This window comes from Paenibacillus sp. ACRSA (assembly GCF_022346845.1).
In the GTDB taxonomy this organism is placed as follows: Bacteria; Bacillota; Bacilli; order Paenibacillales; family Paenibacillaceae; genus Paenibacillus.
Map to the genome: position 1 here is coordinate 1 of NZ_JAKRNP010000016.1, position 89,294 is coordinate 89,294.

The 89,294-nt window shown below is 44.3% G+C and carries 79 protein-coding genes and 3 tRNA genes; 61 read left to right on the top strand and 21 right to left on the bottom strand.

Going from position 1 to position 89,294, the window contains the following annotated elements; translation table 11 throughout:
* The first annotated feature begins 35 nt into the window (after positions 1-35).
* From MH215_RS25850 to MH215_RS25860, 3 genes are all read left to right on the top strand, one after another.
* A tRNA-Arg gene (locus tag MH215_RS25850) sits at positions 36-112 on the top strand.
* A 17-nt stretch (positions 113-129) separates the two neighbouring features.
* Positions 130-203: transfer RNA gene (locus tag MH215_RS25855), tRNA-Pro, on the top strand.
* A 10-nt stretch (positions 204-213) separates the two neighbouring features.
* Positions 214-284: transfer RNA gene (locus MH215_RS25860), tRNA-Gly, on the top strand.
* 331 nt (positions 285-615) lie between these two features.
* Here the strand turns inward: MH215_RS25860 and MH215_RS25865 are convergent.
* On the bottom strand, positions 616-936 hold the full coding sequence (locus tag MH215_RS25865) for a WGxxGxxG family protein (protein ID WP_056693039.1): 321 nt from the start codon (positions 934-936) through the stop codon (positions 616-618).
* Between the two features lie 645 nt (positions 937-1,581).
* Between MH215_RS25865 and ppc the strand changes: the two genes are divergently transcribed.
* The 7 genes from ppc (at position 1,582) to glmS (ending at position 12,937) form a co-directional block, all read left to right on the top strand.
* Positions 1,582-4,374, top strand: coding sequence for a phosphoenolpyruvate carboxylase (gene ppc / locus MH215_RS25870; RefSeq protein ID WP_056693042.1), 2,793 nt, complete (start codon positions 1,582-1,584; stop codon positions 4,372-4,374).
* 269 nt (positions 4,375-4,643) lie between these two features.
* Complete coding sequence (gene sigW, locus MH215_RS25875; protein WP_056693475.1) at positions 4,644-5,210, top strand: RNA polymerase sigma factor SigW; 567 nt, start codon at positions 4,644-4,646, stop codon at positions 5,208-5,210.
* A 133-nt stretch (positions 5,211-5,343) separates the two neighbouring features.
* On the top strand, positions 5,344-5,958 hold the full coding sequence (locus MH215_RS25880) for a zf-HC2 domain-containing protein (RefSeq protein ID WP_056693045.1): 615 nt from the start codon (positions 5,344-5,346) through the stop codon (positions 5,956-5,958).
* 424 nt (positions 5,959-6,382) lie between these two features.
* Positions 6,383-7,222: a diadenylate cyclase CdaA gene (cdaA, locus tag MH215_RS25885; protein ID WP_056693047.1), complete on the top strand. Its 840-nt coding sequence runs from the start codon at positions 6,383-6,385 to the stop codon at positions 7,220-7,222.
* On the top strand, positions 7,215-8,705 hold the full coding sequence (locus tag MH215_RS25890; protein ID WP_239293886.1) for a CdaR family protein: 1,491 nt from the start codon (positions 7,215-7,217) through the stop codon (positions 8,703-8,705). Before cdaA ends, MH215_RS25890 begins: the two co-directional genes overlap by 8 nt.
* Before the next feature lie 288 nt (positions 8,706-8,993).
* Positions 8,994-10,334 carry a phosphoglucosamine mutase gene (glmM, locus tag MH215_RS25895; protein WP_239293887.1) on the top strand — a complete coding sequence of 447 codons (1,341 nt, stop codon included), beginning with the start codon at positions 8,994-8,996 and terminating at the stop codon, positions 10,332-10,334.
* Between the two features lie 770 nt (positions 10,335-11,104).
* The gene (gene glmS, locus MH215_RS25900; RefSeq protein ID WP_056693061.1) at positions 11,105-12,937 is read left to right on the top strand and encodes a glutamine--fructose-6-phosphate transaminase (isomerizing); all 1,833 of its coding nucleotides are present in this window, start codon (positions 11,105-11,107) and stop codon (positions 12,935-12,937) included.
* A gap of 404 nt (positions 12,938-13,341) precedes the next feature.
* Here the strand turns inward: glmS and MH215_RS25905 are convergent, their stop codons facing one another.
* The gene (locus MH215_RS25905) at positions 13,342-13,992 is read right to left on the bottom strand and encodes a nitroreductase family protein (RefSeq protein WP_239293888.1); all 651 of its coding nucleotides are present in this window, start codon (positions 13,990-13,992) and stop codon (positions 13,342-13,344) included.
* Positions 13,993-14,113: 121 nt separating this feature from the next.
* On the opposite strand from MH215_RS25905, the gene MH215_RS25910 reads away from it, so the two are divergent.
* Positions 14,114-14,479, top strand: coding sequence for a helix-turn-helix domain-containing protein (locus tag MH215_RS25910; protein ID WP_239293889.1), 366 nt, complete (start codon positions 14,114-14,116; stop codon positions 14,477-14,479).
* 17 nt (positions 14,480-14,496) lie between these two features.
* Here the strand turns inward: MH215_RS25910 and MH215_RS25915 are convergent, their stop codons facing one another.
* On the bottom strand, positions 14,497-15,003 hold the full coding sequence (locus MH215_RS25915; RefSeq protein WP_239293890.1) for a hypothetical protein: 507 nt from the start codon (positions 15,001-15,003) through the stop codon (positions 14,497-14,499).
* Between the two features lie 282 nt (positions 15,004-15,285).
* Positions 15,286-16,485 (bottom strand): right-handed parallel beta-helix repeat-containing protein, encoded by a 1,200-nt coding sequence (locus tag MH215_RS25920; protein WP_239293891.1) that lies wholly within the window; start codon positions 16,483-16,485, stop codon positions 15,286-15,288.
* 351 nt (positions 16,486-16,836) lie between these two features.
* Between MH215_RS25920 and MH215_RS25925 the strand changes: the two genes are divergently transcribed.
* The 4 genes from MH215_RS25925 to MH215_RS25940 all read left to right on the top strand — a co-directional run bounded on the left by MH215_RS25925 (position 16,837) and on the right by MH215_RS25940 (position 22,161).
* Positions 16,837-17,757, top strand: coding sequence for a methyl-accepting chemotaxis protein (locus MH215_RS25925; RefSeq protein WP_239293892.1), 921 nt, complete (start codon positions 16,837-16,839; stop codon positions 17,755-17,757).
* A gap of 352 nt (positions 17,758-18,109) precedes the next feature.
* The gene (locus tag MH215_RS25930; RefSeq protein WP_239293893.1) at positions 18,110-19,822 is read left to right on the top strand and encodes a spore germination protein; all 1,713 of its coding nucleotides are present in this window, start codon (positions 18,110-18,112) and stop codon (positions 19,820-19,822) included.
* A gap of 33 nt (positions 19,823-19,855) precedes the next feature.
* Positions 19,856-20,962: a GerAB/ArcD/ProY family transporter gene (locus MH215_RS25935; protein ID WP_275446340.1), complete on the top strand. Its 1,107-nt coding sequence runs from the start codon at positions 19,856-19,858 to the stop codon at positions 20,960-20,962.
* Positions 20,959-22,161: a Ger(x)C family spore germination protein gene (locus tag MH215_RS25940; RefSeq protein WP_239293894.1), complete on the top strand. Its 1,203-nt coding sequence runs from the start codon at positions 20,959-20,961 to the stop codon at positions 22,159-22,161. The genes MH215_RS25935 and MH215_RS25940 overlap by 4 nt, the downstream gene beginning before the upstream one ends.
* Before the next feature lie 66 nt (positions 22,162-22,227).
* Here MH215_RS25940 and MH215_RS25945 read toward each other — a convergent pair whose 3' ends face one another.
* From MH215_RS25945 to MH215_RS25965, 5 genes are all read right to left on the bottom strand, one after another.
* The gene (locus MH215_RS25945; protein WP_239293895.1) at positions 22,228-24,630 is read right to left on the bottom strand and encodes an ABC transporter permease; all 2,403 of its coding nucleotides are present in this window, start codon (positions 24,628-24,630) and stop codon (positions 22,228-22,230) included.
* Positions 24,631-24,633: 3 nt separating this feature from the next.
* Positions 24,634-25,392: an ABC transporter ATP-binding protein gene (locus MH215_RS25950; RefSeq protein ID WP_239293896.1), complete on the bottom strand. Its 759-nt coding sequence runs from the start codon at positions 25,390-25,392 to the stop codon at positions 24,634-24,636.
* Positions 25,393-25,708: 316 nt separating this feature from the next.
* Complete coding sequence (locus tag MH215_RS25955; RefSeq protein WP_239293897.1) at positions 25,709-27,151, bottom strand: sensor histidine kinase; 1,443 nt, start codon at positions 27,149-27,151, stop codon at positions 25,709-25,711.
* A gap of 19 nt (positions 27,152-27,170) precedes the next feature.
* A complete protein-coding gene (locus MH215_RS25960; RefSeq protein WP_239293898.1) occupies positions 27,171-27,869 on the bottom strand; it encodes a response regulator transcription factor in 699 nt (232 codons plus the stop codon).
* Positions 27,870-28,106: 237 nt separating this feature from the next.
* A complete protein-coding gene (locus MH215_RS25965; RefSeq protein WP_239293899.1) occupies positions 28,107-29,288 on the bottom strand; it encodes a hypothetical protein in 1,182 nt (393 codons plus the stop codon).
* Positions 29,289-29,633: 345 nt separating this feature from the next.
* Between MH215_RS25965 and MH215_RS25970 the strand changes: the two genes are divergently transcribed.
* The gene (locus tag MH215_RS25970; protein WP_239293900.1) at positions 29,634-30,167 is read left to right on the top strand and encodes a GNAT family N-acetyltransferase; all 534 of its coding nucleotides are present in this window, start codon (positions 29,634-29,636) and stop codon (positions 30,165-30,167) included.
* A 168-nt stretch (positions 30,168-30,335) separates the two neighbouring features.
* Here the strand turns inward: MH215_RS25970 and MH215_RS25975 are convergent, their stop codons facing one another.
* Entirely contained in the window at positions 30,336-31,154 is an 819-nt protein-coding gene (locus MH215_RS25975) for an AraC family transcriptional regulator (RefSeq protein WP_239293901.1), read from the bottom strand.
* Positions 31,155-31,396: 242 nt separating this feature from the next.
* On the opposite strand from MH215_RS25975, the gene MH215_RS25980 reads away from it, so the two are divergent.
* Complete coding sequence (locus MH215_RS25980) at positions 31,397-32,173, top strand: sugar phosphate isomerase/epimerase family protein (RefSeq protein WP_239293902.1); 777 nt, start codon at positions 31,397-31,399, stop codon at positions 32,171-32,173.
* Positions 32,174-32,230: 57 nt separating this feature from the next.
* Positions 32,231-33,250, top strand: coding sequence for a Gfo/Idh/MocA family protein (locus tag MH215_RS25985; protein ID WP_239293903.1), 1,020 nt, complete (start codon positions 32,231-32,233; stop codon positions 33,248-33,250).
* A 267-nt stretch (positions 33,251-33,517) separates the two neighbouring features.
* Here the strand turns inward: MH215_RS25985 and MH215_RS25990 are convergent, their stop codons facing one another.
* The gene (locus MH215_RS25990) at positions 33,518-34,468 is read right to left on the bottom strand and encodes an aldo/keto reductase (protein ID WP_239293904.1); all 951 of its coding nucleotides are present in this window, start codon (positions 34,466-34,468) and stop codon (positions 33,518-33,520) included.
* 293 nt (positions 34,469-34,761) lie between these two features.
* Positions 34,762-35,766, bottom strand: coding sequence for a Gfo/Idh/MocA family protein (locus tag MH215_RS25995; RefSeq protein WP_239293905.1), 1,005 nt, complete (start codon positions 35,764-35,766; stop codon positions 34,762-34,764).
* A 119-nt stretch (positions 35,767-35,885) separates the two neighbouring features.
* Here MH215_RS25995 and MH215_RS26000 point away from each other — a divergent pair, with 119 nt between their 5' ends.
* The 3 genes from MH215_RS26000 (at position 35,886) to MH215_RS26010 (ending at position 38,304) form a co-directional block, all read left to right on the top strand.
* Positions 35,886-36,722, top strand: a complete 837-nt coding sequence (locus tag MH215_RS26000) for an AraC family transcriptional regulator (protein WP_239293906.1) — start codon at positions 35,886-35,888, stop codon at positions 36,720-36,722.
* Between the two features lie 154 nt (positions 36,723-36,876).
* A complete protein-coding gene (locus MH215_RS26005) occupies positions 36,877-37,293 on the top strand; it encodes an Rrf2 family transcriptional regulator (protein WP_056693109.1) in 417 nt (138 codons plus the stop codon).
* A 561-nt stretch (positions 37,294-37,854) separates the two neighbouring features.
* The gene (locus MH215_RS26010; RefSeq protein WP_128103634.1) at positions 37,855-38,304 is read left to right on the top strand and encodes a nuclear transport factor 2 family protein; all 450 of its coding nucleotides are present in this window, start codon (positions 37,855-37,857) and stop codon (positions 38,302-38,304) included.
* Positions 38,305-38,517: 213 nt separating this feature from the next.
* Here the strand turns inward: MH215_RS26010 and MH215_RS26015 are convergent, their stop codons facing one another.
* The gene (locus tag MH215_RS26015) at positions 38,518-39,888 is read right to left on the bottom strand and encodes an MFS transporter (protein ID WP_239293907.1); all 1,371 of its coding nucleotides are present in this window, start codon (positions 39,886-39,888) and stop codon (positions 38,518-38,520) included.
* Positions 39,889-40,094: 206 nt separating this feature from the next.
* Between MH215_RS26015 and MH215_RS26020 the strand changes: the two genes are divergently transcribed.
* From MH215_RS26020 to MH215_RS26055, 8 genes are all read left to right on the top strand, one after another.
* The gene (locus tag MH215_RS26020; protein WP_239293908.1) at positions 40,095-40,418 is read left to right on the top strand and encodes an ArsR/SmtB family transcription factor; all 324 of its coding nucleotides are present in this window, start codon (positions 40,095-40,097) and stop codon (positions 40,416-40,418) included.
* 315 nt (positions 40,419-40,733) lie between these two features.
* Positions 40,734-40,922, top strand: a complete 189-nt coding sequence (locus MH215_RS26025) for a hypothetical protein (RefSeq protein WP_082560303.1) — start codon at positions 40,734-40,736, stop codon at positions 40,920-40,922.
* Positions 40,923-41,037: 115 nt separating this feature from the next.
* Positions 41,038-41,958, top strand: a complete 921-nt coding sequence (locus MH215_RS26030; protein WP_239293909.1) for a helix-turn-helix transcriptional regulator — start codon at positions 41,038-41,040, stop codon at positions 41,956-41,958.
* Between the two features lie 24 nt (positions 41,959-41,982).
* Positions 41,983-42,981: a C39 family peptidase gene (locus MH215_RS26035; protein WP_239293910.1), complete on the top strand. Its 999-nt coding sequence runs from the start codon at positions 41,983-41,985 to the stop codon at positions 42,979-42,981.
* Between the two features lie 13 nt (positions 42,982-42,994).
* On the top strand, positions 42,995-44,017 hold the full coding sequence (locus tag MH215_RS26040; RefSeq protein ID WP_239293911.1) for a hypothetical protein: 1,023 nt from the start codon (positions 42,995-42,997) through the stop codon (positions 44,015-44,017).
* A gap of 223 nt (positions 44,018-44,240) precedes the next feature.
* Positions 44,241-44,423, top strand: a complete 183-nt coding sequence (locus tag MH215_RS26045) for an aspartyl-phosphate phosphatase Spo0E family protein (protein WP_239293912.1) — start codon at positions 44,241-44,243, stop codon at positions 44,421-44,423.
* Positions 44,424-44,749: 326 nt separating this feature from the next.
* The gene (locus MH215_RS26050) at positions 44,750-46,453 is read left to right on the top strand and encodes a DUF6138 family protein (protein WP_343224613.1); all 1,704 of its coding nucleotides are present in this window, start codon (positions 44,750-44,752) and stop codon (positions 46,451-46,453) included.
* Between the two features lie 33 nt (positions 46,454-46,486).
* Complete coding sequence (locus tag MH215_RS26055; protein WP_239293913.1) at positions 46,487-47,536, top strand: hypothetical protein; 1,050 nt, start codon at positions 46,487-46,489, stop codon at positions 47,534-47,536.
* 138 nt (positions 47,537-47,674) lie between these two features.
* Here MH215_RS26055 and MH215_RS26060 read toward each other — a convergent pair whose 3' ends face one another.
* Together MH215_RS26060 and MH215_RS26065 are read right to left on the bottom strand one after the other, a co-directional pair.
* On the bottom strand, positions 47,675-48,673 hold the full coding sequence (locus tag MH215_RS26060; RefSeq protein WP_239293914.1) for a hypothetical protein: 999 nt from the start codon (positions 48,671-48,673) through the stop codon (positions 47,675-47,677).
* Positions 48,674-48,972: 299 nt separating this feature from the next.
* The gene (locus MH215_RS26065; RefSeq protein WP_239293915.1) at positions 48,973-50,082 is read right to left on the bottom strand and encodes a stalk domain-containing protein; all 1,110 of its coding nucleotides are present in this window, start codon (positions 50,080-50,082) and stop codon (positions 48,973-48,975) included.
* 208 nt (positions 50,083-50,290) lie between these two features.
* Between MH215_RS26065 and MH215_RS26070 the strand changes: the two genes are divergently transcribed.
* Entirely contained in the window at positions 50,291-51,169 is an 879-nt protein-coding gene (locus MH215_RS26070) for a phosphotransferase (protein ID WP_239293916.1), read from the top strand.
* A 57-nt stretch (positions 51,170-51,226) separates the two neighbouring features.
* On the opposite strand, the gene MH215_RS26075 is transcribed toward MH215_RS26070, so the two are convergent.
* Both MH215_RS26075 and MH215_RS29300 read right to left on the bottom strand, forming a co-directional pair.
* Complete coding sequence (locus MH215_RS26075; protein ID WP_156395353.1) at positions 51,227-51,427, bottom strand: hypothetical protein; 201 nt, start codon at positions 51,425-51,427, stop codon at positions 51,227-51,229.
* A 53-nt stretch (positions 51,428-51,480) separates the two neighbouring features.
* Positions 51,481-51,606: a DUF6199 family natural product biosynthesis protein gene (locus tag MH215_RS29300; RefSeq protein WP_343224615.1), complete on the bottom strand. Its 126-nt coding sequence runs from the start codon at positions 51,604-51,606 to the stop codon at positions 51,481-51,483.
* A 390-nt stretch (positions 51,607-51,996) separates the two neighbouring features.
* Between MH215_RS29300 and MH215_RS26080 the strand changes: the two genes are divergently transcribed.
* From MH215_RS26080 to MH215_RS26095, 4 genes are all read left to right on the top strand, one after another.
* Entirely contained in the window at positions 51,997-53,628 is a 1,632-nt protein-coding gene (locus MH215_RS26080) for a copper amine oxidase N-terminal domain-containing protein (RefSeq protein ID WP_239293943.1), read from the top strand.
* 365 nt (positions 53,629-53,993) lie between these two features.
* On the top strand, positions 53,994-54,446 hold the full coding sequence (locus MH215_RS26085; RefSeq protein ID WP_239293917.1) for a disulfide oxidoreductase: 453 nt from the start codon (positions 53,994-53,996) through the stop codon (positions 54,444-54,446).
* A 53-nt stretch (positions 54,447-54,499) separates the two neighbouring features.
* The gene (locus tag MH215_RS26090) at positions 54,500-54,907 is read left to right on the top strand and encodes a FixH family protein (protein WP_239293918.1); all 408 of its coding nucleotides are present in this window, start codon (positions 54,500-54,502) and stop codon (positions 54,905-54,907) included.
* Positions 54,908-55,114: 207 nt separating this feature from the next.
* Positions 55,115-55,534 (top strand): MerR family transcriptional regulator, encoded by a 420-nt coding sequence (locus MH215_RS26095; RefSeq protein WP_275446341.1) that lies wholly within the window; start codon positions 55,115-55,117, stop codon positions 55,532-55,534.
* Between the two features lie 97 nt (positions 55,535-55,631).
* Here MH215_RS26095 and MH215_RS26100 read toward each other — a convergent pair whose 3' ends face one another.
* Positions 55,632-56,309, bottom strand: a complete 678-nt coding sequence (locus MH215_RS26100; protein WP_239293920.1) for a succinylglutamate desuccinylase/aspartoacylase family protein — start codon at positions 56,307-56,309, stop codon at positions 55,632-55,634.
* A 347-nt stretch (positions 56,310-56,656) separates the two neighbouring features.
* On the opposite strand from MH215_RS26100, the gene MH215_RS26105 reads away from it, so the two are divergent.
* The 10 genes from MH215_RS26105 to MH215_RS26150 all read left to right on the top strand — a co-directional run bounded on the left by MH215_RS26105 (position 56,657) and on the right by MH215_RS26150 (position 66,078).
* The gene (locus MH215_RS26105; protein ID WP_239293921.1) at positions 56,657-57,499 is read left to right on the top strand and encodes a DegV family protein; all 843 of its coding nucleotides are present in this window, start codon (positions 56,657-56,659) and stop codon (positions 57,497-57,499) included.
* Positions 57,500-57,738: 239 nt separating this feature from the next.
* The gene (locus MH215_RS26110) at positions 57,739-58,482 is read left to right on the top strand and encodes a response regulator transcription factor (RefSeq protein WP_275446344.1); all 744 of its coding nucleotides are present in this window, start codon (positions 57,739-57,741) and stop codon (positions 58,480-58,482) included.
* The gene (locus tag MH215_RS26115; RefSeq protein ID WP_239293922.1) at positions 58,479-59,414 is read left to right on the top strand and encodes a sensor histidine kinase; all 936 of its coding nucleotides are present in this window, start codon (positions 58,479-58,481) and stop codon (positions 59,412-59,414) included. Before MH215_RS26110 ends, MH215_RS26115 begins: the two co-directional genes overlap by 4 nt.
* A gap of 386 nt (positions 59,415-59,800) precedes the next feature.
* Positions 59,801-60,724 (top strand): ABC transporter ATP-binding protein, encoded by a 924-nt coding sequence (locus MH215_RS26120; protein ID WP_239293923.1) that lies wholly within the window; start codon positions 59,801-59,803, stop codon positions 60,722-60,724.
* On the top strand, positions 60,717-61,415 hold the full coding sequence (locus MH215_RS26125) for an ABC transporter permease (RefSeq protein ID WP_239293924.1): 699 nt from the start codon (positions 60,717-60,719) through the stop codon (positions 61,413-61,415). The genes MH215_RS26120 and MH215_RS26125 overlap by 8 nt, the downstream gene beginning before the upstream one ends.
* A gap of 106 nt (positions 61,416-61,521) precedes the next feature.
* Positions 61,522-62,334: a bifunctional hydroxymethylpyrimidine kinase/phosphomethylpyrimidine kinase gene (thiD, locus tag MH215_RS26130; protein WP_145051801.1), complete on the top strand. Its 813-nt coding sequence runs from the start codon at positions 61,522-61,524 to the stop codon at positions 62,332-62,334.
* A gap of 239 nt (positions 62,335-62,573) precedes the next feature.
* Positions 62,574-63,254 carry a response regulator transcription factor gene (locus MH215_RS26135; protein ID WP_239293925.1) on the top strand — a complete coding sequence of 227 codons (681 nt, stop codon included), beginning with the start codon at positions 62,574-62,576 and terminating at the stop codon, positions 63,252-63,254.
* On the top strand, positions 63,251-65,011 hold the full coding sequence (locus tag MH215_RS26140) for a sensor histidine kinase (protein ID WP_239293926.1): 1,761 nt from the start codon (positions 63,251-63,253) through the stop codon (positions 65,009-65,011). Before MH215_RS26135 ends, MH215_RS26140 begins: the two co-directional genes overlap by 4 nt.
* Positions 65,012-65,032: 21 nt before the next feature.
* Positions 65,033-65,578, top strand: a complete 546-nt coding sequence (gene pssA, locus MH215_RS26145) for a CDP-diacylglycerol--serine O-phosphatidyltransferase (protein WP_239293927.1) — start codon at positions 65,033-65,035, stop codon at positions 65,576-65,578.
* 14 nt (positions 65,579-65,592) lie between these two features.
* On the top strand, positions 65,593-66,078 hold the full coding sequence (locus tag MH215_RS26150; RefSeq protein WP_056693193.1) for a DedA family protein: 486 nt from the start codon (positions 65,593-65,595) through the stop codon (positions 66,076-66,078).
* 444 nt (positions 66,079-66,522) lie between these two features.
* Here the strand turns inward: MH215_RS26150 and MH215_RS26155 are convergent, their stop codons facing one another.
* Complete coding sequence (locus tag MH215_RS26155) at positions 66,523-67,716, bottom strand: cation:proton antiporter (RefSeq protein ID WP_239293928.1); 1,194 nt, start codon at positions 67,714-67,716, stop codon at positions 66,523-66,525.
* Positions 67,717-68,088: 372 nt separating this feature from the next.
* Between MH215_RS26155 and MH215_RS26160 the strand changes: the two genes are divergently transcribed.
* The 5 genes from MH215_RS26160 (at position 68,089) to MH215_RS26180 (ending at position 71,612) form a co-directional block, all read left to right on the top strand.
* The gene (locus MH215_RS26160) at positions 68,089-68,673 is read left to right on the top strand and encodes a DUF420 domain-containing protein (protein WP_239293929.1); all 585 of its coding nucleotides are present in this window, start codon (positions 68,089-68,091) and stop codon (positions 68,671-68,673) included.
* 77 nt (positions 68,674-68,750) lie between these two features.
* Positions 68,751-69,494, top strand: a complete 744-nt coding sequence (gene gpmA, locus MH215_RS26165) for a 2,3-diphosphoglycerate-dependent phosphoglycerate mutase (RefSeq protein ID WP_145051782.1) — start codon at positions 68,751-68,753, stop codon at positions 69,492-69,494.
* A gap of 302 nt (positions 69,495-69,796) precedes the next feature.
* On the top strand, positions 69,797-69,961 hold the full coding sequence (locus MH215_RS26170) for a hypothetical protein (RefSeq protein WP_164848570.1): 165 nt from the start codon (positions 69,797-69,799) through the stop codon (positions 69,959-69,961).
* Positions 69,962-70,245: 284 nt separating this feature from the next.
* Positions 70,246-71,154: an aldo/keto reductase gene (locus MH215_RS26175; protein ID WP_239293930.1), complete on the top strand. Its 909-nt coding sequence runs from the start codon at positions 70,246-70,248 to the stop codon at positions 71,152-71,154.
* 131 nt (positions 71,155-71,285) lie between these two features.
* Entirely contained in the window at positions 71,286-71,612 is a 327-nt protein-coding gene (locus MH215_RS26180; protein ID WP_239293931.1) for a thioredoxin family protein, read from the top strand.
* Between the two features lie 557 nt (positions 71,613-72,169).
* On the opposite strand, the gene MH215_RS26185 is transcribed toward MH215_RS26180, so the two are convergent.
* Entirely contained in the window at positions 72,170-72,955 is a 786-nt protein-coding gene (locus MH215_RS26185; RefSeq protein ID WP_056693502.1) for an undecaprenyl-diphosphate phosphatase, read from the bottom strand.
* Between the two features lie 239 nt (positions 72,956-73,194).
* On the opposite strand from MH215_RS26185, the gene MH215_RS26190 reads away from it, so the two are divergent.
* The 5 genes from MH215_RS26190 to MH215_RS26210 all read left to right on the top strand — a co-directional run bounded on the left by MH215_RS26190 (position 73,195) and on the right by MH215_RS26210 (position 76,782).
* Entirely contained in the window at positions 73,195-73,827 is a 633-nt protein-coding gene (locus MH215_RS26190) for a TetR/AcrR family transcriptional regulator (protein ID WP_056693219.1), read from the top strand.
* Between the two features lie 201 nt (positions 73,828-74,028).
* Positions 74,029-74,892: a substrate-binding periplasmic protein gene (locus tag MH215_RS26195; RefSeq protein ID WP_239293932.1), complete on the top strand. Its 864-nt coding sequence runs from the start codon at positions 74,029-74,031 to the stop codon at positions 74,890-74,892.
* A gap of 31 nt (positions 74,893-74,923) precedes the next feature.
* Positions 74,924-75,574, top strand: coding sequence for an amino acid ABC transporter permease (locus MH215_RS26200; protein WP_056693229.1), 651 nt, complete (start codon positions 74,924-74,926; stop codon positions 75,572-75,574).
* Positions 75,575-75,591: 17 nt separating this feature from the next.
* Positions 75,592-76,338, top strand: a complete 747-nt coding sequence (locus MH215_RS26205; protein ID WP_056693238.1) for an amino acid ABC transporter ATP-binding protein — start codon at positions 75,592-75,594, stop codon at positions 76,336-76,338.
* A 21-nt stretch (positions 76,339-76,359) separates the two neighbouring features.
* A complete protein-coding gene (locus MH215_RS26210) occupies positions 76,360-76,782 on the top strand; it encodes an OsmC family protein (RefSeq protein WP_145051767.1) in 423 nt (140 codons plus the stop codon).
* Here the strand turns inward: MH215_RS26210 and MH215_RS26215 are convergent, their stop codons facing one another.
* Complete coding sequence (locus MH215_RS26215) at positions 76,783-77,205, bottom strand: carboxymuconolactone decarboxylase family protein (protein WP_239293933.1); 423 nt, start codon at positions 77,203-77,205, stop codon at positions 76,783-76,785.
* Positions 77,206-77,612: 407 nt separating this feature from the next.
* Between MH215_RS26215 and MH215_RS26220 the strand changes: the two genes are divergently transcribed.
* From MH215_RS26220 to MH215_RS26250, 7 genes are all read left to right on the top strand, one after another.
* A complete protein-coding gene (locus MH215_RS26220) occupies positions 77,613-79,403 on the top strand; it encodes a sensor histidine kinase (RefSeq protein WP_239293934.1) in 1,791 nt (596 codons plus the stop codon).
* Positions 79,396-81,003: a response regulator transcription factor gene (locus MH215_RS26225; RefSeq protein WP_239293935.1), complete on the top strand. Its 1,608-nt coding sequence runs from the start codon at positions 79,396-79,398 to the stop codon at positions 81,001-81,003. The genes MH215_RS26220 and MH215_RS26225 overlap by 8 nt, the downstream gene beginning before the upstream one ends.
* A gap of 201 nt (positions 81,004-81,204) precedes the next feature.
* Complete coding sequence (locus tag MH215_RS26230) at positions 81,205-84,105, top strand: glycoside hydrolase family 2 protein (RefSeq protein WP_239293936.1); 2,901 nt, start codon at positions 81,205-81,207, stop codon at positions 84,103-84,105.
* Between the two features lie 277 nt (positions 84,106-84,382).
* Complete coding sequence (locus tag MH215_RS26235; RefSeq protein WP_239293937.1) at positions 84,383-85,366, top strand: ABC transporter permease; 984 nt, start codon at positions 84,383-84,385, stop codon at positions 85,364-85,366.
* Positions 85,367-85,381: 15 nt separating this feature from the next.
* Positions 85,382-86,284, top strand: a complete 903-nt coding sequence (locus MH215_RS26240; RefSeq protein ID WP_239293938.1) for a carbohydrate ABC transporter permease — start codon at positions 85,382-85,384, stop codon at positions 86,282-86,284.
* A gap of 544 nt (positions 86,285-86,828) precedes the next feature.
* Complete coding sequence (locus tag MH215_RS26245) at positions 86,829-88,520, top strand: ABC transporter substrate-binding protein (RefSeq protein ID WP_239293939.1); 1,692 nt, start codon at positions 86,829-86,831, stop codon at positions 88,518-88,520.
* A gap of 190 nt (positions 88,521-88,710) precedes the next feature.
* A partial coding sequence (locus MH215_RS26250) for an extracellular solute-binding protein (RefSeq protein ID WP_239293940.1) occupies positions 88,711-89,294 on the top strand: 584 nt, incomplete at its 3' end.

Genomic DNA, 89,294 nt, shown 5'->3' on the forward strand with positions numbered 1-89,294 from the left:
TCGCGGGTTCGATTCCCGTCTTCCGCTCCATATTTGCGCCCTTAGCTCAGCTGGATAGAGCGTTTGACTACGAATCAAAAGGCCGGGAGTTCGAATCTCTCAGGGCGCGCCATTATTTTTTATATATATCGGGATGTAGCTCAGCTTGGTAGAGCACCTGGTTTGGGACCAGGGGGTCGCATGTTCAAATCGTGTCATCCCGATTTATCGTATGCGGGTGTAGTTCAATGGTAGAACTTTAGCCTTCCAAGCTAATAGCGTGGGTTCGATTCCCATCACCCGCTTAAATATTAAAGAAAAGTCCTGCATCTGCAGGGCTTTTTTTGATTTTAGTTTTTAATTCTTTATTGAGTATTGTAAAGGCTCTAAAGTTTTTGGTTTTAGAACTTTGGATCTTATGTTTTGGTTTTAGAGCTTTAGGCTTTATGTATATCCTCGTCTTTGAATCCAAGCTTAGTTATAATAGACAGAAGCCCTCTCTTATAAAAGAAAGGGCTTCTGTTACATTCATCTCATTTAAGTGGATGCAGCAGTCATAACACTTCGAGCATACGCTCATGAAGATGAATGGTCTAGACAATGTATAGCCGTTACCACGGTATTGAGCCGTATATTTTAACGGTGGTCGTGGTCAGTTGCTCTTTTACGCATGCCTGCCAACCCTAGAAGTCCAAGCAGACCAAGCCAGCCCCAGTCCATCCCGTTATCACGGTCTGTTGCGGCATTTGTACGAATGCTGTTGGTACGATAATCACCATTGCCAACGTTGTTAGCATTAGGATTTGTGTAATTGTTGTTTCTGTAGTTGCTGTTCTCATACTCTGTAGTCTGCTTAGTGCTGTGGTTCATGTTGTTTGTTGCTGTATGTGCAGAGGCAGATCCCGCAAGTGACACCGCTAGAGCAACAGAAGCAACGATTGTGCATACCTTTTTCATGATAATGAATCCTCCCTTCAGTTATGTGCTGCGAGTTTAATATCCCCAAAGGAAGCTATGTATTATGTAGTCATTCACACGTTAATAAAAACCATTTTTTTGTGGAAAATTTGGATAGGTTAAGATAGTGTCTGTTTTAGATCACGTATTTGTTCGATTAGGTAGCTGTTTTTTCCAAATAAGTGCTTATAGGTGCTCCCATGGCATAACACACAGAAAGGAAAGTTAAAAAAAATCTAGAATTTATTGCGTCACTGTGATAAAGTATACAAAAGCTTGCTTTGCCGGTCATGTTTCTTTGTGCAGCATCTTGCTTATACAATACAATAGTAAGGGTTTTGATACTCTTTGTTTGTACCCATATTCACATCATCTGGATTGTATATTTATGAATTTTAGAGTATAGGTATAAGTTTTGATTGGTATGAATAGTACGTGAAAAAGGTATCATGCAACAGCTATTGTCCATTAATTGAAGCAGAACAAGGAAATGCATAATAAAGCGCGTTTTTATGATCAAAATCGGGGTTAATCCCCATTTTTACTAGTAGAAAAATAAAGATTTTCGTACCATTTTATTGTATGATGTTATGAAGGTGTCAAATTTTCGTGTACGAATGCGAACGATCAGATGGGAGGATAAGCATGACTGAAACTATGGTAACCGCCAGCAAAAGCCAATCGAACAATCTGCTTCGGAGAGACGTGCGGTTCCTGGGTAACATACTCGGAGAAGTTCTAGTCCACCAAGGGGGCACAGAGCTTCTAGATATCGTTGAGAAGATTCGGGAAACGAGCAAATCGTTACGTGCAGAATTTTTGCCTGAACTGTATACAGAGTTCAAAACGATGATCCAGGAATTAGACTCGGAGAATCGCCACCAGGTAATTCGAGCTTTTGCAATTTATTTTCAATTAGTTAACATTGCTGAACAAAACCATCGGATCCGGCGTAAAAGGGATTATGAACGCTCTGCGGGAGATACTGTACAGCCAGGATCTATTGAGAAAGCCGTACAGGATCTGAAAGAACGTGGGTTGTCTCATAAGGAAGTTGAAGAGATTCTAGATGAATTGTCACTGGAACTAGTTATGACTGCTCATCCAACCGAGGCAATGCGCCGAGTGATTCTGGACATCCACAAACGGATATCAGAAGATGTCATGCTTCTTGATAATCCTACGCTAACGTTGCGTGAACGTGAGCAGTTGCGGGAGAAGCTGTTGAATGAGGTTATTACCCTCTGGCAAACAGACGAACTCCGTGACCGCAAACCGACTGTACTGGATGAAGTACGGAACGGGATGTATTACTTTCATGAAACGTTGTTCCACGTACTTCCGGACGTATATCAGGAGCTTGAACGCTGCCTGAATAAATTTTACCCTGACCATGACTGGCATGTGCCGACGTATTTGCGCTTCGGTTCCTGGATTGGTGGAGACCGGGACGGAAATCCTTCGGTAACTTCAGAGGTAACATGGCAAACGCTTCTGATGCAGCGCAAGCTCGCATTGCGTGAGTATCAGCGGATTATGATTGAATTGATGGGACATCTTAGCTTCAGCACTAATATTATTCATGTTTCCGATGAGCTGGTGCAGTCGATCGAGCAAGATCGCAACTGTGTCACATTGAAGAAAGTGGATATCTGGCGCAATGAGAAAGAGCCTTATCGCATCAAACTTGCCTATATGATTGCTAAATTAAATAATGTGCTTGATGAAAATAAAGAAGGTCAGCCAGACCGCTATAGTGGCGCTCAGGATCTGATTGATGATCTAATGATTATTGATCGCAGCTTGCGTCATCACTTCGCAGATTATGTGGCAGACACAACCATTCGCAAAATGATTCGCCAAGTTGAGTTGTTCGGTTTCCACACGGCTGCACTTGATGTACGTCAACATAGCAAAGAGCATGAAAATGCAATGTCAGAAATTCTGGCTAAAATGAACATTGTAGAAGATTATGCTCGCCTCACAGAGGATGGGAAAATCGATTTGCTTGCTCGATTGCTGGAAGATCCAAGGCCACTGACTTCCCCTTATCACCAATACAGTGAGGGAACGAAGGAATGTCTGGATGTCTTCCGTACAATTAAACGGGCTCAAAACGAATACGGTGCAAACTGTATCACAAGTTACCTCATCAGTATGACGCAAGGTGCAAGTGATCTTCTCGAGGTAATGGTATTCGCAAAAGAAGTAGGCTTGTTCCGTAAAGGACCAAATGGAGAAGTTGAATCTACGCTTCAGGCAGTTCCTTTGTTTGAAACGATTGATGACCTTCACGCTGCTTCCGAGATCATGCAGAAGTTGTTCAACCTTCCGGTATACCGCGCAAGCGTAAGTGCCCGAAATGAACTGCATGAGATTATGCTTGGATACTCAGACAGTAATAAGGATGGCGGAGTAGTTACTGCGAACTGGGAGTTGCGTGTAGCAATGAACGCGATTACGGCAGTGGGTAACGAACATGGCGTCAAACTGAAATTCTTCCACGGACGTGGAGGTGCTCTAGGACGTGGAGGTATGCCACTCAACCGTAGTATCTTGGCTCAACCACCACATACCATTGGGGGCGGCATTAAGATTACGGAGCAGGGTGAGGTTATCTCGTCACGTTACTCTCTCCAAGGGATCGCATACCGCAGTTTAGAGCAGGCGACTTCGGCACTGATTACGGCTGCACTCAACGGATTGGAGCCACAAGAGTCGGTATCTGAACAGCAGTGGGATAACATCATTAGAGAGATCTCTGAAGTATCACTGACGAAGTATCAAGATCTTATTTTCCGTGATCCAGATTTCTTCAACTTTTTCAAGGAATCAACACCGCTGCCTGAGGTGGGTGAGCTTAACATTGGTTCTCGTCCATCCAAACGGAAAAATAGCGATAAATTTGAGGATCTTAGAGCAATCCCTTGGGTATTCGCTTGGACTCAAAGTCGTTACTTGCTCCCGGCATGGTATGCGGCAGGAACGGGACTACAAAGTTTCTATCAGGATAAAGAGGAAAACCTTGCTGTTCTGAAAGAAATGTATGCAAACTTCCCATTCTTCCGTACATTGATTGATACGGTTCAAATGGCCGTTGCCAAAGCAGACCTTGTTATTGCCAAAGAATACTCTGCGATGACATCCAACAAAGAAGCACGGGATCGCATTTATGGCCAGATCGAAACAGAGTTTAAGCTGACGAAAGAGCTTATCTTGAAGATTACGGGTGAGACTGAGATTCTGAATGACGTACCAGTTATCCAGGAATCCATTAGGCTGCGTAACCCATATGTGGATCCATTGTCCTATATGCAAGTACAGCTTCTAAGTGAACTGAGAGATATGCGTGAACGTGGCGAAGATGACACAGAGCTACTTCGTGAAGTGTTGCTTACCATCAATGGTATTGCTGCAGGTCTCCGGAACACAGGCTGATATAACAAGTTAGAGGATTATTTTGGAATGAGTTATTCATTCGAAACCGCATATGTTTGTACAGTAAAATAAAGCGTTCTCTCTTCAGTTTCAGCGAGAGATAAGACGGGACTCCAAATGGAGTTCCCGTTTTTACTGTTTTTGGCCGATATTTTGTAGCACAGTCTTGATTTTTGACCAAAGTTGATTTACGATTTGATTGGTGAATCACAAGTGTGGACGGGTATCAGAAGGCGGAAGACCCATCAGCATGTCTGGGGGAATTAGAGGTGGACAATTTAGAGAACAGGCTACTAAAGCTGGTGCTTAAGGGTGATCAGCGAGCCTTTGCAGAGATCGTTGAATTATATAAGGACAAACTGTTTCATTTGGCATACCGGATGCTGAACAACCGTCATGAGGCTGAAGACGTTGTACAGGAGACGTTTTTGCGTGTGTTTCGAAATATGGAGAAATATGATCCGAATCAGAAGTTTTCCACCTGGATCTACCGGATCGCGACGAACTTGTGTATCGACCGGCTGCGCAGGAAGAAGCCTTCTTACTCTTTGGATGCGGAGTTGAATGATCAGGAAGGATCTGACGGTTATGCGATGCTCCCAAGTGATGATCGTACTCCTGAGAGCGAAGCGCTATTGTCTGAAACGCAAACACTCATTCGTGAGGCCATTGACAGTTTACCCGCCAAATATAAATCAGTGATGATTTTAAGATATTTACAGGACTTGTCGTTACAGGAAATCAGTGATGTCACGGGCATGCCCGTAACAACGATCAAAACACGTGTACACCGTGGTCGTGATTTTTTACGCAAAAAATTAGAATATAAGCTGTAATTGCTCATTTCAAATTTTGGGCGAAATTATTTGAAACATATCCGAAACGGATGCGTATGTAATGTATGCAAGTCTTATGTATGCTTTTTACAGATGCAAGGACTAAGTGATTGAAGAAAGGATTGGCTCTCATATGGATTGCAACTCGGCCGTCTCTTTAATGCATGAATGTTTGGATGAGTCGTTGTCCCCGGCACAGAAGATTGAACTGAAAGGTCATCTTGTAACGTGTCCGGAGTGTCGCATGCGCTTTAAAGAGTTAGAACAGACGGAAATGCTCCTTTTTGCCATGAAACATTATTCACCGTCTGCCTCGGATGAGCTGACCAATCGAATTATGAACGCTCTGCCCCAGCCCAAGAAACAGCAGTTTTGGCTCAAATGGGTCAAAGGACATCCCGCGCTGACGGCGGCAGCCTTCTTTTTGGTCGTGATGCTCTTTAGTGCTTGGAGTTTCTGGGATCAGAATAACGAAATGGTCGTTAAAGGGAATAATCTGGATCAGATCGTCATTGAAGGAAACACGGTTATTATTCCGGCAGGCAAGTCAATTGCGGGCGATCTTACTATAGAGAATGGAACCGCCCAGGTATACGGTGACGTAGACGGCAATTTGACGATCATCGACGGACAATTGTTTCAGGCATCAACAGCGCATATCTCTGGTCAGGTAAAAAGTATCGATCAGGCGCTAGATTGGTTCTGGTACAAAATAACCAATATGGTGAACGAAGTAGCTTACCGCTAGAACACGGTGAATTCTTCAATGGTAAATACCAAGCAGGGTACCTCAAGATTGCATGGGGTACTCTTTTTTTATATGGATGAACTGTATTGGTTGAATTTGCATGGTTTATGTAAAGTTTGTGACCCCGTAACTTGCAACCTGAACGTGAACGTTATAACCTAGATACTAAAGAGAACATACTACTACATATAGATAAGCACTTGCATAAATCCTAAGAGCGCCTCTCCATTAGCCAGAGCTAGATCTGGTGTGTGTATTCAACTAAGCGTTAGTGGAATTAGGGCACTTCTTACAAGTCACTTCAATACTCGAAGCGAACGGATGGAATATTGCAAAGTGCAGAGATAAAGGATTACTTAAAATCCTAATGGGTTAATATGAGATCAGGGTTTTACTCATCAATGGGGATAGCGGGGGCTGGCTTATGAATTATTTTGCTGACTTAACGTGGAAAGAGTCCATTAAGGACGTTATCGATATATTGATTGTTACCTATATTATGTACAAACTGATTCTGCTTGTACGGGGTACGCGTGCGGTTCAGCTTCTCAAAGGGATTCTATTCCTTGTGCTGATCTGGGCTCTAAGCACGTGGCTGAACCTGTATACACTCAAGTGGTTGATGAACCAGATGTTTACGTTTGGTGTCGTTGCTGTGTTTATTATCTTCCAACCGGAGCTTCGTCGTGGTCTGGAGCAATTGGGACGAGGTAAGCTATTTGGACGTTCAGCGGCAGCGAGTGATGAAGAATTAACCGTGTTAATCGGTGAGATTATTAAGTCTGTGAATTATTTGTCACGACGTAAAATTGGTGCACTCGTTGTATTTGAACGGGAAACCGGTCTCAATGATTACACCGAATCAGGCATACAGATGCAATCTCTCGTCAGCTCGGAGCTGATGATTAATATTTTCATTCCAAATACACCATTACATGATGGTGCGGTCATTATTCAGGGTAAACAGATTTCTGCGGCAGCCTGTTATTTGCCTTTATCCGAGAATCCGTTTATCAGCAAAGAACTGGGTACACGTCACCGTGCAGCGATCGGTATTACCGAGGTTGCAGATGCCGTATGTTTGGTTGTTTCTGAGGAGACTGGCCAAGTATCGCTGGCAATGAATGGACAAGTGGTGCGTGACATTAAGGAAGAATCACTCATTGCGAAACTGTATGAGGAGCTGCGCCCTACATCCAATCTGAACAAAAAGAATGGTTGGACTACCTTCTGGAAACGGAAGGGGGGACGTAACAATGGATAAATGGTTCAATAACAATAACTTTGCGAAAATTCTTGCCCTAGCGGTCAGTTTACTGCTCTGGTTCATGATTCATCTCGACGAGGTTCCAACTACGCCGACCATTGCAACCGGGTCAACAAGTCGTATTGTGGAGCGTACGGTGCCTGTCCAGCCTTATGGACTAGACAGCAATTCGTATGTACTTACATCCTTAAGTACGGATGAGGTTCGTTTAGAGATCAAAGGACAGCGTTCTATGTTAACCTCTATTTTTACGAATGATGATTACAAAGTGCTTGTGGATCTCAGCGAGGTGAAGGATGGCTCGAATACGTTACCACTTGTACCCGATCTGCCATCAGGCGTTGAGGTCGTCAGCATGGAGCCTTCCATGGTCACGGTGAACGTGGAAAAACTGGGCACCAAATCCTTCAATGTGAATATTGTACCCGAAGGAGAACCATCCGCTGGATACAGTGCTGGAACGCCTGTGGTTGAACCTTCAGGCGCAGTTAAGGTAACTCTCCCCGAAGGACAATTGGAGGCTGTAGCGAAGGTTCAGGGCAGTGTGAGCGTGAAGGATGCGAAGGATGATATAACGCAGAAAAAAGTGAAGCTTCAAGCATATGATGCAGAAGGCAAGGTAATCGATAATGCAGTTATCTCACCGGAAACGGTGGAAGTGCGAGTTCCGGTTAATCAGCCCTATACATCTATACCCTTGAGGATCAAATATTCGGGACAGCTCCCGGAAGGATTGGTACTGTCTAAGGTAGAACCTAACGTGAAAGAAGTCTCGGTTTATGGAACAGAGGAGGCGCTTGCGGGTATCCGGTCCTACGACCAACTAACCCTGGATCTTACTCAGTTTGAACAAGCCGGGGAATCGACAGTTAACCTGGACTTGACGCCGCCTCCCGGTTTTGAGAAAATCGAGCCTAGTTCGATTCAGCTTAAGGTAACTGTAGCGCCATACGATGAAAAAGAAGAGACGACCAAAGTCTTTCCGAACGTACCGATAACCCTCACGGGGATCGGAAACGGATTGGATAGTGAATTGGTTACACCCAAGAGTGGTGGGCTCAACATCACACTCAAGGGTTCTTCAAGTATGCTCGAAGGTTTGAGCAGCGATGATATCAAGCTGTCCGCAGATCTTCATGGTTTAGCAGTGGGTAATCACGAGGTTCAGGTGACCGCCGATCTGCCACGATTTGCCGAACTCGATGAAACATCCAATGATTTGAGTGCCACGGTCAAAATTACTGAAAAAGCGGATGAAACTACGGTTACTCCTGGCGAAGATGCCACGGATGAAGATACGGTGGGACCGGAGCCTTCACCTGTAGAAGTGGAGAATGGTGATACTACGGAGACTGCTCCTGAAGAGGAAGAAACCGAATCGAATACGGAAACACAGGAGCAGACTCCACAAGGCAACGTACCGAATCGGGGAAATACGAATAGCAATAGTAACGCAAACAGTAGTGGATCGAATCCATAGGGATTCGAATCGTCAATTTGAATATTAGTGCGTGTTCAAAAAGGTCGGTTTTCAGTACCGAGAAGATGGGATGAAGTTAGAAATGGAGTAGCGGAGCGTAGATTAAGCTACGTGAGCAACTACATTGTTTCTGAAAGAAACAAACTTCGTAAGCATCCACTTATTTCGGATGAATTTCATATTCGACGCTGAGATGCCGAGGCATCCTTCGTAATCAAAAGGGGACTTTTTGAACAACCTCTATTACATTTTATGCTCTTATATGATGCGAATAAAAGGAGTTAGATCATGGGGAAATATTTTGGTACAGACGGTGTAAGAGGGGTTGCTAATAAAGAACTAACAGCAGAACTTGCGTATAGCATTGGACGTTGTGGGGGTTACGTACTTGCAGGTGGCGTGGAAAGACCGAAAGTAGTCATTGGTATGGATACTCGGATCTCGGGTCTCATGCTTGAATCTGCACTTGTGGCAGGTCTGTTGTCCATTGGTGCAGATGTCATTCGAATCGGTGTGGTATCCACTCCTGGTGTTGCATATCTTACACGTGTATTGAAGGCCGATGCGGGTGTTATGATCTCTGCTTCACACAATCCGGTTGAGGATAACGGGATTAAGTTCTTTGGTGGAGATGGTTTCAAGCTGTCGGACGAGACAGAAAACCGGATCGAAGAACTAATGGATGCGGAGACAGACCAATTGCCACGTCCTGTAGGTGGTGGTCTAGGTACGGTGACTGTTGAAGAGCAGTCTAGATTCCGCTATTTGGATTTCTTGAAAACAACCGTTAATGAATCGTTCTCTGGACTCAAAGTTGTGCTCGACTGTGCGAACGGAGCTGCCTATGAACTGGCACCGAAATTGTTCAGTGAACTAGGTGCAGAAGTCATTGCAATTGGTGCTGAGCCTAACGGCCTGAATATTAATGAGCAATGTGGGTCTACACATCCAGAGCATTTGAAACAAGAGGTGCTCAAACACAAGGCAGACCTTGGTCTTGCTTTTGACGGTGATGCGGATCGACTGATTGCGATTGATGAGACAGGTGCAGAAGTGGATGGGGACTTCATCCTGTGTATCTGTGGAGATGCGATGAACCGTGCCGGCAAACTGAAGGATAGTACTGTTGTATCCACCGTAATGAGTAATATCGGGTTCTACAAAGCCACAGAGAAGCTGGCACTCAAAACAGCTAAGACGGCGGTAGGTGACCGTTATGTGATGGAGGAGATGCGCCGCGGTGGGTATAACCTGGGCGGAGAGCAATCTGGTCATGTTATTTTCCTGGACTACAATACAACGGGTGACGGCATGCTGACTGCGATTCAACTCGTGGATACACTGAAGGCATCTGGCAAAAAACTGAGCGAACTGAAATCACTCATGACTCAGTACCCACAGGTATTGGTCAATGTGCGTGTTCAGGATAAGAGTAAATATGAAGGCAATACCGCAATTGGGGAAGCTATTGCCGTTGTTGAGAAACAGCTTGGTGATAACGGCCGCGTACTCGTACGTGCCTCAGGTACCGAGTCACTGATTCGTGTCATGGCGGAAGGGCCGGATAAGGTAGAACTGGAGCAATTTGTAGCTCAAATTGCTGATGTCGTACAGAAAGAATTAGTATAATTCATCGTGAAACGATGATTGAAGGGATTATTTGGATCAATATATAGATCTGAGCGTATAGTCCCGAAGTATCGTCTCGATCGTAATGAAATAGAGTAATACATTCATAAACTCACATCCTGAACTGGTGAGACCATCGGTCTGTTTATACGGTCTAGGATGTGGGTAAATATGCTGAAATTGTCACAGGTACTTTGCTCCATTGCAAAATGAACCTGACGTGCATATAATGAGTGGAGTCGTCATTCAGACACAGAAAGTGAGGATCGTAAGGTATCAGTTACACAAGCGCCAGAGCTTGAAGTTGCGCGGGAAGCATCTTGCGTCACTATATCTAGGTTGAACATAGATATGGTCGAACAAGATCGACGGCAATCAAGCTGACGAGGTGGAGGTGTTCGGATTGTTCGGCGGGGACCTCCCGGTGATGCATCAGAGCCGTAAACCGGATTTTGCGGAAAATGGATGGGTGACTGTCCACACAACGCGTCGGTGGGTGCAGGATACAACTTAAAAATACAAATGAATGTGCACGAAGAGCACTACAGGTGCGCGCACGGGAAAATGATGTACATTCATGATTGCATTTATAACATTCATACCAGCTTATGATGACAGCGGAGCGGCAAGAGGCTGCTCTGATCATTGATAATTGAATAAGTAGCGAGTATTCATGAACCGTTAGGCAATCATTCATTTTTCCGCTATGCCGCGCCAACCAGTCTCTCTTCGTGACACAGTATTCATATACAAACGGAGGAACTTAAATTATGTGCGGTATTGTTGGATATATTGGTAATAAGAACACTCAATCGGTATTGGTCGAAGGTCTGAAGAAGCTCGAGTATCGTGGTTATGATTCTGCGGGTATTGCTGTATTTACACCAGAAGGTTTGCAAATCACCAAAGCGCTTGGACGTCTTGCGAACCTTGAAGCTAAACTGGAAGGTGCACCGCTGGTAGGTAATGCTGGAATCGGACATACACGTTGGGCAACTCATGGTAAACCTTCGGATGAAAACTCCCACCCACACACGGATGAGAGCCAGAAGTTCTCTGTTGTTCACAACGGTATTATTGAGAACTACTTGGATCTGAAGGATGAATTGATGGCAGAAGGCCACACATTCACTTCAGAGACGGATACGGAAGTTATCTCCCACTTGATTGCACGTGAGTACGATGGCGATATCGTTAAAGCAGTGCAAAAAGTAATCACGTTGATGCGTGGGGCATTCGCTCTGGGTGTACTGACTGAGTATGAGCCAGAGAAACTCGTAGCTGTGCGTCAAGCTAGCCCATTGATTATCGGTGTTGGTGAAGGTGAAAACTTTATTGGTTCCGATATCCCAGCGATTCTGGAGCATACACGTAACGTGTACATTCTGAACGATGGTGAGATGGCTGTATTGACACATGATGCTGTCGAATTGATGACGATTGAGGGCAATTTTATTTCTCGGGAAATGATTCATGTCGATTGGGATGCTGTAACCGCAGAAAAAGGCGGATTTGAGCACTTCATGCTTAAAGAAATTCATGAGCAACCAAAAGCATATCGTGATACAATGCTGGGTCGCATCGACAATGAAGGCAAAAAAGTTCAGTTGCCTGAGCTGAACATGACTGAAGAGCAAATTAAAAATATCCGTAACATTCAGATCATCGCTTGTGGTACTGCATACCATGCAGGTCTGGTTGGACGTACAATTATTGAGCAATTGGTACGTATTCCGGTAGAAACAGACGTTGCTTCGGAGTACCGTTATCGTTCACCAATCGTGAACAAAGATACCCTTGTAATCGTAGTAAGCCAATCTGGTGAAACTGCAGATACACTTGCTGCACTGCGTGAAGCACAGTCCAATGGCGCACACGTGTTGGCAGTAACAAACGTTGTGGGCAGCTCCATCGCTCGTGATGCAAATGATGTTATTGCAACGTTGGCAGGACCGGAAATTGCGGTTGCTTCCACGAAAGCATATACATCACAACTGATTGCTTTCAACCTGCTTGGTCTGTATCTGGCACAAGTACGTGGTACACAAACAGCAGAAGAAATCGAGCATATGCTTGCTGCAATGCAAGCTCTGCCTGAGCAAGTAGAATCCATGTTGGAGCAAGCTGATGCAATCAAAGGATATGCAGAGCAAATCTCCAAACATCAACATCTCTTCTTCATCGGCCGTGGTTTGGACTACGCTGTAGCACAAGAAGGTTCGTTGAAACTGAAAGAGATCTCCTACATCCACTCCGAAGCTTATGCTGCGGGTGAGTTGAAGCATGGTACACTCGCATTGATCGAGGACGGTATCCCTGTTATTGCTCTGGCAACACAGGAGAACGTGCTTGAGAAGACGGTGAGCAACATTAAGGAAGTTAAAGCGCGTGGCGCAGATGTACTGGCAATTACGTATGAAGAGCACGTAGCAAGCTTGTTGAAATCCGTTGACCAAGCATTTGCTATTCCGAAGACGTTGCCACTGCTGAGCCCGGCTCTGTCCGTTGTAGCTCTACAATTGCTTGCATACTATGCATCTCTTGCACTGGGTCACGATGTGGATAAACCACGTAACCTGGCGAAGAGTGTAACAGTTGAGTAATTTGGTTCACGTTTAAAGGGACACTATGAGCGACAAATATTTGCTCAGTCCCATGTAGGTATATAACTAAAAGCTCCTTACGACATTTGTCGTAAGGAGCTTTTTTTATGAGAGTAAGGAGCTGTCCGGAGTCATTTGATGATGACTTATAGGGATATAGCATTTAATTATATATGACATAACGTGAAATAATTAATTTTTACAAATTATCCAATTTTAAGACAAGTGAGGGGGATCATTGTTGCGATAGTTATATGATTGTTATTCAACTTTTATATTAACTATAAGCTAGGTTGCGTTCCTTGTCTTCGACATTGACAGTAGGTAATAACTCTCTTGAAAAGTACGTCTGAATCAAGACTAGCCTTAATCAAGAGTTCCTTTGAATCAAGAGTAATCTTGATTCAAGCCCAAGTTGTAATCGTATCAACCGAGAGGCGATAGGAAGGATATCCTGCTTTGGCTGCTTTACCGATGGAGATCAGCATGACAGGCTGGAATCTGGCTTTATCTAGGCCAAAGACTTCGGCGATCTGATCTTTATCGTAACCAGCCATAGGGTTGGTGTCGTAACCATGAGCACGGGCAACAAGCATGAGCTGCATGGCAATGAGTCCAGAGTCAATCAGGTTGATATCACGCAGATCAGATGTGCTCAAGCTATCATAATACGGTTTAGCCTGCCCGATCTGCATCTCCTTGATCTCTTGCGGCATATAACCAAGCTCCACAGATTTACTGAAAATCTCTTCCATGTATTCGATGTTGTGGGCATCATAGAATACGGCAATAAGAGCCGAAGAGGTTAGTGCCTGCGTCTGGTTAAACGAGGCTAGGGGTGCAATTTTCTGTTTCCCTTCAGCACTGTCAATAACGAGGAAACGCCATGGCTGCATGTTGATAGCAGATGGAGCACGGGAAGCCTTCGACAAGATTTCCGTCATTTCTTCGCGGGAAATTTTTACTTCGGGATCGTATTCTTTCACTGAACGACGTTCTAGAACGATCGAGTTAAAATCATTTGTTTTGCTAAAGTGGTCAGTCGTTGTATTCATGTAGGTTTCTCTCCTCTATAGGCATAATAGTGAGGTGTTAACTTTGTAATTCATCTCACTATGAGGAGTCTAAACTATGAAGTATACTTTATAGCAAGCAAATGAAATGAGGGTGACTTGAGTGAAAATTAACGAAGTATCTAAACGAATCAACCTTCCCATATCAACGCTCCGTTACTATGAGAAGGTTGGTATTATTACCGAGGAGTATGTGCTGAGAGATCAGAATAACTATCGCATATATACCCCAGATATCATTCAGCACTTGGAAGTTGTTAAGCAATGCTTGGCCGTTGGATTTACGATTCAGGATATAGAGTCCATGATCTCGAAGAATGGGTTCTCCGAAAGCGAACAAATATCTATTCTTAAAGAGAAAATATCTGAAATTGAAGAGGCTCAGCTCAAGTTAGAACATGCGAAACAAAGTCTTAACAATATTCTTAGTTCAAACATTACGTGTGAGGACGGCTTTGGGAAACACTAACGATAGGCATGTATAACTCATTGACTAAGTTCCGCAGAGACTTTCCAATCGGGCTCATCGGCTTGAACAAGCCATTTACCATCCACTTTCATCATCGTGAGCAACCCTTTGCTCGGAACCCGTTTAACCTCGTTCTCATCCTGGTCAAGCAGTACAAAGTCTAATGTATAATGCAGATCGTACGTGTTTTCAGTTGGCTGATTCAGTGGTTCGAACGCAAGATTTTCGGGCTTTAGGGATAATTGCTGCTTCTGTACAATAAGAAAGGGCAACGTTGTATAACGATTAAGCTCGGCTTTGGAATAATACTCGTCTGTAAGATATGGCTTGATTAATTTATTCCGTTCAAGGATCGACTCTTCTGAGAAAATATCCTCATGATATGAAACGGTGTATTCCACCTTTTTGTATGTTTCGCCAGCTTGGATTGCCTGGTTCACCTCTTTCGAATTATCGCATCCCGTAACCGCGGTAAGCAACACGATGAACATCGCCAATAAAGCCCCTTTTAATCGGAGTGTCATGATAATCTCCCCTCTCATGTATGTATAGTTTAATTTTACCATATTTGATACTTATATTATTGTTATTAATGAATTCACCAAATGAAAACAAAATCCCCTGCTCCCATAAAGGTAGCAGAGGGGATCTTATGATGTTACTTGTTGTATAGGCTATTCGCTACTCACATCAGCATCTGATGCATGTTTTTATATTTCTGTATTACTCTTTGGTTAATATTCTGCTATTTTGTTCTCTGTTTACTGTGTACTATATTGCTCTCTGAATTACGTCTGTCCCTTAGCTTAGCGATTACGGTTACCTGTATTTACGTTGCCGCTTCCACCCTCAATACTGATAGACTTGCCGGAGGTATCAGTAATATTGTTCTTAATTTCATTCGAGCTAGAGTTGGTAAGACGGATAGCGGTAATGGAGAAACCGGAATGGGTTGTCATCTCATTACCAATCACTTTGTTCTGGTTGGAGCCGTCTAGACGAATAACCGCATCTGGTTTAAGCGAAGTGTTAGTTTGGATGAATTCATTGTCTGTAAAGGTATTACCACTTGCCTGCACCAAGAGACCTTGAAGAGAGGCATTTTTGATTATATTTCCGAATACGTTATTTCCGGTTGCTCCTGTTAGTACAAAGATACCCCGTGGATAGTTCTCAATCACATTGTTTGTAATGGTGTTGTTGGCACCGTCATTAGGGATACGAATACCAGCATAGCCGTCTGATTGGTGGGTACGGTTAATGATCTGATTGCCAGACACGGTGGTATTGGTTGCGCGAGACAGGTTAATTCCACTACCGCCGCCCGAATTTGTAATTTGATTGTTTATAATTTGAACGTTGCTGAACTCACCAGCTGGGAAGCTTTCGTGTCCTGTCGCAATGGCATGTCCATTGTTGCGATCAAAGCGACTGTTGGTGATCTCGGAATCTTTCGTTCTACGTAGCAGGGCACCAATGGTTGTATCTCGGATTTCAATCTGGTCAAGTGTGAGGTGGGAGACCGGAATATCAATAATGATTCCACCCACCTGACTAGCGCCGCGAGCTTCCCGATTTTCACGATCGGCATCAATGGTCAGATTGGAGATTTTTACGTTGATACGATTGGATTGATTACGGAGAATCGGATTACCGATGACATATTGGCTAGAAGAGCCTGTTTTTTTGAAAATGGTTTGCCCAATCCCATCACCGGTCAGACTAACTCCGGCATATAACCGAATAGACTCATCGACATAGTATGTACCTTTTGGAAAATAAACGGTTCCTTCCATTCCTCGATCATAGAAATACTTCAATGCATTTTGAATTTCCTTCGTTTGTGCATTTTTTGAATTACTTTTGACCCCAAAATCGGTTGCCTTAATCACATTGTCGGCTGCTTGAACCACAGGCGTTCCGACTGTAGCCCCTTGAATAACAAAGGCGGTGGCGACAAGAAGCAGTAGGCCAACACGAACCTTTTTCTTTAAACCTTTAAACATATACCTATTCCCCCTGACCAATAAGTGAGATTTATCACAAAAATCCCCTTTTTTTATTGTCGGTTTTTAACCTAAGTTATTTAAGACGATGAGCGAATTAAAGTATTGGTACTAATCGAAATGCTATTGTATGATCAAGCCAACGATCTTTTATGTTCGATATCGATCTTCTGTTTGTAAAAATAATTGTTACGAAATCAGGTGAATAAGTGATCCAAAAGTCCCGAATCCGGGTATCATTAATATAGTTATCTTAAAATAATAGAGATACATATTATATGAAGTTTTATTTTAGCCTTTACCTGTTATTGTAAGAGCTTTCTATCATAGGATTAGAGTGGGGGATATGGCGTGTCTATAGTTGATGTGATGAAAAAAGATGTTGTGACGGATGAGTTAGTGATCAAAGCGATGGAGAAGAGTTTGGCGATTATTCGATTCGATATGAAACGCAAGGTTACATATGTGAATGATGTATTTGCCACAACGATGGGCTATCAAAAAGAAGAGATGTACGGCATGCAACATGAACAACTCTGTTTTGGAAGCTTTGTGAACAGTGTGGAATATGAGGCCTTCTGGGGTAGTATTTTCAGTGGAGTGAGCTTTCAGGATAAGGTAGAACGTAAGGATGCAAACGGCAATTCCGTGTGGCTTGAGGCTACCTATATGCCTGTTTATGATGAGAATAATCAGAAAATACTCGGTGTATCCAAAATAGCGACTAATATCACTAATCGCCAGAACAATTTATCAACAGTGGTTCATGAATTGAAAACGATGTCACATGAGCTGAGCGAGCAGGCAGATGGAGGAATCGGACGTAGTCAGGAATTAATGTCCAGTATTTCATATATTTCAGAGGTGTCCGCTCATAACCGCATGACATTGAGTCATTTACAGGAACAAGCAGGATCGATTCAAGGGGTGGTACAGACCATCCGTGAAATTGCATCACAGACACAGTTACTCGCCTTGAATGCAGCGATCGAGGCTGCACACGCGGGAGAGTATGGTAGAGGGTTCGATATTGTTGCCAAAGAAGTGAAGAAGCTATCGGGGATTGTAGAGAACTCAATTAATGAAATACGTGATAGCGTTACCGGCATTACCAAAGAGATCGGAAATATTGCGGGCGGAACTCAGAAGGTTGAAGATTACGTGGAACAGAGTAAAGAGAGGATTGAGATCGCCTTGAATGATTTTACGTCGATTGCTGAATCTGCTCAATTACTCGATGCCAAGGCGCAGCAAGTAACCAAAATCGTGTGATGAATCGCAAGGAAGTGTCCGATTGCAGATTCAATTATGCTATATCTGGCATGCCATTGAGTTACATAGGTTGATTTTATAAAAATATATGACTTGAATAATGGATGCGGTTCCTTGAGGGGAACCGTTTTTTGCTGTGTATTATTAGTCGAACGAGACGAGACAGTACACTTTTCTTTTTCATAGTCCTCATCTTGATCTTGCCATGATACTCATTCATAAGCTTTGAAGTTATGCAACATTGCTTCGCTCTACGAAGGTTTACAAAAACGGGAATGTTTGTGTGGAAACGGGGACACAATACTTTCGAATACCTGCAGCTTATCATGCAGAGAAATGTTGGGGTGAGAATATGTGGTCTACCATTGTTTCCTATGTGCCCGAATGGTCAGTATGGATTCAGGCCTTCTTGGTCATTATCATTCCCATTGGCATTACCCTGACTACACGGTGGATCAATGCTTCGATCAAGCGTGGTAGCTTCACTCGCTCCAATAAACCGTCGGTATCCCCAAAGGATATCTCACCAGCCGCCGCAGGGGTAGGGAGCGGAACGGAGACAGGACACTATGCCAATATTAAAATAACCGGTAAATACGATACAGATCTGATCAGTATTAAAGAAACCTTTGGTAAAAATGCAGATGTGCATCTTCGAGAATTCACGATTAGAGGTACGAATACACGGGTTGCTGTCATGTTTACCGAAGGTCTCACAGATATAAATTTAATGGATGAATACCTTATTAAATCATTGATGTTTGAAGGTGTACCTGAGCAGACTCAGGAGGAGTTTGTACAACATAATAACGCTGACTTCCTGGCGACGTATTTGAAGGAACAACTGCTTCCTGTAAGCCAAGTGCAGGAGACGACATCACTTCAGGAACTGTCTATTGGTGTACTGTTAGGCAAAAATGCATTGTTGGTGGATGGGCTACCTGGAGCCATGTTAATTGGAACGGCTAAGGGGAAAACGCGTGGTGTAGACGAGCCGTTATCCGAAGGCCTACTTCGCGGTCCTCGTATCGGTTTTACAGAGGAGTTAAGCGATAATACAGGGATTTTGCGTCGACATGGCAGTAATCAGAGTTTATTTATTCAAAAATATGAAGTAGGCACACGTGTCAAAAAAGATCTGGCGATTGCTTATATTCAGGATATTGCTGATCCTAAGCTTGTAGCTGAAGTACAGAAGCGAATTCAAGAGATGGATATGGATGATATGCTCGAATCAGGTTATGTGGAACAACTTATTGAAGATAGTACACTTAGTCCTTTCCAACAAATCTTGAACACGGAAAGACCTGACCGGGTGATGGGCGCTTTGCTTGAAGGCAGGGTAGCTATTTTGCTGGATGGGACACCCTTTGTCTTGGTAGTGCCTGTGACCTTTAGCATGCTGCTTCAATCGCCTGAGGATTATTACGAGCGCTGGATTCCTGGCACTTTTCTGAGAATGTTGCGTTTTATGTCCGCTATGCTTGCCTTGCTTGCTCCTGCTCTCTATATCTCTTTTATTTCATTCCATCCCGGGCTTATTCCAACCAAACTGGTATTGACGATAATCGAGACACGGACAGGAGTACCATTTCCTTCCCTCATTGAGGTATTAATTATGGAACTCTCCATTGAGATTCTGAGAGAAGCAGGAATTCGTCTGCCTAAACCGATTGGACCTGCGATGGGTATCGTAGGCGGTCTAATTATAGGTCAAGCTGCTGTACAGGCGGGAATTATAAGTCAGTTCCTCGTTATTGTCGTGGCGGTTACGGCGATATCTTCCTTTACGATTCCGGTGTACAGCGCCGGTTTAACACTGCGGATTTTAAGGTTTGCCGCGATGTTTAGCGCAGCTGTACTCGGATTATTCGGGGTAGTTATGTTCTTTCTACTCGTGTGTACACATCTGTCGCGACTCTCAAGCTTCGGCGTACCATATGTTGCACCAGCGGTTCCATATCACCTGGGTGAATGGAAGGATTTCTTCATCCGTGCTCCGCTCAATATGATGCGTAAACGCCCAATTATGACTAATCCAATAGATGAGGATCGTAAAAAATAAGTTATTTTACAAAAGGGCTGGAGGTGAAATGCATTGAATGAAGATAGCCCTCTAGGCAAAATCACGACAACGCAGGCCGTTGTAATTATTGTCAATTACATGCTGGGTGCCGGGATCTTGACGTTACCTCGTACGACCAGTAAAGCTGTTGGAACACCAGATGTCTGGATTTCCATTATTTTGGCTGGACTGATCGTTACAGGCATTGGTATTATCCTGGTCACTTTGTGCCGCCGCTTTCCAGGGAAGACCGTCTTCCAGTTCACCCGCGAGATCACGGGGAGCTGGATTGCTTACATATTGGGATGTGCCATGATTCTGTATTTCACGATTATTGCTGCATTCGAGATTAGAGTTATGGCGGATGTAACGGGAATGTATCTGCTTGAACGTACACCCACTTGGGCGATCGTAATGGTTTTTATGTGGATAGGTATCTATCTGATTTCTGGTGGTCTTGTCGTTATTGTGCGTGTATTTGAAATTATTTTGCCAATCACATTGCTAATATTTGTGATGGAAATTTTGCTTAGTAATCAGTTATTCGAGATTGGCAACCTGCGACCCGTACTTGGAGAGGGGATCATGCCCGTACTTAAAGGATTGAAACCCTCCTTATTATCTTATACAGGTTACGAGGTGATGTTTGTCATAACTGCTTATATGCAAAATCCGAAAAAAAGCAATAAGGCGATGACATGGGGATTGATGATTTCCACCATCGTTTATTTGATTACCGTTGTTATGGTTGTGGGTAGTCTGTCGCTGGATGGGATCAAAACGAGAACATGGCCGACGCTCGATTTGGTGAGAAGCTTCGAGATTCAAGGACTAATATTTGAGCGTTTCGAATCCTTATTGCTCGTAATTTGGATTATGCAGATTTTCTCAACAACAGTTATTACCCATTACTGCGCTTCAGTGGGGATACGTGATTTATTTCGTGCGAAAAAGATGCAAGTCATTATGTATGCACTGCTTCCGTTTATCTATATCACTGCATTGATGCCCAAAAATGTGGATCAGACCTTTGCACTAGGAGATATGCTGGGCAATGCATCTGTGTTTTTATTTGCTATCTTACCTCTGGTGTTGTTGGTAGTAAGTTTGATTCGCAAAAAAGGGGGTCAACATATATGATTCGATTCCATATGCTTGTACGTACAATCACTAGCTTATGTGTTCTGTTACTGTTATCCGGCTGTTGGAGCAGTAGGGAGATAGAGGAATTAAGTCTATATGTAGGGCTAGGTATTGATGTCGCCCAAGAGACAGAATTTGAGAAGAATGTCGCAGCTCAAGGGGGGGATTATGCGAAGCAGAAAGTGGTGACTGCAACGGTTCAGATCGCCCCAGGGTATGCGAGTGGTCAAAAAAGTGGACAATCGGGCTCTCCCGCTGCGGGTAAAACTTCTTATTCCAATGAACAGCTAACAGGAGATTCGATGCTGCAGATCTTTCGCCAGTTTGCATTACGACGAGATCGTCCACTCATCGGACATCATCTTAAGGTCATCGTAATATCGAAGGATATTGCGAAGAAATATGGTTTGGATCAACTGCTTGATTTTGTACTTCGGGATAATGATATTCGCCCAAATTGTCTGGTATTGATTAGCCATCATCGTGCTATTGATGTGCTCACTTCAGACGATCCTACACGAATTCCAGCTTTTTACCTCACGGGGATTAGCAATAACTCGTACTTGTCCAACAAAATTATGGAGCCTGTACCGTTAACCAAGTTAGACGCTCAGATGCAATCTGGTTCCAGTTTTTTGTTACAGAACGTACTTAGTTTTAAAGGTGAGGACAAATTCTCTGGAGCTAGCATTTTTAAGGGGGAAACTACCAAATTTATTGGTGAGCTGAACCAAACTGATCTGGAAGGGTTATCGTGGCTTATGTCCAAAGAACGAGGTGGTGTCATTAAGACATATAACAAACAAGGCTTCACTGTGTTATATGAGATCAAGAAGAAAAAAACTAAAATTACACCTAAAGTGGTGGGGAACGATATCTCATTTGACGTGAAGGCGGAATCTGAAGGTTGGCTGATGGAGGATTGGCGTGCGCCTGAAGAAGAAGAGAAGGGAGCTTACCTTCGAGAACTAGAGAAGAATTTTACGGATATGGCCGAACAACAAATTGATCAGGTGCTCCATAAACTTCAACATACCTACAAAGTAGACGTTGCTGATTTCCGTGATAGCTTACGGATCAAATACCCGAAAGTGTGGAAAAAGGTCAAAGATGACTGGGATGAAGTCTTCAGTACCGTGCCGATTACGTATAAGGTGAAGATAAATATTACGAGTCCGGGTTCTTCCACAGAGTAGTCGTACGAAAAGCCCTTTCGTCCCTAATAAGGAGGCGAGAGGGCTTCTTCTGTTTCTTTATTTTTCTTATTCAATCACCAGATTGCGCGGAGAGGAATGACGGATAACTCGTGAAGACACCCATGAACCATATGCTGCGGCAAGTATGGTAAGGCAGGCGAATAATAGGATTCCAGCCCAGTTCAAAATAAGGGGAAGCTCTACGATTCCGTATCCAGAAAGGACAAGCTCCAGAAGAACAGGTAGCACATATATGCCTATGACAATTCCTAGTATGGCGCCCACGGACGACAACACGACAATGCCCATGGCAATCGACAAACGAATTTGGCTTGACGTTAAACCAATGGATTTATATATGCCATACGTTCTGGTTTCCTTACGAATGCTGATCCGGCATGTGCTAAAGATAATGATAAATGTAACTAGAATAAACAGTAGCCCGATTAGAGTCATCGGATAGACCAGAATGTCTGCCGCTTCAGCATATACGGAATCAAGCAGCGTTTTCTGGGTAACAACAGAAGTAGAATCCTTGAATTGCTCATTCAACGCATGGACAACAGGTTCTACTTGAACCGGATCCTTCACATTGATAAAAACAACATCCACATCATTATAATTGGAATTCACGCTATGCATCGCATCCATGGTGATTCGTCCGGAGACGGACATGTTGGCAATGGCTTGATAGACACCCGTGATCACGAAAGTACGTTTCTTTCCTTCAATGTAGATATCAATGAGATCACCGAGATCCTTATGATACGTTTTGGCTATATTTACACCGATTGAAATTTCATTCTCCAGCCGAGGATTAGATCCTCTTAGATTCTCAAACCCAAGCTGATCATAGCTCCCATCCAGCACACTTAGAAACAGACTCGTGGATTGACTCTGCGGATTGATCGAAGTGTCAGGGCGGATGACCCCGGATGTATTCCCTTGCCAGCCCACATTCTGGATGCGATTATCTTGTTCTAATACTTGCTCTAGCTTATCTAGGGAAAAATGACTCTTATTCACCACTACGGCTGCGATGTTGGCATTATCATACCCCCATTTAGCAGCTGTCTGGTATATCCCACTGACACTCGTTACAACGACATAACCAAGAACGAGTACAGCTGATGCCATCATCGTGAGTAGCAGTATAAGAGCAGAGCTACGTATGTTCTTCATCAGATTACGAAAGCCAATAACGACAGAGACTGGATATCGTGAGAACCCGATCGCACGGAAGAACGTTGTATTCATCCGTTGAGCGATGCGAATATGGTCAGCTTCGGACATCCCATAACGAATGGCCTGCACAGGTTCAATATGTCGTGCTTTTTTGGCATAGAGCATAACGAACAAGATGACCATAGCGAAGAGAAATGCACCAACAAGCAGTGCTGCACCAATTCCCTGCACTGAAATATCGCCACCACCAGCTCTGAGCGAGGACACCGAGATACTGATTAACGGTTTGGATATCCACACACTTAGCATAAGCCCAGGAAGAATGGCGACTAGAGATAATATGGCGTATTGTATAACATACGTGCCAATCATCTTATGGGAAGTCAGGCCTAGCGATTTGAGGATCCCGATCGTTTTATAGTTAGCCAAAATTGCATCGGAGATTGTGAACCCAATCGTAACGAGAGCGATAACCAGCATCACGACGCCGAGGAAAATCATAATGAACCCAATAATCTGATTAATAATCAGATAGAAGGAGGATATGCTTTCAAATTCCATCTTAGTCTCCAGAAAAGGGACGTCATGCTCAAGGTTATACTTCTCCCAATAACGTGAATTCGTGCTGTAATCATCAAAATGAATACCGAACATATAATTATCATTTCCTGCGAGTGTCTGAACATCATGTTGATAATCTGTTGGATTCATCCAGACCCGTGCAGTATTGGTGAATGGGGCACCGTAAGGAACATCTACGACAATATCGGAAACCTTCAGATTGAGGTTAGTGGAGCCTGCTCTGAAGCTTATCGTATCGCCAATTGTGATATGGTATGAGTTAGCCATTGAGGTAGGGATCCAGACCGAACCTTGCTCAGGCAAAATCGGTTGCAATCCGCTGGCAAATATGAGTTTATCCACATCCCATGGGGGAGCAGGCGTATTGATCATGTATAGATAGAGATTTGGGATATCCAAGCCGTCAAACGTAATTCCTGACAGTGTCCGGTACTGTAGTAACGGAGAGACATCAATGTGTTCTTGTGCATGCCACCAACCATATACATCCTGAGGATCATTCAGGTCTTTCTCAAAAGTGAGAATCTGATGGGAGCCATGGGCACGATCATGCATTTCCTTAAATAAATTGCCGGTATTCGCCAGAATAATGACGGCTGTTGCTACAAGTAACGTGGATAAGAGAATGAGGAGCGTGCTAAATCCATTTTGCGTTTTGTTTTTCCGGAGGTAAGAAAGACTCAATCGCCACATGATCGTCATATGCTATTCCTTCCTCGACACAAAACTGAAGATCATCGATTCCCGATCTTGGACCTGCTCTTCGTCATATTTGCTGAACTCCAGAATACCTGCTACCTTACCATCTCGGATGAAAATAATTCGGTCTGCACGACATGCAGCCTTAATATCATGAGTAACCATAACGACCGATTGTCCCTTGCGGTTGATATCGCTCAAGATATCTAGGACAGCCTGGCCGTGCTCATAGTTCAGACTACCCGTGGGTTCATCTGCAAATAACATATCAGGTGAGTTAATTAGTGCACGTGCAATGGCAGCTCGTTGTTGTTGTCCACCGGACGTTTCAGAGGGAAGGCGATGATGCTGTTCATTGATATCCATGGCTGTCATCAATTGACTTGCTCTGGCAGTGACCTCACTCCTCTTGGAACCGGCGATATAACCAGGTAATGCGATGTTTTGTTGGATCGAGAGGTCTGGGACAAGATTGATACTTTGATAGATATAACCGATTCGACGGGTGCGGAATTCAGACATTTCCCGTTCGGTATAAGCGTCAATGCGTTGATCCCGGAAATACATCTCACCTGCGGTTACCTGATCCAATCCGCTTAGCAGGTACAACAGGGTAGACTTGCCTGAGCCCGAGTTGCCCATGATTACGGTGAAATCGCCTTCGTATATATCCAGATCAACATTACGTATAGCATGATACTGCTCACTACCCGTATTGTAGGTTTTGCATAAGTTTTGAGCGCGTATAATGGCTGTCTTGACCAAGAAGATCACTCCCTATGATTCATTTTAATGTCAGTTCAAAAAGGGTGGTTTTCAGTACCGAGAAGATGGGATGAAGATAGAAATGGAGTAGCTTAGCGTAGGGAAACTACGTGAGCAACTAAATTGTTTCCAAAGGAAACAAACTTCGTAAGCATCCACTCATTTCGGCTGAATCCCATATTCGACGCTGATGGTGCCGCAAGGCATCCTTCGTAATCAAAAGCGTATTCTTTGAACTACCTCTATTAATTAGTTTAAGGGAGACACATTGAGGAAGTCTTATCTAATTATGAATAAAGTATTACATGGTCATTAGTTAACATATGGGCAGAAGAATTTGAAAAATCGTACCTTGTCCTTCTTTGCTCGAAAAAGTGATCTGACCTCCATGTGCTTCAACAATACTCTTGCAAATGGATAGACCAAGACCCGTTCCCTCCTGTACATACGAGTTAGAAGGAGAAGTCGCGCCCTTAAAATATCGTTCAAATATAAAAGGCATATCCTGAGCCTGGATACCTTGCCCTGTATCTGCAATAGTCAGTTTAAATTGTTCAGCATTCAGCTCGGTCATAATCCGAATCGTATCTCCGGGAACGGTATGTTTAAGAGCATTGAATACGATGTTGGATAGAACCTGCTCCATTCTCGTCGAATCAATCTGCATAAGTACATTAGGAATCGATGCCGGTGCTTCATAATTAAGACCCTTCATTTCCACCATGTGTGCAATGGGCTGTAACATATGTTGAAAGGTGGCAAGGCTGTAGACTTCGCGAGGCTCGACCGAGATCTGACCTAGCTCCTGCAAAGCGTGAACAAGCAGATCTTCAACCAATCTAGCCGTTTTATCCGTATGGGTTCGCATGACCTCCATATACTCCATCAATGTTTGTTCATCGGAACACAGACCTTCCAAAATAGCCTCTATGTATGCTTTAACGGTTGTAATGGGGGTTTTGAGATCGTGCGATATATTCGTAATAAGCTCTTTCTGTGCTCGTTCCTGACGTATACGCTCTGTACTCAGATGCATAATCTCCGCGCGCATCAGATCAAGCATAGCGTATAATTCACCCATTTCATCTACTCGGGAGTATTGAATAGGCTGATCGTACTTCCCTTTGAGAATGGACTCGGCGTGTTCTTTCAACTGGCTGATCGGAGAGAGCAGGTGCTTATTGAGCTTTCGTTGTATAGCTATGAGACAAATCCCTAGAATAAGGGCGGCGCCAGCTAACGTGACCATGACCCAAAAGGCGGAGGTGGGCGGTTGGTCAACCACAACCATAGATAGGGGGACTGTAAAGATGGCATTGCCGATCTGGCTTCCTTGTCGTTCATCAATGACTGGAAAGGTTATGTTGAGTGATTTCTTTTCATCCATAACCTGTGCCGCTTGATTCAGATCATAATGCAGTACAGATTGAAGATTCAGCTGCGTGCCCTCCAAGGAAGGGGTAGAAGATACGACCACGACACCATCCAATCCAACATAGGTTAGCCCCACCCCGTTCTCTTGCGCCAGAGATCTCAAATGACCCTGGGTTACCTGATCCGTTAACTGCGGTTGCTTCTGCTCAAGTTCAAGAAGAAGGGGATTAACGGTAAGCCGTACCTGATTGATGGATAGATTGAAGTTGTTATTTTGTCTGTCCAGAAGCAGATTTACAAAAAGAATTAGACTGCATGTAATCAAAGTGATTAGCAGAATGAAGGATATACGTAGCCAACGTGTAGACCACATATGCAGTGACATTTCAGTGCCTCCCTTTGGCTTACTCATGGTTGAACTTGTAGCCGACACCCCAAACCGTTTTCAGAAGACGAGGTTCGGAAGGGTCTGCTTCAATTTTTTCTCTTAATCTGCGGATATACACGGTAACGGTATTCTCGTCTCCATAAGCAGCGTAACCCCAGATCGCATCTAGAAGCTGCGACTTTGAGAAAACCTGGTTTTTGTTGCTCGCTAGATAGTAAAGTAACTCAAATTCTTTGGCAGAGAGGGAGACCTCTTGATCATCTAACGTTACTTTGTAGCCCTTCTTATCAATGACGAGGTTAGACAGCCGCAACAGATCGGTAGAGACACGTTCCGTTGTCAGACGATCATATCTGCGGAAGTGTGCGTTGATCCGAGCCAGTAACTCACTGAGCGAGAAAGGTTTGGTCATATAATCATCAGCGCCAAAGCCTAACCCCAGCACCTTATCCGTATCGCTGCCTCTCGCACTTAATATTAATATCGGAATATGGTTACGGCGCCGAATCTCACGGCAGACCTCAATCCCGTCCAGATCTGGGAGCATAATGTCTAGAATGATGTAATCTGGCTGCAGCATATCCATGATGTGCAATCCATCTTGACCGTTATTGGCAATCGCAGCTTCGTAGTTGTTCTTGATCAGATAGTCTCGTAGAATGCGTGAAATATCCTGTTCATCTTCAATAATGAGAACTTTGCGTTTAGATTCCATGGCTATCGCTCCAGTTCGTAAAAATATGAATGTTCCTGCTATGTATGAATTAGTAAGAGGTTGGTGCTAGGCATACTACGTTTAACTATACAGGTTTGTTGGAGAGGCGTCATGGGGGAGTTCAACGACTTCAACGGTTGCACAAATAAAAAACCGCCACCTGTTGGAGTTTGTATCGTACATACATTTTCCGACGAGATGGCGGCTCTTCTAACGATATTGCTTATTCATAACTTGTTAGTAATCTATTCGTGTCAGGTCGTAATTCATGATCGATTTTCCTGTATAGTCCACTACAATAAAATGGGTCCTGTTGTCGAGGAGCTCGTAGTTTGCAATATTATAGAAATCCTGTTCTGTTTCAGAGAAGGCTTTAATTACATTCAGATTGGTTGAGTCCAATATGTTGATTTCGTAATGCCCTCCTTTTTTAACTGTGAACATCAGACTCTGCTGATCTCTTGAGACTTCAATCATTCTCAGGATACGGTTATACCCTGTAGCGATGGGCTTGTATGATTTGTTTGCCAGCAGTTTACCATTTGAATCGTACAGCTTTAATGAATTATTTTTGCCATCCATAAAAAGAAGGCGATTCTGGAGTGTGAATATTTCAGTTCGTTCGCTTACATATGGAAGTTTTTTTGTCCATTTTAATTTCCCTTTAGGATTGTAAGCTTTGAGTGTCAAGCTGTTCTTAACAACGTTTTGAGTAACGAGTGTACCATCCCCCAGCACGTTGGCCGGAATGAATGATATTCCGTTCTTCGCTGTAACGATTTTTTTTCCTGTAGCAAGGTTCAATATGTATGTATTAGGGTCATCACTATAGGTTTTGGCAAATACATAGTCACCTTCTATACCCACGATGGAATACGGCAATGTATATTTTTTGGTTCTCCGGCCATTAGAGTCATAGTGGTATAAGGTGGCTTTATAATCTTTGGAATGCGAAGCGACATACAGACTTCCGTTTTTACCGGGATACATGTCACTCTCATAGGAATGGTATGCAACATCTTTGTTGAAGGGTAGAGTACCCGTCCATGTCTTCTTACCGGTTGCTAAGTTCATGGCACTGACTTTGTTGTTCTTGTCGAACATGAAAATGTATCCGTCTTCTGAAGGGACAAAATCAAAATTTTCAAGGATAGACCATCGGAGAGTCCCCGATAAGGGATCTATATTTTCTAAATAACGTTTCCCTCCAACAATTTTATAACCAAGTAGGCTCTGATTACCTCGGGAATCCACAACGACCCCAGGGATTATATTCCAAGGGAGACTCCATTCCCCCTTGTCAATGTTGTACACCCATTCGGGCTCCGGAAGGTCTTTCGCCTCAGCGGAATTGCCTAATACCAATAGTGGGCTAATCAAGCTGGCAATAAGCAACGATTTAATAAGCGTCCATTTCAACGTGCAACAACTCCTCTAATATAGGTATTTTATACTATATCACATAAGGAACATTTTGGAATAATATGTCGAATTATCATTTGCGTTATTTCTTGGACAATTGTAGAACCGCATACTTTTGGCGAAAATAAAGATGATATGTTCTACCTCTATAGAAAATATCAATCTAAGAATAGAAACATTTAATGATCACCTGTAAAAGATGCATGCTACAATGACAAAAACATATAATTCTTAGTTCATAACTAGGAATTTTATAAGAGTACTCTTTTTAATCTGGAACTTAATCACGAATGAACGATGAGCGACTTATGGATCCTGTGAAATTATAGAGGGGGATTAACATTGACAACCAACATAACTGTGGAGCTGGCGCAAGAGAAAGATTATGCGGAGATCGTAGATGTGCTTGTGACGAGTTATACCGAATATGAGCATGCGTTTAACGATAAGGAGCGCTGGGATAAGTATATTGGGGAAATTAGAGAATCACTTCTTAACCCGTCTATCGCACAATTATGGGTAGCTCGGATAGATGAAAGCATTGTGGGCACAGTCCAGTTGTTTGAGACAGCTCAAAAAGCATATGCCGGCTTCGAGTCGCCGATTGATTATCCGTTTATTCGCTTACTTGCCGTTCATCCAAACTGGCGGGGACATGGTGTTGCGCGGGCATTGCTTGATCGGTGCGTCGAATCCGCCAAAGCGTTCAATCGTGATTTTGTATATTTGTATACGAGTCCTAGTATGCTTAATGCCGTAGCGTTGTATCGACGGTTTGGTTTTGAAGAAGATCCGGCCTACCATATCGGGAATGACGAGTTCGGTGCGCTCTGCTTCAGATATCCTACACATGTTCAACAAGTCGAGAGTGTGTAGCTATTTAGTTGGAGAAGAACTGAACCTGGAAAAATGTCTAATACTATCGTCAAAGTGACTAGAATAGGACGACACCTAGCCCTACCTTCTAAACTTTAGCTTATTTGATTAAGCTAGCTTAGAGGAGTAAGGCTCTTTGGTGCGTTTAAGGAATGTCTTAACCTTAGTTCAAACGTGCTCTAGATCCAATGGTGGATGGGACTGCGATTCCCGATACTCCGCAGGTGACATCCCGAAGTGTGTACGGAAGACCCGATGGAAATAGGAATAGCTTGCGAATCCACAGGATTCCGCAATATGTTCCAATGTCATTTCACTGTATTTCATACGCTCCAGTGCAGCGTTCAGGCGAATCTCGATTGCATATTGGATCATGGTCTGACCATAGTGCTCCTTGAACAAGCGTACCGCACGCGATAGGCTTAGTCCCGCGTATCGTGCTGCCTCTTTCAGTTTGAACGTTACGGTGGCATGCTCCTCGATGAAACGTTTCAGTTTGAGGGCCGAGGAGACGGAACGGTCGGTCTGAATGTTTTCTTTGATAGCACGGTCAATGTACAGGCATAAGCCACGAAGGAGTGCATCGTTCAGCTCTGCGTTTTCCTCCAGGGGGCCACGACGCTTTTCAAGCAGCATGTTCCGCCATAGACTAACCAATTTGTCATCTAAACCGATTCGGCTGAGGGTAGGTCGCGCTGTTTGCCCCCACCAATGATCGATCCAGCTTCCCTCGCAAAATAAATAGTAATCCCCACTAGATAATCGTCCCTCTTTATGTGGCTCTTCTACAACAAGACGATAATCATCCCCAGGCTTAAGCAAGAGAAGATCGCCACTGGTCATCGTAAATTCCTCATCTTGGATATAGATCTTACATGTGCCTTCGGTCTGCAGACGGAACAAAAAGCTCTGTAAGTTGCCCCTCATATTATGATTAAATGCTTTGTAATGGTAGGAGTAGTCGCAGATCAGTACTGTAGTTTCCATTGGATGTAGTCCTCCTATATGTAGGTGTAGCATGATGCTCAAGAATATGATTCATTCACGTTCATACCGTAAAATTCACGGTTGGGGTTAACATGGAAATTCATGTTAACACACATCAGAAAAATTTGATCAAATAGTTCATGGTTTGACGATATTGTATATGTTCATTCTAGCCTGTTTTGAGGTAGGATGAAACCAGATAGAGCAATGAAAGCAAATTCTAGAGCAGAGGTGTAGATATCATGGGAAAACGTAATATTGGATTGCAATTGTTCACACTCCGCGATGAGACTGCAGCAGATTTCCGTGGAACTTTGCGCAAAGTAGCTGAGCTTGGTTATGAAGGCGTGGAGTTTGCTGGTTATGGAGATATTCCTGCCGAAGAAATGAAAGCGCTACTAGACGAACTAGGATTGAAAGGATTCAGCAGCCACGTTTCACTGCATGCAATGCGTGAGAACCTGCAACAACAAATCGATTACCTCAAAACGATTGGGGCTCAATATATGATCTGCCCGTACTTGATGCCAGAAGATCGTCCAGAGGACGCAGAAGGCTGGAAGAAGCTATTTGCAGAACTTCAAGGGTATGGGGAAGAGGTTACGAAGCAAGGGTTGACCTTTGGTTACCACAACCATGATTTTGAATTCCACGGCCAGGTTGGCGAAGAGAATGCCTTTGACGCGATGTTTACTCAAACGACACCTGAGTCCGTACAGGTTGAGATGGATGTATGTTGGGTTCAGTTTGCGGGACAAAATCCAATCGAGTATATTAATAAATATGCGGGACGTTTGCCGCTGCTTCACTTGAAGGATTTCAGCAAAGACGAACAGGGTCAGATGAAAACACTGGAACTGGGACAAGGTTCGGTTGATCTGCCAGCCGTGATTGAGGCAGCTACCAATGCAGGTGTAGAGTGGCTGATTGTAGAACAGGATGTATGTCAGAATCCACCTCTTGAAAGCGTAGCCAATAGCTACAACTGGCTGAAACAGAACTACTTGAACCAATTTTAATCAGAGCATTAAGCATTCATACTAGAATAATCAACTTGTTAAAGGAGACATTTGTACATGAGTAAAATTAAAGTTGCTGTATTCGGCTGTGGAGCCATTGCCGAGCGCAGACATATTCCAGAATACGCTGATAATGAAAATGTTGAGCTTGTCGCTTTTGCCGATCCGATCGTAGAGCGTGCAGAGAAAATGGCTGAAACTTATGGTGGTAAGGCATACTCCAGCTATGAAGAATTGCTTGCTAACGAAACGGTTGACGCGGTAAGTGTATGTACACCAAACTACCTGCATGCTCCGATGGCGATTGCTGCGGCGAACGCTGGTAAGCATGTATTGGTAGAAAAACCGATGGCTGTATCGACCGAAGAAGGCGAGCAGATGATCGAAGCTGCTAAGAAAAATAACGTATTCCTTATGGTAGGACACAACCAACGTCTGATGCCTCCTCACGTAAAAGCGAAGGAAATTCTGGATTCCGGTAGACTGGGTAAAGTATTGAATTTCCGTACTTCCTTTGGTCACCCTGGACCAGAAGCATGGAGTGTGGATGGCGCTGACAGCTGGTTCTTCCGTAAAGAAGAAGCAATCATGGGAGCTATGGGCGACCTGGGCGTACACAAATCGGACTTTATCCGTTACTTGCTGAGTGATGAAGTATCCGAAGTTGCTGGATTCATCAGCACATTGCACAAAGAGGGTACGAAAGTAGACGATAACGCAACATGCCTGCTGCGCATGAAGAGCGGTGCAATTGGTACTTTGGTTGCTAGCTGGACGCAATATCGCGCAGGAGACAACAGTACTGTACTTTGGTGCGAGAATGGTGTGATGAAGATTGGTACAGTAGAGGGTGACGAGGTTATCGTTGAATTGACGAACGGTACAGTTGAGACTTACAAAGTAGGCGCTATGGCTACCAATGAGAAACAAGTACCAAGTGGTGTCATCGATGCATTCGTAGAATCTATTGTTACGAACACACCTCCAAGCATCTCTGGTGAAGAGGGTCTGCGTTCCTTGCAAGTCATCCTGGCTGCCTTCGAATCGGAGAAAACAGGTCAGATCGTAAAACTGTAATACTGTAAACGCATGGTTATAATACAGGCAAAAAGAAATAGGCATTCATGATAGTTTATCCCATTTAACATTTATGTCATGAAATATATCAAAAAGGCTCACTTCCCGTGCTTCTGGGAGTGAGCCTTTTTGTTTCAATAGAAGCTACGTTGAAAGTAAAATTATCCCCGGATCTTTCCTTTATAGAGGAGAGAATCCGAGGATAACCCTAACTTTTAGAATGAAGCTTTATTATATTGGCAAGTGTACTTCTTCTTTTACAGCATTCTATAAAAGCGATGGCTTCTCATCACTGCCAAGATCTAACCAATTCACTTCTTGAGTGGATAGGGAGATGCGTGATCCCTCGTTGCAGGACAGCAGCTCTGCCTGGTTCTGAGCACCGATAAGTGCACACGTTGGGAAGGATTGATTCAATACATACGCAAGTGCAATCTGAATGGGCGTTGTATTTTTGGCTACAGCCAGTTGCTCAGCTCTGTTCAATCGTTCCCAGTTGCCGTCACTATAGAACACACGAACCAGATCTGCATTATCCCGTACTTCTGGTGTGAAGCGACCTGTGAAGAAACCACGAGCCTGAGAAGACCAGGACAACAAAGGCAATTGTGTACGTTCATGCCAAGCTAGTGTCTCTGCATCTGCGGATACACAGCCTGCCCAGAAGGGCTCATTTGCTTTGGCAAGACTGAGATTCGGACTGCTGAACGTAAAACCTTTCAGGCCATGGGATGCGGCATAGGCATTGGCTTCCTCCAGGCGCTGCCAAGTCCAGTTGGATGCACCAATCGCACCAATTTTCCCAGCTTCAATGTGCTCATTCAGCGCTTCAAGAATCACACCAACAGCAACATTAGGGTCATCGCGGTGCAAGGCATATAACTCGACATGAGGAGTCTGGAGTCGCTCCAGGCTCGTCAGGAGATCGCTGCGAATCGCATCAGGATTAACGCGTGGGCCGTCTTGGTTGTGGTGAGCACCCTTGGTCAGAATAACAATCTCATCACGGTTCCCGCGCTCCTGCATGTAACGTCCAAGCACTTCTTCACTCTGTCCTCCGCAATAGATATGAGCAGTATCCACGGTGTTCCCACCGATGGACAGAAACGCATCCATATTGGCAGCAACTTTCTCATAAGCGTCATGTACAAAATAGTCCGTGCCTTTAATTAAGCGGGAGATGCGTTTACCTGCACCATCAATCGTAATAAATTCCATATTCACACACCGTCCTTATATATCGTTCGTGTTCTGGCTAAACCCATATTTGAAACTGTGATGCCGTTAAGCATACTTTGTAATCAAAAGCAGACTTTCTGAACAACTCTTAAAGTGCGTGTTCAAAAAGGGTGGTTTTCAGTACCAAGAAGATGGGATGAAGATAGAAATGGAGTAGCGGAGCGTAGGCAAAACTACGTGAGCAATGGACATTTCGGCTGAATCCCATATTCGACGCTGATCATGCCGTTAGGCATACTTTGTAATCAAAAGCAACCTTTTTGAACAACCTCTTAAAGTGTGATTCTTGTATGTTCTTCTGCTGAGCGCAGGCAAGCTTCAAGTACCTTCATGTTGGCTACGGCATCTTCAGGTGCGAAGCGCATTGCTTCACCATGTAGTACAGCACGTGCCATATCATCTCCTTGAAGGGAATAGTGATTCACTTGCGGAACGACAACCTCTCTACGATCTCCACCTGAAGTGACGTAGAAGTTAGATCCTGCATCTGGATTGCTGATATAAGCAGAAGGTACTTCGATTCGTCCATCTGATCCGAGAACCTCCAGCGTATTGCGGAATGCAGCCCACATGCTGCTGTCAAATGTGACCCCAACCTGGCCATCGAACTCCAACAATCCTGAAGCCATCATATCCACATGGTCATGTTCAGGAGAGAACATGCCGATCACCGTTGCTGCAGTGGGCTCCTGCCCAAGGATTAGACGCGCAGCACTGATGGAATAACAGCCGATATCATAGAGGGCTCCGCCACCCCATTCCCGTTTGAATCGAACGTTACCAGCCGAGCCGGAATTGTTGAATGAAAACGTACTGTGAATCCCGCGAACTGTACCGATTTCACCGCTAGCGATAATCTCCTTAATCTGATCATAACGTGGATGATGGCGATACATGAGTGCTTCGGCAAGTTGTACCTTAGCATCCGCACAAGCCTGAACCATTTCCTCGGCTTCCTTCGCAGTCAGCGCAAGTGGTTTCTCGCACAGAATGTGCTTACCTGCTTCTGCAGCGCGAATTGTCCATTCCCGGTGCAGATGGTTCGGGAGGGGGATGTATACTGCATCGATAGAGTCATCTGCAAGTAATGCTTCATAACTGCCATATGCTTGATCTATACCTAGTTGGTCGGCAGTCTGTTTCGCTTTTTCTTCATCCCGACTAGCAATGGCAGTGACCACGTTTAGCTCGGATTGTTGCAGACCCGGAATAACGGAGCGTACAGCAATGCTAGCGCTACCAAGAATGCCCCAACGCAATTTACGATCTGAATTCATAGTTGTATTCCTCCTGTGTATGAATGTATATTGTGATTATATGAGATACCTGAATGAATTAAAATGATAATATATTGATTATAGTTAACACAAAATTGTTGATTAAGGAGAACCGGTTTATGTTACGACAGACAACGCTACTGACCCTTCAAAATATCCCCTATTTTTGTTATCCCGAGTCGATTGGACACTATACAGAACACCCCCAACACAACGTTTGGCGTGAGACAGGTGCACTCAATAACTTCAACATTCACTACGTTGCCGCAGGTAAAGGGTACGTTGAAGCAGATGGTGTCTTGCATGAGCTTCGCGCTGGACAGGCTGTCCTGTATTTTCCGCAACAGCAGCAGCGATATTATAGCAGCGAGGATGATCCGTGGGATGTACGTTGGGTTCATTTTTATGGAGATCGGTTGCATGATTATATGATTGAGCGAGGCCTACACCGTAATCTGTTGTGGACGCTGCGTCAGCAGGCTCCGTGGGAAGAAGCACATCTGGCGCTGCTCACCGAAGCGGAACAGAATCGGATGTTGCGACCAGCCCAGTTGTCCACGCTCACCTATGCTGTATTGGCTGAATTCGTTCAGCATGCTGTTCCACTGAAAAATACACGTACAAGCAACGCCGAAAGCCGTGTGCTAGCCTTACTTCCACAGATGCAGCAGGAGGCTTGTCAGCCATTCTTGCTACAGGATTGGGCTGATCTAGCGGGAGTAAGCTCGTATTACTTTTGCAAATTGTTCAAGAGTGCTGTAGAGATGACACCGATGGAGTTCATTACACGTTCTCGGTTACAGATGGCGAAGCAATGGTTATTAGAGCGGCCAACCGCCAATATTGGACAGATTGCGGAAGAGGCGGGGTATCCGAATGCCAGTTATTTTAACCGTCAGTTTATGGCCAGAGAAGGCATGACACCTACGGATTACCGAGGCTTATACCATAGTTAGTAATAAAGAGGTTGTTCAAACTGAAAACCGTACTTTTTGAACACGCGCTTAAAGTGAGTTAACCCTGCGAAGCTGGAGAAGATGGGAAGTTTGACACTGCGTCTAATCAGGTCTATTATGGATAAATTAAATCCGTATATAATGAGGTGCCCTCATGAAATATTCCAAAGCTACGAATTATGCATTGCATACAATGCTGCATCTTGTAATTACCGAACCAGAGCAGTTGGTTAGCGTACATCAGCTGGCAGAGCTTCAGAAAGTATCACCTACTTATCTGTCCAAGATCTTGACCAAACTCGTTAAAGCAGGGATGATCGAATCGACCTCGGGAGCGAATGGAGGCTATCGTCTGAGTCGAAAGAATCCAGACCCTTCTTTTCTTGAGATTATTCATGCCATTGAAGGGAAGGCTTCTTTGTTTGAATGTACACAGAACCATAACGACAGTTGTCTGATCCAAAGGGTGATGGTGCATGCGGAGGAGCAGATGGAGGACTATTTGAATAATCGCAAAATGTCGGAGCTAGCTGCAGAGATGAAGGCATGGCATTCTTCCCGAACAGAGTAGTAGAGTCTGGACAAGAGGATCGTTCAATACTCCGGCCTACTCTAGATCGCTAGATCAGAGCATACGATTATACAGGCTGATAGACTGATATCTTCGATCACAGATTTATGGGCATGATGCATGAAGCAGGTATGTAATTCTTCATAGCGGTTGAGCATTAATTGCAAACCAATAGAAGTCTTAACAAAAAGGTCTAAGCGCAAACAGATAAATTTGCTGTTTCTCTTGGGCTTTTTTTGTAGGGCGAGTCTGAAAACTCCGAAGGACGCAGATTTTGCCGAATTTTCGTTCCAAGCCAGGAAGTTTACCGCAGGTGTACCGGGGTACGTCAAGGGAAAGTGACGCAGCAGGGGGCGAAAATGGGGTAAAAGATCGACTTCAGCGAGTTTTCAGACACGGCCTAGGCAAGGATGTTTCAACTTATATCCGAGATGGGTAATATGCAAATGTATAGTCTGTCGTTGTGCCTGGTAGGAACCGGATGGTACAATGAATAAGAATTTTATTGCATACATAGCACGAATGATACGAACATATCTTACATCTCTGGAGGAACAACACATGAGCCAATCAACCATCACTGGACTGGAACGACTGCTTGCACTGGAGAGCATTAGAAATACCAAAGCACGCTATTGCCGCTTTATTGATACCAAACAGTGGGACGCACTGGGTGGAGTTTTCGCTCCAGATGCTGTAGCCGATTTTAGCACAGAAGGTAACCCTATTCCTGTATTGAATGGTCGAGATACAATCGTACAAGTATTCCGGGATCTCGTCGATGTAGCGGTGACGGTGCATCATGTACATAGCGCCGAAGTAGAATTTGTATCCGAGAACGAAGCAAAAGTCATTTCACCAATGGAGGACTGGGTGACTTTCCCTGAAGGCAACGAGAATACATCATTTCACGGGTTCGGGCATTACCATGAGACATTTGTGAAGATTGACGGAGAATGGTACATTCAGCATACAAGTCTGAAACGCCTTCGTCTGGATATGTTTGAATAAGAAAAAGATTTGATCTTTATTTGGTTTTTCATCTGGATTAGAAATCACAAAACGCCATGAGTACATGATATGTACTTATGGCGTTTTGTTATGTATATCTACGAGCGAGAACTCGCGTTACATTGTAAAAAGCCAGGTGAATTCCCATATGGAATTCCCTGGCTTAGAATGTCGTGTGCAGTAATTATATTAAAAGGTGTTCACGTTTTAGAATCAGGCTGTCGTTTTCTTGCGTGATTGCATCCGTAAGTACAACTGAGAGAAGATCACCGCTGCAAGTGCAACGACTGTCATGCCCCAGAAAATACTGCTATATGCGGAGGACAGTGTCCATTGTTGCATAGCCGTCAAGGCAACACCTGTAACAGCTACACTGAAGGCGCCGCTGAAGAACTGGCTTAATTGGAACAGCCCCATGCCTGCACCAACTTGATCCATTGTTAGGTTGCCAGACAGTTCATTGGACACGCTGGTTGTTAGCGCAGAGAAGCCCACACTAAGCAAAATGTATACCGCCATGATGGCGTAAATGCTGTTATGTGCAAATAGGGCGAACAAGCCAGCCGCTGCTAACAACAACCACGGTGCGAATTTCAGCAAGAGTGTATTACCATGTCGGTCAATCATGCGGCCGATCCGATTGGACAGCAGCATCGATACAACTGCACCCGGAAAGATGACTAAGCCAGATTGGGCCGGAGTCAGTGCATATAAATGAGCCAGAATCTGTGGCAGTAGGAACAAGGTAGAGAAATTATTAATGTACGATACAATACCCAACGAGCTGAGAATCATATATTTTTTGTCACGGAACAGTGCAGGCTGCACGAATGGATCCACTGCACGGCGAATGCGTAACCAGAATAGCAATAACGCAGCAACGCCCACGACAATGGTTATCCATTCTCTTGAGGTGAGGAATAACAGAATGCCTGTTGTACCAATGGCCAGCAGAAGCGCACCGAGCAAGTCAAACGAACCTTTTTTCGGCATCTCACTTGGGAGCAGTTTGAAGAATACAGGGATCAGGAACAGCGATAGCCCAGTAACGATAAATAGATCATGCCACCCTAGAAACTGCGTAATACTCCCGCCGATAACCGGCCCAAGTCCAAGACCAAGAGAGCTGGCAGACATAATAACAGCCATTGATTTTCCGCGACGCTCACTTGGGATATATCGAGTAATAAGAACGATAGCTAGTCCCGGAATCGATGCCGCACCCATCGCCTGAATCAAACGCGCAACGAGCAGAACAATAAAATGGTTACTGAAAAAACCGAGCACTGACGCAGCGCCGAGCAAGGTAAGCCCGGTAGTAAACAAGGTACGAATCGGCACAAAGTCTGATAGACGTGAGAATGTAATTGAAGAGATCGCAAAGACAATAGAATAACCTGTAACAATCCATGATGACGCAACGGATGAGAGCGTAAATTCGGCTGCGATTTTGGGCAATGCGAGATTGAACATCATCGTGTTCATCACGACGAGTACAACCGTGAAGCCAAGCAAGCTGACAATTAACCTTTCTTGTAGTCCAGAGGTTTGTTCTCCGGATGATGCAGTTACCGTGCTGTTCATATAAAACCTCCTGTAATTTGTGTTTTGCAACATTTCAGAAACTACGTGTAACATTTGCAAAATGTGATATGATGTTAACCCCTGCCTAACCGCATGGGTACATTAACGTAATGAATAAATAAAGTTCGATTGGTATCGAACTTTAGAAATATATCATGAATCTGTGCTAAAATACAATGGATAGTCTGAAAAAAGGAGACTACAGAATGAAAATATTGCATCATCCTCAAGTGGAGGATATTCAAATTTCTTCCGTGTTGTACGCTTTAAGTGATCCAACACGTCTTGGTATTGTTGCAGAGGCCGCTAGAAGTGGAGAACAGCCTTGCAGTCATTTTCATGCGCCTGTTGTAAAATCGACCATGTCGCACCACATTCGAACGTTGCGAGAAGCAGGCGTTATTCGAGTGAGAGTACAGGGAACGCAGCATTTCCTGACCTTGAGATCGGAAGATTTGGAAGAACGTTTCCCAGGGCTGTTAGAGCCTTTATTACAGGCAGCATCTCAAACGAATAGCGACCACGCCTAGAATCTGTCCTTTCTTCAAGTCGAAGAGGGGGCATTTTTTTATTGTATTCCATTCGGATGTGTCTTCGATCTCGCTTTAAGGGTATCTTGCACCGCGTTTATGCAAACTGCTGCGACATTCTGTGTCGTATCATGACCTCTATAATAATAACGTTGAACAGAATCAATTTCATAAACCCTTTAGGTGCTTCAATCCAGACGACATATAGATTAAAACGATTCAATTTGTCTATATCTCGTTAGATCTATTCCCTTTTGGAGAGTTATGAAATTGATTCAACACACCAAAAACTTATTGAAAAGAGGTCTACGAACGTTGGCAAAAACCAAAAGAGGACGCGTGCTGTGGAGTCTTCCATCTAGGGGACGCGGAACATGTCCAGTATGCGGCAGTACACGTATCAAATTGTTGTATTCCCAAACCAAAACAGATGGAACGATGTTGAAAGTATGCAAGAAATGTTCAAAAGCAGTGCAGTCCAGAGTGGATCAGGTGACTGTATAACACAGCGCAGCCTGTTCGATCGAACAGGCTCTGTTGGTGTACCAGACAGGATTGGAATTCAGCAGAATGCTCTTATAATAGAAGGAGTGAGCTTAAGTGAAAAGGAGGTGGGAAGATGAGCAATATGCATCGTATTCACTGGTTTGACGAGCAGATTCGGAGTGGGCGTTTTCCTAATAGTGGCTGGCTCGCACGAGAATTCGAAATCTCGCGTCGACAAGCGCAGCGGGATATTGAATATATGGCAATCTCCCTACGTGCTCCTTTATTATACATAGCGAAGTACCGTGGATATTGTTATGAGGATCAGACTTACCGTCTGCCCCATTTATATATGACTGAGGAAGAGCAGCAGGTGTTGAAATATCTGGCACATCGCTATCGGCATTACGATTATGAGCAGGCAGATTCGGTGAAACGTGTCGCGCATCTACTTGAACGTTTTACGTTGGAGGAACATCCTACAGGGCAAAGGAAACTTCCCGTATTTACAGCACAACCGAAACAACTGCAATGGGTTGAATTGTTGACCCATGCCATAGCTGATTCGTGCCGAGTGCACATTCATTATAGGGATCATAGCGGGGAAAGGCAGCTCTCCCTGTGCCCTCTCAAGTTGATCTCACAGTTTAACGCCGATTATGTTCTTGGTTATGAAACCGATCCTGTACAGCAAATGACCATTCGGTTGGAAGGTATCATTCATATGTCAGTCTCGGAGGAGAGGTTTGAATACAAGGCTGATGCTCTGCTCAGTGGGTGGGAAGAGCCATTGCCAGTTCGTAAACCGTTCGTAGCGGAGATTCGTTTGAAGGAAGGACAGCACCTTGAATTATGGCATGGATATCCGATTCGGGATCGGCAGGATCAGATTTATTTTATTGAATTTCATGATACGGATGCGTTCCTCCAGCATTTGTTTCGTAGCGAGTGGGAGGAACTATTGTCGCCAGGTTGGCTGAGGAGAAAGCTTCAGCAACGTGCAGAGCAATTATTGGATAGATTAACGGTTCAGCGGGAAGCAAACGTGGAATAGACAGCGTAGAAAGGAGGTCGTGTCTTGGCTGAAGTCATGTTAGATCACTTCATGATGAAACGGGAATCCAAATCGTATGTGGATGGCCTGCATGCCATATTGACCCATACGGGTCAGTTCCAAGGCTCCAAATATATGCTCGCTGGATACACAGGTATGGCTTTTAAACTAGCAGTGCATCAGCAGTTACTTCCCATGTCAGTTACAGCCTATGGACAGTGGGGAGAAGCGCATCGGCCCGGCATTGATAACCTGGGTATCTTCACCATCTGGGATGGTGGCCGTACACGACATTCTACGTTCAATTATTACCAACAGGATGCTGTGAATTGGGTGAAACGTAGTCTAGATGAGGGTAGAGGCGTAATTTACTGGATTCCTGAATTCGGTGTCATTCACGGTTATGATGACGATGACCAAATCTTCTATGTGCAGGATGGGTGGAGTGAGGAATCCCAGATACTACTGTATGACAATTTTGGGCTGAACTTCACAGGCTTCTGGTATTGTCAGATATTCGGAGACCAAGTCCACATAGCAGAACAGGAGATGGTATTGGAGTCCTTACGACTAGCGATAGAGGATTGGGATACTCCTTATCGTCTGTTGCCTGATCGTAATATTGCTTCTGGCAAGCTGGCTTATGAGGTGTGGGTGCAGGCACTGCAACGTACAGATTATGATGCATCAGGAGCAGCTTATATTTTGGATGCCTATTGTCAGTCCCGAACTGAGATTCAGAAGTATTTGCACGATGTACAAGGGTTATGGGACGAACTGAATCAGGCGCACATATGTTATGAACAGATTGGAATATTGATCCACGAAATGCAAACATGCATCGTTCAGCAAGAAGGCAGAAGGATTCTACGCCAAGACACAACCGAGAAGCTGGCACAAGCATTGTTGAAGGCGAAGGCGCTGGAGGAGCAAGCCATGGATTATTTTCGAATAATCTCCTTCCGATATCCTGATCGTAAACGCTCTACAGTACCAAGATGGGGAGCACATTCAGCCAGATAGGAGGGAAGTGGGAGTGATGGAATCCAAGGTCATATTGAACGAATTGATAGCGCCTGTGCCGAATCAGTATATATCAGATGATCAGAGACGACGGCGGGTCAACAGCTCATATTCGGATGTATTGTATCGCATTCTGCAGCATCAACGATGGGGTGATTTCACTCATGACATGATTGCGGGAATGACAGTCAGTGGTTTTCGATTAGTGGTTGATCGGCGTCTAACCGCAGAGTCGATCTCGGCATACAATTGGATGGCAGAGAATTTTGTAGCAGCTGACTTCATTGGTGTAACGGCGAGCCAGGCGGCAGGTTTTTCATTTGAACCCACCTTTCCACTGTATCAGAAGCAGGCGTTGCATGATATCAAGGCAAGTATTAACCGCGGGGTGGGAGCTATTCTGTGGCATAATCAATTTGTCATTGCTGCTGGGTATGATGATACCGAGCAACTGATCTATCTTTGTGATTGTGAGGGACAGGAGCTGCAGCCCCTACCATATCATTCTTTTGGACAAAATGAATCGCCCTACTGGTATTATCAAGTACTGGAGTCTCATCAATCGGTGGATGTATGGGAAGTCTGCAAGGAATCGTTAATCCAGGCTGTCTACAAATGGGAAACTCATGACTACATGTTGCCGCCCCAAGATTATGCCTGCGGAGCAGAAGCTTATACGACCATTGCTGCAGCGCTACAGTCAGGAACGTATGACACGGTTAAGGCGGCAATTGTCCTACGCTATTATGCAAAATCTAGACAGGATATCGCCTCGTATGTGGCAGCACTGGAGCATCTGTCCATACATATGGATCGGGTCATACGGGAATACACCTTACTCGCAGAGCATTATTCCAACATCGTTGAGGTGATCAATGACTACTCCGCATGGGATGCAAGAGAACCGCAAAGTGTACAAAAGGTGATTGAGCAGATTCAAAGGGCAGGGGATAGAGAGCAACAGGCTATAAATGCTATTAAAAATGCCTTCCCTGAAACGATTGGTAATCGTTTTGCAGATATTGGTTTGAGATAAGCAGAGGATGCACATGCAAAAAAAGGATAGGCATAAGAGCCTATCTTTTTTTAGTTTTTACTCCATACTCACGTACACACCTATCATACGTATTTCACCCTTAATCAGAAAAATAATACAAAAATTTGATTTTGGGGTAATCCAAAACGATCCGTATTCCGAATATTATAATAGATGGTCTTTTTTGGATGAACAATACTGAAGGACAACAGGGGGCGGGAGTATGGTGCAGAATCCGGAAACCATTCAGGAATGTATTGAAAAGGCGAGACAGCGACTCTACCAGATTGCAAATCAGTACCCGGATCTATGGCATCCCGAAGTGATTCGCCAATCCATGGTCTTGGATGAACTGATCAATGAATATAACCAGGCAACCCGATTGAAAAAAACGGTAAAAATATAAGCTGGAGAGCATGCCGCAGAAAAGAGAAAGCATACCTATTCATGAAAATAAATGTAAGCGATATCAATATTAGCTTTATATAAGATGAACTATATCTAGACGAGACCGGAGAGGACAGAAATAACCATAACAAGCGGAACGTTCTCCAGAACAACCGTACGTAAGTCTCATTGTTTCGGTCAGTCATATGAGAGTAAAATAATAGGTGATAGACGTAGGTTAACACGCAGATATCAAGGATGGTCTAGAGCCAATCTGATTGTATAAGAGGAAGTAGATGCTGTAAGAGAAGAGTACATAACAGATAGCGAAAGGCAGGAGAACAAGTGACTATAACAATTAGTGAAGCCATTGAAGAGATGGTTGCAGAGATTCATATATGGTTTGATGAACAGGCGAAACGCACAGATCTGGACAGTATTGTGCAACGAACCACGTTGCAGATGGGGATTTTCAATGATATTTTGCTAGATTACAGACCTGGACGAACAACGGTAGATAGTGCCGATCTAGATTTGGATGATAGTTTTACATCGAAGAATGCAGGCTTCCTCACACCGGAAGAGGTACGTACGGTGATTCAACCGCAGCTTGTGGAGGTGGTTAAAGGCAAGTTGGAGCAATGGGCACATACACCGTTGATTGATTACCATTTTACCTTCCGTGGGAAATTCCCAACCACCGAAGGCAAGCTGCACCTAACATTGCTGGATTATGTCCATGAAGAGAAGAGACAGCAATTACTTGAACGTGTTCATTCCTATGTAGACGAGAAGGTGGAGAAGGGTACATATCCCACGAAGCCACTACAATCGTTTTTCTTGACACGTCATCTTCTTGACGTGAACCTGTTTCCTGTATTGGATGTGGCGCGAACGATAGCGATCTTTAATCGGATTCAGGAGTTGAATAAGAGCCGTCCGGAGGCACTCGCGGAGCATCGTAGGAATATGATCCATGCTCTAACAGATTGGGCTGAGAATCAATTTTTGCCCCAGTATTATGATATTCAAACATCTACCTACCGTGCGAATGAGTATACGCTCAAGCCAGGTGCAGTACTAGAGCAGCAGGAGACCCAGCATCTGGATGAAGAAAATGAGAACCAAGAACAACCCTCGCAACCGATTGATCTGTTATTGTATGGAGCGGTTATGATTCTTCGGTACGAACCGAGCTACAGTAAACCTAGAGGTCTTACCTTCATGGAGCTTGCCGTGCAACTGGGCAGTAAACGAGCAGTACGTATGATGGATGAGGGTAGTGGAACCTTTGCCAAGGAAGAAATCGTTGTGAAAAATAAACAGGTCGAGTGCAAAGCAAACGATGTATACTCGCTCGTCACCATCCACATACGCCAGGAAGAAGCCTCTGCCTATGAACAAGCTCTTACATTTATTATTCACTTACTGGAACGGGGATTTCCGAAACATTATAAAATCAAATTGAAATCTAGTGATAAGCAATATTTACCGATCAAAGGGCTGGCCAAGTCCGATACCCATCGTTTCTTCGCTAATGCACTGCAATATGCAGAACTGCATCCGCTTCTTGAGCAATATGCCCGTAAGGCGATTGAACAATTCGAATTTTATGCAGATACAGAAGGGGAAATGAACTGTATGACGGGCAGCTACGCAACTTTTGGGCTGGGACTCACAGATGAGCAGTATTTTCCATTAGTTGTGCACTACATGGATCATGTGGATGATGAGCATCAGCTAGTGCAGGATAAGTTCATCACTATGTTTGCCGAGAAATATGGTGTTACCACCCACTCTGCACCTATATTAGTTCATTGTCTACGCCGTGCTACAGATCGTTTGAAGCTGAAAATTCTGCCTGAGCTGGAAAGTGAGGACAAGCTTGCTCTGCTTGCACAGCAGATGAATGGCCTACAGCCTTACGAGGTTGAGCATGTGCTGTATCCAATCTGGGGCAAGGTCGAGAAATTAGCCACGCTGGCTCGTAAGGCGGATGGAAGACGTAAAGAGTTACTGCTTGAACTGTTGCAGGCTGCTGGGAAATAAACGGGTAAGCTCACCAACCAAGGAGGATGAGGAATGGAATCGTTGCAGCGAAGCGTATGGGTAGGTTTATCTACTCCAGAGAAAGAGGAGTGGATGCAGACGATCGTTCGTAAGCTACCAGAGCAGATGAGATATGATGGCCTACAGACATTTGAGCGGTATGGTCAGCGAACAGAGACCGGTGTATTCGTCTGTGGTGGGCAAAAGTTTGTATTTGTCCCAGGGGATCGTGTAACGCTTGGTTGGGATGGCTGGCAGGAAGGGATGAACGAAGCAACGTCTACCGATCTGCTTGAGACGGTGAGTGAGTATGGCATAGAGGATGTGGACTCGTTTCTCAGCGATCAGATGTCGCCTGTAAGGGAAGTAGAGATTGCCCCGATGCTGGTAGAGTGCTGTGCCCATTCACTTGGTTGGATCAAAGTGACAGAAGAAGAGGCGAGGAAGCAGGGCGATCCTGATTTTGCAGCAGCGTTGGAGGAGTTCAAGCAGGGGAAGCTGAACGAATATGAACAATATCAACAGTTTCGCTTGGTTCGCCACGGTGGAGATATCCAGATCTTATGGTTCAATGAAGATTTAACTCTGGAAGATCTTTTGGAGGAAACAGTGGAAGAGGAATTTGGTGTGCTTACCGAGGACGAGTGGGAGTATCTGTATGGAGGCGGATGCCGCACGTTATTTCCTTGGGGCGACAGCTTTGATTACACCTTAAAATTAAAGCACTTTGGTGACTTACAGGAAGCGGACAAGCTGATGGGCAATTCCACTGAACCTCCTCCTGCCTTGGTAGATGAGGCTGACCGACCCTATGATCTAGAGCTACCCAATTTCTTTGGGGTGCAATTTGTCGGTGATCCCTATACATACGAACTTACACTGGATGACGATGGAGATATGCAGCCCAAAGGTGGAGACGGTGGTTCCATGATCTGTGGTGGTATGGGGCCATTAGTCGGCTTTCTCCCCGCTGCTGCTGTATTTTATCGTGATACCAATGCAAGTGACCTGGACTGGGAAGATATGATGGATTGTATGCACTACAGGAGAGTGATTCGTTTAATAGGGGGTGCCCATTCCTAGACTGGCTTAGGATAGTGTATTAGGGCAGAATATGCTTGGTTCCAAAAGCACATAAAACAAAAGCCATACCCGTTAAGGACATCATACGTTCCTAGGGGTATGGCTTTCTATAATTCATTTTTCGAAAAGGCTGACCTGTTATCGAATATCCACAGACCATGCACCATCGGCTTGTACCGCGATTGCATATACGCCATCTGTTGTAATGTTCAAGCTCGTCGATCCTGAGTATGTACCTGTCTCATCGATCAGTCTTGTGTTGGAATCGAGGCCAACGGTTTTGTTAATATAAGCAGTGAAGCGGCTATCTCCTTTATGTTTGAAGGTAAATGTGGTTGTACCGCTTTTGATATATACAAATACCACATCATCTCCTTTGCCCTTTGTCTTGGCAGGGGCGTGGAGGGTGTCCTCCGGAATTTTCTGCGTTGTGTGCAACGTCCAGGCGCCGTCTGAAATGACATCCAACGTAAACTGTGCGTTTGTTGGAATGTGAACGAAGGATTTTCCGCTGTATTCCCCAGTTTTATCAAATAGTCGTGCGGACTCGCCATTTTCATTGGTCAAGTTAACTTGGAATGGGCCATCGCCTGTATGAGTGGCATCTATGGCGACCATACCATAATTCAGTGGAAAGGGATCCGTTATTCGATTGCCCTCAGCTTCAAATTGAACCGATCTGGCAAGATATTGTTCAAGAATCGGTTTGCCGTCTAATTCCTGATACAGTTGCTTCACTTGTTCATAGTCGTCTGCGGCTATGCTCTCAGCGAGTGTGAGCAGTGTGTCTTTGTTTTCAGGTTCATATTTGTTATTGGCGTATTCGGTAATACGTGCAGCCATCTCTTCTATATCCCCGGGGGAGATCACTCCTGCAACAGTCGCTTGTTTCATGTATTCTTCAGCCTCGGCCAATGCTTTATATTTTCCACCCGTATTTTGAATATCCTTATAACTAACGCTCTCACGACCTGAATTTGGGAATAAAATGTCCACCGTTATCAACCAAATGACTCCTGTAATAGATGCAGCAATAATATACCATTTGGGACTGTTCGTTGATTTTTTGTGAATGCGCCATGCCATGATGGTGAAAAAGAAGCACAGTAATAATATGAATATTGAAATAAAGATCATATGACTCTCCTGTTCGTTGTTCTGTAGATATTGTGCGTGCTTTGAAGCAGCATATTCCATTATAAACCAATACGTTTTGAAATGAAGCTGGACAAAAGCCCTTGTTTTCAGAACTGAGGAGAACATTTAGATAGGACAAAACACACATTGAATCTGCCTACATAGGAAGGAACAGAATGATGTGCGTTATGGCTGAACAGCTGGGTATGAAGAAGCACCGCGTGCTGGAAGCTGCACGCGGTGCGAAAATAGAAAGTTATTTATTAGATGTACTATAGTCGTGATGTGCTAACTCAAACTTATTTCAGCTTCTGCACAGAGACTGCCATTTGCTCCAGTTGTGCGTGAATCAATTGGTTGTTTGGCGAGCTTATCGTTACATAGCGATCATCCAGTTGGAAGGTCAGTAGATCGGTCTGATCGGGAGTATACCACTTGGCAGATACGCCATTTGGTAATTTTACCGTTTTTCCATCATAGCTGAATGAATAGTCTTTGGGCGATATCGTTACATTCATGCGATTGAATACAAAGTTTACACCATCACCACCAGCGCCTACACTTTTGAATATATCTCCGGCAACCATATGCTGCGGCGCATACGCGGTTTTGAATCCGTCGAACTTCGCAAATGCCTTGCGGATGTGATCCAGTTGTTGCTTAGTGTAGTTCACATCTGCGAAGGCCGTGATGCCTTGATCACTGTTGCTGTTAGCTTTCTGAACAGAGACCGCAACTTGCTGCAACTGCGCTTGCGTCAGCTTGTGGTCTGGGGAGCTAATGGTAACGTAACGATCATCCAGTTGGAAAGTCAGCATACCTGTTTTGTCTGGAGTATACCATTTGGCAGTAACCCCATTGGACAGTTTCACATTTTTGCTCGTATAGCCGTCTGAATAATCCCTTGGTGAGACATCTACTTTCATATGATTGAATATAAAGCTGACACCATCGCCACCAGCACCTACGCTTTTGAAAGTGTCGCCTGTAGTCATTTGTTGCGGTGCATAAGCCGTCTCGAAACCATCAAATTGGGCAAAGGCTTTTTGGATCGCTTCTTTTTGCGCTGAAGTATACGTTACATTGGTCAGAGCTGTTGGATTGTTAGTCGCTTGACCGATAATCACTTGTCCTTTTTGGCTGTCATAGGATACGGGTACATGCAGTGCATCAGCCAGTGCGCGTACAGGCAGATACGTGGAATTGTTATATGTGATTGGAGCTAGTTTGTTACCATTGCCATCTGTAGGTGAGTATGCCGCACCATCGACGTTGAAGCTGATTCCGTGGTTAAGATAGGCGGAGATTTTCTCCAGTTGTGTACCTGCAAATACTCCTGTTGCACCAGTTAACGTCATTCCCAGTACCATCATCGTTGCTACAGATTTCTTCATGTTTTTTTTCATCATCTATCTCTCCTTCAAGTTCGAATTGGTTAGTATCTTGTGGGCTCGCTGTCCCTTATGGCTTTATATTAAACCTGGAACATATCCAGAATAATTCTGAATTATCTCCAACTTGTAAACATATGTGTCATGGCTCACGATAAAGGAAAGGACATCTGATCTTAGAGTGCAAACGAAACGGTGAATATAAAAAGGAGGGGGCAGGATCAACATGGATCTGAAAACTATAGCGTCACATTATACGTTGGGGGAGATTCTGAATTGTACATCGATGCAGCAAGGGACAAGTTCATCAGCGATGTTGCTGGAGACCACGTTAGGTAGGTTTGTATTACGTCAGCTCAGGGATGAAGGACAGGCTTTGGCTGAATATGAAGTATACGAGGCACTGGCACCTGCAAAACTATCACCAAGCATCCTGTGTACGAAGGAAGGTCTACCTTATATTACCCTTGGGACTATGATATATAATGTTCAGACTTATATTGAAAAAGTAGTGCCGCAGAACTCGCTATGCTTGAATTATGTTGAGTTGGGTGAAGGGATTGCACGTTTCCATCAACGCATCATGCATCTGGATATGACTAGACTTGGTCAGAAGGATCGTTTTGCTCTACCTTCATTATGGGAAGCCGTAAGTGGGGATATTCTGAATTCGTCATCTGAGGTGATACGGCGTTTGGCAAGTCATGTGGAGGAATGTTGCGAGTATCAATCGAAGCATACGGCTGTAATACATGGGGATCTAGGGCTGTGGAATGTGCTATTCACGGACAGTCATATGTATATCATTGATGTCGGAGAAGTACGGCGTGGGAACCATCATTTTGACTTAGCAGCTATACTGTCTTCGACTTGTTCTTCCTCAATAACAGTGTGCGAGCTGGAGCAGCGAATGATTCAATTGGAACGTGGATATCGCTCTGAAGGGCGCGACGTTAATCTGGAGATTCTATACGAACAGATCCATCTATGGGTCATTCGTGGATTGTTAGCCATCATAAGAGAGAAGGGAATCATTGCTCCAATAATTCCCTATGTCGAGCGGAATCTAGCGTTTCTCGGTAAATGTCAGAAGGTAATGAGTTGAATTCAGAGTGGTGGATAGGATAGGATAGGATAGGATCAATTACTGGCTGAGAAAGATTTAGTTCACTAAATAAAGGATTAATCCACCTACGCCAAACACGATTGCAAAAACATATACATATGAAAGCCGGCTCAGATTTTGCTTGGTTTTGCGGTCATACTCAGGATTGCTGGTTTGATTCGCCTTCGAATTACCGATGATCAGCGTAGCGATTCCTCCGAATAAAGCGATAGCGATAACTAAAATATAGGGCAACAACGTATGCTCGACCTCCCTTTCAAAATAATAGATATGAATCGATACATATGTCGTTATACAAATAATACGTATGTTGCATAAGCCGCAATAACTAAACAGACAACCCCACCAATTCGAGTGGAGAATGTATAAAGAGAAGAAGGTTCCGTAGCATCAGAAGATTTCCACTTTTCCGTGATAACTCACAGAACAGATGGAGCAATTAACATAAGTAAGCCAACAAGACTGAAGCTAATGGTAATAGTCAAAATCATTTGAAGGCGCCTTTCTGTTGGTGAATTACAATAATTGGCGATTTCCCATATGTCATCATTATATCATACAAAAAAAGGAAGAGGGAGTGCCCTCATCCTAGATTAATCATTGATGTTCGAATGAACTTTTAAAATTTAAAAGATTGAATAATCCTTGTCCTGGCGGGCTTTCGCGACTCTCTTTTATGGGGGTTGCGATTTTTTTTTGAATTTGGAGTGATCCGAATCTGCAATCCCTACGTTACACCCTATGAAGATGACGACAAGGAAAGAAATGATACCCAAAACGACACAAGGAGTGAACACATGATGAAGATGAAAATGAAGAAGTTTATTGCACCTGTACTTAGTTTGACACTGTTGATGCCAGGGATTGCAGGAGCTGCTTCTGCACCACAGACACCAATGACAATGATGAAAGCATCGGTGAACACACCGGCTGCAGACCTTAGAGCGAACCTGGATCACCTATTGTCTGAACACTTTGCACTCGCCGTAACCGCGATGGCAAAAGCTTATGATGGAGCAAAGGATGCCGATGCAGCATACAAAGCACTGGATCAAAATGCACTGGATATGCAGCCAGCGATCGCTTCCCTATACGGTGACGCTGGTGCGAAGGAATTCGAACGTATCTTCCGTGCACATAACAAATACACCGATGATCTAGTGAAGGCTACCAAAATGGGTAACCAAACTGGCATCAAGCAAGCTCAAGCGAACATCAACGGTTTTGTGGATGAATTCTCAACATTCCTCAGTACAGCAACCGAAGGCAAATTGCCAAAAGCAGCAGCCAAACAGGCTTTGCAAGTACATGAAGATCTCGTGCAAAAAGTATTCGATGAATACGTTGCTGGAGATTATGCGGATGCATACAAGGCTTACCGTGAAGGCTTCAAAGAAATGTTCGACGTAAGTAAAGCACTTTCTACAGCGATTACTACACAAATGCCTGAGAAATTTGATCACACCAAAGCGGACACGAAAGCAGCTGATCTACGCTCTACGCTCAACCACTTGGCATCCGAACACTTTGCGCTCTCTGCTCTGCAAATGCAGGAAGAATACGATGGACGCACAGCAGCTTCCAACGCACTGGTTACAGCTGAAGCTGGCAACACAGCTGATTTCAAAGCAGCCATTGCATCCGTTTACGGTAACGATGGTGCCAATGCGTTCGAGAAAATTTGGGTAACCAACCACGTTAATGCACAGAGTGATTATGTAAAAGCTGTTAAAAACAACGATGCTACAGCTCGTGCAGCCGTAGAGAAACGTATTGATGGATTCACAACAGAGTTCGCAACATTCCTGGATTCTGCAACAGCAGGCAACCTGCCAAAAGCAGCAGGACAACAAGCGCTGACAACACATGAGAACCAAGTGCAAAAAGTCCTCGACCAATATGCAGCAGGCAATTATGATGCTTCTTACACGACGAATCGTGAAGGGTTCAAAGTGATGTTCGGTGTAGGTCAAGCGTTGGGTAACGCGATTGTGACTCAATTCAACGATAAGTTTCAAGAGCCAGCAGCTCCAACAACGCCTGCACCAGCTCCGGATATGACAACGGTATGGATGCAAGTGAACAGCAAAATGCTGAAAATTAACGATAAAACAACCAATATGGACACAACCCCAGTGCTCTGGAAAAACACAACCTACATTCCACTGCGTTTCCTGAGTGAAGGTATCGGTGCAACCGTGAAATGGAATAAAAAAGCACAGCAAGTCACGGTCATGGCTGGCAACGATACGCTCGAATTCTGGGTGAACAACAATGTGATGGAAGTTAATGGTGTGAAGAAAAACGTAGGCTCTACCGTATTTGTCAACAAAGATGGTCGTACGCAAGTACCACTGCGCTTCATTGCTGAGTTGCTGAACTGGGACGTGAAATGGGCACAAAAGGACGGTTCCATTACACTAACCAAATCGATGTAACTCGAAAAATTGAATAGAATGACTGTTGTCGATTACCAAACTAATCCAAGAAACTATGACTATATACTCTGAGGAGCGTAGCTCTTCTTACTCAGGCTTGTAATCATCATCTAATCATATTGTGCTGCCCACTACATGCTGCTCTAGGATGTAGTGGGCAGTTTTGTTATATAGCGATTTCGTTTCGGTAGATCATATATTGACTAGGATAAGCATATCCGATGTGATCATGAATAAATCCAAATAAATTCAAATATTTGGTATAATCATCAAGTAATGACTTACATAACAGCTTGGATAGCCGATGTAGCCTAGAATGATGTATGATCTATTTAGTATGAGCAAAATAAAAGGGGGACAGTGGAATGAGTATATCATCCAAACCGGAGCGTTCAGCGAAAAATGTGGACACGCGGTTATTCATTGCTTGGGCCGTTTCTGTCATTGCGACAGGCGGCAGTTTATATTTTAGTGAAATTAAAGGATACATTCCTTGTGATCTGTGTTGGTTCCAGCGCATTTTCATGTACCCGTTAACGATTTTGCTCGGGATTGCTTATTTCAAGGATGATGTGGGCATTGCCAAATATGTACTGCCGCTCAGCTTTGTTGGTGGCGGAATATCGCTATATCATGTTACGATCCAGCGTATCTTCTCAGCTACAGGTAATGCCGTGGCTTGCGGTAAAGTTCCTTGTTACACCGATTATCTGAATTGGTTCGGCTTCATTACGATTCCTCTGCTCGCTCTAATCGCTTTTATTATCATCATTGTAGCGCTGTGGGGTATTGGTAAAGCATCCAAATCTTCTTTGTAAGAAAGGATAGATGGTTGATGAGCGGACATATCCGTAGGTGCATGTCTTTTATTATGTTGATTGTATTGACCGCGGCTTGCTCTTATCAGGATCAGAATGCATCGGGTGAGATGCCGGTCATGATCAAAGTACAACTCATGGTTCCGGAACAGGTCTCACCGGGTGAGCCTGTGCCTTTACAGTTGAAGCTGACACAGGGGGACGCGCCAGTTAGCAATGCGGATCAAGTGCAGTTCCAGATCTGGAACAAGCTTAATGAGCCTGCTCCGGTGTCGCCGGAAGAAGGCTATATGACTGTTGAGAAGCTGGAGGAACAAGGGGCTTTGACGGCCAGAGAAGTGGAAGATGGAATCTACGAGGTAGAGTATACATTTGAAGAACCAGGCTCTTATGTGGTTCAAGCTCATGTAACACATGGGTCTATGCACAGTATGCCGAGAAAGAATGTTGAAGTGAAATAAAGCGGGCGTAACGGTCATTGGTTTAGCGCAGGAGTGTCCGTAAAATTATAATATTAACCTTGACCTTGAAGTATACTTCAAGGTTTATTTTATATGTATCCTAGGGATGAGGGATGTGAAGGTTCACCTCCAGAGTATAGGAATTATACAAGACATACATCAGGGTAAGAGTATAGCGTGTGAAAGGACGGTGAAGTTGAGGTGGGCATGATGACAAGAGGAGAACTAGCCAAGCGTACTGGACTCAGTATGGCGACTCTCCGGTATTATGAAGATAGCGGGGTTCTACCTGCACCGATCCGTGCATCAAATGGATACCGTAAATATTCTGAGGATTACGTGGTCAAAATCAAATTTATTAAGGATGCTCAAGCATTGGGTTACTCTTTAAAAGAGATAAAGGAGACACTACAACTACTCAGCCAAGAGGATATGGACAGTGAAGTTCTGAGAGTATTGGTTCGCGATCGAATTGCAGATATTCAACAGCATATCAATAATCTAAAGGACATGCAGACACTTCTAGCTTCATTGCTCTTAACGCCAGAATCCGAAATCCATACTTATATGGAATCTTTCCGTGATAACTCAGAGGAAGCGGACGGCTCTTCCAAGCCACAAGAATGACATGGATACACTTCATATATATCGAAAAGAACCCCTTTCCCAACGTTTCGGAGAAGAGGTTCTATTTGTTTTGATTACAGCATGATGCATTATTCATTTACATAAAACCCGCTTCCCGTAAAAAATGATGCACAATCTGGCGCTGATACTTGATCCGCACGGAACGCTTTAAGCTCCAACACGTCTCCACAGTGACGGTGCGAGCCTGTAGAAGCCTTGCACCCGCTGTGCGTGCCGATCCAGGCAGTTCATGCTGCTTCAGATTGAAATGTCTGTCCTGGTTCGTGATGGAACGATTCATTTGTTTAATGATGCGTTTGCATACTGGAACCGCACGACTGCCGGGATTAGTAATCAGCGTTTGTCCAAGAACACGAGAACTGAGCTGGGATAAGCCATTGGCTTCATGCAGATCTAACCACCAATCTGGTTGATATTGACGGGCGAGATGAAAGACTGCTGAGGCAAGGAGATGCTTGGCTTTACCTGAGATTCGGCGTGGAAAGGTACGATTCAGATCTGGCTTGCCTCTAATTTTCTTCCGATATGCCTGTTGGTGCACCCGTGGAATGATGATGAGAAGCCCGCGCTGGATGATGTGCCGTCCTGCGATACAATCATCGGCGAGCTGCTGCGCAGCAGCCATACTGGCTGTTTCATTACCGTGTACTCCCGAGGTAATCAGCATTACCGGGCCAGGGTTCACTCCGCGCACAACATAATAGGGGGTAGCATGTACGCTGGATGAAGCAAGGATATGTTTGTTGACAAGCATGAGGCTCACCTCCGTTACTACAATACGTCATGTCCTTCTTGTCTGTAACGGCACTTCAACAGCCGCCTGTCTTATCTTTTGCAAAATGGGTAGCACACCAAATACTTCATCTGGTTAAATACCAATTAATCCCTTCACAGGGAAGACATTTTTTTGCCACAATTCGGGATTTATGCCCCTGTTCAAGAGTGCGTCACAAGACAACAGGCTGTCTGTTCCTTTATAATTAAGAAGGTATTGTCGTAAACGTTTACAACTTGAGTTATTTAAATTTAAAATATTACGCCGGCCACGTGCCTGACCAATGAAGATACAGAACGATCAATCCGGCAAGAGAGAAGGATGTCATGAAGAAAATTGCATGGGTCACCGATAGTACGAGTACACTGGATCCTGTTTTCGCTGAGCAAAATCATGTTTATATTGTACCGCTGCGTGTTGTATTTGGAGAGGAATGTTACCGAGAATCAGAGGATATAACACCGGAACTATTCTATGAAAAGCTGGAGACAGCATCCAAAGCCAGTAGCTCACAGCCGCCAATCGGCGAGTTCATTGAATTGTACGAGTCATTGAAGGATCAATACGATGAGATCATAACCATTCATTGTTCTACTGCGCTTAGTGGTACATTACACACATCTATGCAGGCTGCGGAAATAGCAGGTGTGAAGGTGACTGCAATTGATTCAATGGCAGGTGCATATCCTCATCGGGAGATGATCCTGCAAGGTTTGGAGTGGCAGAAACAAGGCGCTAGTGCAGCCGAGATCAAAGCTAACATTGAACAGATGATTGAAAATATGTCCTTTTACCTTATTCCGGCCAGTCTTCAGAATCTTCATCGTAGCGGGCGAGTATCCGGAACACAACTTGTCTTGAGTCAGTTATTGAAGATTCATCTGCTGTTGCGATTTGAGGAAGGCAAAGTTGTTGTGAACGAGAAAATTCGTACTTTCAAACGTGCGAAACAACGTATGCTGGATGTGCTGAAAGTGGATATGGAAAAAGTGAAGCATGTATGCATCATGCATGCCAACAATCCAGATGAAGCTGTGACGATCAAACAGCAGATATCCGAATTGTTACCACGGCTCAAGACCGAGATTATGCCATTTATACCTGTGGTCGGTATTCATGCAGGCGCAGGCACGATTGGTCTATGTTGGTTCAGAAATGAGCACCTATAGATTCCATTTTAGATTACATTGTAGATAACATCAGTACCTAGTTTAGGTCTTGATATGATTATAAATTAATCCCATATACCGGTAGGATGCCCTTGAGGTACAGCAGTTGCAATTGCTGAGTTCAAGTAGTATTCTGCCGGTTTTTTCTATGTTTAATTCAGTGATAAGAAGAGCATGAACGGCAGACATCCTTTCATTGCCAATTGAAACAAAATGTGAGGTAATAAAGATAAATGAATATGTTGGAGGGGAATGTTGTGTCAAGTCACCGATTGTTGCTTGTTGAAGATGATCGTTCGATTAGTGAAATGGTAGGTCCTTATTTGGAAAAAGAGGGCTATGACGTTTCATATGCCTATGATGGTTATGAAGCGGAGGAGCAGTTCAAACAGGCGAAGCAAGCATACGATCTGGTTATTCTAGACCTGATGCTGCCTCGCAAAAATGGCATGGAAGTGTTGCAGACGATCCGCTCGGTCAGCTTGGTGCCAGTACTCATTCTATCGGCCAAGGATGGGGAGGTAGACAAGGCGTTAGGGCTTGGATTCGGCGCAGACGATTATCTAAGTAAACCCTTCTCGCTAATTGAACTGACTGCCCGTATTAAAGCAGCGATCAGGCGCGCCAACTATACGGCTCAGCCTATAGAAACTCCCAACGCACCTGTGCAGCATGAACGTCTGGAGTTCGGTGGGTTGGTAATGAACATGGACACCTATGAAGTGGAGCGAGAAGGCGCTGCTATTCGATTAACCTCTAAAGAATTTGGTATTTTGAAATTGTTAGTTACCCACCCAGGCAAAGTGTTTACGAAGGCTCAGATTTATGCTGCGGTATGGAATGATCAGTATTATGGGGACGAGAACATTATTAACGTACATATGCGTCGTCTGCGCGAGAAGATTGAACGGGATCCTTCAGCGCCTCAATATATTAAGACGTTGTGGGGCATCGGGTATAAGCTGGAGGTGGAACAGACATGATGCTCGTCCTTTTGGGCATTTCTACGGGAGGGTTAGCACTCGTTGTCGTGATCTTAGCCATTAAATTGGCTCAACGTAGCCAGCAAATGAACTATATTCACCTTAAATTGGAACATCTGTTGGATCAGGGGACATACGAGCGATTGTTAGTGTTCAGCAACGATGCTCCCATCCAGCAGCTTCTTCGTGATATTAATCAAGTTCTGGATTACGCCCACCGAGCTGGAGCTCGTTATGCTAATCAGGAGAAAGAGATGCGTAATATGCTGTCCAACATCTCCCATGATCTGAAAACACCGTTAACGGTTGTACTTGGATATAGTGAAACACTGCTACATAGCCCAGCATTAACGGATCAAGAGCGAGAGGTTATGATTGGCAAGATCCATGATAAAGCCCAAGAGGTGCTACGTTTGATCCACTCCTTCTTTGACCTGGCGAAGCTGGAGTCAGGTGATATGGAGCTGTCCATGACTCGGGTTAATCTAAGTGAGCTATGCCGACTGAAGATGATTTCCTTTTACGAGATGCTAACGGGACTTGGCTTGGAAGTGAAACTGGACATCCCCGAAGGAGATCTCTTCGTGCAAGCGAACGAGGAAGCGCTTGACCGTGTGCTGAATAATCTTATTACCAATGCGATGAAATATGGATCTGACGGCAAAATGTTAGGACTCTCCCTTCATCATACGAATAGTGACGGCGTGTTGCTGGAAATATGGGATCAGGGAAAAGGTATTCCGGAAAGTGAGCATAGCCGTGTATTTGAGCGAATGTATACGCTGGAGGACTCCCGTAATCGACAGTACCAGGGAAGCGGCCTAGGTCTCACCATCACCAAAAGATTGGTTGAGCGCATGGGAGGTAGCATTGAATTACGGAGTGTTCCGAACCAACGAACCGTATTTTCCATCTCTTTGAAGCCTTGTTAGGGGAATATATCTTGGAATAAATCAAGATTAAGGTTTTTGTAAGAAATGATTAATAGAAAAGAAGACATTTCTCTTTACAATACAGATATCAGAACCCGGTAGTGAGTATTCATTTAGAGCAGTTTCATCAATAAGACTGAATGAAGCTGCGTACGTTCAACTAAACTTTTTACACGAGAACGGAGAGGACAGAAATAACGAGAAGAAGCGAAGCGTTCGCCTTTATCCCCGGATTTTCCCTTTGCAGAAGGGATTCAAAAAAATCTGGGGATAACAGCGATCGGAACGTTATTCTGTCATCGCAGTGGTAAGTGTAACACTCTTTAGTTGATTCTATATAGATTCTTGAACAACCACAAAAGGGATCGTAAAGGAGAACATGAGATATGACTTATATTGCACGTACGATAGGTGTGTCCAAGACATATGAAGGAATAGAAGTGGTGTCCGACGTTAATATGAATATTAAGCAAGGGGAAATTTACGGCTTCCTGGGACCGAATGGTGCGGGCAAAACGACGATGATGAAAATGCTGACGAACCTAGTGAAGCCAACCTTTGGCGAGATTGAATTGTTCGGAGAAAAATTAACACCCACCTCCTACGAAGTGTTGAAGCGGATGGGAAGTATTATCGAATACCCCTTTTTCTACGATAAATTATCGGCTAGAGATAACTTGGAGCTTCATTGTGAGTACATGGGCTTCCACAACAAGAAAGTGATCAACGATATGATAGAAAAGGTGGGCCTGAAGGATACCGGGAAGAAAGCCGTTCGTGATTTCTCCCTTGGGATGAAGCAAAGACTCGGTATTGCGCGAGCACTCATCACAACCCCTGAACTGCTCATTCTAGATGAACCAATCAATGGGCTTGATCCTGTCGGGATTAAGGAAATGCGGGATTTATTTAAACGTCTCAGCACGGAATACCGGATCACCTTGTTAATCTCAAGCCATATTCTCGGAGAGATTGAGCAGATTGCTGATACGGTAGGGGTCATTCGCGGTGGGAGATTAGTAGAGGAAGTGTCGATGGAAAGTATCCGCGGTCTTCACACTGAGTACGTGGAGTTACAGGCTGTGGATATCCGCAAAGCAACTTATGTTATTGAACATCAGCTTGGACTCCAAAACTTCAAGTTAATGGATGAGCAGACGTTACGCATCTATGATACGGGTCTTGTTCCGTCGCAGTTAACCAGCCAGCTAATCGAGCATGGTGTACAGATTGAGTCCATCTTCAAACGATCACATTCATTAGAAGAACACTTCCTGAATCTCGTGAAGGGAGATGGAGACGTTGCTTAAGCTCATTGAACTGGAGATGCGGAAACACCACTTTTCTAAAAATCTGATTGCAGCGGGGATAGCTAATATTGTTATCTTTGGGTTTTTAGCCATGATTGCTTTCGTGGATTGGGGAGCGGATGACTATGCTTATTCGAACTATGCGGTATCCTTTATGCTCATTGATGTATGTGCGAGAGCGACCTTTATCGTATTTGCCGGAGCGCTGTTATCCAAGTTCATTATCCAAGAGTACCGGAATAAAACGATGAACGTCATGTTCACCTATCCGATCAAACGCCATAAAATTATCGCTGCCAAATTGATTATCATATTTGGGTTTACCTTCTTTATGATCATGTTCACCGATTTATTGATGGGGGCAATCCTATTGACCGTGAATCATTACTATCCTTTTGTTACAGACTCATTAACGGCCAATGAAGCATGGGGGTTGTTATTGAAGTATAGTATTAGCTCTCTGTCTGCTGCGGCTATGGCGCTAATTCCATTGTATTTCGGTATGCGTAAAAAGTCGGTTACAGCCACGTTGGTCTCTTCGATCATTTTAGTGTTTATTATCTGTTCAGGTGGTAGCGGATCCTCGCTTTCGCTGAATTCCATTATTATTATCCCTATTACCTTAGGGGCGATTGGTTTATGGATTGCATCCTTGTCGATGCATCGTCTAGAGACAAAAGACGTGAACTAAAATCCTGCTCAAAAGCATACCCGGTATGGCTTCAGATGCCATTGACATCCGCTCGTACAAGGGATAGGATAATGTCAACTGAAACATGAAGGAGAATGCAACTACCATGACGATTCCAAAAACTTTGACAATAGCTGGTTCAGACACAAGCGGCGGTGCAGGAATTCAAGCCGATTTGAAAACTTTTCAGGAGCTAGGTGTGTACGGTATGACCGTATTGACTACCGTTGTGGCAATGAAGCCTGAAACTTGGGATCACCAGGTATTTCCTGTTGAATTAAATGTAGTGGAAGCACAGCTTCGTACGGTGCTAGACGGTATTGGATTTGATGCAATGAAGACGGGCATGTTGGGCTCTGTAGACATTATTGAGCTTGTGGCTAAACATATTCGTCGCAGCGGGCTACCACAGATTGTGATCGATCCGGTAATGGTCTGCAAAGGTACAGATGAAGTGTTGCAGCCTGAAAATACAGAAGCGATGATTGAGTTTTTGCTGCCAGGCGCAGATCTCGTTACTCCGAATTTGTTTGAAGCTTCACAACTCGCGAAAAGTGGCCCAATTCGCTCGAAGGAACAGATGGAAGCTGCTGCATCCATCATCCATGACCAAGGGGCGAAGCATGTCCTAATTAAAGATCGTGGTGTAATCAATCCAGGTAAAGCGATGGATCTTCTCTATGACGGTAAAAACTATGAATGGTATGAAGCTGATGTTGTTGGCTCTGGTTACACGCACGGAGCAGGATGCACAACCTCTGCAGCGATTACCGCAGGTTTGGCACGCGGTCTGACCGTGAAAGAGGCTGTTCGTGAAGGGAAAGCCTTTATTACTAAAGCGATTGCGGGTGGATTCCCACTGAATCGTTTTGTTGGCCCGACACTGCATGCGGCACACCGCTTGGAGCATCAACGTTAATTCGCGACAGGTGCGATTCATGCCAGAGACGATAGGTCTTTAATTTCATGGTGGTTGTCAATGAGCGGTGAAAGGCTCGTTGATGGCCACCTTTTTGTGTTATTTTTTAAAAATAGCAACATTCGGTATGTGTTAGGCGTTTATATCAAGCCGTATAAACGCTTTAAGAAGTTGTTGGACACATGAACGACACACCGAATCGTTATGTTATTATCAGAAATTAAAAAGGAGAGTCGGCCATGGTCAGAACAGTGCTTCTGGTGGAAGACGAAAGCCGCATTCGTGAGATTGTGGCCGATTATTTTATAAAAGAACAGTGGAATGTCCTAGAAGCCGAGCACGGATTCGAGGCACTTGAACAGTTAGAACAACATGAAGTGGATTTGGTTATTCTGGATGTGTTGATGCCGGAGATGGATGGATGGACACTTTGTGGTCATATTCGATCTCAATCGACCGTACCTATTATCATGCTGACTGCGCGATCGGAGGATGATGATAAGATTCACGGTTTCCAGCTTGGCGTGGATGATTATGTAACCAAACCGTTTAGTCCTCGTGTACTTGTGGCTCGTGCAGAGACATTAATGAAAAGGGTCGAAGGTGCCGTTAGTAAAGATCAGAGTGTCATTCGATTTGGACACGTAACGTTGGACCCTTGGGCGAGAAGGCTTGAGCGAAACGGCGTAGAGATTGAATTGGCACCCAAAGAATATGAACTATTGCTCTATCTAACACGAAATCAGGGACTTGTGTTATCCCGTGATGCGATATTGAACCGCGTATGGGGCTATGATTTTGATGGGGACTCTCGAGTGGTCGATACACACATCAAGAAACTTCGCAGCAAGCTTGGTGAAGAGGCCAAATGTATCCGTACGGTGATTGGTACCGGCTATCGATTTGAGGTTGAGGCATGAGACGTACCGGTGTAACGATGAAGCTGTTTCTGGTGATGGCGGGGTTCTTGCTCCTACTCTACGGAACTACTGTGATTGCTCAGCTGGTATGGTTCCCGGACTTCTACCAACACCAGAAGATTACCAGCATTAAGAAAAAATTGTCGAGATTCGAACAACAGTATTCCGCAGGACATTGGAATGATATACAACTGGCGAAGGAAACTGGCAAATTCATGCGTCAGAATCAGTCTCATCTGGTCATCCTGACCAACACTGGCAAGCTCGTGAATGATCCATTTCACATTACGTTGCTGCAAGAGGATGGTTCGGAAGTAGAAGTGTCGCTGTCCCTTTTTATCAACAGTGAAAATGCGGGCTGGATTGCTTCCCACCTGAAATATGGACAGCAATTGACCATAACGGGATCAGCCAATGGATTGCATGAACCGATGATCTATCCCTTCAAGATCAAAGACAACAACACTTCGGTATGGGGGACAGGGAGCTTCGAAGAATTGAATGAACCTGTGCAGGAGTGGTCTGGCATATTGACCAAAGTCGTTCTTCCCAACCTGGGAACATGGAGTCAGCGGCAAGGTTTACTCGTGCAAGCGTTGGATAGTTTCTTCCCTCTTTCATCAGAGAATCAACTTAGTCTGAAGAATGGGAAGATGTTAAATCAGGAATGGACGGATAGTTGGAGTGGAGTACGTAATGTAATCGCCATAGCCCCAGTTCGCAATGCTGAATCAGGGGAACAACAGCTTATCTTCTCGTTGACATCTCTGCAGGAGATGCGTGAAGCCAATGAAGCGACAAGGTTATTCTATGGGTATTTCGGAATTGCTGCATTTGTACTCATATTGTTCCTGGCTCTGTTACTATCGCGTATCGTTACGAAGCCACTACTGGCACTGAATCATGTGGCGAAGAAGATGTCAACGTTAGACTTCACTGTAAAATCACCTATTCGGCGTAATGATGAGATCGGTAGTTTGTCTGAAAGTCTGAATGCTCTGTCGACGACACTTGGGCAGACGCTGGAGGAGCTCCGACAGGCGAATAGTCAGATGCGCACAGATATGGAGATGAAGCAGCGGATCGAGAAGCGACAGCGTGAATTTTTTGCAGATGCCTCGCATGAACTCAAAACGCCAATCAGTATCATCAAAGGATATTCTGAAGGGCTAAGAGATGGTGTAAGTGAGAACAAACGTGAACGCTACATTGAGATTATTGCAGATGAAGCTGTAAAAATGGAAACGATGGTCGAAGAGATGCTGGATCTTGTTCGGCTAGAATCGCAAGCCATTAAGCTGAACACCGATGCAGTAGCTCTCGGAGATATGATAGAAGATATTGCTGGACGTCTGAGTCCACAATTGAAGGGAAAAGAACTTCATGTCGTGTTGGTCTCCACAACAGAGCAGACCGTTGAGGGAGATCGCAGTAAGCTGGAGCAAGTAATTTACAATATGCTGATGAACGCGATCCGCCATGCTGTGCCACAATCAGACATCTTGATTGAGATTAGCCGTCTGGAAGGTCAGGTTCGTATCTCTATCGAGAACAAAGGTGAAGGTATATCGGAACCTGAACGTCAGAATATATGGGAACGATTTTACCGGGTAGAACGTTCACGTAATCGCAAAATGGGGGGAACCGGGCTTGGCCTGGCCATTGCGAAGCAGATTCTGGATCTACATGGATGTCGTTATGGAGTTGAGAATACACCAGACGGAGTCCGCTTCTATATTATTTTTCCTAATGCCTAGTTAGAAAGGGAGTTAAGTCTTATGAAATCTTTGCCATCAATTTTAACCTTGGGTAATTTAACTTCGGGTATGCTGGCGGTCATTATGGCCATACATGGGGAATTTGCACTTGCTGTAATGTTGATCTGGGTTGCAATGTTCTTTGATTTGTTTGACGGTTTTGCTGCTCGTAAATTGCACTGTGAAGGGGAATTTGGCAAAGCACTAGACTCCCTTGCTGATGTGATTTCATTTGGTACAGCTCCGATACTGATTCTGTATCTGAACGTTATGAACGGAGGAAGTATTTTGGCGATGGCACTCACGGCTCTGTTTCCGATCTGTGGTGCTCTCCGACTGGCACGCTACAATTGCCAGAAGACAGCGAGTCAAGGTTTTGTCGGCATGCCGATTACATTTGCGGGTGGCCTAATGTCCTTTTTCGCGCTATGGAGCCCTTATTTTACTCTTGGTGTAGCCTATCTCGTCATCGTTGTGTTATCTGGTCTAATGGTTAGCCAAATTCGATTCCCCTCTCTAAAACAGGTATTGACCCCTCAAGAGAAGGATATCGTGGAACCGAAATAAGGAGCGAGTCAGTGATGGAATTTGCAAAAGAATTTATTGGTCAGTACGGCTATTTCGCAATCTATGGACTACTGGCTCTGGGTGTAATCGGTATGCCTATACCGGACGAGGTGATGATGACGTTTGTCGGTTATCTTGCCTCGATCTCGGTTTTGAATTATTCGGTAAGTATTGTTGTCAGTTTTGGTGGTGCGTTCACCGGTGGACTGCTCAGCTATATGATTGGCAAGAAGGCCGGCAGGCCGCTAGTCGTGAAATACGGTAAATGGGTGGGGGTAAACGCCAAACGGCTGGTCAGGGTAGAGTCCTGGTTTATGAAGTATGGGTACTGGTCCATCGTTCTAGGCTACTTCATTCCCGGGATTCGTCACCTGATGTGCTGCTTCTCAGGAATCAGCCGTATGGCTATGGGGAGATATATCCTCTTCTCCGGCATCGGTGCATTTCTATGGTGCGTTGTGTTCATATCGATTGGATTCTATGTTGGAGTGTTGACTTAAAATCGGACAGCCTATCAGCGTGATGGGCAAGCTAAGCTAAAGACCTTTTTTGTGCAAAGGGTCTTTTTTGTTTTTTCTAACATACGGTCGCTGTGGATTTACTGATGTGTGGCTATGATAGGATTGTGGCGAGTACTTACTGTTATATGGGTAGGATATCTTAAATTCATTTTCTATTCTAGATAGTACTCTGGAGTTCGATTTCTTTCTCTAGGGCTTCAGCTCGACATATAAAAAAGAAAAAAGCCGTTTCGCCCATTTCTACCACCTTCGTGTTGAGGGGGAGAATGGGTCAAAGCGGCGTGTGCTTCACGACCGATATATTGCATTTTATTAAGCAAGTATAGCTTTAAATAAGGAATGTTTTCAATACTTCACCTGTTTAAACTTAAGCAACCTTGCATCTCCCAGCGTACGTGGTGCCCCGCTCCAAGACTCGATCACTTATCCAGAAATATTCGATTCTTGCTGAATCTCTTGTTCAATCTTGCGTTCGCCCTTTTTTCGACTAAACGTGATTTTGAGCAGTGGTGGTGTTACCAGAGTCGTAATAATAACCATAATCACAACACTGGTGAAATACTCGGAGTCCAGCAGCCCAGAAGCAAGCCCAGTTGACGCAATAATAAGTGCGACCTCTCCCCGGGATATCATACCTGAGCCTATAGCTAGGGACGACTTTCGATCAAAACCAGTGAGCAGAGCACCAGCTCCACCGCCGAGCAGCTTCGTTACAATGGCGATCAAACTGATTACGACAATAAACCAGATTTGAGAACCAACGCCATCAAACTGCACATTCAGTCCAATACTCACGAAGAATACAGGAACAAAAATACCGTAAGCAATCGGTTCTAGCTTGGTCTCCACTTCATGCTTGAAGCTTGTCTGGGAAATAGCGATTCCTGCGGCGAACGCACCAATGATGCCTGCAACGCCCATCCATTCTGCAAAGTAGGAGAATCCGAAGCAGATGATCAGACCTGCTGTAATAACGGTTTCAGTTACCTTGAGCGGCTGCATCCATTTCATAATTCGTGGAACAAGGAACCATCCGGCAGCGATTATGATAACAAAGAACAATAACTTCTTACCAATAAGCAGGCTAATTGAAATATCTCCAGCACCTGTTCCGAGCAAGCTCATCATGACAGCCAGTAAAACAACAACCAGCACATCATCTACGACAGCCGCTCCCAGAATCGTCGTTCCTTCCCGTGAACTGAGCTGATTCATGTCCTTCAACGTTTGCACCGAAATACTCACCGAGGTAGCGCAGAACAGAAGTCCGAAGAACAGAGCATGGGTCTGGGACATGCCGAAACCAATAGCCGCTCCATAACCACCGATAAAAGGAAGAATTACTCCACCGACAGCAACTGCAAAAGCAGCCTTCCAATTTTTCTTCAATTGCTCTAGATCCGTCTCAAGACCCGCAATAAACATTAATAATAGTACTCCGATCTCGGCCATATAGTGAACGAAATCGGATTTGGGTACCCAGTTCAGTAGAGCAGGACCAAGGATAACACCAACGATTAATTTCCCCAGCACAGATGGTTGACCAAGTCTTACCGATAGGTCACCCGCGAGTTTAGTGAAAATTAGAATCAAAGCAAGAGATAAAATAAATTCCATACATGTACTCCTCTCCGACATTAGCGTTTATAGGTTGCCTCACCAAGGCCGCTTCATACCAGCGAATAAACAAAAAAATGGCATGTTAGGGCAGTGATAACCGCACCCTGACATGCCAATAGAAGACAAGAAGGGGCCTTGGTGACAGGCTCCTCCTTGTTAAACGAGTATGTGATTAATGACATTAATTATAACAGAATTACACTCTACGGTAAACAACCAGCACACCTCATTCATTAGAATCTACGCCGTGGGGCACGATAACATCATGTGGTGGACATTTTTGTTCAGAGTGTTGTCACTTAACAGCCGACAAATGCCGAGATATAATGACATAGAACATAGAAGTTAGGATATGAGGAGGATTTTACATTGGGCAAACAGGCCAAAGGGGACCCGAACAAGCAATCGAACCAAATTACCCCGACCAGTAATAAAAATTTTGCAGGTATTATCATCACCATTTCCATTCTCGCCAATGTCATTATTTTATTGTTGTTCTTTGCGCCATCGATCGGCTACAAGGGAAGTGTAGACTTTGATATTACCATACTGCCGCGTTTTAATGCTGTATTTAACAGCTTCACCTTCATCTTCTTGCTAGCGGCACTAATTGCCATTATCAAACGAAATGTGAAACTACACAAACGGTTTATTATTGCCGCATTTTCGACGACAATGTTATTCCTTGTAACGTATTTGTCATTCCACTACCTCTCCCCGGAAACTTCAAAATATGGCGGAGAAGGTATCATTCGTTCCATTTATTTCTTCATCCTGATTACGCACAGTATTCTGGCAGCGTTGATTGTACCATTGGCTCTATTCACCCTGGTATGGGGCTGGACGAATCAATTGAAGAAACACCGTAAAATCGCTCGTTGGACCATGCCGATCTGGCTGTATGTCAGCTCTACGGGTGTTGTAGTCTACCTGATGATGGCACCATATTATTAATGTCATAAATAAAGTTTAACGAAGTATATCCCTGTAGCACTTGCGGGTAATGTTTCCATGGAAGGAGGTTCACGGTCATGTACAGAGTTGTATTAATTCGCCATGGACAGAGTATGTGGAATGTAGAAAATCGTTTTACGGGCTGGACGGACGTGGATCTGACCACAGATGGGTACGGAGAAGCCCGTAAAGCAGGTAAGATTTTGAAGGAGCAGGGCTTTGATTTTGACTATGCTTATGCTTCTGTACTGAAACGTTCCATACGAACATTGGATATCGCATTAGATGAGATGGATCGCATGTGGATTCCTATTACGAAGACATGGAAACTGAACGAACGCCACTATGGTGCTCTGCAAGGCTTGAACAAACAACAGACCGCAGTCAAGTACGGGGAAGATCAAGTGATGGAGTGGAGACGCTCCATTAGCGTTTCGCCCCCAGCTCTAGACGAGACGGATGAACGTTACGTTCAAGATCAGGACAAGTATGCCCGATTGGGTTGTACCATTCCTCGCACGGAGAACTTACTGGATACATCGAAGCGGGTTCTGGAGTATTGGGACAACGAGATCAAACCGGTTGTATCGGCTGGTAAACGGGTGCTTATCTCTGCTCATGGCAATACGCTCCGTTCATTGGTCATGCACTTAGATCAGATGTCTGAAGCCGATGTAATGGCGCTTAATATTCCAACGGGCATTCCGCTTGTCTACGAATTGGATGAGGATCTTCATCCGATCGGACACTTTTATCTGACAGCCGATGGTTCAACGTATAAGCATGAAGAAATGACTCATGTGGCAACACCATCAGATTAATATTCAAGACGAGATGACCCCTGCATTCACATGTGGGGGTCATTTTTTGTGCGTTTAGCGAATCAACTTCATTTCATAACATAACACTTTAGCTGGGTTAAATCAGGACAAGCTATGGATCATACCCGTTCAATTAGCCTATATAATTACTTGCATAATTTATGTCTTAAGTGAGATATGAGATGAATATATCGTATTATTTTATTTTTTCAATGGCTTATTCAGGACGTTTCGATTTCGGCACAACGGGTAAATTTCAAACAAGACACGATGTACATTTATCCTTAAAGGAGGAAGAACACATGTCTAAACGTAAAGGAATTATCATGACAGCTATTGGTGCAGGCGTAACGTATCTGATGAGGAACAAGCAGGCAAGAGATAAGTTGTTTTCGACAGTCTCAGGCATGATGAAAGGCTCCAGTTCTTCAACTGGCAAGAGACCACAGCGTATAGATATTAAATAAATCCATCTAATCAACATGTAATGTCAAGCCCAGGCTAGCTAGTCTGGGTTTTTGTTTGCGCTCTACATCCAATTCACTTTACTTTATTTTCCCCTTCGGAAAAGCGAATCAAAAAAATCTGGAGATAACAGCGATCGAAAGGTTATTCTGTCATCGGAGCGACAAGTATGAATATTCTTTAGATCAGCATATATAGATGCTGCTTTTCAAAGTACAGGATGCGATTTTTGCAATGAAGAATGATACAATGGATACTTGCAGAAATTATATGAGGTGGTGCACATATGAAAAAAAATCGTCTAGGCTCATCCGAATTGATGGTGGGAGAGATTGGTCTTGGCTGTATGTCGCTCGGAACGGATGTGAATCCTGCCGTAGCCCTGATTCATGAAGCGTTGGATCACGGTGTGAATTTGATCGATACAGCCGATCTGTATGACGCGGGGCGCAATGAAGAGATCGTAGGACAAGCGATTAAGGGACGCCGTGATCAGGTTATTGTAGCAACCAAGGTGGGGAACCGCAGAATACAAGGTCAAGAAGGTTGGGCATGGGATCCATCCAAGGCGTATATCAAACAGGCGGTACATGACAGTCTTAAACGTCTCCAGACTGACTATATTGATCTGTATCAGCTGCACGGCGGTACCATTGAAGATCCAATGGAAGAGACCATCGAGGCATTTGAAGAACTTAAGCAGGAGGGGCTAATTCGTTATTACGGTATTTCCTCAATTCGACCTAATGTCATACGGGAATATGTGAGAAGAGCTCAGATTGTAAGTGTCATGAACCAATACAGCCTAGTGGATCGCCGAGCGGAGGAAGAGGTATTGCCGTTATTGGAGCAAAAGGGAATTAGTGTGATCGCCCGCGGGCCAGTGGCAAGTGGAGTACTCGCTGATTCTGGCGCAGCTAAGGTTGATAAAGGTTATCTGGACTATACGCCGGCTGAGCTTCACAGCATTCGGGAAACGCTGGGACGTTATGTTACGGACGGGCGCAGTTTGACCCAAACGGCAATTCGATATGCCTTGTCGCATCCAGCCGTAGCGGCGGTTGTACCTGGCGCGAGTTCTAGAGAACAATTGCTGCATAATATTGCTGCTTCAGCATCAGCACCACTCACAACAGCGGAGATCCAACAAATAAAGGAATCGAATCCGGCTAACCTGTACAAGCAGCACCGCTGAGATAGGAACTCCTATTTTCAAATGTAACTATTCAAGGTACAATGAAATAAAGTTAAAATATTAACTATTCCGTTTCAGGTACACATGATCATGCTGTGGCTGAACATATATAGACAAGGGAGAGAACATCTATGGAAAGAATTCTTAGTGAACAACAATATCGCGATACCATCAATTCAGACAGTCTAACGGTTATTAAGTTTGATACAACCTGGTGTGTTGACTGCAAAAACTTGGATCGTTTTATCGGAGATGTAGTTGACCAGCACACCGACAAAACGTTTTATGCTATGGACGCGGAAGAATTACAGCCATTGGCTGAGGAGAATGGTGTACGTGGTATTCCAAGCTTGCTTGTTTTCCAAAATGGCAAGAAAATCGCACACCTGCACAGCAAATGGGCTAAGACTCCTGCTCAAATCTCGGAATATCTGACTACATTGGAATCCAAAGTATAACTAAAACGTAGCGTTTTATCTAAACACATATAGGCACCTTCAATCATACCCATGATTTGAAGGTGTTTTTTGAATGTTCTACTCCAATTCATAACTTTCTAAAGGTGTTCAGAATTTGTTTAGACCCTAGCAGTACAATGTTAAAGCGACATAAGCTGAACATCGGTTCAACTCATGTAGTAAATTTAATACTGGAGTGAACAGATATTACTATGAGTAAATCTATTTTTCAAGAAATGCATCAACTGAGCCATGATGATGAGCTAAGATATCAATTATTGATGCGAGGAGTGAGAAGACGGCTGGAGGAGCAGAAGCAGAATAGATATAATTTGATTGAGCAGATAAGATTTAAGAAGAAATTAAGAGAAATCCAAGTGAAGCAGTGGTACTAGATCTATAGGTTCACCAAAAGTAGAAGAAGCCTCTATGTCATCTATACATAGGACTCGATTTATTAGATTTAGCACTTAGCACATGTAACACATAAATAAAATGGCGGCTCAGTTCTAGAGGAACGTGAGACCGCCATTTATATTGCGCTACGATGTTTGCCGTTACATTAGAATGATGAAGAATACGGCTGCTAGAACGAAGCGATATACCGCAAAGACCGTAAGACTCAGTCGTTTGAGAATGGACAAGAATGTTTTGATCGCAAGCATCGCAACGATGAAGGCTGCAATAAAACCGATAGCGAAGATCGGGAAGTCACTGCCGTTCAGATGATCGATACTTTTGTATAGATCATATCCTGTAGCACCAATCATGATTGGCACAGATACCAGGAACGTAAATTCGGCTGCAGCTACACGGCTGATCCCTGCGAATAGACCGCCAGAGATCGTTGAGCCGGAACGAGAGAAGCCAGGCCACAGTGCCAAAATCTGAAATAGCCCGACTACAAAGGCTTGTTTATACGAAATATCGTCTACATCATGGGTAGTGATGCGCTCACTACGGTGGCTCCAGCGCTCAGCTACAATCATCAGAACGCCCCCAATGACAAGGCTGTACAGTACCGTCTCAGGGCCGAATAAATGGGCTTTGATCCAATCCCGGAAGACAAGTCCAATGACTACAGCAGGAACCATTGCGAGAAAAATGTGTCCAAGGTTTAGACGGCGGGAATAACTTCGTTTTCCCCCAGTGAAGCGGAACATGTCAATAAACTTGTTCCAGTACAACACCACGACTGCAAGTACAGCTCCGAGTTGAACAACCACCTCAAACGTTTTGACTGACTCGTTGTCCTCCGATAAACCCAGCAGGTGGGCGGTCAGAATCATGTGTCCTGTTGAGGACACGGGCAAAAACTCAGTCAAACCCTCGATGATGCCCATAATAATAGATGATATAAAGTCCAATTCTCTTCCTCCTTGAAATGCAGATGGCAGAAGTGAGCTGCCCTGCTTCACAATGCCTGTCCTCTAGAACATGGCTATGCTCTATTATGATCAGAAATGCATACAACTTCAACTTCTCTCATGAATCTATTGTTTAAAACTATATTGACAAAAACCTAGTTATCCCATAGGATATACATTAACTGACTGACTGATCAATCGGGAGGGTTAAACGTATGAGTAAAGGTAATACTTTGGAACCTGGCGAAGACCGCCGGAACCAGATTATACGCATAGCACTAGAGCGTTTTGCAACGCAGGGTTATCATCAGACCAAAATTTCCGATATTGTTCGGGAAGCGGGTGTCGCTCAGGGAACCTTCTATTGGCATTTCAAAAGCAAGGAAGCCATTGCCTCCGAGATTGTACTCACAGGCAGAGAGAAACTTCTTGAAGCGATTGGACAAGGATACCGCAAGGATGCCGGAACGGTAGAAGATATGGTGAAGGCTTCGGAACGACTGTTTACCGATTTGTTCTCTTTTGCCGCAAACAATCGTTACTTCATGGAGCTACTTCTCAAAGGCATCGTTAGCGAAGATGCAGTTCGCCGTCTGGTTGAGGAGACACGCAATGCGGTGGAAACGGCATTTCGTCACAACATGGAGAGAGCTATGGAGCTGGGGATGTTGCCAAAATCAATGGATATTCCGCTCAGAGCAGCATTGCTTGTCAGCATGATTGAAGGCATGATCACGCGCTGGCTATTTGGTTCAGAGGATCTGCACAACGAGTTCTCTTCCATGACAGCATCGTCGCTCGCGGCGGAGGCAGCAAGCTTTGAATTTTACGGATTGTTAGGCACATGAAGACATGGCCTGATTCCGAAGCATTTATTTTGAAATAAGGATGAGCATTGGATTAGGAAAATGAAAGTACATCCTATCACATGTTTCAGCCACGAGCAGGGAATAATGGGGATAACTGCTGTATCACCATACATTAGGTACCGCATATAACAATGCTCTTGTATGCACAACCACATAACGACTTGAGAGGAAGAACACAACATGAATACTGGATTGAACATTCGTAAGAACAAAACTCGTAAAGGCTGGACGCTAACGGCATTGCTACTGATCACCATGCTGGTACTTAGCGCTTGCGGCAGCAAAGCTACAACGGATAATGGCGGAGATGCTGCGGCACCAGCGAGCAATGAACTGGAACAGATCAAGTCGGCTGGCGTTATCAAAGTGGGGATGATGGGAACGTATCGTCCATACAACTTCCTGAATGATAAGAAGGAAATGGATGGCTTTGATGCGGATATCGCACGTGAGGTAGCGAAGCGTCTGGGAGTTGAGGTTGAATTTGTATCCCAGGAGTTCTCTGGACTGACACCAAGTCTACAATCCAAGAAACTGGATGCGATCATTAGCCAAATGACGATCACCGATGAACGCAAAAAAGCACTGGATTTCAGTGATCCGTACATTACCAACTCCGTAAAAATCATTGTGAAAAATGATAATAACGATATTACGACGCTAGAGGATTTCAAAGGGAAAACGATCGGCGTAGGTTTGGGTACCAATGATGAAACATACCTGCGTAATGAAGTACTGCCCAAAGTTGGCGATTTCACGATCAAAACGTATGACGATGTTATCTCTTCCTTGAAAGATCTGGATGCAGGTCGTATCGATGCAACAATTAATAACCTGTATGCGCTCAAACCTATTGTGGATGCAAATGGCTTCAAGATCAAAGCTGTAGGCGAACCAATTAAGAGTGACCAAGCCGGAATCGCAGTTCGTAAAGAGAATCCGGAACTCGTAGCTGCACTGAATGATGCACTCAAAGGTATGAAGGACGATGGCACATACAACACCATTTTCAAAAAATGGTTTGATGAAGAGCCTGCGCAATAATGAACCTGCAAGGCGAAGGGAAGTTTGATCCATGGAACTTGATTTGATACTTGAGAATGTCCCCTTCTTTTTGAAGGGGGCGTATTACACTCTATATGTAACTGTGATATCAATGTTTTTTGCCTTTATCATTGGGGTAATCGTCGCCGTAGCTCGTCTTAAAGGGCCAATGTGGCTTCGGTTGATTGCCCGATTTTATGTATCTATTATGCGAGGAACACCGTTGCTCGTGCAATTATTCGTTATCTATTACGGGTTAGTGGACTACGGGGTAACCTTAGGCTCACTTACCGCTGCTTGTCTCGCACTCAGCTTGAATGCAGGTGCTTTTTTGTCTGAAACCTTCCGTGGTGCAATCCAAGCTGTTCCCAAAGGGCAGACAGAGGCGGCTTATGCGACAGGCATGACACCGGCTCAGACGATGAGACGCATTGTGTTCCCACAGGCTGTCCGGATCGCTATTCCACCGATGGGTAATACGTTTATTGGTATGCTGAAGGAAACGTCACTTGTGGCCGCAATTGGGGTAACCGAGTTGTTGCGTTCGGCACAATTACTGGTTTCTCAATATGCACTAAACATGCCGTTTTATCTAGCGATCGGTGTGATCTACTGGATCATGAGCATCGGCTTCTCTGCCATTCTGGAACAAGTGGAGCGTAGGCTCGCTCGGGCTTACTGATCGAAGGAGGAGAACCGATGATTACAACGACAGGGCTTAGCAAGCGCTTTGAGAACAATGAAGTACTTAAAAATATAGATTTACATGTGAACGCCAAAGATATCGTTGTACTGCTCGGACCAAGTGGTTCAGGCAAGAGCACATTGCTGCGCTGCTTGAACGGTCTGGAGCAGCTGTCTGGTGGACGAATTGAAGTGAACGGTACTGTGGTAGACAGTGCGGATTCTCTACGTGTACAGCGTGCGAGAGTGTTAGAAATTCGTCGTCAGACGGGCATGGTATTTCAGCAATTTAACCTCTATCCGCATAAGACGGTGCTGGGTAATGTAATGGAGGGGCTTGTCACAGTCAAAAAGATCAAGCGTGATGAAGCAGCCGAACGAGGCAAGCTTCTGCTGGATCGTGTCGGCCTGTCCGATAAGCAGGATGCTTATCCATCTCGGTTATCCGGTGGACAGCAGCAACGTGTTGCTATTGCTCGTGCTCTCGCGATGGAGCCTGAGGTGATGCTGTTTGATGAACCTACATCGGCACTTGACCCTGAGCTCGTAGGTGAAGTGTTGTCTGTCATGAAAGAGCTGGCTCAGGAAGGTATGACGATGCTTGTGGTGACCCATGAATTGAAATTCGCCCGTAATGTAGCAAACAAAATTGTGTTCATGGCGGACGGATCGATTGTGGAGGAAGCAAGTCCTCAGGCGTTCTTTGAACATCCAGAACAAGAACGAACTCGTAAGTTTTTACAACAAATCACTGAATTTTAATGAAGAAAGAAGGATGACATCATGAATGTAACTACGGTATGGAAAGGCAAACGCGCGTTTACGTCTGAAGGTCCGTCTGGCTACGCTGTAGGTATGGATGCAACGGCTGCTTATGGCGGAGATAGCCAAGGAGCGACACCAATGGAACTGCTGCTGGCAGGTCTTGGCGGCTGCATGGGCATCGATATTACGATGATTCTGGACGCGTTCTTGGACAAGATCACGTCTATTGAAATTGAGGCACAAGGTACACGCAGTGAAGGGATGCCCAAAGGCTTCACTTCCATTGACCTAATTTTCAAAGTTGACGGAGATATTCCGGATTACCGGATCTGGAAAGCGATCCAGATGGCAGAAGAGAAGTATTGCGCGGTATCCGCTTCACTAAGTGCAGACATTCATCCGCAATTGATCCTTAATGGTGTAGAGACGCCACGTCCATAATCAATCGGATTCACTCGGTGCATCAAGTTGTAGCGCTGCGCCGAACCATTGGGATGCGATAGTAAAACAGATCCAGGCACAGAGCTCACTGAGCTGAGCATCGGTAAAATGTTCACGTAGAACGGGGAAAACCGCAGAGTCCACATTGCCACCCGTCTGGACAAATAACTCCGCAAGTCCGGTCGCCATACTCATGGCGGCCTCTTTGGGGTTCGGATCAGGAGCCCCTTTGGCACGACAATACATACAGCCGTTCCGATGAGCGAGTGCTCGCCTTACCTGCTCCTTGAGCTTGGCGGATAACAAATGATCCCCAGCTAGGGTATCTCCCAATGCATTCCAGTGCAGCATGATGGATGGATTGTGACCAAGTAGACGTTGAAAGGCAGTTTCGCCATTTGATGAAAAAGATATCATAGGCATATGATGTAATCGCTCCTTTTAAGAAACTTGTTGTACACAGTACATGTACGAATAGAGGTTGTTCCAAAGTTTTTGTACATGCACGAATACTGAAGAATTATCGATGTATTAAATTTTATCGTATGGTTGAAGGAGCTCTCCACTGCAAATGATTGCGAATGTATGATAATCTAAGACAAATGTCTTGAAAAAAAGGAGCCTGGGTAGACAAATGAACCTGGATCGCACGGATTATCATGTATTGACCTTATTTTGAAGACCGAACAACTTTCTTCTGGTTGAAAAGTAAGATTAAGCCCTGATTAGGGCTTTTTCCGTGGTATGATAAGATATATAAGAAGGCAAGGTTAGCATAAACCTGTTCTTATATATGTAAGCGCTTGTACAAGATGACGGAAGGTGCAGACATGTTAAAGAGGCTAATTCAAATATCGAACAATCTCAAAATGAAGCATAAATTGCTTATCTCCTACGTACTCGTCGTCATGGTTCCGGTCTTGATCGTTGGTCTGGCTGTCACGGCATATTTCCGGCAACAGGCGCTGGATAATGCCATCGAACAAACTATTAATAACGTGGACAAAATTAAGAGTCAGACAGCCACATTGCTGCGTGTGCCAACAGATATATCCAACATTCTAATGTTCAACAAGGATCTGGAGAAAATTGTGAACACACGATATGAATCGGTGATGGAACTGACGAAGGCGTATTTGGCATATAAGGATTTTGAAGAGTACAAGCGTCAGTACCGTGAGGTCGCGGGCATTCGTTTCTATTCTACCAACCCAACGTTGATTAATAATCTGGAAATTATTCCGGTGGATCAACAAACGAAGGATAGCTACTGGTATCAGAAGGCGCTTACTTCAACCAGCATCGGATGGTTTTACATCCCTAACAAGGAAGACAATCCAGTACACAAACTGAGCTTGGTTCGTAAAGTGCCTTTTCCCGAATATCGTACCGAAGGTGTTCTTATGATTGGGATCAATCAGGATGAACTCAATGAATTATTACGCCAAGAGCCATTTGAGACGCTGATCACGGACGAGCAGGGTTATATCGTTGCAGCCAAAAATACGGAGCTAGTAGGTCAAACGTTGAATCAACTCGATTTTGGCATCGATCTCCAGAATCAAGCAAAAGGCACGTTGGAGGCTGACTTCCAAGGAGAACCTTCCAACATTGTGATTGATGAACTGAACCCTATGTACAGTATCAATAGCCTGAAGGTCATTTCGGTGTTTGCGACCAAAAATATAGTGAAGGATGCCAATAAAATCAGCTTGATTGGTATGAGTTTTATGATATTGGTGCTGGTGATTGCACTGTTGCTGGTGTATATCATCTCATTCCTCACGTCTAACCGCTTGCTGCGGCTTAGTAGACATCTGAATAAGCTTGCGCTAGGCGATCTGAATGTCACGTCACGCATTGACGGCAATGATGAGATCGGACAACTTTCTAGACAATTCAATTATATGGTGAAAAGTATTAATGATCTGATGACCCAGGTTGTAGAGACTTCTGAGCAGAATACACAATTGGAAATCGCCCAAAAAGAGATTAAACTGAAAATGATGGCAAGCCAGATCAACCCTCATTTTTTATTTAATGCTTTGGAATCCATCCGTATGAAAGCCCATATTCAAGGGGAAGCGGAGATCGCCAATATTGTGCGGTTGTTAGGCAAGCTTATGCGTAAGAGTTTAGAGATTGGTAGCGGCAAAACAACCCTTAAGGCAGAACTTGAAATGGTACGTTCTTATTTGGAAATTCAGAAATTTCGTTATGGTGATCGTCTCGCATTCGTCATTGATATTCATCCAGAGGTAGAGAAAATCTCTATACCTCCATTAATCATCCAACCCCTTGTGGAGAATGCCATCGTGCATGGTCTAGAAAATAAAGAGGGTACGGTGCGTGTGAACATTAGCATCTATCCGATGGATGAAGTAATTCAGGTTCATGTAAAGGACGATGGAGCAGGCATTACCCCAGAACGGTTGGGTGAGGTTATGCAGTTCATCTGTGGACCTGAGGAACAGGAGAAGAGCCGAATCGGTCTACGCAATGTACACCAGCGGTTGACGCTGACTTACGGCGAGCCTCATGGATTGCAGATCAAGAGTGTGTACGGGGAAGGAACAGAGGTTTCTTTCACCTTGCCAGCAGGAGGGAACCAGCATGTATAGAGTGTTTTTGGTAGATGATGAACCCAGTATTCGAGAGGGATTAACAACGATTATTAACTGGGAAGAATATGGATTTGAAGTCATCGGTACCGCAGCAAGCGGTCGTGAATTGATAGAACGTTTTGACGAGCTCAAGCCAGATCTGACGATTATCGATATCCGGATGCCTGGCATGACGGGTTTGGATGTCATTGAAGAGGTACGTAAGCATCATGCGGATGCCCATTTTCTTATCTTGAGCGGGTATGCGGATTTTGATTATGCCAAAAAAGCGATCAGCTTCGGCGTAGATGGTTATCTGCTTAAACCGGTAGATGAAGAAGAGATCATTAGCGAGCTTCAGCGTATATCTGTCGTGCTGACACGAGAACGAGAGACGAATGCACGTCATGCGGGTGAGGATACGGCATATCGAGAGCATCAGATTGAAGCGCTGCTTTTTGATAATCATGAAGGTGCTGTCACCACTCAAGAAGATGCACTTGGGCTAAAGTGGCCTCAATATCAGATCATATTGCTGGAGATTCATGCTGCACCTGATCTGCAGCGAGGTAGTGCCCTTAAGCGCAAGCTGGTTGAAGCATTTGATCAGCAGCAGCGGGGGATCGTATTTTCGTTCCATTCGGGATTAGGGCTGCTGTACAAAGAGCCGATTACTTCTATCGATGGAGCCCGTAATGTTCATGATGAACTAGGGAGTCTATTAGGGGAATGGAATATTCACATGTATGTGGCAGCTGGTCAGCCTGTCCCATCTACAGCAGAGATCTCGAAGTCCTATCGTCAGGCAAACGCCATGTTGGCTGATCGGTTCTTGTTCTCCGAAGAGCGATTGATGCTCTGGAATGATCAGGTCATTGGTGAGAATCACATCCATTCAATTGAAGACTCCAGACCAGACAGTTTTGAACCGGATGAAGCTGAACTTGCAGACAAACTGTACTATGCACTCGATATTCGAAGTCATGAATCAGTGATGCGGGTTCTTGGCGAGATGCAGGATCGAATTGTGCCCTATCATCGAACAGAACAAGCGATCAAAACGGCGTTCTCCCAGACATTCTCTTTGGCGATTAATAAACTTGCTGCTGCCAATCAGCAGATGCAATCTATTTTGCAGGAACATTCGATGTTAATTACCGAGGTGTATCATCAGCATACACTACGGGATCTGCAAGTGATGGCTGCTGAGCATCTGAACCGCCTTATTCAGCGTATGGGTGGGGGGAGTACGGATACCGTGTTGAAACAAATGATTGAATTTATCCGGCGCAATCCCGGTGAGAATTTGAAGCTAGAAGTACTCTCTGATGTATTCAACTATAATAGTAGTTATCTGGGGAAACTGTTCAAAAATCATACAGGAGAGTCGTTTAATGCTTTTCTGGATAAGGTGCGGATGGAGAAGGCGAAGGAATTGCTGAACGAGGGGTTAAAGGTACATCAGGTTGCTGCGAGAGTAGGATATGCCAATGTGGATTACTTCCACGGAAAGTTCAGAAAATATGTAGGTGAATCTCCGTCAGCATATAAACACGCCAGAGAACATACTAAATTGCAATCCAAAGAGAAGCCTGGAGAAAACACGCGCGAAGAGTAGTTAGACATAGATAAAGATTAGTACTTATTCGGTTTTTGTAAAACGTTTTCAGAAATATTGACATGGACACCTGTAGATTATCTGTAGGTGTTCTTATCATTTCATGAGATAGTCCATGCTCTTCCGTGTTTATGCAATGGTACAGCCCAGAACGTACCTTTTAAACTGAATGTAAATGATAAGGTGAGGAGCGACAAGCGCATGCAATCATTCGATCCTAATACTGTTCGTCAAACATATAACCTGAACGGAACCTGGCAATTCTGCCTTGCTGCCAATGATACAGGTAGTCTAGTTTCACCATCCTGTGATGATCCTGCATGGGGGGAGATTCAAGTCCCCGGCTCGTGGGAAGAACAGGGGTACGGTGAAGAGCCAAGCTATCAACGTGTGGACACGTGGACTAAAGTACGTGAGTACGAAGGAGCTGCCTGGTACACAAGGAATTTTGAGATCGCTTCCACGGATACGGCATGTGCTTATGTATTGCAACTAAAGGGAGTACGCTGGACAACAGATCTCTGGGTGAATGGTCAACACGTAGGCAAACGGGACAGTCTAGTTAACGTACAAGAGTGGGATGTTACGTCTTGGATCGAAGAAGGTTCATGGAATGAATTGAAGCTGCGTGTTGATAACACGATGAAGCTTCCTCTAGCGGGTAGTCATATCCATTCCTTGCACACAGCCACTGCTTGGGGTGGAATTACAGGCGGAGCAACGTTGGAGTGCATACCAATGAACCGCATCGACCAACTGAGCCTATGTCCTGATACCAAGCAGGAGACCCTAACGATCAAAGGAATGATTCATGTTGCCCCAAATATTACGTCTTCAGCTCTGCGGTTACAGATCAAGATTCGGCATCCTGATGGAACCTGGCTGGATGATCAGAGTTTCAAGGTGGAGATAAGGAAGCATGAGGACGATGAAAGAACAGAAGTAATAGAAGCAGACGGGCAACAGATTGCAGAGATTCAACCACTGCAATTAAACCTTGCACAGGAACAATCTCTCGCTTTGTGGTCAGATGAGTCTCCTTCACTATATCAAGCTATGATTCGGTTATATGATGGAGAGCAACAGCTTGATCAGCAACATCGAACATTCGGTGTTCGCTCTTTCCAGGCTCATGGACAGAAGCTGATGCTGAATGATATTCCAGTTTTTCTGCGTGGTTACGTAGATTGCTGTATTTTCCCACTTACAGGGTATCCAGTCTGGGACAAGCAGCACTACGTTCGGCAGTTTCAGATTGCCAAGTCATACGGGTTCAACCATGTGCGTTTGCATGGCTGGAGTGCACCACAACCTTTCTGGGAAGCAGCAGATGAAGAGGGAATGTTGGTACAGGCTGAGCTTCCGCATTGGTCACGATTATTCGAGAATCGAGAACAGCCTGCACCAGCAGAAGTGTTGACCTATCTAACTCACGAGCTCGAAGGTCTGTTATCGTCGCTGCATGACCATCCTTCGTTTGTACTCTTTTCTATGGGGAATGAGTTGATTGGTTCTAACGGTCATCCGGAATTAAATGAGCTGGTGAGAAAGGCACAAGCGCTTGACCCGTCTCGTCTGTATACCGATAACACGGGATTCGGTCAGCTCCCAGCTCAAGGTCGGGAAGGGGATTTCTATATTCAATCTCTGAACTGGCATCCTCCACTGGAATCGGAGTTGTCCGCCGTCCCGGATACAACGCTAGATTATCAAGCAGTGACCCGGCTGACTGATCGCCCGGTAATTGGTCATGAGCATGCACAATACACGATGTATGTACGTCCAGAAGAACGTGAGAAATATACAGGTGTTCTTCGTCCTAGCTGGTTGCCACCGATTGAAGAGTCTCTAACTCGTAAAGGCGTAGCTGCGGATCTGGAGCAATTCCAGCAAGCGAGTGGCGCACATCTGGTGCGTTCTTTAAAAGAAGCGATGGAGCGAGTACGTCGTACCCCGAATGCAGCGGGTATACAGCTGCTGGATATCCGTGACTTTCCTGGACAGGGGCATGCCACGACAGGCATTCTGGATGTGTTCTGGGACAGTAAAGGGATTGCAGAGCCAGTAGATTTTCAACAGTTTAACGAGAATACGGTCTTGCTCCTAAGCTGCAGAGAGCGGACGTTTTATGCTGGTGAAGCGATACAAGTCGAAGCGCGAGTATCTCATTATGGACAGCAGCCCATTAAGGACGCAATCGTTCATTGGAAGCTGATAAGCAATAATGTAGTTTTAGAAGATGGACATTGGCATTATGGAGAAGTAGATCGAGGCATGGTGTTACCTCTTGGATACGTAACGATACATGCGCCTTCAGACCACGCGACGGCCTTTAAGCTAGAAGCAGAGATTCGTTCAGGAGACGACAAGGTGATTGCAGCGAATGTGTGGCATGGCTGGTCATTTCCCCATTACCGCACACATGAGCAGACCCATCGCATCTGGAACAGTGTGACTGAGCTTCAGCCACATCTGCTAGGGGCACATCAGGATCACGTGGATCATCTAGATGGGAGTACATTACGAAGAGGTTCGCAATTCAACCTTGTTATTGCTAAGTCCCTTACACCGAACGTACTAGATTATCTAGTTAATGGAGGACAGGTGTGGATTCAGACTCCACCAGAGGGGCTATATGATCCGGTAGAGACAAAGTATTTGCCTGTGTTCTGGAATTATCTGATGTTTGCTACCCAACCGGGGGCAACGATGGGGTTAAACTTGAAGGAGCAGACCGCGATGTTAGGTCGTTTCCCTTACGATCATGCCTCGGATTGGCAGTGGTATCACCTTGTCAATGGTACACCTGCGATCTGTCTTGATACGCTTCGGGGAGTAAGACCCTTAATTGAGGTGATTGATCACTTCCATCGAGCGAAACGTCTTACCTATGCTTTTGAAGCGAGGGTTGGACAGGGAAAATTATTGGTATCTTCATTACCATTTACCGAGCTGTCTCGGATGAAGCGCCCGGAGGTAGCCTATTTGTTCCAAGAGATCGTATCGTACCTGCTGAGTGATCAATTCGAACCTGAATCGGCTATGTCTGTGGGGGAACTGTTGGGCATATTGAAGTTACAAACGATACGTTTTGCACTCTAATTCGAAGAGCCCGAGAGGGCTATTTTTTAATGAAAAAATGGGAAGTAAACGATTTCGAAAAAACGTTTTCGTAAATTGTAATTTTGGCGTGTAAATTCCTTTTTATTTCATATATTGAATTTAAAATGCTTAAAATGAACTGATTTTGAATCAAATATGTCGGATTTTATAGGGGTATATCTAATTTTTATATGATTTTCTCTAAAATCAAGCTGGTATTTTGAAAACGCTCTATCTAGTATGATGGTTTTATAAAAACAGAGGAGGGGGAACGGAGATGGAAACGCTAACAGAAAAATCCGCTTCCGCGAAAAGAAGCAGTGACCCCAATCCGCCTACGAAAAAAGGCCGGAACGGAATTTGGGACAGCATTAAGCAACAAAAGTTTCTCTATCTCATGTCATTGCCATTCGTTGCTTGGGTATTTGTATTTAACTATCTACCTTTATGGGGATGGACGATGGCATTCCAAAACTATAAACCAGCTAGATCGTTCGGTGAACAAGAATGGGTTGGTTTTAAACACTTTGTAGAATTGTTCAGTGACGAACGCTTCTATCTCGTACTACGAAACACACTAGCCATGAGCATCATGGGTCTAGTCGTAGGTTTTGTCGTGCCAATTTTCTTCGCAATTCTCTTGAATGAACTTAAAGGTGTGTTCTTGAAGCGCACAGTACAAACCGTGTCGTACCTTCCTCACTTTGTATCCTGGGTCGTTGTTGCCGGGATCGTTACGAAAATGCTCTCCACTGATGGAGGCGTAATCAATGACATCTTGATGGGTCTTCATATTATTAACGAACCTATTCAATTCATGGCGCAAGGTAACCTGTTCTGGTACATTGTAACCGCTTCAGATATGTGGAAAGAAACCGGTTGGAATGCCATTATCTATCTGGCGGCTATTACGGGCATTGACCAAGAACTCTATGAAGCATCCCGGGTGGATGGAGCCAACCGCTGGAGACAGATGTGGCACATTACTCTGCCTGGTATTCGGACAACCATGTCAGTCCTGTTCATCATGGCTATCGGTCACTTGACTAGCACAGGTTTTGAAAAGCAACTCTTGCTCGGTAACAGCCTTGTCACCGATTACTCGGAAGTCTTAGACCTATACGCATTGAATTATGGTATATATCTAGGACGATTCTCGTACGGTACAGCCATAGGTATATTTAACTCCGTAGTCAGTATCCTTCTTCTGTTTACAGCGAACGGATTGTTCAAAAAAATCACTAAAGAAAGCATCATGTAGGGAGGGGACGACATTATGGCGAACAAAGCATTCAATGCAACACGGGGCGATAAAGTGTTCAATATATTTAATATCCTCGCGATGACCATGGTGCTGATTGTAACACTTTATCCATTCCTGAACGTACTGGCGATCTCATTTAATGATTCAACAGATACGGTTCGTGGCGGAATATATCTATGGCCGCGTGAATTTACACTGGAGAACTATAAAACTATTTTCCAGTACGAAGGTTTGCTGACGGGCTTGAAAATCTCAATATTACGTACGCTAATCGGTACGTTTCTTGGATTGCTCAGTTCTTCGATGATTGCATATACGCTGAGCCGGCCTGATTTTAAAATTAGAAAGTTTGTTTCTGTATCACTTGCTCTGACGATGTACTTCTCGGGTGGTCTGATCCCGACATATATCCTCATGCGCGATCTGAGCTTGATCGGTACGTTTTGGATTTATATCTTCCCATTGATGATCTCTGCCTTTAACGTGTTCGTCATCCGTTCCTTCATGGACGGTCTGCCATATGCACTGCAGGAATCAGCCAAATTGGATGGTGCGAACGACTTCACCATTTATTACAAAATCATTCTTCCGTTATGTAAACCTGTACTTGCTACCATTGCGTTGTTCTTGGCAGTAGGGCAGTGGAACCAATGGATCGATACGTACATCTATAACAATAATAAACCTCATTTAACGACGCTCCAATACGAGCTCATGAAAGTACTGCAAAGTACACAGCAGGGCTCAAGCGCTGGACGTAACGCCAATGATATGGCGCAGCAGATGGCACAGATTTCACCAGAGTCCATTAAGATGGCGATTACGATCGTCGCTACAGTTCCAATCCTGCTAGTTTATCCATTCCTGCAAAAGTATTTTGTAGGTGGTATGACACTCGGAGCTGTTAAAGCATAATTCATTGACTTGAATCGTTTGGTGGGTAGAAGACCTGCGGTACACCGTGTAGGCGTGGCTTAGGGGCTGCGCTTACCGTATCGGGGGATTAACCTGCGGCGAGTTTTACATTGATTTGTCCAAAACCGAGTTAGGTAGTGGTTTGAAATCAAAGTTCGACTTTGATAATCCAAACCATATAAGTGTTAAAGATGCCTTGAATATGTTCAAAGAAATATAACATTTAAATCGTTTTCCGAAAAACGTTTTCTGTAAAATAAATTCGCTATTGACAAGGATAATAACAACATTTATGATTCAAATATGAAAGCACTTTCATTGTTGGCTTGTTCGATTGCTAACCAGCATGATAGTGAGTGAATGGTGATAAACTGGATTAGGGGATAACGATCTACAGTTCGGACATTTACCCAAAAAACAGAAAGCGCTTTTACAATGTCTATTCAGAGGGGTCACATCGAGTGCAGTCAGCCACGTAAAGGTATGTGCAGGGCAACCTGTTATACAAAATATAGCTTCATTATATCCATAAGGGGGATTACACATGAAGGGCAAAACACCAAAAACGTTTGCAATGTTACTGTTAGCCAGTGCATTAGCAATCACAGCCGGTTGCGGAGGCAATACAGCATCAGAAACACCAGTAGATACAGGGGATACAACATCTCCAATGACGATCACATTCTTCGGTGCAGACGCAAGTCCTAACTGGAATAAAATGCAGGATGCAATCGGTAAAGAAATAACTAAACAAACCGGTATTACGATTGAAGCTGAGTACGATGTGAACAATGGTGGCGATCAAAAGGTTGCGTTAATGGCAGCAAGTGGCGACTACCCTGATTTGATATATCCAAAAGGTAATCTGTCCAAACTCGTTGATGCAGGAGCGATGCTTGATCTGACGGATCTGATTGAAGAACATGCACCGAACTTGAAGAAAATTTACGGGGATCAGATGAACCGTCTGAAATATAGCTTGGATGATCAAGCAATCTATACAATCCCAACCAATATGGGCGTTGATAACGTTGCATTCGATGCGACTGGTGGATTTGAAATTCAACAACGTGTGTTGAAAGAATTGGGCTATCCTGAAATAAAAACACTACAGGATTACGAGAATGTACTCAAAGAGTATGTGGCTAAACATCCAACGATTGATGGTCAACCAACGATCCCACTGACGTTGAATGCAGATGATTGGAAAATTATGATCACGGTGACCAACCCAGCATTCCAAGCTACAGGTGGTCCGGATGATGGTGAGTACTATATCAACCCTGAAACGTATGAAGCACAGCTTCACTACAAACGTCCTGAAGAGAAAGAATATTTCCGTTGGTTGAACCACATGTATGCTGAAGGTCTTCTCGATAAAGATACATTTGTACAAAAAGATGACCAATATAAGTCCAAAATTGCTAGTGGACGTGTACTGGGTCTAATTGACCAAGAGTGGAACTATCAAGATGGAGAGAATGCGCTGAAAGCAGCGGGTAAAGACGATGCGACTTATGCTCACTTCTCCGTATCATTGAACGAAGATATTGTTGATCATACGTTCCAACCGACTGGTTTTGACGGTTACGGACTCGGAATCTCAACAGAAGCTAAAGATCCAGTACGTATTATTAAATTCATGGACTGGATGGCTTCCGATGAAGGTCAAGTGTTGAGAAACTGGGGAATTGAAGGCGAACATTATAAAGTAGAGAATGGCAAACGTATTATCCCTGAAGATGTTCAGGATCGCAAAACAAATGATAACACTGCTTTCACGAAAGAATCAGGTGTAGGATTGTATAATGTATTTAGCGCAAGATATGGCGATGGTGTTAAAGATGCCACAGATAATTACTACACAACGAATTTCCCTGAGCAGATTGTAGCAGGTTACACTGCAGCTGAGAAAGAAACGTTGAAAGCTTATGGAATTACAACATGGAAAGAATTCTTCCCATCTGAGGAGGAATTGCCATTGAAACCATGGGGTGCGGCGTACAACATGCCTGTTCCTTCGGATACAGATTACAACGTGACGTTCCAAAAAACACAGGATATCATTCGTAAACGTATTCCAGAAGCAATCCTGACTAAACCGGAAAACTTCGACAAAGTGTATGATGACTTTATTGCTGAAATCGATAGAGCCGGTGCAGTAGAAATGGAGCAACAATACACCGTGTGGATTAAAGAGCGTGTAGCACTGTGGACTGGTGAAGACGTTAAGTAATTCGGAATGGATGTCCGAATGACATAAGGGATAATTGTAGAAGAACCCCTGAAAAGGGGTTCTTCTACAGATTGATGAGAAATTTAAGATCACCTATAATTTATTGTAATCACTTTCAGCAAACGCTTTAATCGGATAATCAGAATAGTAGTACCTATTCAAGGCTTGACTAACGAGGAGGATATACACGATGAGAGGCAAAATGAAGAGTAAAACACCAAAGACATTTGCAATGTTGATGCTGGCAAGTGCGCTATTGGTTACAGCTGGTTGTGGCAACTCAGGCAGTAAGGATGCTTCATCTGAGGGCTCAACAGGCACTGATGCAGTCACATTTACATTTTTCGGAGCTGACGCAAGCCCTAACTGGAACAGAATGCAGGACGAAGTAGGTCAGGAGATTACGAAGCAAACGGGTGTTACGATTGATGCGGAGTATGATGTAAACAATGGTGGGGAGCAAAAGATCGCCCTGATGGCAGCGAGCGGTGATTACCCGGATATCATCTATCCAAAGGGCAATCTATCGAAGTTAGTTGACGCCGGCGCTATGCTTGATCTGACCGATCTGATTGAGGAGCACGCTCCTAACTTGAAGAAGATCTATGGCGAACAGATGAATCGTCTAAAGTATAGCTTGGAAGATCAAGCGATCTATACGCTGCCAACGAATCTGGGTGTAGTTAACGTTGCGTTGGATGGAACAGAGGGAGTCGAGTGGGGGGAGGTGGTGGTGTTGGTGGGGGGTGTGGGGGTCGTGTGTGGTGGGGGGGT

What these genes read in the sequence shown, in the direction of transcription:
- MH215_RS25865 (WP_056693039.1), bottom strand. Translation starts at nt 936, where the DNA reads ATGAAAAAGGTATGCACAATCGTTGCTTCTGTTGCTCTAGCGGTGTCA.
- ppc (WP_056693042.1), top strand. Translation starts at nt 1,582, where the DNA reads ATGACTGAAACTATGGTAACCGCCAGCAAAAGCCAATCGAACAATCTG.
- MH215_RS25880 (WP_056693045.1), top strand. Translation starts at nt 5,344, where the DNA reads ATGGATTGCAACTCGGCCGTCTCTTTAATGCATGAATGTTTGGATGAG.
- cdaA (WP_056693047.1), top strand. Translation starts at nt 6,383, where the DNA reads ATGAATTATTTTGCTGACTTAACGTGGAAAGAGTCCATTAAGGACGTT.
- MH215_RS25890 (WP_239293886.1), top strand. Translation starts at nt 7,215, where the DNA reads ATGGATAAATGGTTCAATAACAATAACTTTGCGAAAATTCTTGCCCTA.
- glmM (WP_239293887.1), top strand. Translation starts at nt 8,994, where the DNA reads ATGGGGAAATATTTTGGTACAGACGGTGTAAGAGGGGTTGCTAATAAA.
- glmS (WP_056693061.1), top strand. Translation starts at nt 11,105, where the DNA reads ATGTGCGGTATTGTTGGATATATTGGTAATAAGAACACTCAATCGGTA.
- MH215_RS25905 (WP_239293888.1), bottom strand. Translation starts at nt 13,992, where the DNA reads ATGAATACAACGACTGACCACTTTAGCAAAACAAATGATTTTAACTCG.
- MH215_RS25915 (WP_239293890.1), bottom strand. Translation starts at nt 15,003, where the DNA reads ATGACACTCCGATTAAAAGGGGCTTTATTGGCGATGTTCATCGTGTTG.
- MH215_RS25920 (WP_239293891.1), bottom strand. Translation starts at nt 16,485, where the DNA reads ATGTTTAAAGGTTTAAAGAAAAAGGTTCGTGTTGGCCTACTGCTTCTT.
- MH215_RS25930 (WP_239293893.1), top strand. Translation starts at nt 18,110, where the DNA reads ATGTGGTCTACCATTGTTTCCTATGTGCCCGAATGGTCAGTATGGATT.
- MH215_RS25940 (WP_239293894.1), top strand. Translation starts at nt 20,959, where the DNA reads ATGATTCGATTCCATATGCTTGTACGTACAATCACTAGCTTATGTGTT.
- MH215_RS25945 (WP_239293895.1), bottom strand. Translation starts at nt 24,630, where the DNA reads ATGACGATCATGTGGCGATTGAGTCTTTCTTACCTCCGGAAAAACAAA.
- MH215_RS25955 (WP_239293897.1), bottom strand. Translation starts at nt 27,151, where the DNA reads ATGTCACTGCATATGTGGTCTACACGTTGGCTACGTATATCCTTCATT.
- MH215_RS25960 (WP_239293898.1), bottom strand. Translation starts at nt 27,869, where the DNA reads ATGGAATCTAAACGCAAAGTTCTCATTATTGAAGATGAACAGGATATT.
- MH215_RS25975 (WP_239293901.1), bottom strand. Translation starts at nt 31,154, where the DNA reads ATGGAAACTACAGTACTGATCTGCGACTACTCCTACCATTACAAAGCA.
- MH215_RS25980 (WP_239293902.1), top strand. Translation starts at nt 31,397, where the DNA reads ATGGGAAAACGTAATATTGGATTGCAATTGTTCACACTCCGCGATGAG.
- MH215_RS25985 (WP_239293903.1), top strand. Translation starts at nt 32,231, where the DNA reads ATGAGTAAAATTAAAGTTGCTGTATTCGGCTGTGGAGCCATTGCCGAG.
- MH215_RS25990 (WP_239293904.1), bottom strand. Translation starts at nt 34,468, where the DNA reads ATGGAATTTATTACGATTGATGGTGCAGGTAAACGCATCTCCCGCTTA.
- MH215_RS25995 (WP_239293905.1), bottom strand. Translation starts at nt 35,766, where the DNA reads ATGAATTCAGATCGTAAATTGCGTTGGGGCATTCTTGGTAGCGCTAGC.
- MH215_RS26000 (WP_239293906.1), top strand. Translation starts at nt 35,886, where the DNA reads ATGTTACGACAGACAACGCTACTGACCCTTCAAAATATCCCCTATTTT.
- MH215_RS26005 (WP_056693109.1), top strand. Translation starts at nt 36,877, where the DNA reads ATGAAATATTCCAAAGCTACGAATTATGCATTGCATACAATGCTGCAT.
- MH215_RS26010 (WP_128103634.1), top strand. Translation starts at nt 37,855, where the DNA reads ATGAGCCAATCAACCATCACTGGACTGGAACGACTGCTTGCACTGGAG.
- MH215_RS26015 (WP_239293907.1), bottom strand. Translation starts at nt 39,888, where the DNA reads ATGAACAGCACGGTAACTGCATCATCCGGAGAACAAACCTCTGGACTA.
- MH215_RS26020 (WP_239293908.1), top strand. Translation starts at nt 40,095, where the DNA reads ATGAAAATATTGCATCATCCTCAAGTGGAGGATATTCAAATTTCTTCC.
- MH215_RS26030 (WP_239293909.1), top strand. Translation starts at nt 41,038, where the DNA reads ATGAGCAATATGCATCGTATTCACTGGTTTGACGAGCAGATTCGGAGT.
- MH215_RS26045 (WP_239293912.1), top strand. Translation starts at nt 44,241, where the DNA reads ATGGTGCAGAATCCGGAAACCATTCAGGAATGTATTGAAAAGGCGAGA.
- MH215_RS26055 (WP_239293913.1), top strand. Translation starts at nt 46,487, where the DNA reads ATGGAATCGTTGCAGCGAAGCGTATGGGTAGGTTTATCTACTCCAGAG.
- MH215_RS26060 (WP_239293914.1), bottom strand. Translation starts at nt 48,673, where the DNA reads ATGATCTTTATTTCAATATTCATATTATTACTGTGCTTCTTTTTCACC.
- MH215_RS26065 (WP_239293915.1), bottom strand. Translation starts at nt 50,082, where the DNA reads ATGATGAAAAAAAACATGAAGAAATCTGTAGCAACGATGATGGTACTG.
- MH215_RS26070 (WP_239293916.1), top strand. Translation starts at nt 50,291, where the DNA reads ATGGATCTGAAAACTATAGCGTCACATTATACGTTGGGGGAGATTCTG.
- MH215_RS26080 (WP_239293943.1), top strand. Translation starts at nt 51,997, where the DNA reads ATGAAAATGAAGAAGTTTATTGCACCTGTACTTAGTTTGACACTGTTG.
- MH215_RS26085 (WP_239293917.1), top strand. Translation starts at nt 53,994, where the DNA reads ATGAGTATATCATCCAAACCGGAGCGTTCAGCGAAAAATGTGGACACG.
- MH215_RS26090 (WP_239293918.1), top strand. Translation starts at nt 54,500, where the DNA reads ATGTTGATTGTATTGACCGCGGCTTGCTCTTATCAGGATCAGAATGCA.
- MH215_RS26095 (WP_275446341.1), top strand. Translation starts at nt 55,115, where the DNA reads ATGATGACAAGAGGAGAACTAGCCAAGCGTACTGGACTCAGTATGGCG.
- MH215_RS26100 (WP_239293920.1), bottom strand. Translation starts at nt 56,309, where the DNA reads ATGCTTGTCAACAAACATATCCTTGCTTCATCCAGCGTACATGCTACC.
- MH215_RS26105 (WP_239293921.1), top strand. Translation starts at nt 56,657, where the DNA reads ATGAAGAAAATTGCATGGGTCACCGATAGTACGAGTACACTGGATCCT.
- MH215_RS26110 (WP_275446344.1), top strand. Translation starts at nt 57,739, where the DNA reads ATGTTGGAGGGGAATGTTGTGTCAAGTCACCGATTGTTGCTTGTTGAA.
- MH215_RS26115 (WP_239293922.1), top strand. Translation starts at nt 58,479, where the DNA reads ATGATGCTCGTCCTTTTGGGCATTTCTACGGGAGGGTTAGCACTCGTT.
- MH215_RS26120 (WP_239293923.1), top strand. Translation starts at nt 59,801, where the DNA reads ATGACTTATATTGCACGTACGATAGGTGTGTCCAAGACATATGAAGGA.
- thiD (WP_145051801.1), top strand. Translation starts at nt 61,522, where the DNA reads ATGACGATTCCAAAAACTTTGACAATAGCTGGTTCAGACACAAGCGGC.
- MH215_RS26135 (WP_239293925.1), top strand. Translation starts at nt 62,574, where the DNA reads ATGGTCAGAACAGTGCTTCTGGTGGAAGACGAAAGCCGCATTCGTGAG.
- MH215_RS26140 (WP_239293926.1), top strand. Translation starts at nt 63,251, where the DNA reads ATGAGACGTACCGGTGTAACGATGAAGCTGTTTCTGGTGATGGCGGGG.
- pssA (WP_239293927.1), top strand. Translation starts at nt 65,033, where the DNA reads ATGAAATCTTTGCCATCAATTTTAACCTTGGGTAATTTAACTTCGGGT.
- MH215_RS26150 (WP_056693193.1), top strand. Translation starts at nt 65,593, where the DNA reads ATGGAATTTGCAAAAGAATTTATTGGTCAGTACGGCTATTTCGCAATC.
- MH215_RS26155 (WP_239293928.1), bottom strand. Translation starts at nt 67,716, where the DNA reads ATGGAATTTATTTTATCTCTTGCTTTGATTCTAATTTTCACTAAACTC.
- gpmA (WP_145051782.1), top strand. Translation starts at nt 68,751, where the DNA reads ATGTACAGAGTTGTATTAATTCGCCATGGACAGAGTATGTGGAATGTA.
- MH215_RS26170 (WP_164848570.1), top strand. Translation starts at nt 69,797, where the DNA reads ATGTCTAAACGTAAAGGAATTATCATGACAGCTATTGGTGCAGGCGTA.
- MH215_RS26175 (WP_239293930.1), top strand. Translation starts at nt 70,246, where the DNA reads ATGAAAAAAAATCGTCTAGGCTCATCCGAATTGATGGTGGGAGAGATT.
- MH215_RS26180 (WP_239293931.1), top strand. Translation starts at nt 71,286, where the DNA reads ATGGAAAGAATTCTTAGTGAACAACAATATCGCGATACCATCAATTCA.
- MH215_RS26185 (WP_056693502.1), bottom strand. Translation starts at nt 72,955, where the DNA reads ATGGGCATCATCGAGGGTTTGACTGAGTTTTTGCCCGTGTCCTCAACA.
- MH215_RS26190 (WP_056693219.1), top strand. Translation starts at nt 73,195, where the DNA reads ATGAGTAAAGGTAATACTTTGGAACCTGGCGAAGACCGCCGGAACCAG.
- MH215_RS26195 (WP_239293932.1), top strand. Translation starts at nt 74,029, where the DNA reads ATGAATACTGGATTGAACATTCGTAAGAACAAAACTCGTAAAGGCTGG.
- MH215_RS26200 (WP_056693229.1), top strand. Translation starts at nt 74,924, where the DNA reads ATGGAACTTGATTTGATACTTGAGAATGTCCCCTTCTTTTTGAAGGGG.
- MH215_RS26205 (WP_056693238.1), top strand. Translation starts at nt 75,592, where the DNA reads ATGATTACAACGACAGGGCTTAGCAAGCGCTTTGAGAACAATGAAGTA.
- MH215_RS26210 (WP_145051767.1), top strand. Translation starts at nt 76,360, where the DNA reads ATGAATGTAACTACGGTATGGAAAGGCAAACGCGCGTTTACGTCTGAA.
- MH215_RS26215 (WP_239293933.1), bottom strand. Translation starts at nt 77,205, where the DNA reads ATGCCTATGATATCTTTTTCATCAAATGGCGAAACTGCCTTTCAACGT.
- MH215_RS26220 (WP_239293934.1), top strand. Translation starts at nt 77,613, where the DNA reads ATGTTAAAGAGGCTAATTCAAATATCGAACAATCTCAAAATGAAGCAT.
- MH215_RS26225 (WP_239293935.1), top strand. Translation starts at nt 79,396, where the DNA reads ATGTATAGAGTGTTTTTGGTAGATGATGAACCCAGTATTCGAGAGGGA.
- MH215_RS26230 (WP_239293936.1), top strand. Translation starts at nt 81,205, where the DNA reads ATGCAATCATTCGATCCTAATACTGTTCGTCAAACATATAACCTGAAC.
- MH215_RS26235 (WP_239293937.1), top strand. Translation starts at nt 84,383, where the DNA reads ATGGAAACGCTAACAGAAAAATCCGCTTCCGCGAAAAGAAGCAGTGAC.
- MH215_RS26240 (WP_239293938.1), top strand. Translation starts at nt 85,382, where the DNA reads ATGGCGAACAAAGCATTCAATGCAACACGGGGCGATAAAGTGTTCAAT.
- MH215_RS26245 (WP_239293939.1), top strand. Translation starts at nt 86,829, where the DNA reads ATGAAGGGCAAAACACCAAAAACGTTTGCAATGTTACTGTTAGCCAGT.